General features: G+C 64.1%; 95 protein-coding genes, 2 tRNA genes, 6 other RNA genes and 3 pseudogenes (2 of these 106 running past the window's edge). 54 read left to right on the top strand and 52 right to left on the bottom strand.

Features of this window, described 5'->3' with window-relative positions:
• The 4 genes from ABQU90_RS04810 to ABQU90_RS04795 all read right to left on the bottom strand — a co-directional run.
• A protein-coding gene (locus ABQU90_RS04810) for a hypothetical protein (protein WP_323522131.1) crosses the window boundary here: on the bottom strand, nt 1–454 show its 5' portion. It extends 5 nt beyond the left edge of the window; the window shows 454 of its 459 coding nt (coding positions 1–454); it begins with the start codon at nt 452–454; the stop codon falls past the left edge of the window.
• A gap of 25 nt (nt 455–479) precedes the next feature.
• The gene (locus tag ABQU90_RS04805; RefSeq protein ID WP_407078741.1) at nt 480–941 is read right to left on the bottom strand and encodes a hypothetical protein; all 462 of its coding nucleotides are present in this window, start codon (nt 939–941) and stop codon (nt 480–482) included.
• A 45-nt stretch (nt 942–986) separates the two neighbouring features.
• On the bottom strand, nt 987–2690 hold the full coding sequence (locus tag ABQU90_RS04800) for a type IV secretory system conjugative DNA transfer family protein (protein WP_323522130.1): 1704 nt from the start codon (nt 2688–2690) through the stop codon (nt 987–989).
• Nucleotides 2691–3099: 409 nt separating this feature from the next.
• Nucleotides 3100–3324: a hypothetical protein gene (locus tag ABQU90_RS04795; protein ID WP_115512005.1), complete on the bottom strand. Its 225-nt coding sequence runs from the start codon at nt 3322–3324 to the stop codon at nt 3100–3102.
• A gap of 524 nt (nt 3325–3848) precedes the next feature.
• On the opposite strand from ABQU90_RS04795, the gene ABQU90_RS04790 reads away from it, so the two are divergent.
• From ABQU90_RS04790 to ABQU90_RS04765, 6 genes are all read left to right on the top strand, one after another.
• Nucleotides 3849–6200: a ferritin-like domain-containing protein gene (locus ABQU90_RS04790; RefSeq protein ID WP_323522129.1), complete on the top strand. Its 2352-nt coding sequence runs from the start codon at nt 3849–3851 to the stop codon at nt 6198–6200.
• Between the two features lie 15 nt (nt 6201–6215).
• Nucleotides 6216–7184 (top strand): MNIO family bufferin maturase, encoded by a 969-nt coding sequence (bufB, locus tag ABQU90_RS04785; RefSeq protein WP_323522128.1) that lies wholly within the window; start codon nt 6216–6218, stop codon nt 7182–7184.
• Nucleotides 7177–8046: an HvfC/BufC family peptide modification chaperone gene (locus ABQU90_RS04780; protein ID WP_323522127.1), complete on the top strand. Its 870-nt coding sequence runs from the start codon at nt 7177–7179 to the stop codon at nt 8044–8046. Before bufB ends, ABQU90_RS04780 begins: the two co-directional genes overlap by 8 nt.
• A 113-nt stretch (nt 8047–8159) precedes the next feature.
• Complete coding sequence (locus ABQU90_RS04775) at nt 8160–9377, top strand: phophatidylserine decarboxylase associated domain-containing protein (protein WP_323522126.1); 1218 nt, start codon at nt 8160–8162, stop codon at nt 9375–9377.
• 324 nt (nt 9378–9701) lie between these two features.
• On the top strand, nt 9702–10802 hold the full coding sequence (locus ABQU90_RS04770) for a hypothetical protein (protein WP_323522125.1): 1101 nt from the start codon (nt 9702–9704) through the stop codon (nt 10800–10802).
• A 46-nt stretch (nt 10803–10848) separates the two neighbouring features.
• Complete coding sequence (locus ABQU90_RS04765; RefSeq protein ID WP_323522124.1) at nt 10849–12825, top strand: BCCT family transporter; 1977 nt, start codon at nt 10849–10851, stop codon at nt 12823–12825.
• Nucleotides 12826–12901: 76 nt separating this feature from the next.
• Here ABQU90_RS04765 and ABQU90_RS22755 read toward each other — a convergent pair whose 3' ends face one another.
• From ABQU90_RS22755 to ABQU90_RS04755, 3 genes are all read right to left on the bottom strand, one after another.
• Nucleotides 12902–13069: a Na+/H+ antiporter NhaA gene (locus ABQU90_RS22755; RefSeq protein WP_407078756.1), complete on the bottom strand. Its 168-nt coding sequence runs from the start codon at nt 13067–13069 to the stop codon at nt 12902–12904.
• Between the two features lie 466 nt (nt 13070–13535).
• A tRNA-Ser gene (locus ABQU90_RS04760) sits at nt 13536–13625 on the bottom strand.
• A 285-nt stretch (nt 13626–13910) separates the two neighbouring features.
• A complete protein-coding gene (locus ABQU90_RS04755; protein WP_115512009.1) occupies nt 13911–14930 on the bottom strand; it encodes a LysR family transcriptional regulator in 1020 nt (339 codons plus the stop codon).
• Nucleotides 14931–15030: 100 nt separating this feature from the next.
• Here ABQU90_RS04755 and ABQU90_RS04750 point away from each other — a divergent pair, with 100 nt between their 5' ends.
• Nucleotides 15031–15609, top strand: a complete 579-nt coding sequence (locus ABQU90_RS04750; protein WP_323522123.1) for an FMN-dependent NADH-azoreductase — start codon at nt 15031–15033, stop codon at nt 15607–15609.
• A 445-nt stretch (nt 15610–16054) separates the two neighbouring features.
• On the opposite strand, the gene serS is transcribed toward ABQU90_RS04750, so the two are convergent.
• Entirely contained in the window at nt 16055–17335 is a 1281-nt protein-coding gene (serS, locus tag ABQU90_RS04745) for a serine--tRNA ligase (protein ID WP_323522122.1), read from the bottom strand.
• A 111-nt stretch (nt 17336–17446) separates the two neighbouring features.
• Between serS and ABQU90_RS04740 the strand changes: the two genes are divergently transcribed.
• The 3 genes from ABQU90_RS04740 to ABQU90_RS04730 all read left to right on the top strand — a co-directional run bounded on the left by ABQU90_RS04740 (nt 17447) and on the right by ABQU90_RS04730 (nt 19074).
• On the top strand, nt 17447–18112 hold the full coding sequence (locus ABQU90_RS04740) for an energy transducer TonB (RefSeq protein ID WP_055844576.1): 666 nt from the start codon (nt 17447–17449) through the stop codon (nt 18110–18112).
• 356 nt (nt 18113–18468) lie between these two features.
• Nucleotides 18469–18936 carry an energy transducer TonB gene (locus ABQU90_RS04735; protein WP_323522183.1) on the top strand — a complete coding sequence of 156 codons (468 nt, stop codon included), beginning with the start codon at nt 18469–18471 and terminating at the stop codon, nt 18934–18936.
• Between the two features lie 62 nt (nt 18937–18998).
• Nucleotides 18999–19074, top strand: a non-coding RNA gene (locus ABQU90_RS04730) — sX9 sRNA.
• A gap of 5 nt (nt 19075–19079) precedes the next feature.
• Here ABQU90_RS04730 and aroA read toward each other — a convergent pair.
• The 3 genes and pseudogenes from aroA to serC form a co-directional block, all read right to left on the bottom strand.
• Nucleotides 19080–20381, bottom strand: a pseudogene (gene aroA / locus ABQU90_RS04725) (3-phosphoshikimate 1-carboxyvinyltransferase); the annotation flags it as partial.
• A gap of 113 nt (nt 20382–20494) precedes the next feature.
• The gene (pheA, locus tag ABQU90_RS04720; protein ID WP_323522121.1) at nt 20495–21718 is read right to left on the bottom strand and encodes a prephenate dehydratase; all 1224 of its coding nucleotides are present in this window, start codon (nt 21716–21718) and stop codon (nt 20495–20497) included.
• 66 nt (nt 21719–21784) lie between these two features.
• Nucleotides 21785–22870, bottom strand: a complete 1086-nt coding sequence (gene serC / locus ABQU90_RS04715) for a 3-phosphoserine/phosphohydroxythreonine transaminase (protein WP_323522120.1) — start codon at nt 22868–22870, stop codon at nt 21785–21787.
• Nucleotides 22871–23046: 176 nt separating this feature from the next.
• On the opposite strand from serC, the gene msrP reads away from it, so the two are divergent.
• Together msrP and msrQ are read left to right on the top strand one after the other, a co-directional pair.
• Nucleotides 23047–24015 (top strand): protein-methionine-sulfoxide reductase catalytic subunit MsrP, encoded by a 969-nt coding sequence (gene msrP, locus ABQU90_RS04710; RefSeq protein ID WP_115527552.1) that lies wholly within the window; start codon nt 23047–23049, stop codon nt 24013–24015.
• Nucleotides 24016–24169: 154 nt separating this feature from the next.
• On the top strand, nt 24170–24826 hold the full coding sequence (msrQ, locus tag ABQU90_RS04705) for a protein-methionine-sulfoxide reductase heme-binding subunit MsrQ (protein WP_323522119.1): 657 nt from the start codon (nt 24170–24172) through the stop codon (nt 24824–24826).
• Here the strand turns inward: msrQ and ABQU90_RS04700 are convergent.
• Nucleotides 24768–25577 (bottom strand): FHA domain-containing protein, encoded by an 810-nt coding sequence (locus ABQU90_RS04700; protein ID WP_323522118.1) that lies wholly within the window; start codon nt 25575–25577, stop codon nt 24768–24770. The genes msrQ and ABQU90_RS04700 overlap by 59 nt on opposite strands.
• 263 nt (nt 25578–25840) lie before the next feature.
• Between ABQU90_RS04700 and ABQU90_RS04695 the strand changes: the two genes are divergently transcribed.
• The 3 genes from ABQU90_RS04695 to ABQU90_RS04685 all read left to right on the top strand — a co-directional run bounded on the left by ABQU90_RS04695 (nt 25841) and on the right by ABQU90_RS04685 (nt 28349).
• Nucleotides 25841–26116 carry a polyhydroxyalkanoic acid system family protein gene (locus tag ABQU90_RS04695; protein ID WP_055844595.1) on the top strand — a complete coding sequence of 92 codons (276 nt, stop codon included), beginning with the start codon at nt 25841–25843 and terminating at the stop codon, nt 26114–26116.
• Between the two features lie 161 nt (nt 26117–26277).
• Nucleotides 26278–26838: a phasin family protein gene (locus ABQU90_RS04690; RefSeq protein WP_323522117.1), complete on the top strand. Its 561-nt coding sequence runs from the start codon at nt 26278–26280 to the stop codon at nt 26836–26838.
• A 503-nt stretch (nt 26839–27341) separates the two neighbouring features.
• Entirely contained in the window at nt 27342–28349 is a 1008-nt protein-coding gene (locus ABQU90_RS04685; protein WP_323522116.1) for a restriction endonuclease, read from the top strand.
• A 483-nt stretch (nt 28350–28832) separates the two neighbouring features.
• Here ABQU90_RS04685 and hutC read toward each other — a convergent pair whose 3' ends face one another.
• Together hutC and ABQU90_RS04675 are read right to left on the bottom strand one after the other, a co-directional pair.
• Nucleotides 28833–29570 carry a histidine utilization transcriptional repressor HutC gene (gene hutC / locus ABQU90_RS04680; protein ID WP_323522115.1) on the bottom strand — a complete coding sequence of 246 codons (738 nt, stop codon included), beginning with the start codon at nt 29568–29570 and terminating at the stop codon, nt 28833–28835.
• Between the two features lie 42 nt (nt 29571–29612).
• Nucleotides 29613–30983, bottom strand: a complete 1371-nt coding sequence (locus ABQU90_RS04675) for a formimidoylglutamate deiminase (protein WP_323522114.1) — start codon at nt 30981–30983, stop codon at nt 29613–29615.
• Between the two features lie 60 nt (nt 30984–31043).
• On the opposite strand from ABQU90_RS04675, the gene hutI reads away from it, so the two are divergent.
• The 6 genes from hutI to ABQU90_RS04645 all read left to right on the top strand — a co-directional run bounded on the left by hutI (nt 31044) and on the right by ABQU90_RS04645 (nt 39172).
• Entirely contained in the window at nt 31044–32249 is a 1206-nt protein-coding gene (gene hutI, locus ABQU90_RS04670) for an imidazolonepropionase (RefSeq protein ID WP_323522113.1), read from the top strand.
• Between the two features lie 17 nt (nt 32250–32266).
• Nucleotides 32267–33808 carry a histidine ammonia-lyase gene (gene hutH / locus ABQU90_RS04665; RefSeq protein WP_323522112.1) on the top strand — a complete coding sequence of 514 codons (1542 nt, stop codon included), beginning with the start codon at nt 32267–32269 and terminating at the stop codon, nt 33806–33808.
• Nucleotides 33809–33974: 166 nt separating this feature from the next.
• Nucleotides 33975–34832, top strand: coding sequence for an N-formylglutamate deformylase (gene hutG, locus ABQU90_RS04660; RefSeq protein ID WP_323522111.1), 858 nt, complete (start codon nt 33975–33977; stop codon nt 34830–34832).
• Between the two features lie 16 nt (nt 34833–34848).
• Nucleotides 34849–36516 (top strand): urocanate hydratase, encoded by a 1668-nt coding sequence (hutU, locus tag ABQU90_RS04655; RefSeq protein ID WP_323522110.1) that lies wholly within the window; start codon nt 34849–34851, stop codon nt 36514–36516.
• Between the two features lie 494 nt (nt 36517–37010).
• Nucleotides 37011–38117, top strand: coding sequence for an acyltransferase family protein (locus ABQU90_RS04650; RefSeq protein ID WP_323522109.1), 1107 nt, complete (start codon nt 37011–37013; stop codon nt 38115–38117).
• Nucleotides 38118–38431: 314 nt separating this feature from the next.
• Nucleotides 38432–39172 (top strand): hypothetical protein, encoded by a 741-nt coding sequence (locus tag ABQU90_RS04645; protein ID WP_323522108.1) that lies wholly within the window; start codon nt 38432–38434, stop codon nt 39170–39172.
• A gap of 157 nt (nt 39173–39329) precedes the next feature.
• Here the strand turns inward: ABQU90_RS04645 and ABQU90_RS04640 are convergent, their stop codons facing one another.
• The 7 genes from ABQU90_RS04640 to ligA form a co-directional block, all read right to left on the bottom strand.
• Complete coding sequence (locus tag ABQU90_RS04640) at nt 39330–41801, bottom strand: membrane-bound PQQ-dependent dehydrogenase, glucose/quinate/shikimate family (protein WP_323522107.1); 2472 nt, start codon at nt 41799–41801, stop codon at nt 39330–39332.
• A gap of 223 nt (nt 41802–42024) precedes the next feature.
• Entirely contained in the window at nt 42025–44733 is a 2709-nt protein-coding gene (gyrA, locus tag ABQU90_RS04635) for a DNA gyrase subunit A (protein ID WP_323522106.1), read from the bottom strand.
• A 210-nt stretch (nt 44734–44943) separates the two neighbouring features.
• Nucleotides 44944–46008, bottom strand: coding sequence for an S-methyl-5-thioribose-1-phosphate isomerase (gene mtnA / locus ABQU90_RS04630; RefSeq protein ID WP_323522105.1), 1065 nt, complete (start codon nt 46006–46008; stop codon nt 44944–44946).
• 595 nt (nt 46009–46603) lie between these two features.
• A complete protein-coding gene (locus tag ABQU90_RS04625) occupies nt 46604–47287 on the bottom strand; it encodes a DUF3011 domain-containing protein (RefSeq protein ID WP_055844638.1) in 684 nt (227 codons plus the stop codon).
• A gap of 263 nt (nt 47288–47550) precedes the next feature.
• Nucleotides 47551–47627, bottom strand: a non-coding RNA gene (locus tag ABQU90_RS04620) — sX9 sRNA.
• Nucleotides 47628–47727: 100 nt separating this feature from the next.
• Nucleotides 47728–48690: an EF-P lysine aminoacylase EpmA gene (epmA, locus tag ABQU90_RS04615; protein ID WP_323522104.1), complete on the bottom strand. Its 963-nt coding sequence runs from the start codon at nt 48688–48690 to the stop codon at nt 47728–47730.
• Nucleotides 48687–51188: an NAD-dependent DNA ligase LigA gene (ligA, locus tag ABQU90_RS04610; protein WP_323522103.1), complete on the bottom strand. Its 2502-nt coding sequence runs from the start codon at nt 51186–51188 to the stop codon at nt 48687–48689. Before ligA ends, epmA begins: the two co-directional genes overlap by 4 nt.
• A 346-nt stretch (nt 51189–51534) precedes the next feature.
• On the opposite strand from ligA, the gene ABQU90_RS04605 reads away from it, so the two are divergent.
• On the top strand, nt 51535–52659 hold the full coding sequence (locus ABQU90_RS04605; protein WP_055844647.1) for a pyridoxal phosphate-dependent aminotransferase: 1125 nt from the start codon (nt 51535–51537) through the stop codon (nt 52657–52659).
• Between the two features lie 39 nt (nt 52660–52698).
• Here ABQU90_RS04605 and ABQU90_RS04600 read toward each other — a convergent pair whose 3' ends face one another.
• The 7 genes from ABQU90_RS04600 to ABQU90_RS04570 form a co-directional block, all read right to left on the bottom strand.
• Nucleotides 52699–53082 (bottom strand): hypothetical protein, encoded by a 384-nt coding sequence (locus ABQU90_RS04600; protein ID WP_323522102.1) that lies wholly within the window; start codon nt 53080–53082, stop codon nt 52699–52701.
• Nucleotides 53083–53090: 8 nt separating this feature from the next.
• Complete coding sequence (gene zipA / locus ABQU90_RS04595; RefSeq protein WP_055844654.1) at nt 53091–53825, bottom strand: cell division protein ZipA; 735 nt, start codon at nt 53823–53825, stop codon at nt 53091–53093.
• Between the two features lie 56 nt (nt 53826–53881).
• A complete protein-coding gene (smc, locus tag ABQU90_RS04590; protein WP_323522101.1) occupies nt 53882–57385 on the bottom strand; it encodes a chromosome segregation protein SMC in 3504 nt (1167 codons plus the stop codon).
• A gap of 210 nt (nt 57386–57595) precedes the next feature.
• Nucleotides 57596–58045 (bottom strand): 50S ribosomal protein L9, encoded by a 450-nt coding sequence (gene rplI, locus ABQU90_RS04585; RefSeq protein WP_055844660.1) that lies wholly within the window; start codon nt 58043–58045, stop codon nt 57596–57598.
• Nucleotides 58046–58308: 263 nt separating this feature from the next.
• Complete coding sequence (rpsR, locus tag ABQU90_RS04580; protein ID WP_005991243.1) at nt 58309–58539, bottom strand: 30S ribosomal protein S18; 231 nt, start codon at nt 58537–58539, stop codon at nt 58309–58311.
• Nucleotides 58540–58550: 11 nt separating this feature from the next.
• Nucleotides 58551–58985, bottom strand: a complete 435-nt coding sequence (gene rpsF, locus ABQU90_RS04575; protein WP_055844662.1) for a 30S ribosomal protein S6 — start codon at nt 58983–58985, stop codon at nt 58551–58553.
• A 489-nt stretch (nt 58986–59474) separates the two neighbouring features.
• Nucleotides 59475–59813, bottom strand: a complete 339-nt coding sequence (locus ABQU90_RS04570) for a HesB/IscA family protein (RefSeq protein WP_055844665.1) — start codon at nt 59811–59813, stop codon at nt 59475–59477.
• A gap of 187 nt (nt 59814–60000) precedes the next feature.
• Between ABQU90_RS04570 and asnS the strand changes: the two genes are divergently transcribed.
• The 15 genes and pseudogenes from asnS to ABQU90_RS04495 all read left to right on the top strand — a co-directional run bounded on the left by asnS (nt 60001) and on the right by ABQU90_RS04495 (nt 72791).
• Nucleotides 60001–61395 (top strand): asparagine--tRNA ligase, encoded by a 1395-nt coding sequence (gene asnS, locus ABQU90_RS04565; protein WP_055844668.1) that lies wholly within the window; start codon nt 60001–60003, stop codon nt 61393–61395.
• Nucleotides 61373–61773, top strand: a pseudogene (locus ABQU90_RS04560) (ADP-ribosylation/crystallin J1); the annotation flags it as partial. The gene asnS and the pseudogene ABQU90_RS04560, both read left to right, overlap by 23 nt.
• The gene (locus ABQU90_RS04555; RefSeq protein WP_115527530.1) at nt 61770–62075 is read left to right on the top strand and encodes a hypothetical protein; all 306 of its coding nucleotides are present in this window, start codon (nt 61770–61772) and stop codon (nt 62073–62075) included. The pseudogene ABQU90_RS04560 and the gene ABQU90_RS04555, both read left to right, overlap by 4 nt.
• On the top strand, nt 62072–62407 hold the full coding sequence (locus tag ABQU90_RS04550; RefSeq protein ID WP_055844678.1) for a hypothetical protein: 336 nt from the start codon (nt 62072–62074) through the stop codon (nt 62405–62407). The genes ABQU90_RS04555 and ABQU90_RS04550 overlap by 4 nt, the downstream gene beginning before the upstream one ends.
• Nucleotide 62408: 1 nt before the next feature.
• Nucleotides 62409–63041, top strand: coding sequence for an FMN-binding negative transcriptional regulator (locus ABQU90_RS04545; protein WP_323522100.1), 633 nt, complete (start codon nt 62409–62411; stop codon nt 63039–63041).
• A 93-nt stretch (nt 63042–63134) separates the two neighbouring features.
• Nucleotides 63135–63797, top strand: a complete 663-nt coding sequence (gene can / locus ABQU90_RS04540) for a carbonate dehydratase (protein ID WP_055844683.1) — start codon at nt 63135–63137, stop codon at nt 63795–63797.
• An 85-nt stretch (nt 63798–63882) separates the two neighbouring features.
• Nucleotides 63883–64413, top strand: a complete 531-nt coding sequence (locus tag ABQU90_RS04535; RefSeq protein ID WP_115528254.1) for a 3-hydroxyanthranilate 3,4-dioxygenase — start codon at nt 63883–63885, stop codon at nt 64411–64413.
• Between the two features lie 60 nt (nt 64414–64473).
• Nucleotides 64474–66603, top strand: coding sequence for an FUSC family protein (locus ABQU90_RS04530; RefSeq protein ID WP_323522099.1), 2130 nt, complete (start codon nt 64474–64476; stop codon nt 66601–66603).
• A 32-nt stretch (nt 66604–66635) separates the two neighbouring features.
• Nucleotides 66636–67910, top strand: a complete 1275-nt coding sequence (kynU, locus tag ABQU90_RS04525) for a kynureninase (protein ID WP_323522098.1) — start codon at nt 66636–66638, stop codon at nt 67908–67910.
• Between the two features lie 169 nt (nt 67911–68079).
• Nucleotides 68080–69447 carry an FAD-dependent oxidoreductase gene (locus tag ABQU90_RS04520; protein ID WP_115512036.1) on the top strand — a complete coding sequence of 456 codons (1368 nt, stop codon included), beginning with the start codon at nt 68080–68082 and terminating at the stop codon, nt 69445–69447.
• Nucleotides 69448–69508: 61 nt separating this feature from the next.
• Nucleotides 69509–69585, top strand: a non-coding RNA gene (locus ABQU90_RS04515) — sX9 sRNA.
• 202 nt (nt 69586–69787) lie between these two features.
• The gene (gene sbcB / locus ABQU90_RS04510) at nt 69788–71233 is read left to right on the top strand and encodes an exodeoxyribonuclease I (RefSeq protein WP_323522097.1); all 1446 of its coding nucleotides are present in this window, start codon (nt 69788–69790) and stop codon (nt 71231–71233) included.
• On the top strand, nt 71230–71916 hold the full coding sequence (locus ABQU90_RS04505; RefSeq protein ID WP_055844695.1) for a DUF2461 domain-containing protein: 687 nt from the start codon (nt 71230–71232) through the stop codon (nt 71914–71916). Before sbcB ends, ABQU90_RS04505 begins: the two co-directional genes overlap by 4 nt.
• Before the next feature lie 121 nt (nt 71917–72037).
• Entirely contained in the window at nt 72038–72604 is a 567-nt protein-coding gene (locus ABQU90_RS04500; protein WP_323522096.1) for a DUF2939 domain-containing protein, read from the top strand.
• A 110-nt stretch (nt 72605–72714) separates the two neighbouring features.
• Nucleotides 72715–72791: non-coding RNA, sX9 sRNA (locus tag ABQU90_RS04495), on the top strand.
• A gap of 31 nt (nt 72792–72822) precedes the next feature.
• Here ABQU90_RS04495 and ABQU90_RS04490 read toward each other — a convergent pair.
• The 11 genes and pseudogenes from ABQU90_RS04490 to ABQU90_RS04440 all read right to left on the bottom strand — a co-directional run bounded on the left by ABQU90_RS04490 (nt 72823) and on the right by ABQU90_RS04440 (nt 82741).
• Complete coding sequence (locus ABQU90_RS04490) at nt 72823–73566, bottom strand: spermine/spermidine synthase domain-containing protein (protein WP_323522095.1); 744 nt, start codon at nt 73564–73566, stop codon at nt 72823–72825.
• The gene (locus tag ABQU90_RS04485; protein ID WP_115512039.1) at nt 73563–74528 is read right to left on the bottom strand and encodes a 5'-nucleotidase; all 966 of its coding nucleotides are present in this window, start codon (nt 74526–74528) and stop codon (nt 73563–73565) included. The genes ABQU90_RS04490 and ABQU90_RS04485 overlap by 4 nt, the downstream gene beginning before the upstream one ends.
• A 156-nt stretch (nt 74529–74684) precedes the next feature.
• Complete coding sequence (locus ABQU90_RS04480; protein ID WP_115527524.1) at nt 74685–75461, bottom strand: NAD kinase; 777 nt, start codon at nt 75459–75461, stop codon at nt 74685–74687.
• Between the two features lie 157 nt (nt 75462–75618).
• Nucleotides 75619–77754, bottom strand: coding sequence for a bifunctional 23S rRNA (guanine(2069)-N(7))-methyltransferase RlmK/23S rRNA (guanine(2445)-N(2))-methyltransferase RlmL (gene rlmKL, locus ABQU90_RS04475; protein WP_055844711.1), 2136 nt, complete (start codon nt 77752–77754; stop codon nt 75619–75621).
• Nucleotides 77751–77942, bottom strand: a pseudogene (locus ABQU90_RS04470) (hypothetical protein). The gene rlmKL and the pseudogene ABQU90_RS04470 overlap by 4 nt, the downstream one beginning before the upstream one ends.
• Nucleotides 77921–79534, bottom strand: coding sequence for an ABC-F family ATP-binding cassette domain-containing protein (locus ABQU90_RS04465; RefSeq protein ID WP_323522094.1), 1614 nt, complete (start codon nt 79532–79534; stop codon nt 77921–77923). The pseudogene ABQU90_RS04470 and the gene ABQU90_RS04465 overlap by 22 nt, the downstream one beginning before the upstream one ends.
• 255 nt (nt 79535–79789) lie before the next feature.
• A non-coding RNA gene (locus ABQU90_RS04460) (sX9 sRNA) lies at nt 79790–79866 on the bottom strand.
• A gap of 181 nt (nt 79867–80047) precedes the next feature.
• Nucleotides 80048–81007, bottom strand: a complete 960-nt coding sequence (locus ABQU90_RS04455) for an SAM-dependent methyltransferase (RefSeq protein ID WP_323522093.1) — start codon at nt 81005–81007, stop codon at nt 80048–80050.
• A 167-nt stretch (nt 81008–81174) separates the two neighbouring features.
• Entirely contained in the window at nt 81175–81726 is a 552-nt protein-coding gene (locus ABQU90_RS04450; RefSeq protein WP_407078740.1) for a GNAT family N-acetyltransferase, read from the bottom strand.
• Nucleotides 81726–82253, bottom strand: coding sequence for an alpha/beta fold hydrolase (locus ABQU90_RS04445; RefSeq protein WP_055844717.1), 528 nt, complete (start codon nt 82251–82253; stop codon nt 81726–81728). The genes ABQU90_RS04450 and ABQU90_RS04445 overlap by 1 nt, the downstream gene beginning before the upstream one ends.
• Nucleotides 82250–82741, bottom strand: a complete 492-nt coding sequence (locus tag ABQU90_RS04440; protein WP_055844720.1) for an MOSC domain-containing protein — start codon at nt 82739–82741, stop codon at nt 82250–82252. Before ABQU90_RS04440 ends, ABQU90_RS04445 begins: the two co-directional genes overlap by 4 nt.
• 23 nt (nt 82742–82764) lie before the next feature.
• Between ABQU90_RS04440 and ABQU90_RS04435 the strand changes: the two genes are divergently transcribed.
• Nucleotides 82765–83340, top strand: a complete 576-nt coding sequence (locus ABQU90_RS04435; RefSeq protein WP_055844723.1) for an N-acetylmuramoyl-L-alanine amidase — start codon at nt 82765–82767, stop codon at nt 83338–83340.
• Between the two features lie 43 nt (nt 83341–83383).
• Here the strand turns inward: ABQU90_RS04435 and ABQU90_RS04430 are convergent, their stop codons facing one another.
• From ABQU90_RS04430 to ABQU90_RS04415, 4 genes are all read right to left on the bottom strand, one after another.
• Nucleotides 83384–84334 (bottom strand): DUF1684 domain-containing protein, encoded by a 951-nt coding sequence (locus ABQU90_RS04430; protein ID WP_323522092.1) that lies wholly within the window; start codon nt 84332–84334, stop codon nt 83384–83386.
• A gap of 88 nt (nt 84335–84422) precedes the next feature.
• Nucleotides 84423–85295, bottom strand: coding sequence for a sulfurtransferase (locus ABQU90_RS04425; RefSeq protein ID WP_323522091.1), 873 nt, complete (start codon nt 85293–85295; stop codon nt 84423–84425).
• Nucleotides 85292–86089 (bottom strand): CoA pyrophosphatase, encoded by a 798-nt coding sequence (locus ABQU90_RS04420; protein ID WP_115512045.1) that lies wholly within the window; start codon nt 86087–86089, stop codon nt 85292–85294. The genes ABQU90_RS04425 and ABQU90_RS04420 overlap by 4 nt, the downstream gene beginning before the upstream one ends.
• A 116-nt stretch (nt 86090–86205) precedes the next feature.
• Nucleotides 86206–86904, bottom strand: a complete 699-nt coding sequence (locus ABQU90_RS04415; protein ID WP_046964641.1) for an FKBP-type peptidyl-prolyl cis-trans isomerase — start codon at nt 86902–86904, stop codon at nt 86206–86208.
• A gap of 164 nt (nt 86905–87068) precedes the next feature.
• Between ABQU90_RS04415 and ABQU90_RS04410 the strand changes: the two genes are divergently transcribed.
• The 4 genes from ABQU90_RS04410 (at nt 87069) to ABQU90_RS04395 (ending at nt 89086) form a co-directional block, all read left to right on the top strand.
• On the top strand, nt 87069–87851 hold the full coding sequence (locus tag ABQU90_RS04410) for an enoyl-CoA hydratase/isomerase family protein (protein WP_115561772.1): 783 nt from the start codon (nt 87069–87071) through the stop codon (nt 87849–87851).
• Nucleotides 87852–87859: 8 nt separating this feature from the next.
• Complete coding sequence (locus tag ABQU90_RS04405; RefSeq protein ID WP_055844737.1) at nt 87860–88231, top strand: hypothetical protein; 372 nt, start codon at nt 87860–87862, stop codon at nt 88229–88231.
• A gap of 41 nt (nt 88232–88272) precedes the next feature.
• Nucleotides 88273–88938 (top strand): endonuclease III, encoded by a 666-nt coding sequence (gene nth / locus ABQU90_RS04400; protein ID WP_311238739.1) that lies wholly within the window; start codon nt 88273–88275, stop codon nt 88936–88938.
• 71 nt (nt 88939–89009) lie between these two features.
• Nucleotides 89010–89086, top strand: a non-coding RNA gene (locus ABQU90_RS04395) — sX9 sRNA.
• A 304-nt stretch (nt 89087–89390) separates the two neighbouring features.
• Here ABQU90_RS04395 and ABQU90_RS04390 read toward each other — a convergent pair.
• The 3 genes from ABQU90_RS04390 to ABQU90_RS04380 form a co-directional block, all read right to left on the bottom strand.
• Nucleotides 89391–90950: a SulP family inorganic anion transporter gene (locus ABQU90_RS04390; RefSeq protein ID WP_055844740.1), complete on the bottom strand. Its 1560-nt coding sequence runs from the start codon at nt 90948–90950 to the stop codon at nt 89391–89393.
• An 11-nt stretch (nt 90951–90961) separates the two neighbouring features.
• A complete protein-coding gene (locus ABQU90_RS04385; protein WP_055844743.1) occupies nt 90962–91642 on the bottom strand; it encodes a carbonic anhydrase in 681 nt (226 codons plus the stop codon).
• Between the two features lie 115 nt (nt 91643–91757).
• Nucleotides 91758–92078, bottom strand: coding sequence for a hypothetical protein (locus tag ABQU90_RS04380; protein ID WP_323517383.1), 321 nt, complete (start codon nt 92076–92078; stop codon nt 91758–91760).
• 337 nt (nt 92079–92415) lie between these two features.
• On the opposite strand from ABQU90_RS04380, the gene ABQU90_RS04375 reads away from it, so the two are divergent.
• The 9 genes from ABQU90_RS04375 to rnt all read left to right on the top strand — a co-directional run bounded on the left by ABQU90_RS04375 (nt 92416) and on the right by rnt (nt 101657).
• Nucleotides 92416–93666, top strand: coding sequence for an OprO/OprP family phosphate-selective porin (locus ABQU90_RS04375; protein WP_323522090.1), 1251 nt, complete (start codon nt 92416–92418; stop codon nt 93664–93666).
• A gap of 203 nt (nt 93667–93869) precedes the next feature.
• Entirely contained in the window at nt 93870–94889 is a 1020-nt protein-coding gene (gene pstS / locus ABQU90_RS04370) for a phosphate ABC transporter substrate-binding protein PstS (RefSeq protein WP_161963033.1), read from the top strand.
• A 337-nt stretch (nt 94890–95226) separates the two neighbouring features.
• Nucleotides 95227–96318 (top strand): phosphate ABC transporter substrate-binding protein PstS, encoded by a 1092-nt coding sequence (gene pstS, locus ABQU90_RS04365; protein WP_323522089.1) that lies wholly within the window; start codon nt 95227–95229, stop codon nt 96316–96318.
• A gap of 112 nt (nt 96319–96430) precedes the next feature.
• Nucleotides 96431–97405 carry a phosphate ABC transporter permease subunit PstC gene (gene pstC / locus ABQU90_RS04360; protein WP_323522088.1) on the top strand — a complete coding sequence of 325 codons (975 nt, stop codon included), beginning with the start codon at nt 96431–96433 and terminating at the stop codon, nt 97403–97405.
• Nucleotides 97405–98274 (top strand): phosphate ABC transporter permease PstA, encoded by an 870-nt coding sequence (pstA, locus tag ABQU90_RS04355; protein ID WP_115512051.1) that lies wholly within the window; start codon nt 97405–97407, stop codon nt 98272–98274. Before pstC ends, pstA begins: the two co-directional genes overlap by 1 nt.
• Before the next feature lie 22 nt (nt 98275–98296).
• Nucleotides 98297–99127 (top strand): phosphate ABC transporter ATP-binding protein PstB, encoded by an 831-nt coding sequence (gene pstB, locus ABQU90_RS04350; protein ID WP_039420807.1) that lies wholly within the window; start codon nt 98297–98299, stop codon nt 99125–99127.
• Nucleotides 99128–99237: 110 nt separating this feature from the next.
• Nucleotides 99238–99948: a phosphate signaling complex protein PhoU gene (phoU, locus tag ABQU90_RS04345; RefSeq protein ID WP_055844762.1), complete on the top strand. Its 711-nt coding sequence runs from the start codon at nt 99238–99240 to the stop codon at nt 99946–99948.
• Nucleotides 99949–100073: 125 nt separating this feature from the next.
• A complete protein-coding gene (locus ABQU90_RS04340; RefSeq protein WP_323522087.1) occupies nt 100074–100463 on the top strand; it encodes an RcnB family protein in 390 nt (129 codons plus the stop codon).
• A gap of 552 nt (nt 100464–101015) precedes the next feature.
• The gene (gene rnt, locus ABQU90_RS04335; protein ID WP_115527515.1) at nt 101016–101657 is read left to right on the top strand and encodes a ribonuclease T; all 642 of its coding nucleotides are present in this window, start codon (nt 101016–101018) and stop codon (nt 101655–101657) included.
• Nucleotides 101658–101885: 228 nt separating this feature from the next.
• Here rnt and ABQU90_RS04330 read toward each other — a convergent pair whose 3' ends face one another.
• The 4 genes from ABQU90_RS04330 to rnr form a co-directional block, all read right to left on the bottom strand.
• On the bottom strand, nt 101886–104918 hold the full coding sequence (locus tag ABQU90_RS04330) for a diguanylate cyclase (protein WP_323522086.1): 3033 nt from the start codon (nt 104916–104918) through the stop codon (nt 101886–101888).
• A 238-nt stretch (nt 104919–105156) separates the two neighbouring features.
• Nucleotides 105157–105906, bottom strand: a complete 750-nt coding sequence (gene rlmB / locus ABQU90_RS04325; protein WP_104613862.1) for a 23S rRNA (guanosine(2251)-2'-O)-methyltransferase RlmB — start codon at nt 105904–105906, stop codon at nt 105157–105159.
• 315 nt (nt 105907–106221) lie between these two features.
• Nucleotides 106222–106695 (bottom strand): GFA family protein, encoded by a 474-nt coding sequence (locus tag ABQU90_RS04320; RefSeq protein ID WP_323522085.1) that lies wholly within the window; start codon nt 106693–106695, stop codon nt 106222–106224.
• Nucleotides 106696–106829: 134 nt separating this feature from the next.
• Complete coding sequence (gene rnr, locus ABQU90_RS04315) at nt 106830–109373, bottom strand: ribonuclease R (protein ID WP_323522084.1); 2544 nt, start codon at nt 109371–109373, stop codon at nt 106830–106832.
• Between the two features lie 121 nt (nt 109374–109494).
• On the opposite strand from rnr, the gene ABQU90_RS04310 reads away from it, so the two are divergent.
• Nucleotides 109495–109581: transfer RNA gene (locus ABQU90_RS04310), tRNA-Leu, on the top strand.
• A gap of 464 nt (nt 109582–110045) precedes the next feature.
• On the opposite strand, the gene ABQU90_RS04305 is transcribed toward ABQU90_RS04310, so the two are convergent.
• Nucleotides 110046–111500, bottom strand: coding sequence for a platelet-activating factor acetylhydrolase IB subunit (locus ABQU90_RS04305; RefSeq protein WP_323522181.1), 1455 nt, complete (start codon nt 111498–111500; stop codon nt 110046–110048).
• A gap of 542 nt (nt 111501–112042) precedes the next feature.
• Nucleotides 112043–113191 (bottom strand): acyl-CoA dehydrogenase family protein, encoded by a 1149-nt coding sequence (locus tag ABQU90_RS04300; protein ID WP_323522083.1) that lies wholly within the window; start codon nt 113189–113191, stop codon nt 112043–112045.
• Nucleotides 113192–113314: 123 nt separating this feature from the next.
• Between ABQU90_RS04300 and ABQU90_RS04295 the strand changes: the two genes are divergently transcribed.
• Nucleotides 113315–114307, top strand: a complete 993-nt coding sequence (locus ABQU90_RS04295) for an ArsR/SmtB family transcription factor (protein WP_055844788.1) — start codon at nt 113315–113317, stop codon at nt 114305–114307.
• Nucleotides 114307–115343 carry the 5' portion of a homocysteine S-methyltransferase family protein gene (locus tag ABQU90_RS04290; RefSeq protein ID WP_055844791.1) on the top strand. The gene runs 103 nt beyond the window's last position, so the window shows 1037 of its 1140 coding nt (coding positions 1–1037); the start codon lies at nt 114307–114309; the stop codon falls past the right edge of the window. Before ABQU90_RS04295 ends, ABQU90_RS04290 begins: the two co-directional genes overlap by 1 nt.

Below are 115343 nucleotides of genomic sequence, written 5' to 3'. Positions count from 1 at the left end.
TCACACAGCCTTCCGATATCTCGATCTTGGCGTTGTAATCGATATAATTTGAGTGAACCCCTCCAAATCCTTTATGTGCCGTCAGCGCCACGCCTAAGTCTTCAATGATTTGTGGTGCATCTGACTTGAGATGAGCCGGGAGGCCTTTCCCGCCATTGATCAAAACTAGCATCCAACGAGACCAGCCAGCCCCTTTTCTTTCTCCTCCACTTTCAAGCATATCAAGTCGCAGCGTCAGTAATTCGCCACGCCAATAAAATGTCCAGTGCGCTTGATTACGAATTTCGGGCTCACTACCCCCGCCATGCGCCACGTTTCGCAAGTATATTTCACGCTCACGATCAATGACCCAATCCCTGGAGTTGGTTCCTCCAATCAGAAATTTACGATCAATCGATAAAATATCGTATCTAGCGACATCATCTGGGGAAATAAAATCGCTTACGAATGCCATGGTGACACCATACTTTATGACAGAATTATATCTTGGAAAATAAATTATCATTGACTTCAAGAACGATGTGATAGTCCGTGTTCCTGGAATGGACGCCAAAATCCTTGTATGTGAGCAAGGCCTCTTTGAGGCCAGCTATGAATTGGTCTTTGTCAGCCTTGAGATGCTCAGGCAGTCCATCCCCACCATTGATCCACATCAGTCTCCAATGAGACCAACCGGGCTGACCTCGCGCACCTCCACCGCCGATCAAATCCAGCCTCAGCGTCAGGAGTTCGCCATGCCAATAAAATGAAAACTTCGTCTGATTTCTGACTTCAATTTCGGTGCCGCCACCGTTTGCGACATTGCGCAGATACAGGTCGCGATCACGATCAATTGTCCAGTCTCTTGCATTGGCGCCACCGACCACGAAGTCTCTGTCGATCGCTTCCAAGTGGTATTTCACAACATCCGACTCAGGAATAAATTCATTTACAAATGGCATATAGATTTCCCGGCAATATTTTGAAATTTTTTTCAGCTGCTAATTTCATGAGATCGAGAAAGCGGCAGACAGCTTCTTCACTTCGGCTTTGGGTAGTAGTCGTTTGGTGAAATACGCATCTTCGTAATACTTGATCTTCTCGCAGAGCACCGGGCTTGGGATGCCTTCATAGAGGAAGACTTCCTTGTCAAAGCCCATCGCCTTCAACTCTTGCGGCAGCATCAATGCGCGGCGTTGCTCGGCCTCAGAGTAGGACACACTGCTTTGCTTACCGCTGGTGTGCGATTTGTTCTTCTTGCGCACCGTGGTGTAGCCGAGCATGTCCGAGTAGTCGTTGGCGTCTTGCTGCTCCCGTGGGGCGTAGACGATTTGCAAGGCATGGTTGGTGATGATGGTGCGCGAGACATCCTTGCCGTAAGTCGCGTCGAGCTGCGCCATGCTCTGGATGATCGGTAGCAGGCGGATGTTGTAGCCGGCCATGTAGCTCACTGCACTTGCAATGATGTCGACCCGGCCGATGGACGTGAACTCGTCCATCAATAGCAAGCACTGGTGTTTGAGCGCCGGGTTGTTCTGCGGCAACTCTTTGGTGTTGAGGTTGATGAGCTGACTAAACAGCAGGTTGATCAACAAGCGGCTTTCGGCCAGCTTGTTCGGCTGGATGCCGATGTAGATGCTCATCTTCTTCTTGCGCACATCGGTTAGCAAAAAATCGTTGTCACTGGTTGATGCATCCAGGATCGGGTTGATGAACTGGTTGAGCGGCTCTTTGAACGTGCCCATGATCGAGGCGAAGGTTTCTTCGGCTTGCGAGAGCAAATTATCGAACGCCGTCTTGGCGTCGCGGCCCAGGAAGTCGCGCTGCGAAAGCTTCTTGAGGTAGCCCTTTAAGTCGCTTCCATCGCCCGATGACACGCGATAGAGCATCCCAAGGGTTGGGAACATCCAGGTCTCTTTCGGATGCTTGCGCTTGATCTGATCGTCCAGGCTATCGAACAGATAGAGCGTAACTGCCATGAAGGCGTTGCGCGCCTGGCTCACCCAGAACTTCTGCGCGTCGGAGCCATCCGGGTAGAGCATCGCCGCCACGCTCATCAGGTCAGAGACGCGAAACGCGGGATCCGGTGAAATGTAGCTGAGCGGGTTCCAGCGGTGGGTCCGCCCGTCTTCGGCAAAGGGATTGAACAAGAAAACCTCTTGGCCCTGACTCTTGCGCCAGCCGGACGTAAGGTCGAAATTCTCCTGCTTGATATCCAGGACCACTACGGAGCCTTGGTAGTCGAGCAAATTGGGAATGACGATACCCACCCCCTTGCCCGAGCGCGTCGGCGCGGCCAGGATCACAAACTGCTGACCAGGCAGACGCACCAACTTGCCACCGTGCTTGCCAACCACAATGCCGGTTGGCGACGGTGTGAGCATGTCCTTCTTGGCCAGATCACTGCCGGAAGCAAAGCGTGCGTCGCCATGCAAGGCAGCGGTTTTCGGTTTGAATAGCGGGATCAGCAGTGCGATCCAGGCCAGGAGCGGCACCCCGAAGCCGAGGAAGCCAGCCAGCTTGATCTTGCTGGCATAGGGCGCGAACTGCGGGAGGTCGAGCGCTTTGAAATATGACCAGTAGGTGCCGACGTTAAGCGGCCCAGCCACCTTCAACAGCATCAAAATCAACTGACCGGAAAGGTAGACCCCTGCGATAAGGGCAAGGAGCAAGAGCGCGATGGCGACGCTAAGCTTGATCTTGCCGGTCATGACGCGCTGCCTTCCATCTGTGATCCCTGGCTTGTTTGAGACGACCGTCCGCTCGCAAGATTACAGGATCAGGCCAACTGCTCAGATCGGATGGGCATTGGCATCTGTGTAGGAATTGTCTGATCTGCAGTCACGCTAAGAATGAGATCTCCGACTCTCCTTGCCTGTTACTTTATCAGCAACATGGTTCCGCTCGCCAATCAACCGGGATTGCTGACCCACCCCCACAAAGCTTGCGGACTAAACAGCGTTCGGGTGGACGGGACAGAGGTATGTCCGCAGCGATTGCTGGGCTCTGTGACCCGTAATGCGGCGTTTTCGGACAAGTGCTTGCCTAACGCTCGCGTCGCTGCGCGTGGAAAGCACACAGCCATCGGGATGGCTGAGCTGTGACAACACATTGCTCGACTCAGGTCTGGCCTTCGGCTTCTTTCAATCCGTGCCAAGCCAAAATCTCGTCGATGCGCCGTGCAACGAACTCAGCGTCCTTTGATGTGATTGCTCTCGCTTCAATGAGCTGCGCCATGCCCGCGAACGCGCGCAAGAAATGGCTCCGATCAGGACTCGAAGCCCGCAGTGCTGGCACTGCATCGTCCAGATGATTGAGGTGGATGCGCAACTCGGCTCTGTCCATTGCATTGAGTATCGACAGCACCGTCGCATCGCATGAGACGTCCCTCACCGGACGGGTGAAGAAGCTCCATGTTGGCTGGCCAATAACGCAAGGAGCTAGATGCCTGTCGAGTCGCGGCTGCGGCTGGACTCACCTGCAACATTCGGCACAGCGACCGCCAGCCGCCGAGACGCAGGCACCTGTCGTATCCAAGGTGTGTGCCGGTAAGACGCTGCTCACGCCTCCCGCAGAGTGAGCAACCTTCGGTCTTGCGTCCAGCAGAGTCGGATTAGGCCTCAGCAGACTCAAACGCGGTAAGCATCACATCTCCCGTGCTGTCCGGAGGTGATGAAACAGCCGTTATCCGAGCCGAGGGAAACTCTCCTGCACCCTTGCTCGACAAGCACATGGAACCTGATTTCCCTGTGTTGAGCCAGACCTTCATGAGCGCTTAGGCCTAAGTCGGCGCGACCCATCGTGCAAAAAAACGGCCGCAGGCTTAGTGCCGCACTCGGCATGCTCAACGAAGTCCAATGGTGCCACTGATGCGCTGGGTCACGGAATCCCAGTCGGCTTGGTCACGCATTGCCATTCCCGGGCGCACTGAGCAATTGACTCGCCTCAGGGCCAGGCATATACGTCGATGCTATCGCCTAAATCTTCAAAGGGTCTCAGGAAACCAAAAGAGCGCCCTTGATCTCCAGGTGTGCCTAGACGCAAGGACTGCGCGAACAGCTGCGGTTCTCGTCGCCACTGGGACGGATGGATGCGCTTCACACGCATGCAATCTCGCCACCCAGCCGAATGCTAGGACATCCATGGAGAAGGTTTGTATGAGCGCGACCGAAACGCACGCCGTCTTAGGCAGCATCCCCAGAGCACCTCGTCAGATCGTCAATCAGCCGATCGCCAATCTCGCTGCCGATAAGGCCGCGTTGCAGGCGTTAGTCCAAGCGGCCGTCAATGTAGAGCTGTTCACCATCCCGCTCTACATGTGCACGATGAAGTCGATACAAGGCACGCATGCGATCAATGCCAATGGCATTTCCTACTACAAGGGCCGCCGCTGGCCGGGCATGGCCACCGGGACGCTGCCATTGGGCGCCCCACCCGAAAAGACCGCACCGCAGCGCGCCTACAATCTGCTGTTCTCGGTCTTCATCGACGAGATGCTGCATCTTCAGATGGCTGCCAACCTGTGTGGCGCGGTCGGTGTCACCCCGAGCTTCAACAGCCCGCTGCTGCAGGACGCCAACTACAACTGGATCTGCTACGGCCCCACGCAAACCGTCATTCCGCACATCATCGATCTGCAAGACCTGGAAGAAGGCACGGTGGGCAGCGGGTTGACGGTCGACCTTGCAGGACTGACAGACGCACAAGTGGCGCTGTTCACGGTGATCGAGGAAAACCACGACACCGCACGTGCCAAGATCAAGCCATCGGTGCTGGAAACAGCCTACTTCCCGACCGTGCCGTTCAACGGCTGGACTGCGACAGATACGGAAGTGGATCTGCCGAAATTCGGCACCATTGGCTGGATGTATTTTTGCATCTTCCAATACATCACGCTCAAATACGAAGACAACCAGACCTTGTGGGAAAAGGTGTTTGCCGGCCCAACAGGTCAACGCGATTTGTTCAATGGCGTCACCGACAAGATCCAAAAAGAATACCCGCAGCTCAACACCCAGATCACCGAAACCCATCCCCTGGCTGCGGCAGCGCAGGCCATCTACATGATGTATGCCATCTGCGATCAAGGCGAAGGCGGGATCGACTGGCAGACCACCAGCGCGTTCCTGGGCATGATCCACGAGCGCGCACTGGAAACGGGAGCCACGCTTGTGACCCTCAACAGCGTGATCGTGCAGTTCCAGCCCGACGAGGCGGCGTTGGCCAACAACTATCCGTCCTACACCGACGCGGGCGACCCCGCGCCCTCGGCAGATGCAGCCGCGCGATCGAGCAATGGCGGACAGGATCATTACGAGCGCTTCGAGGAGCTGCTTGGTCTGGTCGATCAGGTGGAGACGTGGAGTGAGTGGCACGCAGTCTCCGGCAACGTCTGGACAGAGGCGTTGCTCACCAGTGCCGATTTCGACCCTGCCACGGCACCGACCAGCATTCCCAAGCCGTCCGAAGTAGCGACTGCGCTCAACAACTTGAAGCTGGTCGATCCGGTCGGATTGGACAACGTCGCACAAGGCTCACTAGCCGGCATCACCACCGTGCTGACCAAATCCTGGGGCGATCTATCCGTGCAGTTCCCGTTCCCCTCCATGGTTGGCTCGGGTGATCGCATGGGGTTGTATTGGGCCGTCTACGGCAGCGCGCCAACCTTGCGGCAAGGAGTTGCGCCAGAACCCACGAGCGCTTTGCAACACGCCTGCCAGGGCCTGGCACTGGATGCATCCGGCGGCAACTGTGCGGCACCCGCCATCTATCACAGCTGCAAGGGCTCCAACACCTGCGCCACCCAAGGAGGCTGCGGCTTTGCTCATGGGGTGAGTGGAGGTGGCAATTGTTCGCAGTCGCTCGGAGGACGCGGCGGGTGTGGCCAATCTGCGCCGCGTGCTTCGGCGGTAGGTGGCACTTGCGGCCTGCCGGACTTCTTCAGCGCGCCAGCAGACAACAAATGCGGAGGATTGGGTGGATGCGCCGTGCCCATCTCCGCCTCGCAGTTGTATCCCACCGCCGGCACGATGGAGCTGTTCGATTTCACCGGTTCGGACAACACGCCCACGCCGATAGCGAAACTGCCCTTCGCTGTGGGCGACTCTGTCTATGACATCGCATGGCAAGCTTTCGAACAGGTGATGGCGAACCGCAAATTGCCGCCTGGCACCAAACCCAGTCCAACCGATCTGCGTAGCGCCCTGCCTCCGTCCACCTGACGGGCTGCCAAGGTGATGCACTCAGGCCTTACCCAAGCACGACCTCCCCACGAGGCAGCGGAAGAAGGTGCTCCGCTGCCACGCCTGGGGCTGCCCAATCTTGGATTCGGTGTCGGACTCCGTCCCCAGCATCTCCCGGCCATCCTGGCCGGGGGAGCGCGGGTGGATTGGTTCGAAATCATTTCCGAGAACTATCTCGATGACGCCGGCTACCAGCGCGCCATGTTGAGCAAGCTGGCGGCCGAGATCCCCATCGTCATGCATGGCGTCAGCTTGTCGATCGGCTCGGACACACCGCTCGACACCGCTTACCTGCACAAGCTCAAACGGTTGGCGGAAGACATCAATGCCGTCTGGGTGTCAGATCATCTGTGCTGGACCGGACTCGGTTCGCACAACTCGCACGACCTCCTCCCCCTGCCCTTCAATGCAGAGTCGCTCGCTCACGTACGCGATCGCGTCCTGCGCGTGCAGGACGTGCTGGGCAGAGCGCTGGTGCTGGAAAACCCGTCGAGCTACCTGCAGTTTCAGACATCGACCATGCCGGAGTGGGAATTCCTGGCGCGGCTGGCCGAAAGCACCGGCTGCGGCATCTTGCTGGACGTCAACAACGTCTATGTGAGTGCCCACAACCACCGTTTTGACCCCGAAGTGTATTTGCGTGCCTTGCCGCATCGGCAAGTGGTGCAGCTCCATCTGGCAGGGCCGACCCAATATGGCGATTGCTTGGTCGACACGCATGACCAACCCGTGCCTGGCCGCGTCTGGGAGTTGTATGCACTGGCGCAACAATTGACCGGTGGCGTGTCGACGTTGCTGGAATGGGATGCCAACCTCCCCGATTACGCCGACCTCCTGGACGAATTGAACAAGGCGCGCCAAGTGATGGCGGGCAACATGCCTGCCACGTTGCCTCTCGCCGTGGCCGAGCATGCGCTTTCCACGCCCCTCCACCATCCGCAGGCGGAACCTCTGGATGTTTAGCTCCTCAACAGGCGCTCCCGTCGAGACGCCGCTTGGCGACGTGCAGCGCTGGATGCTGACGGCAACCACGCATCCAGCGGGGCTAAGAGAAGGCCTCAGGGCTGCGCATGCCGGTCAGGGCCTGGATATCCACACACTCGTTGCCTCGCCCGCTGGTGTCGACCCACACGCGCGCCTGGCGATTTATGCCAACGGGTATTGGCTCAGGCTGATCGAATGCCTGCAGGCCGAGTATCCAGCACTGTCACGTCTGCTCGGCCCGGACCTGTTTGCATTCTTTGCCCGTGCGTATCTGAGTGAGCACCCGTCAAGGTCGCCCACCTTGCATGCGCTGGGCGCATGCTTCCCCCGCTTTCTCCGCATCTCGCAACGGGCTCGCCTTGGACAACACCGCCAGCGCTTCCCTCTCGAGCTGGCGTGGGTCGAGCGCGCACTGTCCGAGGCCAGTCGCGCAAAGGGCCTGGAAGAGGCAGTCATCGATCCACGAATGGATGCAGCCGCGCTGGCGCTTGGGTGGCCCTGCATCGTGCAACTTCCCGCAACCACCAGGTTGTCCATTGGGTCGCACACCTCGGAGAGTTTTCGCGACTGGCTGTCGGGCGCAAGCCCGAGTGAGCCCCCGACTGCTGGCCGGACGTTCCTGGTAGTTCGGCGACACCGCTACCGGGTGGGGATTGAGCCGTTAGCCGACTGGCAATTCTTCGCCTTGCGCCATGCCGCGCGTCGACCACGCACGCTTCTCTCATGCGCGCAGGCGGCGGCACGTCGCACCGGACGAGCAGCAGGCGAGGTGCAGGCGCTCCTCACCTTGTGGCTACCCACCGCCCAGGCATCAAGCATGGCCTTGCTGGCGTCTCCATAGCCACCCGCACCTCCACAGAAACGCACGCACGCCCACCAACCGACCAGGATCACCACCGTGACTGACATCACCACACCAGTGTTGGACGCGCACTACCGACGCGCTTTGGCGCGATGGCCGGATATCTTCCGCAGGATCGCAGTGGGCTGGCCACATGGCATGCCGCCATTCGGGAGAAAGCTGCAACGTTGAGCAACGCGCAGGAGCCTGGCTACGCCAACCAGGCGGTGCAGGATCTGGCCAACCTGATCGACACCAACGGCATCGTGCGCATGTATGTTACCGAGGCCATCGACCAAACCAGCGCTTTTACAAAAAACATTGCCTCCATCCAGGACATGCTGGCCCAGCTCGATGTCATCTGCACCACGGCGCCCGAATACAACGTCGACAAGAACGCTCGGGTGCTGTTCCCGATGTCTGCGCTGTTTGTCGACATGATGGCAACGCCGGCGGGCAAGGCCCTCTTCCGCCTCGACGCGTTCAATGAGGCGCTCAGGGCCATTTTGAAAACATGGTCCAACTATCTCGACCGCCCGGCCAGCTGCTGGGTGCTGAACCGGGACGCCGACAAAGGCTGGCTAGGCACCGCCGCCATCCACGAATTCAAACTCGCCGACTTTGTTATCGACTGGGACGCCGAACACGGTGGCTTCCAGTCCTACAACGCCTTCTTTCATCGCGAAATTCAGGCCAGCTGCCGCCCACTTGCAGGAGAAGGCGATGCCAACATCATCACTTCACCCAACGATGGCACGGTCTATCGCATCGCCACCAATGTGCAGCAAAGCGCGGTGTTCTGGATCAAGGAGCAGAACTACTCGCTGCAAGACATGCTCGCCAATCCAGGCCAAGACGTATTGCAGCGTTTTGTGGGAGGCACGGTGGTGCAAATCTTCCTGAGCGGCGCGGACTATCACCGCTGGCACGCGCCCGTGGACGGCGTGGTCACCTATGAGGATGTCGACGGACTGCTTTTCAGCGAGAACGAAGACAACAGCTTCGATCCTGACGCAGGTGTGACATCGCAGGTCTATGGAGCGGCGGTCAACAACCGCGGCATCGTCTCCATTGCTGCCGACGATGCGCGCCTTGGCACCGTATTCGTGATGCCGATCGGCATCACGGAAATTTCTTCGCTGACGCAGACCGCGGCTAATGGCCAGCACGTCAGCAAAGGCGATGAGCTTGGCTATTTCAACTACGGCGGCTCAACGCTGTGCTTAGTGTTCGAGAAAAATGTGCAGCTGGATTTCGGCACCCTGCAAAGCGGTCAAACCATTGAGGTCAACGCGCAGCTTGCCAAATTGAACACGCCTGGCGGACGGTGAGTTTAAGAGCCAAGTGCATGCCGACACCCCTTCAGGCAACCGTATTCCGTTTTCCGTCGCGGTCGTAAAACCGCGCTCGATTAGGCACATTATTCTCATTCAATTGGCCGCACGGGCAACGTCTCACTGCTTCCGACAGTCGCACGCCGCGCCCTTCCGTCGCTTTCACGGGCATCATGGGTCTATACCGCCCCAACGCGTTCCAGTTGCGGCTTAATCACGCCCCGCAGACCTTGCGGAAGGTTCCCCTCGCTTGGGTGGCCCATGCTAACGCGCTAGACTTGGACGCTTTCATTCGCAATATGGAGGCCACAAGACACTATCGTGAAGGTATTCCCCCTGATTCTCTTCTGTGGTGCCGCAACGGCCACAGACACAATCCATGCTCAAGAAGCACCCAACACTCAGGTTGAACCGTTTGTCGATGTGGGTGGCGCCGTCCGGTTCAACTATGGCTGGCTGGACTACGGCCCCACAAGCCGCTTGCAACTTGAACTGCTCCGCGCAGACGTCGAAGCCGGAGCTGGACCCATGTTCTTCTCGGCCCAGTATCGTTGGTATGACGGTTTCGACGCCGTCCACCATGCCTATGCCGGATGGAATTTCAACGACGCAACGCAGCTTAAAGCAGGCATCCAGCAGGTCCCTTTCGGACTCTTGCCTACTGTCTCTCAGAGCTTTTGGTTTGGCTCAGGCTACTACCTTGGCATTGAAGACGATTACGATCCGGGTGTGACGTTTAGCCATAAAAGTGGCGACCATCACTGGATAGCCGGCTGGTTCTCAGGGGATGAATACGGAAGCGGATCTCGCTACGACCGCTACTCCTTTGATGTGGCACAGACCGCTGATTTGCCATACAAGGAACAGGAGCGTGTTCATTTCCGATACGAACATACGAGCTTCTTCAATGCCGGTGAGCTGCTGCTCGGGGCCTCTGCATTCAGCGGTCAGGTTCAGAACACCACTACCCGCCGTCACTATGGTCACCAGGGTGCGGCGCTGCATGCCCAGTGGAAACGGGATGGCTGGACGACTCAGCTGCAATGGGCTCGCTACCGTTACAGCGTGCCGGGCGACCGAATTGCGATGTCGGCGTTTCTTGCCCCGTTCGAGATCGCGTCAGAAGCCGATGTACCCAGTGTCAACGTGGCTTACTCCTTCGGCGAAAAGCATTGGCTCGATGACATCACCTGCTACAACAACCTCAGCATGACCCTCCCAGCCGGGCGCAGTCAGGGCGTGAGGGAGTCATGGCAAAACGTCACCGGATGCAGCCTACAAAAGGGGATCATGTTGACCTACGTGGACTGGATTGCCGGCAAGAACATGTGGTTTGCAGGCGGCGACGGCATCGGAATCAACGACGGTGGTCCAGCCCGCTGGCATAGCCGGTTGAACCTCAACATCGGGTTCTATTTCTAAGCGCAAGCCGCATTTTCGCTTCAACGATCATCAACCGGAGGAACTTATGCAGAGCTCAGCTCCGCCATCCACTCCTGTTCGCCAGCGCATCTTGCCGCAGGTGTTCATTCCTACTGCGGCCATCGTGCTTCTACTGTTGGCGCTATCCATCTTCGTTCCAGAAAAAGCAACGACTTGGTTCACAGCAGCCAAAAACTGGACCGCCAATGACGCAGGCTGGTTCACCATCCTATCGGTCGCAGGCTTTCTGGTCTTTGTGGTCGGTGTCGCAATCAGTGGTTACGGGCGGATCAAGCTCGGCCCAGACCACAGCCGCCCTGATTACAGCTATGCCTCGTGGTTTGCCATGCTCTTTGCCGCAGGCATGGGCATTGGCCTGATGTTCTTCGGCGTAGCTGAGCCAATCATGCACTACGCCACTCCGCCGACAGGCACGCCCGAGTCTGCCGAGGCGGCTCGTCAGGCGATGCGTATCACCTTCTTCCATTGGGGCGTGCACGCCTGGGCCATCTACGCGGTTGTTGCGTTGGCGCTGGCCTACTTTGCCTATCGCCACAACCTGCCCCTGCGGGTGCGATCGGCTCTCTATCCGCTCATTGGAGAACGCATCCACGGACCTATCGGTCACGCGGTCGATACGTTTGCAGCCCTTGGCACCATCTTTGGCCTAGCCACCTCGCTTGGCCTCGGGGTCATGCAGATCAACTCCGGACTGAATTACCTGTTCGGCCTGGAAGTGAGCACCCTCGTGCAGGTGTCGTTGATCGGCATCATCATCCTGGTGGCGACAGGGTCTGTGGTCGCGGGTCTCGACAGCGGTGTGCGTCGCCTGTCTGAGATCAACATGATCATGGCCGTCGCACTGCTTGCATTCGTACTTGTCTGCGGCCCCACCGTCCACTTGATGCAGGCATTTGTGCAGAACACCGGCATGTATGCCTCTCAGCTTTTCTCAATGACATTCAATCTATATGCCTATGAGCCAAGCGGCTGGCTTGGCGGCTGGACCTTGTTCTATTGGGGCTGGTGGATTGCGTGGTCGCCCTTCGTTGGCATGTTCATCGCCCGTATTTCGCGAGGCCGCACGGTGCGTGAATTTGTGGTTGGCGTCTTGCTCGTGCCGATCGGGTTTACGTTTCTTTGGATGACGATCTATGGCAACTCCGCCTTGTTCATGGTGCGCTCCGAAGGTGTTCAAGAGCTCGTGAAGGCAGTTTCGGATGACAGCTCGATGGCGTTGTTTGAGTTTCTGCGCCACCTTCCGCTGACAATGTTCACCTCCTCGCTTGCCGTTGTGCTCGTCGCGCTGTTCTTTGTCACATCCGCTGACTCCGGCGCGTTGGTGATCGACATGCTGACTTCCAAGGGTGAGGAGGAATCGCCCGTCTGGCAACGCATTTTCTGGGCGCTTCTGGTCGGCGGCATTGCCGTTGCCCTGCTCATTGCAGGCGGCCTTGAATCACTCCAAGCTGCGACCATCGCTAGCGCCCTTCCCTTCACGATCGTCATGATCTTGATGTGTTGGGGGCTACTCAAAGCCATGCATCTGGACGCAACGAAGCGCTCGATCTCTCGTGATGCACGATTGCTTCCAGGCACCAGCGAGGACTGGCGCGCCAGGCTCAAGCTGCTCGCGCACAACCCCGTCAAGATGGAGGTGGTTGCCTTTATCAAAGATCAGGTGCTGCCCGCACTCCAAGAGGTTGCCGTGGAGCTGCGCAAGCAGGATCTTCCGGTTGAAGTCACCGAGGGAGAAGATGGGCGCGCTTGGCTTCGCGTAGGCCATGGCGAAGAAATGGACTTCTTCTACTCCGTGCGTCCTCAACCTTACGAACCGCCCACCTTCGCGTTGCAGGACCCACGCCGCCCCGTGAGCGAGGGCACCCGTCACTATCGGGCTGAGGTCTACCTGCGCGAAGGCGGACAGGACTACGACGTCATGGGGTGGCCAAAAGTGCAATTGATCCATGATGTGCTCGACCAATACGAGCGCCACCGCCAGTTCCTGGATCACGTTCGCTGATCAATGTCCCGGCCAACCGAAACCGGTTGGTCGGGACTTCGACCAAGATGCCTTGCACCCAGCCAAGCAGCCTGCTCTAGGTTCTGGGCGCAAACCTCAATACGACCGCTTCCAGCAACGCAGGAAGTAGCGATCCCGGCAAGATGCCGACCTTGGCATTCTCAACGAACACAGGATCCGAAGGGAACGCGAGCGAGCTGATGAAAAGGTGCATCGTGAAGTCAATGCCGCAAAGCAAACTCACCTCGTAGATTTGCAGCCACGATGCACTGGACGTCGGCTCCACGGTCGATCTGCCAGCGCTCCGTGAGCGTGCCACATGCCGCCTGCGTCCGAGGAAGACGTGAGATGGCGCCGATCTGCACGCTGCTTAGGCGATCAACGAGCGCTTCCAGATCCTTCTCGCTAAACCGATCTACCCGTCGATCCCTCAACACGTCATACGTGTGAGCCTAGCCTGATGCCAAGACAACCGCTCGCAACCTGGCTGAGGCGACGTTCGCAGTCCGACGTGTTTGTTTGATGACCTTGCGGCCGATGATGACCCGTAATCGCAGGGCACACACTGACGAAAAGCGTAGTTGCCGGCGGGGGGGTGCGAACAAAATGACGGGGCGTGCGCATTCGGGAGATGTTTCCCGATCTACATTTCGCTGGCAGACTCAGCTATCCACAATAAGTTCAACTAAATAAATGACTTAGATGGATATTGGCGGAGAGAGTGGGATTCGAACCCACGGAAGGTTTGACCCTTCGCCGGTTTTCAAGACCGGTGCCTTAAACCGCTCGGCCATCTCTCCGATGCTGCTGCGCGTGATCGCCGAAAGTATCGGTTGTCACGTGGGCGATCCGCATTGCGCGGGTGGCGCCCGACAGGGCCGCACGGTCATCGAGTGCGGTTCTGCCAATCCCAGGATCGCTCCCGGGCGCGCATTCTCGCATGCCCGGGCGTGCTTTGCTAAGCAGCATCGCTAGCCTTACGCGCCCGGCTTGCCGGGCGGCGCGTCAACCAGTGGGCTAACCCTACGCAGCGAAAGGTACCGACTCGCCAGTGAGGGGCACCGACGCAATCAGCAGTGCATCGCTCAGCCTGCTTCAGCCACCAGGCGCGGTGCGCTGGCAGTGCCTGCTGCACGCTTGAGCTTTTCGGCCAGTTCGGCGCAATTGCCACCGCAGTCCAGGCGCGAGCGTTCGATTTCCTGCGGCAGGTGTTCGGCCAGGAAGTCGATGAACACCCGCACCGCCGGCAGCAGGCCGCGGCGCGAGGCGAACACGGCATGGCAGATGCCCTGTGGCAGTGACCAGTGCGGCAGCACCACTTCCAGTTCGCCGCTGCGCACTGCTTCGGCGCAGACGGTTTCCGGCAGCATGGTGATGCCGAAGCCGTCGCGCGCCATCGATTGCAGCAGCGGGAAATCGAAACCGGCCAGACGCGGCTGCAGGTCCACGCGGCGCATTTCGCCGTTGGGGCCGTGCAGTTCCCAGCGCTGATGCGCTTCGTCTTCGCTGGTGCTCATGGTGGTGTGGTTGGCCAGCTCGCTCGGGTCTTTCGGGCGGCCGGCGCGGTCCAGATACTTGGGACTGGCGACCAGCAATTCCTGCACCTGGCCGAAGCTGCGCATCACCAGGCTGCCGTCGTCGTCCAGGCGCGAACGCACGCGTAGCGCGATGTCGTAGCCCTCGTTGATGACGTCAACGCGGCGGTTGCTGATGTTGAGCTGCAACCGCACCTTGGGGTACTTGGCCAGAAATTCAGGTAGCAGCTTGGGCAATTGAATTTGCGCGAGCGAGACAGGAACGCTCACACGTACAAGACCGCGTGGCTCCGCACTGAGACGATCCACCACCTCGCGCGCGGCCTGGGCCTCGGCAAGCATGGTCTGGGCGTGTCGGTGCACGCTGGTACCGACGTCAGTGACGGCGAAGCGCCGCGTAGAGCGTTGCAGCAAGCGCACGCCCAGGTCGGTTTCAAGTTGGCTGATACGGCGGCTCAGGCGCGACTTGGGAATCCCCAGCGCACGCTCGGCAGCAGCGAAGCCGCCGTGGTCCACCACCATCGCAAAGTAGTACAGGTCATTCAGGTCGTGCATGGCGCAGGTATCCATGGATAGAACGATAAGTGATATTTAACCACCTTTATCCCAACAGAGCAACGACCTAATCTGCGCCACTCCGCGGCGTTGCCGCTTGCCATAGGTCTTTGCCATGAAGCTGCTCCATCTCGATTCCAGCGCCCTGGGCGCCAACTCCATCAGCCGTGAACTCAGTGCCGCCGCCGTCGCCCAGCAGCGCCTGCTGCACCCGCAGCTGCAGGTGACCTATCGCGATCTGGACCTGGAGCCGCTTCCGCACCTGACCGGGCAGTCGCTGGCGCAGGCCGACGCAACCGAAGCGGCGGCGGCCGAACAGGCGATGCAGCAGTTTCTGGACGCCGACGTCATCGTGATTGGCGCGCCGATGTACAACTTCGCGATCCCCTCCACGCTCAAGGCGTGGATCGACCGCATTGCGGTTGCCGGGCGCACCTTCCGCTACACCGCAACGGGCCCGGAAGGACTGGCCGGCGGCAAGCGCATCATCATCGCCAGCGCGCGCGGCGGCATCTATGCCGACCCGACCAACGATTTTCAGGAGCCGTATCTGCGCCAGTTGTTCGGCTTTCTGGGCATCGACGACATCACCTTCGTGCGCGCCGAGGGCGTGGCGTATTCGCCAGAGCATCGCAGCAATGCGCTTGCGCAGGCGCTGGCCGAGTTGCAGCAACCGGCAGAAGCGGCAGCCTGAGCGCCCAGCCCTTGTGCGGCTGAGATTAGGGAGTCGGAAGTGGGGATTGGTAATAGCCGATTCCCGATAAACCATCGGATCTGTTGTGACACATCTTCCAGCAAGGCACGTCGCGCAAGTTGTCGTTCTGCTACTGCGCAGTGATGGCGTGCGTGTTCGTGCACCACGCTGGCATTGTGCCCTTGCACGCGATGCGCGTTGTGCGCCTTAGCCGGTGTGGGCTACTCGTGGGGATAGTGCCGCCTGCATAAAAAAACGGGACCATCGCTGGTCCCGTTTTTTGTGCGTTTGTATTGCCTGCGGCGGCGACATGGGGCGCTACTCGCGCGGCAAGGTCAAGAAACCAGACTCCGCCTGAGAGCGCAGCGCTGGTGCCCAAAACCATGCGACACATGACGCATGTTCTTCGGCTGACGCCGAGCGCTGCAAGCCCAATGCAGGCGTTTCAGCCGATGCGTTCCAGCCCGCCCATGTACGGGCGTAGCACCTGCGGTACGTCGATCGAGCCATCGGCGTTCTGGTAGTTTTCCATCACCGCGATCATCGCGCGGCCGACCGCAGTGCCGGAGCCGTTGAGCGTATGCAGCAGCTCCGGCTTGCCGCTGGTCGGGTTGCGCCAGCGCGCCTGCATGCGGCGGGCCTGGAAATCGCCGCAATTGGAGCAGGACGAAATCTCGCGGTAGGTATCCTGCGACGGCAGCCAGACTTCCAGATCGTAGGTCTTGATCGCGGAAAAACCCATATCTCCGGTGCACAGCAGCACCTTGCGGTACGGCAGGCCGAGTTGTTCCAGCACCACCTCAGCGCAGCGCGTCATGCGCTGATGCTCGGCATCGCTGTCTTCCGGCGCGCAGGCAGTGACCAACTCCACTTTCTCGAACTGGTGCTGGCGGATCATGCCGCGCGTATCGCGACCACCGCTGCCGGCTTCGGCACGAAAGCACATCGAATGGGCGGTCATGCGCAGCGGCAGGCGCTCGGCATCGACGATGTCGTCGCGCACGATATTGGTGAGCGGCACTTCGGAGGTCGGGATCAGATAGCGGCGCGATTCGCCCACTTCGGTCTGGAATAAATCGTCTTCGAACTTCGGCAGCTGGCCGGTGCCGCGCATCGACTCGGCATTGACCAGCAACGGCACATTGGTTTCTTCGTAGCCGTGCGTGCCGACATGCAAATCGAGCATGAACTGCGCCAGCGCGCGATGCAGGCGCGCGATCGGCCCGCGTAGCACGGTGAAACGGGCGCCCGACAACTTGGCGGCGGTTTCGCCATCCAGCCAACCGTGCGGCGCGCCGAGTTCCACATGGTCCTTGACCGCGAAATCGAAACTGCGCGGCGTGCCCCATCGCGACTGCTCGACATTTTCACTCTCGTCCTTGCCCAGCGGCACATCGTCGGCCGGCAGATTGGGCAGCCCGAGCGCGATGGTTTCGAGCTTTGCGCGGATCACGTCCAGCGCGTCTTCCGAGGCCTTGAGCTCATCGCCGAAACCGGCCACTTCAGCCATCAGCACGGCGACATCTTCGCCCTTGGCCTTGGCCTGCCCGATCGCCTTTGACTTGGAATTGCGCATGCTCTGCAATTCCTGCGTGCGCACCTGAATCCGCTTGCGCTCGCTCTCCAGCGACTCCAGTTCCGCAGTGTCCAGGGAGAAACTGCGCGTGCTGCGCAGGCGCTCGGCAAGGTCGGCGGGATGTTGGCGAAGCAGGGCCGGATCTAGCATCGGAAGTCTGTGTGTCGGTAGGAAGCACAAGATTATCGCCTGTTCCGCCATCTGCTGCGATCGATTCACCGGGGCTATGCCAGAATTACCGCGATCCTTCAGGTGAGCCCTATGCCCGCGCCCCGCCCTGCGTCCGATCGCCAGATCGTCCTGCGTCTGCCCCGCCACACCCTGAAAATTGCCGGTATCGCCTTCGGCGCCGGTCTGCTGCTGTTCCTGCTGGTGTGGGCAACTGGCCGCAAGGACGACTTTTACAAAGCCTCCCCGGCACAGCCGACGGCCGGCACGCCGGCCGCAGACGACACCATTCAACCGTTGCCGGCACCGCTGCCCGCCCAGGACGGCGCCAGCGACATGCCGCAGGCCAAGCCGCCCGAAGAGACGCCAACCCTGGTGGAGACCGCACCACCGGCCCCACCCGCGCCGGCTCCGTTGCCTGAAAACGCCGCGCCCGGTGCGCCCGGCACTGCAGCGCCCTCCAACGCGCCTGTGGCAGGCGGCAACCGCCCGGTCCCCATGCAGGGCCAGATGCCGCCGCCGCGCTATCCGTCGGCAGCACTGCGCCGTGGCGATGCCGGCGATGTAGTGGTGCGTGTGGATGTCGATGCCGCCGGCAATCCGGGCGGTGTGACCCTGGTCCAGCGCAGCGGCTCGCGCGATCTGGACCGCGCAGCAATGGAGGCGGTACGCCATTGGCGCTTTCACCCGGCGCAGCAAAACGGCCAGCCGGTGGCCGGCAACCTGGATATCCCCTTCGAGTTCAAGCCGGCGCAGTAAGCGCGGCTGACGCGTTGGATGACGACCGAGACGCACGCAACCGCAGGCACATGCAATTGATTGCGATGTAAGGGAATGCATGCCACTGCTTGCGCAAACGGCGGCAGCGCAACAGCGCTATCGTCGTCGCAAAGCTGAACACCTACAGCGCGATGACCGCCTGGCAGACTCCCGCCTTAGCTGCGCCTCAGGCAGCGCCGACCAGACTGATCGCGTCATCCCAAAGATGCGCCAGGAGGCCGGCCATGTCCTTCATCTCCAATCCCTCTTCACACCACGCGCCGTCGCTGTCTCGCCGCACCGCTGCAGCGTCCGGACGCGGGCAGGACGTGGAGCATGACGGCGCCTCGCCCTGGCTGTGGGCGACGCTGATCGCCTTGTTGGTGGTCGTCCCTACGTGGTGGTGGGCTCGCCATGGCGACGAGTCGTTCGCCACCAATACCCGCGTCGCGCCTGTCACCAGCCGGCAAATTCTGCCCAGCACCGATGGCCCACGCGCGATGACCATGATTCCGCATCAGCCGGTGCGCGCGGCGGTCAGCAGCGTGGATGCGAAGCCGCTGCCGGGCAACGCGATGCCCAGCTACCCGGCGGCAATTGCACGCGCCGGCATTCAGGGCAGTCGCACCGCCCGCCTGCAGCTCGACATCCAGGGGGAGGTGCGCCAGGTAACCATCGTCGACCGCAGTGGCAGCAACGACCCGCGACTGGACGCAGCGGTGACCGACAGCCTGCGCCAGTGGCGCTTCGAACCGGCCACGCGCGACGGCCACGCGGTGGTCAGCAGCGTGCAGGTGCCGGTCGAGTTCAGCCCAGAGCGCTAAGAGCAGCGAACAAAAACGACGGTGCTCAGCGCCAGACGGGCGCGGCCGGTGATCGGTTCGGCATGCGCCGTTCGTCCACTGCGGTTCCTCCGCGCCGTCCACACCCAGCTGACAACTGCTCGCTACGTTTTGTTTTCAGCGCTAAGCGCAAAACCGGCGCCCTGCGCCAGGGTGTCGAAATCCGGGAACGAGGTGGCGACGTTGGCGATGTCGTTCACCTGCACGGTGCCGGTCGAACGCTGCCCGGCGATGGCGAACGCCATCGCAATGCGGTGATCGCCGTGGCTTTCGATCACGCCACTGCCAATCGCGCCGCCGTGAATCGTGGCGCCATCCGGGGTTTCATCGACCTGCACGCCGAGCGTGCGCAGGCCGGTCGCCATGGCGGCCAGGCGATCCGACTCCTTGACCCGCAGTTCTGCCGCGCCGGTAACCACGGTCTTGCCGTTTGCAGCCGCAGCGGCGACGAACAAGGCAGGGAACTCATCGATCATGTCCGGCACCAGCGCTTCGGGGATCTGCGCACCGTGTAATGGCGCATAGCGCACGCGCAGATCGGCCACCGGTTCACCACCGTGTTCGGCATGGTTTTCCTCGGTGATGTCCGCGCCCATCAAGCGCAGCGCGGCCAGCAGCCCGGTACGACGCGGATTCAAGCCCACTGCGCGCAGCACGACTTCCGAATCGGGAATGATGCTGGCAGCCACGATGAAAAACGCTGCCGACGAAAAATCCGCAGGCACTGCGATGTCGGTCGCACGCAAGCGCTGGCCGCCGCGCAGGCGCGCCTTTCCCGGCGAGAACGCGATCTCCACGCCAAACGCAGACAACATGCGCTCGGTGTAGTCGCGCGTGGGGTGCGGCTCGGTCACCGAGGTCTCGCCTTGCGCATACAGGCCTGCCAGCAGCACCGCCGACTTGACCTGCGCACTGGCGACCGGCGACACAAAGTCGATGCCGTGCAATGCCTGACCGCCGTGCACGTGCAAGGGCGGCGTGCCATCGTCCTGCGTCTCGATCTTCGCGCCCATCTGCGCCAACGGGCCGGTCACGCGCCGCATCGGCCGCTTGGACAAGGACGCATCGCCGACCAGCACACTGTCGAAGCGCTGCGCGGCCAGCAGGCCGGCGAGCAGGCGCATACCGGTGCCGGCGTTGCCGCAATCCAGTGCCTCGGTGGGCGGCTGCAAGCCGTCCACGCCAACGCCATGCACGATGCGCTGCGATGCCGACGGCGTTTCGATCCGCACGCCCAGCGTGGCGAAAATGGCTGCGGTGGAGCGCGTGTCTTCGCCTTCGAGAAACCCGTCGATCTGCGAGATGCCATCGGCCAGTGCGGCAAACATCACCGCACGATGCGACACCGACTTGTCGCCGGGAATGGCCAACGTACCGCGCAATGCGCTGCCCTGCTGCGCGATCCAGTATTGCGTGCTGCTACTCATGCGAATGATCCGATTGCTGCGCCGCCGCCATGCAGGCGATGCGCTTGGTATAGAGATGGCAGCGCCGTCATCGCCAGAGCGGCGGCGCGCCAGTTGGGCAGGTGATCGAGCGCTTAGGGAATCGCGACCGGATACGAACCCAGCACCTTGATCTGCGCCGAATGCGCTTCCAGCTCGGCCAGTGCCTGCTTCATCGCCTCGTCTTCCACATGGCCGACCAGATCGATGAAGAACCCGTATTCCCACTTGGCCTGGTGCGAGGGTCGCGACTCGATGCGATTCATGCTGATGCCGTGCCGCGCGAACGGGCTGAGTACATCGAATAGCGCGCCCGGCTTGTCGTGGATGAACACCAGCACCGACGTGCGGTCGTGCCCGGACGACGGGAAGATCTGCCGGCCAATCACCAAAAAGCGCGTGGTGTTGTCGTCGTCGTCTTCGATCGACTTCATGATGACTTTCTTCAAGCCATACACATGCGCCGCACTCTCGCCGCCGATGGCTGCAGCATCTTCGGCATTGCGTGCGCGCCGCGCGCCTTCGGCATTGCTGGACACCGCAAGCTTCTCGACCTTGGGCAGGTGCGAGCGCAGCCAACCGGCGGTCTGCGCGAAGGATTGCGAATGCGCGTAGATGCGCTCGATGTCTTCCAGCCGGCCGTTGCGCGAGAGCAGATACTGATGCACGCGCAGTTCGACTTCGCCGCAGATTTTCAGGTTGGAAGTCAGAAACATATCCAGCGTGACCTGGATGGTGCCCTGCCCCGAATTTTCTACCGGCACCACGCCGAAATCGGCGTTGCCGGCTTCCACTTCCTGGAACACTTCTTCGATGGTCGCCATCGGCAAGCCCACTGCCGAGCGACCGAAATGCTTGAGCACGGCTTGCTGGCTGAAAGTGCCTTCCGGGCCGAGGTAACCGATCTTCAAAGGCTCCTGCTGGGCCAGACACGCCGACATGATTTCGCGATACACGTGCACCAGCACTTCATCGCTGAGCGGGCCTTCGTTGCGGTCCACCACCATGCGCAGCACCTGCGCTTCGCGCTCGGGGCGGTAGTAATCCACCGCTGCGGCGAGCTTGCCCTTGGCCTTGCCGACCTGATGGGCAAAGTTGGCGCGCTCGGCGATCAATTCCTGGATGTTGCGGTCGATCGCGTCGATCTTGGCGCGCACATCGGCCAGCACCGGTGCGGCGGCGGCCGGCTTGCCGATGGCCTTGTCCGGTTTGGTCGCGGGCTTGGCCACCTGCTTGGTTGCCGATGTGTCCGCAGACGTGCTCGCTGCTTTGGTCTTGCTGCCCTTGGCAGCAGTGGGTTTATTGGACTTGGGAGCCATCGCTGGGCATTCCTTGAGAAACGGCGCAAGCGCCTGCGCGGCCTGCGCCGCGGTCGAAGTTGGAACTCAGCCGTGACGCTGCTGAAAATCGTGCATGAAAGCCGCCAGCGCTTGCGCGCCGGCCACCGGCATGGCGTTGTAAAGCGAGGCGCGGATGCCGCCGACGGCTTTGTGGCCCTTCAGTGCCAACAAACCGGCGGCCATGGATTCGCTGACGAACAACGCGTCCAGCTGCTCATTCGGCAGAAAGAACGGGATGTTCATGCGCGAGCGCACCGCCGGCTTGATCAGGTTGCGATAGAAGCCGCCGGAACCATCGATGGCGCCGTACACCAACGCGGCTTTCTCGGCGTTGCGACGCGCGAACTCTTCCACGCCGCCCTGTTCCAGCATCCACTTCACGGTGAGCCCGAGTAGGTACCAGTTCCAGGTCGGCGGGGTGTTGAGCATTGAATCGCGCGCGGCATGCGAGGCGTAGTTGAAGATGTCCGCACGCGATTGGCCGGCGCGCTCCAGCAGATCGCGGCGCACGATCAGCACCGAAATACCGACCGGGCCCAGATTCTTTTGCGCACCGGCGTAGATCAGCCCGTAGCGCGAAATGTCCAGCGGCTCGGACGCAATCGACGAGCTGAAATCGGCAAACAGCGGCAAGGTGCCGACATCCGGCGTGTCGCGAAACTCCACGCCATGGATGGTCTCGTTGGCGGTGATGTGCACGTAGGCCGAGTGCGGCGACAAGGTCCAGCTGGCCACCGGCGGGATGTCGATAAACCCATCTGCCTGCGCGTCTGCGGCAATGCGCGCATCCACGTACGGCGCCGCCTGCTTGATCGCGGTCTTGCCCCAGTGCCCGGTGATCACATAATCGGCAGCCTGCCCGGGCGCGGCAAAATTCAGCGGCAACAGTGCCTGGATGGTGGTGGCGCCACCGGCGGTAAACAGCACCGCGTAGTCGTCGGGAATCGACAACAAACTGCGCAGATCCGCTTCGGCCGCGGCCGCTACCGCCATGAAATCGGCGCTGCGGTGGCTGATTTCCACGATCGAGGCGCCAACGCCGTTCCACTCGACCATCTCCGCCTGCGCCTGCCGCAGGACCGATTCCGGCAATGTCGCAGGGCCGGCACTGAAATTGAACGCGCGTGTCATGGCACACCTTGTCGAGCTAGCCTTCTAGTATGCCGCAGCGCATCGGGCTTGGCAGCGGGCAAAGAAGTTGCAGCTGCATCCTTTTGGCTGAGCATCACGTAACGTGGTAACTGCCACGGGACGAACTTCCGCCCCGGTGGGCTACTCTCACGCTGCAGCCACTGCCGGAGCCTGCCATGTCGTTTCGCGATGCTTTCAAACTGCCGTCCAGCGAGATCACCGATGAGTCCGTCTACCGCGACCGGCGCCGGCTGCTGCAGCTGTTTGCGCTGACCCCGGCACTGGGCATTGCCGGGTGCGCCGAGGCCGACCCGCCGCCGCCACCCAAGACGGTGGTGACGCCGGCGCAGGCGCGTAGTGGCTTCCGCACGGCCGAAGAATTGACCAAGCTGGAAGACGTCACCAGCTACAACAATTTCTATGAGTTCGGCACCGACAAGACCGACCCATCGAAGGCCGCCAAGACGCTCAAGCTGTCGCCGTGGTCGGTGAAGGTGAGCGGCGAATGCGAAAAACCCGGCAGCCTGTCGCTGGACGAAGTGCTCAAGGGCATCACGCCGGAAGAGCGCATCTACCGGCTGCGCTGCGTGGAAGGCTGGTCGATGGTGATCCCGTGGACCGGCGTGCCGCTGGGCGAGGTGCTCAAGCGTTTTGCGCCGACCTCCAAGGCCAAGTATGTGTCCTTCACCACCCTGGCCGACCCGCAGCAGATGCCAGGCGTGCGCTATCGCTCGATCGACTGGCCTTATCGCGAAGGCTTGCGCATCGATGAAGCGATGCATCCGCTGACCTTGCTGGCCACCGGTCTGTACGGCAAGCCGCTGCCACAGCAGAACGGTGCGCCGTTGCGTCTGGTGGTGCCGTGGAAATACGGCTTCAAGAGCATCAAGTCGATCGTGGAAATTCGCTTCGTCGAAAAGATGCCCGAGACCGCCTGGCACGATCTGCAGCCGTCCGAATACGGCTTCTTTTCCAACGTCAATCCGGCGGTGGACCATCCGCGCTGGAGCCAAAAGACCGAGCGCCGCATCGCCGGTACCGCCAGCAAATTGTTTGCCGAGCGCATTGCGACCAAGCCGTTCAATGGCTATGCCGATCAGGTGGCATCGTTGTATGCGGGCATGGACCTGAAGAAGTGGTTCTAGTGCGGAAACCCTCAGCGTGACATCCACCGCGTAGGAGCGCACCCGGGCGCGACGGGCATTACCAGGAAAGCCCGTCGCGCCCAGATGTGCTCCTACGTTTCATGCACGCGCGTGCTTCATGCCCGCGCGGCATCGCTTCCCTCTTCGAGATCGCATGGCCAAGACCTCTGCTTCCCTGATTGCCGCCAAGGTGGCGGTGCATGCCGCCGCATTGACGCCGATCGCCTTGCTGGCCTGGCAGTTCTGGCAGGTGTGGCAGACCGGCAGCGATGCACTGGGCGCCGACCCGGTGGCCGAGATCGAGCACCGCACCGGGTTGTGGGCGCTGCGCTTTCTGTTGATTACCCTGGCGATCACGCCGCTACGCCAGCTCACCGGCCAGGCCGTGCTGATCCGCTTCCGGCGCATGCTGGGGCTGTACGCCTTTTTCTACGCCAGCGTGCACCTGACGGTGTACCTGAGCCTGGACCTGCGCGGCTTCTGGACGCAGATCTTTGAAGAGATTCTCAAGCGCCCCTACATCACCGTGGGCTTTGCGGCGTGGCTGCTGTTGCTGCCGCTGGCGATCACCTCGACCCAGGGCTGGATGCGTCGACTCAAGCGCAACTGGGGCCGGCTGCATCAGCTGATCTATCCGATCGGCGTGCTGGCCGTGCTGCACTTCTGGTGGCTGGTGAAGTCCGATATCCGCGAGCCGGCGCTGTATGCCGGCATCCTCGCAGTCCTGCTGGGCTGGCGGATCTGGAAGAAACTCAGCGCGCGCCGAACCACAGCAAGGCGCTCAGCGCCGCCGCCAGCAACACCGCACTGAGCAGCAACCACGGCCAACGCGCCACCTTCATTGGCGCGCGTGCCGGCTCGCTGGTGGCACGCGGTGGCAGCGGCGGTTCGGAATCGGGAATGTCCCAGGTGGTGCCGTGGTGGATGCGCGGCACTTCCACCACGAAGCGGTGGCGAGCATCGAACACGACCTGGTCGCCGGCTTGCAGCCAGCCATCGCGCACCTGCACGCCGTTGATCCAGCTGCCCTCTTCCGACCCCAGATCGCGGATCAGCACACGGTCGCCGTGACGCTCGAGGCGCGCGTGCTGCGCGGCAAAGGCAGGGTCGTCGATAACGATGTCAGACGCCGGGTCGCTGCCGACCAGGCGCGAGCGGTCCAGGGTGAAGCTGCGCCCGTGGTGACGGCCGCCCAGCCCACGTAACAGCAAGCAGACTTCGCTCAGGCCGGCATCGTCTTCCGGCACATCGTTGGCCGGTGCGCTGGAGGGCGCACTGCGCAACAGCATCTCTACGCCGTCGGCATAGATCGCATCGCCGGGGCGCAGCAACGCCATGCGCCGCACCGGGCGCCCGTTAACGTGGATGCCGCGGATCCCGTTGGCCACCTGCAACCACAGCCCGCGCTGATCCAGGCAGAACTGCGCCAACAACAGCGCCCCCTGGGCGTCAGCCACCACCCGCACGCTGCCGGAGGCATGACGGACGATCCGGTGGACGCCGGGCTTGAGGGAATGATCCGGCTGCTGCCGGTGAGTGAAATGAACTTGCAGGTCGCGCACCCGCCGCAGCCTAGCAGGTTTGCTCGCGCCAGCGGCCAACAACCGCGGCCTCATGCGTTGGATGCCAGCACGCTGCGCCGTCGGTGCCCGGCTTATAGAGATCACATGCCCAAGCGTTCGAGGTGCAGGCATCGCCGCTCACCGCGCGTCGCCGCGCAGTCGCTCTGGTCGCCAATGTGGCTTCGTTGCGCACCGCCGCACTTGGAGCCAGGCGCGCGCATGCGCACAATGCGCGACTCCTTATCGTCTTACCCAGGCAGCTCATGTCCAGCATCGATATCCGCCACGACCATTCCCTGCCGCCGGCACAGGCCCGCGCGGCGATCGACGAGGCGGCACGCAAGCTGACCGATCGCTACGGAGTTGCCTCGCATTGGGAAGGCGACACCTTGCGCATCTCCCGCGCCGGCGTGGATGGCGCAATCGCGCTGCTGCCGCAGCAGGTGCATGTGACGGCCGAGCTTGGCTTTCTGCTGTCGGCCGTGCAGCCGATGGTGGAATCGGAAATTCGTCGCCTGCTCTCCGAAAAGCTCGCCTGAGCGAGCGCGGTTGCGGTTGCTGCTTCAGCGCCAAGTCACCCGCCCCGCACGCGATGGGCGGATGCTTGGGCCAGGCCGGCCGGGCGTCGCTTCACCTGCCCGATGCAGGGCCGGCACTAGGGTGAACGCAACGTCACTTTGGCAATCGACAGGAGCATCGCATGACGACCGGATACGATCAGAACGGTAACCGCGACACCAGCGCGTCGGGCTTCCAGGCCCAGGCAGAGCAGATTTCGCGGCGGCTTGGCGAGTCGGCGCAGACCGTGTGGCTGGCCGGACTCGGCGCACTGGGCCGCGTGCAGAGCGAAGGCGGCAAGTTGTTCGACTCGCTGGTGCGCGAAGGCGCCGCCTATGAGCGCACCGGGCAGCGCAAGGCCGCCGACAGCGTGGACGAGCTGCGCGAGGAAGTGGAAACCCAGTTCGAGCAGGCCCGCGATACCGCCGTGCGCGGCTGGGACAAGCTGGGCAAGGCGTTCGACGACCGCGTCAAAGGTGTGCTGCGTACACTCAACATTCCCGAGCAGGACGAACTGGAAAACCTGCGTCGTGAAGTCGAATCGTTGAAGGCGCAGGTACGGGCCAACACCGCCGCCACCAAGCGGGCCAACCGCACCGCCAACCAGGCCGCGCAGGCCGCCAGCAGCGACGCGAGCGGTCCAGGCGCATCGACAGGCCACACGTCAGCGACCGGCAATCCTGCTGCGTTCGACGGGGAATAAGCCCCACCGCCGCAGGTGGTAGCGAAATCTGACGCGTTCCAGCGGCGGATGTATCCCGGTCGCAATCGGGTCTGCACGTGGGTTGCCCGTGCAGACCTTCAGATGTGGACTGTCTGTGGGCCGTTAGCACCACTGAGACCCCTTCACGCATTCTTGGGGCGACGTTGACGGGCTCCAAAGCGGGATGCCCCCATTGCACACGATGTTGTGCTGGCAGCGTCAGTTCGACGACGTTAGACACGCTTGCACGCTATTGGTTGGTCAATCGCCACACCCAGGCCCGATGTTGCAAAGCAACATTATTTTTCAGACAATCGGGATGGACCCGCCAGTCCTGTACCACGAAGTCCGTTTGCTCCCCTCCCCTCACGGCTTCGGACTGGCGGGTCTTTCGTTGTCTGGGTCACGCCTCGCGACATCCCCGCCTGCGATCCATTGACGAAACCTGCGCGAAGGATTCTTCTAGGCGTACCGATTCGTTATACGCGCCATACCTTCGCTTGATGCTTATGCCTTCCTGGATCTTGGCGCTCCTGGCTGCACTGCTGCTCTGGCTTGCGGTGTCCGCTTACTTCTGGCTGGTGCGACGCCGCGCCAACGAAACCGACGCTGGCATACGCGCCCTCGCGGCCATGCATTGGCGCGATTTTTCCGCCGTGGTGCTGCGGGTTCTGCAGGACCAGCGCGGCTGGCAACCGACCCAGCTGCCGCAGGATGGCCTGCCCACCGCCGACTTCATGATGCAGACCGATCAAGGCACCCGCCTGGTGGCCTGCAAGCATGGCCGCGGCTATCGCATCGGCGTGGCGGCGGTCAACGAATTGGGGGCGATGGCGCGGCTGGCCGGTGCGGGCGGCGGCATGATGGTGACCGAGGGCCGCATGGAGCGCGAAGGCCTGGCGGCCGCAGAAAAACAGTCCATCGAAGTCCTGGATGGCACGCGGCTATGGCCCTTGCTCAAGCCGTATCTGCCCGGCGATGTGGAAACCGGCGTGGTCAACACGGCACGGCGACGGGCGATCCGCCACAGCATCATTGCCGGAGCGGCACTGGCTACACTGGCGCTGGTAGCGGTGCTGGCGTTGCGCCCGCCCGAGCCTGCACCGGTACCGGCGCAGACCGTTGCTGCTCCGCGTGCACGTGCTGCTGCGGAACCGAGCACGCCATCGGCGGCCACCTTGCCAGGGAGCGCGTCGCAGCAGACGCCAGCTGCAGCGCCGACTGTCGCCACAACACCGTCGGCAAATACGGCAGAGCCGGACGACGCAACGCTTCAAGGCTATCGACGCGAGGTGTCTAAAACCTTGGCGCAAACACCGGGCTTGGTACGTGGCATCTGGATCACCCAGGCAACGCTGGCGGTGGATCGCACTGTGGAAGACAGCGCGGCGTGGCCATTGATCTGCAAAGAGCTTGAGCGCTACCCCTACCTGCGCACGGTCCGCGTGCAGCTCAATCCCCGCCCGGGTGTGGACGAGCCGGTGCGCTGGCGGCAATGCACCACGATCTGATGCGTTGTGCCTGATGGTGGGTGACGACGAGCGAACTGCGTCGCGCGACTGAACACGGCGGTTTACTGCCGGCTCGACTGGGTCGAGACGACACTCGTGTTCATGATCAGCTGCAAGCGCGCGATGGCTGCCGCAGATGTGCCGGCTGACTACCTGCAGCCGTTAAAGGCGCGACTCTTAACTAGCCGATCAAGCCGAGACAGCAGTCGTATGCACGATGAGCCGCAAGTCTGCGGTGTCCTGAAACAGATGTAGCGGCCGACTGTGTGCAGCCATCGCAGTCACGATCTTGCATAAGCCCGATGGTGCGATACACGGATTCCCCGGCCGACGACGCGCAGTATTTCGCGTCCGATTTGCCTGCGTGATGGCAGCCGCTTAACAGCGCTGGTAACCATGCCTGCTACACGTCGCTATCGATCTCGCCACCATCAGCAACAGCACCGTTACCGACGTCCAACCCAACCTTTCCAGCGCCAGCGCTCAGCGCATTCCGGGCGCGAACCGCGCCACCAGATCGTACGAGCCACCCAGAAACAACTGGCGAACGTAGGTCACCGGTTGATCTCCACGCCAGGTGTGGCGGTCGATCACCAGGCACGCCGCACCTTCGTTGACCTGCAGGCACTTGGCTTGCGCTGCGTCGACGCTGACCGCGCTGATGCGGTGCTCGGCGCGCGTCCACGGCACGTTGCGCAATAGCCAGCTTCCGGGCGCCACATCGGTGAACGTCTGCGCCAACGCATCGGGCACGGTGGTCACATCGATCACGCGCTGCTCCAACGCGAACGGGTTGCCGTCGGCCAGATGCACGCTATCGAGCGCCAGCAGCTTGCCGGTGCTGCCCAACGCGCGCTCCTGCGGCACGCGCTGGCGCACGTTGCGCAGCCGGCGCGATAGCAGCGAAAACGTGTAGAGATGACCGCGCGTGGTCATTTCCACTTCGATATCCGGGATCGAGAGCGCCACCTGCTCCAGATGCGGATGCGGCCGGGCGACGAACGAGCCAGTGCGGCGGCGGCGCTCGATCATGCCGGCATCGGCGAGCAGGCCGAGCACTTTGTTGACGGTCATACGCGAGCAGCCGTACTGCGTCATCAACTCGTGTTCGGGCGGGATGCGATGGCCGGGCGGCCAGTCGCCGCTATGAATCCGTTGTTCGATATCCTGCCGGATGCGGTGATGCAAGGTACCGGGCGCGGCGATGGGGGTAGCGGTCAAAGCTGCGGTCTCCGGTCAGACCTGCATTGTGCGCGCATCGGCTCAATTGCCGAGCACTGTTCGCAAGACTCCGGCAAAACGCGAGGCAATCCGTGCGCGATCGACATGCTGCCCATCGCGCACCACATGGCGCCCGCCACGCCAGGCGTGCCGCACCGCAGTGGCGCGTGCGGCAAACAGCCAGCTGTCCAGCACTGCGTTGTCGCTGCGTGCGAGCAAGGCCGGATGGCTGGTGTCCAGTTCCACCAGATCGGCCACGGCGCCAACCCGGATCCCGTGCTGCGCGACACCCAGCGCCTGCGCCGCGCCGTCGCTTGCCTTTTCGTACAACCAGCGCCCGCTCGAAACGTCGGCAGGCGCCAGCACATTGCGCGCCTGCAGGCGCAGCCGCTGGCCGTATTCGAGCAGGCGCAGTTCTTCGGCCGCATCGATCAGCACGTTCGAATCCGAACCCACGCCAAAGCGCCCGCCAGCCGCAGCGAATGCCTGCATCGGGAACAGCCCGTCGCCCAGATTGGCCTCGGTGATCGGGCACAACCCGACCACCGCGCCACTGTCGGCGATCGCCCGCAGCTCGCTGGCATCCACATGCGTGGCGTGCACCAGACACCAGCGCGCCGCCACCGGCGCGTTGGCCAGCAGCCATTGCACCGGACGCTGGCCCGACCAGGCCAGGCAGGCGTCGACTTCGCGCTGCTGCTCGGCGATATGGATGTGGATCGGGCCATCGGTGAGTGGCACCAGTGCCGCCAGTTGCTGCGGCGTGACCGCGCGCAAACTGTGCGGTGCCAGCCCGAGCACGGCATCCGGCAACGTCTTGAGGCTGTGCCTGCAGTCGTCGAGCAGGCGCGCAAACCCATCGATGTCGTGGATCAGGCGCTTTTGCGCGGCGCTCGGTGCAGCCCCGCCGAAATCCGAGTGCGCGTAGAACACCGGCAACAAGGTCAACCCGATGCCGGTACTGGCGGCCGCAGCGGCGATGCGCTCGGACATCTCACCGGCATGCGCGTACGGCGCACCGCTGACGGTGTGGTGCAGATAATGAAATTCGCCAACGCGGGTGAAGCCGCTCTCCAGCATTTCCACATACGCCTGCTCGGCGATTGCCTGCAGGCTGTCCGGGTCCAGCCGGTCGACGAAGCGGTACATCAGTTCGCGCCAGCTCCAGAAACTGTCGCCGCTGCGTCCGCCCACTTCGGTCAGGCCGGCCATACCGCGCTGAAACGCATGGCTGTGCAGGTTGCCCAGGCCAGGCACCAGCACATCGGCACGCGTATCGGTGGCGGCCGCGGCCGCATCGGTCTGCACGGTGGCGATACGCCCCTGCTCCAGCGTGATCCGCACACCGCCCGCCCAGCCACTCGGCAACAGGGCCCGCGCTGCCCACAAGGCTTGTACCGGTTGATCTGCCACTGGACACCCTCGATTGACGAATCTATTGTATATACATATCAGACACCACGAGCCTGCGCCATGCATTGCGACGTTCTCTGGCACAACGCGCAGCTGATGACCCTGGACGCCGCCGACGGCGGGCTGGGCATCGTGACCGATGGCATGATCGCCTGTCGGGACGGCCGTATCGTGTATGCCGGCCCGGCAGCGCAGGCACCGGCGTTCGAAGCCGACAGCACTTACGATTGCCAGCGGCGCTGGATCAGCCCGGGCCTGATCGATTGCCACACCCATCTGGTGTATGCGGGCAATCGCGCCAACGAATTCGAACAACGCCTGCGCGGCGCCAGCTATGCGCAGATCGCCGCGGCCGGTGGCGGCATCGTGGCGACCGTGCGCGCCACCCGCGCCGCAGACGATGCCGCATTGCTCGCCGCCAGCCTGCCGCGCCTGGATGCCATGCTCGCCGAGGGCGTGACCACGTTGGAAATCAAATCCGGCTACGGGCTCACGCTGGAGGACGAGACCAAGCAACTGCGCGTGGCGCGCCAGCTCGCAACCCTGCGTCAGGTGGAAGTGGTGCCGACATTTCTAGGCGCGCACGCGGTGCCGCCGGGGAGCGATGCGCAGCAGTACATCGACGCCGTCTGCACGCAGATGATTCCGGCGATTGCCGCGCAAGGGCTTGCCGAAGCGGTCGACGTCTTCTGCGAACACCTGGCGTTTTCGCCGGCGCAGGCCGAACAGGTGTTCGTCGCCGCACAGGCACAGGGCTTGCGCGTCAAGATCCATGCCGAGCAATTGAGCAACCAGCACGGCGCGGCACTGGCGGCACGCCATGGTGCGTTGTCGGCCGACCATATCGAGTACCTGGACCAGGCCGGCGTCGATGCGATGGCCAGCGCCGGCACCGTGGCGGTGTTGCTGCCAGGCGCGTTCTATTTCACCCGCGATACCCAACTGCCACCGATCGATGCGCTGCGCGCGGCCGGTGTGCCGCTGGCGCTGGCTACAGATTGCAATCCGGGCACTTCACCGCTGACCAGCCCGTTGCTGGCGATGAACATGGCGGCCACGTTGTTCCGCATGACGGTGGACGAATGCATCGCCGGGTTCACCCGCGAAGCGGCGGGTGCGCTGGGCCGCAGTGCGCGACTTGGCCGGCTGCGCGCCGGCATGGAGTGCGACCTGGCGATCTGGGACATCGACGCGCCGGCCGACCTGGTCTATCGCATGGGCTTCAACCCTCTTCATGCCCGCATCTGGCGCGGGCATTCGACCTGATCGACTCTGGAGTTGTCATGAGTGTTTCTGTTGTCTTGCAACCCGGCCAGGTAACGCTGGCGCAATGGCGTGCGCTGTATCGCGGCGCCGATGTGGCGCTGGACGCCGCCTGTGCGGCCGCAGTGCTGCGCAGCGCGCAGACGGTGGAGGCGATCGTCGCACGCGGCGAGCCGGTCTATGGGGTCAACACCGGCTTCGGCAAGCTGGCCAGCGTGCGCATCGAGCGCGAAGACCTGCAGACTCTGCAGCGCAATATCGTGTTGTCGCATGCGGCCGGCGTCGGCGAGCCCACGCCGGTGCCGGTGGTGCGGCTGATGATGGCGCTCAAACTCACCAGCCTTGCCCAGGGCGCTTCCGGCGTGCAACCGGGCACGCTGGCGTTGCTGGAAGCGATGCTGCGTGCGGGCATCACGCCGGTGGTGCCGTGCCAGGGATCGGTCGGCGCCTCCGGCGATCTGGCACCGCTGTCGCATCTGGCCGCGGTAATGATTGGCGTTGGCGAAGCCTTCGTCGGCGACAAGCGCCTGCCAGCCGCCGACGCACTTGCACATGCGCAGTTGCAGCCACGCGTGCTCGGCGCAAAAGAAGGGCTGGCGCTGCTCAATGGCACGCAATTTTCCACTGCCTGCGCGCTGGCCGGCTTGTTCGAGATCGAAACCGTATTGCAGGCCGCCCTGGTGACCGGCGCGCTGTCGGTGGAAGCGGCAAAAGGCTCGGATACGCCATTCGATGCGCGCATCCATGCGCTGCGCGGGCAACCGGGGCAGATTGCAACCGCTGCGGCGCTGCGGGCGTTGATGGCCAACTCGGCGATTCGCGAATCGCATCGCCTCGGCGATGTGCGCATACAGGATCCGTATTGCCTGCGTTGCCAACCGCAGGTGATGGGTGCGGCGCTGGACATCATGCGGCAGGCCGCGCGCACGCTGGACATCGAAGCCAATGGCGTCACCGATAATCCGTTGGTCTTCAGCGATACCGGCGAGGCCTTGTCTGGCGGCAATTTCCACGCTGAGCCGGTAGCGTTTGCTGCCGACATGCTGGCGATGGCGGTGTGCGAAATCGGCTCGATCAGCGAACGCCGCACCGCGATGCTGGTCGACCCGGCACTGTCTGGTCTGCCGGCGTTTCTCACCCCTCGCCCAGGCCTCAATTCCGGCTTCATGATTCCGCAGGTCACCGCTGCGGCGTTGGTGTCGGAAAACAAACAGCGCGCGTATCCGGCCAGCGTCGATTCGATTCCGACCTCGGCCAATCAGGAAGATCATGTGTCGATGGCGGCGCATGGCGCGCGACGTCTGCTGGCCATGGCAGAAAATGCCGCGCACGTGATCGGCATCGAGTTGTTGGCGGCGGTGCAAGGCTGCGATTTCCATGCACCGCTGCGCTCCAGCACTGCGCTGGAAGCGGCACGCGCGCTGTTGCGTGCGCAGGTCGCAACGCTACAGGACGACCGCTATTTCCATCCCGATATGCTGGCTGCAAGCGCGCTGGTACGGTCAGGCGCATTGGCCAACGCAGTGGCGATCGCACTGCCGGGTGTGGAGCAGGACGCATGATGCGGCGGGTTGCACATCACCTGCGCAGCGTCCTAGCACCACGCTTTGCATTGTGTGGTATTGCCGCACCAGCAACGGCTGCATGTCGCGCTCAACACGATGATGGCGTTTATGCGTATCGCCAACACGACGTGCTCGCCACTGTGCACGTAACCGGAGCGCAGCGATGAACACCCTGCCCGATTGGTTGGAAGTGCATCGCGGCGACGCGCCGTTGCTTGTCAGCTTCCCGCACACTGGCACCGAGCTGCCCGACACGGTGGCCGACCAGTTCGTGTCGCCGTGGCTGGCGCGCCGCGACGCCGATTGGTGGGTGCACCAGGTCTACGACTTCGCACAGTCGCTGGGTGCCACCACGGTGCGCACCGCCATCTCGCGCTCGGTCGTCGACGTCAACCGCGACCCAAGCGGCGTTTCGCTGTATCCGGGCCAGAACACCACCGGCCTGTGTCCGTTGACCACCTTCGACAATCAGCCGCTGTATGCCGATGGGCAGGCGCCGGATCAGGCGCAGATCGATCTGCGCCGCACGCACTGGTTCGACCCGTATCACGCCGCACTCGCCGCCGAGATTGCGCGCCTGCGTCAGCAACACGCAACCATCGTGGTGTACGACGCGCATTCGATCCGCTCTTTCATCCCGCACCTGTTCGAAGGTGAGTTGCCGCAGTTCAACATCGGCAGCAACGACGATCGCAGCTGCGATCCGGCCCTGGCCGACGCCGTCGAACAGCTGTGCCGCAGCAGTGGCTCCAGCACCGTGCGCAACGGGCGCTTCAAGGGCGGCTGGATCACCCGCCACTACGCGCAACCCGACCAGGGCGTGCACACCCTGCAGATGGAACTGGCCTGCCGCGGCTACATGCGCGAGCCGGACACCATCACCCCCGACAACTGGCCTACGCCGTGGCAGCCGGTGCACGCCGCCGCGTTACGCGCAGTGCTGCGGCATGTGCTGCTGGCCTGCCTGCAGTTCGCCACTGCGCCCTTATCCGACACCACGCCGCACGCGGCCAACCGTTGATTGCAAGGAACCCGGCATGACCCGTCACGATGCAACCCGCGTCATCCGCGCCGCCACCGGCACCACGCTCACCGCCAAGAGCTGGCTCACCGAAGCGCCGCTGCGCATGTTGATGAACAACCTGGACCCGGATGTAGCCGAGCGCCCGCAGGAACTGGTGGTGTATGGCGGCATCGGCCGTGCCGCGCGCGACTGGGAATCCTTCGATGCGATCGTCGCCGCACTCACTCGGCTGGACGACGACCAAACCTTGCTGGTGCAATCTGGCAAGCCGGTCGGCGTGTTCCGCACCCATGTCGACGCACCGCGCGTACTGATCGCCAATTCCAATCTGGTGCCGCGCTGGGCCACCTGGGACCACTTCAACGAACTCGATAAAAAGGGTCTGGCGATGTATGGCCAGATGACCGCCGGCAGCTGGATCTACATCGGCGCGCAAGGCATCGTGCAAGGCACCTACGAAACCTTCGTGGAGATGGGCCGCCAGCATTACGGCGGCAGCCTGGCCGGCAAGTGGCTGTTCACCGGCGGCCTTGGCGGCATGGGTGGCGCGCAGCCGCTGGCCGCGGTGATGGCCGGCGCCTCGTGCCTGGCGGTGGAGTGCCGCCGTTCCAGCATCGACATGCGCCTGCGCACCGGCTATCTGGACACCTGGACCGACTCGCTGGACGAAGCGCTGCGCCTGATCGAGGAATCCTGCACGGCGAAGAAGCCGCTGTCGGTCGGCCTGCTCGGCAATGTCGCCGACGTGCTGGACGAACTGCTGCTACGCGGGATCAAGCCAGACCTGCTGACCGACCAGACCTCCGCGCACGACCCGGTCAACGGCTATTTGCCGCAGGGCTGGAGCGTGGAAGAGTGGGACGCAAAACGCGAGAGCGCGCCCAAGGAAGTAGAAGCCGCCGCACGCGAGGCAATGGCCAACCACATCCGCGCCATGCTCACCTTCCACGCGCTCGGCGTGCCCACCGTGGACTACGGCAATAACCTGCGCCAGATGGCGCTGGAGCAAGGCGTGGCCGACGCGTTCGACTTCCCCGGCTTCGTACCCGCCTACATCCGCCCGCTGTTCTGTCGCGGCATCGGCCCGTTCCGCTGGGTCGCGCTCAGCGGCGACCCGGAAGACATCGCCAAGACCGATGCCAAGGTCAAGGAATTGATTCCCGACGATGCGCATCTGCATCGCTGGCTGGACATGGCCGCCGAAAAAATCGCCTTCCAGGGCCTGCCCGCGCGCATCTGCTGGGTCGGTCTGGGCGACCGCCATCGGCTCGGCCTGGCCTTCAACGCGATGGTGCGCAGCGGCGAGTTGAAAGCGCCGGTAGTGATCGGCCGCGACCATCTGGATTCGGGCAGCGTCGCCTCGCCGAACCGCGAGACCGAAGCGATGGCCGACGGCTCCGATGCGGTGTCCGACTGGCCGTTGCTCAATGCCCTGCTCAATACCGCCAGCGGCGCAACCTGGGTCTCGCTGCACCACGGCGGCGGCGTCGGCATGGGCTTCTCGCAACACGCCGGCATGGTCATCGTCTGCGATGGCAGCGAAGCAGCCGACAAGCGTATCGAACGCGTGCTCTGGAACGACCCCGCCACCGGCGTGATGCGCCACGCCGATGCCGGGTATGCGATCGCAACCGAGTGCGCGCGTGAGAAAGGATTGGATTTACCGGCAATTCTGATCTGAAGTTGCGCGACCAAGGGAGTGCGGCGTGCTGATTGGGCGAATGCACGCGTTAGAAACCGAATGCGCCTGCCACCCTGTGGCGGCGCCAGCGCTTGAGCCTGCATGCCAAATCTGCATATCCCGGCTCCGGTCTCCTGTGCGGAACGGCTTCCCGAGCGAGCAACGTTCGGCGCCCTTCACTCCGCACGTTGATGGAAGCTTGCATGTCGTGCATGCAGCGCCCTGGCTGACACGGGGCGATCTTGCATTCATTGATCAGCCACCAATCTCGCCCTGCGTCGCCGGTGTTTAGCTCGACACATATAGTGACTTCTGTCACGATTGATACAGAGCTGAAATGAAGCGATGACGCGCAATGCGCCGATCGGCTAGGCTTGCAGCTGGTCAGATGCTGGGGGGGAGGCTCTGACCATGGCAACTTCGCATCACACAGCAACATCGCGCCAGTTCAGGCGCGGGGTTTTTTCGCATGGATCACACTGAGAGCCCCCCTCATGCAGCAGGAACAGCGCATCGATTCGTTGACCGGTATTCGCGGCCTTGCCGCCTTGCTGGTGGTCTACGCACATCTGGCTGAAGAAAAATTCTTCGCCGACACCCACCTTTATCCCGGTGAGATGGGCGTCATGGTGTTCTTTACCTTGAGCGGATTTTTGATGGCGTTTCTTTATGGCGAAAAAGAAGCCAATTACGGCTCGGTGGCCCGTTATGCGATTTCGAGATTCTCGCGCATTGCACCGGCATATCTCACTGTTGTGCTGGCTTCGTACCTGATCTACAACCTGATCGACCCGCAGTTTGTGTATGCCATCAGCCACAGCAACCTGCTCCGTCACCTTTTGTTTTCAGGCAATGTCTCCGCGCTATGGAGCATTCCGCCAGAAGTTCAGTTCTACGTGATCTTCGTCGGCATCTGGTTCTCGTTGCGTGCTTTCCACAACAAGAACAATGTTGCTTTAATGGTGGCGGTGCTCGGCACCATCATGGTGCTTATCACCTATCGACAGGAACTTCCCGGCACGTTTGTCGGATCGAAAATTCATTATTTTCTGGCAGGCGTGGTGTCTGGGCTGATACGCAGCCGCGTGAGTGCAAGTGTCAACAACATGACCACGCTCGCAATCCTGCAGGCAGCAGTGATCGGACTGATATCGCTGGTGATCCTCGGTGTAATCGATGTGGATTTGGGCTCCAAACGCGAACTCTATCTCACGCTCGAAACGGCGGGTTTCTCCGGCATCTTTGTCTTCCTGTTCTCCTTCGATACCGGCCTCAGCAAGCGTCTGCTCGGCAACCGCTTCATGATGCTCAGCGGCGAATGCAGCTTTTCGATGTACCTGCTGAACATTCCGATCATCTATGCCGCGCTGGCGGTAATGGATGGCGTGCCACCGAGGCCGGTCCTGGCGATACCCATCATTGCGATCACGATCGCTGCGGCATGGGCCATGTATCGACTGGTCGAAATGCCCGGGAACACCTTGCTGCGCCGGCTGGGCACTCGCCTGCTGCTGCGCCCCGCGTCCGCGCCAGTGCTGCCGCCTAATCCTCCCACGACACTGGCAACACGGACGTCGCCAGGTACATCCACGCAGCCCTGACACTCGCGCCTTGTTTGCCGACCTACGACGTACGCCTTCTGAACGGAGGCGTTTACGTTTAGAGCGGTTGACAAACGACGGCGTTACCAGATCGCGGGCACAGCCAGTGCCCGGAAGGGGCATATCCCTTCCGTCTACCGCGGTTGCGTTGCGCCCTCCACATCTGCCTGACAGCCGACCGCCAGGTGGTAGCGCTGACAACCGACGCGGCCAGATGGTGGCAATTGGGGCAATGAACCGGTTGTCTGTCCACGATTGCCCTCAAGAACATCGTTGCCAAGCCGACAAGGTATGCAACGTTTCGAGGAATCCTCATGGGCATCCTGATCTACCTGGTGCCTGCCTTCGCACTCTGGGCGCTCATCGCCACGGGGTTGGCGTTCGTGCGTGGGCGCCAGCTCAATGCCGAGTACGGGCAGCACGCCAGTACACAGGACAGTCTTGCGCGCTATCAGGCGGCGCTGTCGCAGCTCAAGGCACGCGCCGCGGCCACCACGCTAGAGCTGGAATCGCTGCAGCGCAGCTACACCGTGCTCAAGCAGTCGCTGGAGCAGCATGAACAAAACGCCGTAGAACAGCAGCACCCAGAGGTCCCCGAGCAAGTGATTCCGATGGTCATGGTGCAGCGCCTGGATATCGCCAACGAGATCGGCACGCTGTTTGCCCATGTCGCCCGTGTGGCACGCAGCCTGCGCCGCTACAGCGCCTATAGCCGCGGGCACAATGCGCCCGAGCCCAGCACGGCACGCTACGACCTGCATTGGCTGGCCGACTGCCTGCACAGCTTCGACCAGGTGGGTCACGCGTTGGTGCGCGGCAATATCGCGGCATTGATCACCGCCTGCCAGGATCTGCTGTCGATGTACGAGCACTATCTGAAGGACGGCTCCGGCTATAACAGCCGCGACACCTTCCAGCGCCTGAGCAGCGATGTGCCACTGTCGGAGGCCACCGACGCCATCCGCTCGATCATCGTCAAGGCGACGCTGGCGCAGGATGTGCAGGACGCGGTGCAGGACGATGAAGCGGCCGTGGCGGTGGCAGCGGAGCAGTGATTCGGGAATCGGGAATCGGGAATCGGGAATCGCAAAAGCGTGTGATCGGGGAGCTATTGGGTCAACTCGCCTGCATGCATTCAAAGCATTGAAACTGCGCTTCGCTAGCGCAAAAAAACGCGCCGTTCTCGGCGCGTTTTTGTTTCCACCTCCAGCACTAATGCTGCGGTAATGCGTAGGCGATCAACGCATCGCCGGCCGGGGTTTCCATGAAGTGGTGGCCGCCGGCCATGATCACCAGGTACTCGCGGCCGCCGTAGGAATACACCATCGGGTTGGCCTGCCCGCCGGCCGGCAGCTTGGCGTGCCAGAGCTCCTTGCCGGTGGCCAGATCGATGGCGCGGATCAGGTCGTCGGTGGCTGCCGCGATGAAGATCAAACCACCGGCCGTCACCACCGAACCACCGTTGTTCGGTGTGCCGATCTCGATCGGCAGGCCGGAGCGGATGCCGAACGGGCCATTGCCGCGCGCACTGCCGAACGGCCGGTCCCACAGCGTCTTGCCGCTGGCCAGATCGATGGCGCGGATGCCGCCATACGGCGGTTCCTTGCACAACAGCTTGGTAAACGGCAGCCGCCAGCCGGCATTGACGTTGATCGCATACGGCGTGCCGGCCTGCGGGTCGCCCGCGCCTTCTGCGCCGCCTGCATCGCCGCGCACTTGATCGCGCGGCGCCCAGCCCAGCTTGTCGGCCTTGGCACGCGGTACCAACAGGTTGTAGTTCGGCATGTCGTTGTAATTGGCCACGATCACGCCGTGCTGCGGATCCACCGCCACGCTGCCCCAATCCGAGCCGCCGTTGTAACCGGGATACTCGATCGAATGCCGATCGGCTTCCGGTGGCGTGTAGATGCCCTTGTAGCTGGCCTTGCGGAACTGGAGACGACACACCAATTGGTCGATCGGGGTCATGCCCCACATATCGCGCTCGGTCAAATCCGGCTTGCGCAACGTGTGATACAGCGAAAACGGCTGGGTCTTGGCGCGCATCTGCGGCTCCACGCCACCACCGGGCACCGCACGTTCTTCCACGCCGACCAGCGGCTTGCCGGTGCGCCGATCCAGCACATACAACTCGCCCTGCTTGCTCGGCAGCAACACCGCCGGCACGTTGACGCCATCCTTGGGGAAGTCGATCAGGCTCGGCTGCGAACCCAGGTCGTAATCCCACGCGTCGATATGCGTGGTCTGGAAATTCCACACCGGCTTGCCGGTGCTGACGTCCAGCGCCACCAGCGAGGTGGCGTAGCGATTCTCCGGAGGCGTGCGCGAGCTGCTCCAGTAATCGGCAGTGGAATTACCCATCGGCAGGTACACATACCCTAACTGCTCGTCCGCAGCCGCGGTAGTCCACATATTGGGCGTGCCAGGCGTCCAATTCTGGCCCGGTGGCGGTGCGCCATCCCAGTCCGGATGCGTCATGTCCCAGGCCCAGCGCAATTTACCGGTCACCGCATCGAAACCTTCGATCACACCGGACGGCTCGTACCGCTTCTGCCCATCCAGCACCTGATGACCGGTGACGACCACACCGCGCACGATCGCCGGCGGTGAATTGATCGACACATAGCCGGGCGGCGTCTCGCCCATGCCCACTGTGATATCGACCTGCCCATTGCTGCCGAAGTCCTGGCACAGCTGACCGCTGCGTGCATCCAGCGCAATCAGGCGCCCATCCAGCGTACCCTCGATCACCCGCGTGCGGCACAGCGCTGAGCCATTGGATGCCACTTCGGCAGCGCCGGCGTTGGCTGCCGCTGGCACCTCGTAATACGACACGCCACGGCACGCGGCGGTATACGGAATCGCCTCGTCCTTGACCTTGGGGTCGTAGCGCCAACGCTGCTTGCCGCTGGACGCATCCAGCGCAATCACCTGGTTGCGCGCAGTGCACAGGTACAGGCTGTCGCCCACCTTCAACGGTGTGGTTTCCGCGCCCCAGCGCTTGCTCGGCAGATCGCCGGTATGAAAAACCCAGGCCTGCTGCAGCTGTGCGACGTTGTCGCGGTTGATCTGTTGCAGCGGCGAATAGCGCTGACCTGCCTGGCTACGCCCGTACGCCGCCCAATCGCCATCTGCCGGCGCGTTGGCCGGTTGCACATCGGTCGTTGCAGATGCTGCCGGTGCACTGCGATTGACCAGACCACCGGCCATCCCGGCGGCATGCGCCAGCGCGCCATCGGCCTCGGTGACGCCGTGCGGAATGAACGCCAGCACGAACGCGACCACAAACACGGCCGCCAATACACCCGCCACGCTGCGCGACAGCGCGCGCGATACCGGGCGTTGCAGTTTTGGCAACAGCAGTGCAAGCACGAACGCGAGGCACACGATCAGACCCAGGCGCGGCACCCAACGCCAGTAATCGCTGCCCGACTCCCACCACGTCCACAGCACCGAGCCGGCCACCACGGCTGCAAACCACCACGCGCCCGCGTTGCGGCCACGGAACAGCAACACGCCAGCGATCAGCATCGCCGCACCGGCTGGTGCGTAATACCAGGAGCCATCCAGCGCGGCCAACCACACGCCACCGGCCAGCAACACCGCACCCAGCACGGCAATCACGCCTCCCAAGATCGCAAGCGCCCAATGGCCGCGACCGGAAGGACGATCCACATTCGTCATCAGTTGTTCCTCTTCGACACAGCGGCGACGCAACGCCGCCGCACCGCCAATCACCTTCGACCTGCGCCGGTGAAAGCACTGCGTTTTTCGCAGTGGGGGCGCTTAAACACTGCGTTGCACATGTCATGGCCTGCAATAAACCAAGCGCGCAAGAAAACACATGCAATAAAAAACGCCGGCATTGCCGGCGTTTTCGTTCAACTGCAGCGATGACGCTAGCCGATCATTCTTCGGTTGCCGGCGGCAGCGCGACGGACTCGATGGTTGCGCTCGTTTCTTCCACCACGTCGTCCACTTCATCCAGCGATGCGTCCAGGCGTTCGACCGCCTGCAACTTCTCGCCCTTGGACAGACGGATCAACGTCACACCCTGCGTGTTGCGGCCCACGCGCGAAATTTCCGAACCGCGTGTGCGCACCAGGGTGCCGCCATCGGAGATCAGCAGCACTTCGTCGGTGGCGCCCAGCAGTACCGCACGCACCAACTTGCCGTTGCGCTCGCTGGTCTGGATACCGATCACGCCCTGCGTGCCGCGTCCCTTGCGTGGGTATTCGGACAGCGGAGTGCGCTTGCCGTAGCCCTTCTCGGTGGCGGTGAGGATGTAGGCCATATCGTCGCTCTCGACGACGTCGATCACCGCCGCATCGGCGCCGTCTGCGCTATCGACGACGTCGTCCGCAGCGTCTTCATCGGACTCGATCTCGATCCCACCCGCCGGGTCGGACACGATCAGGCTGACCACTTCCTCGCCCTTGGGCATGCGGATACCACGCACGCCGGTGGCGGTACGGCCCATCGAACGCACGGTGGATTCGCCAAAGCGCACGGTCTTGCCGTTGGAGGCGAACAACAATACGTCGCGATCGCCATCGGTCAGCGCAACGCCGACCAGCGCGTCGCCATCGTCCAGATTGATCGCGATCTTGCCGCGTGCCAGACGGAAGGCGAATTCGCTGAGCGGGGTCTTCTTGACGGTACCGTTGCGGGTGGCGAAGAACACATAGCGGTTGTCGGCGTATTCGCGCACCGGCAACACCGCTTGCACCCGCTCGCCGGATTCCAGCGGAATCCAGTTGATGATCGGGCGGCCACGCGCATTGGAGCCGGCTTCCGGCAACTGATGTACCGGCAGCCAGAACACCTTGCCGCTGCTGGTGAAGGTCAGCAACGTGTCGTGCGTGTTGACCAGCCACAGCTGATCGATGAAATCTTCTTCCTTGGTCGCTGCGGCAGAACGGCCACGCCCACCACGCCGCTGCGCGCGATACGCGCTCACTGGCTGACGCTTGGCATAACCGGCGTGCGACAAGGTCACCACCACGTCCTCCGGCGCGATCAGATCGAGAATATCCAGATCTTCTTCGCTGTGACGGATCTCGGTGCGGCGCTCGTCGCCGTACTCTTCGCGGATGTTGATCAGCTCGTCGCGGATCACCTGCAGCAATACGTCGGGGTTTTCCAGGATGCGGATCAGGCCCTGGATGACCTCGAGCAACTGCTTGTACTCATCGGTCAGCTTTTCCTGCTCCAACCCGGTCAGGCGATGCAGACGCATTTCCAGGATCTGCGAGGCCTGCACTTCGCTCAGCTGATAGAAGCCATTGGCCAAGCCCACGCCCGGCGCCAGGTCTTCCGGCTTGGACGCTTCGGCACCGGCGGCACCCAGCAGCGCACCGACCAGACCGGGTTCCCAGGTCTTGGCCAGCATGCGCTCGCGCGCTTCCTGCGGGTTGGCCGAGGTCTTGATCAACTCGATCATTTCATCGATGTTGGCCAACGCAACAGTGAGGCCTTCCAACACGTGCGCACGCGCACGCGCCTTGCGCAGTTCGTAGATGGTGCGGCGGGTGACCACTTCGCGGCGGTGGCGGATGAACGCCTGCAGCATCTGCTTGAGATTCATCAACTGCGGGCGGCCGTCGATCAGCGCCACCATGTTGATGCCGAACACCGACTCCATCTGGGTCTGCTGGTACAGGTTGTTGAGCACAACCTCGGCCGACTCGCCGCGCTTGATTTCGATGTAGATGCGCATGCCGTCCTTGTCGGACTCATCGCGCAGCTCGCTGATGCCTTCGAGCTTCTTTTCCTTGACCAGCTCGGCGATCTTTTCGATCAACCGCGCCTTGTTGACCTGGTACGGGATCTCGGTGACGACAATCGCCTCGCGGCCGTTGTCGGCCACTTCCACATCGGCCTTGGCGCGGATGCGCACGCGGCCACGGCCGGTGCGGTAGCCCGCGGCAATGCCGGCGGTGCCGTTGATGATGCCGGCAGTGGGGAAATCCGGGCCTGGGATGTACTCCATCAAGCCTTCGACATCCAGCTCGGGCGTATCGATCAACGCGATGCAGGCGTTGATCGCCTCGGTCAGATTGTGCGGCGGGATGTTGGTGGCCATGCCCACCGCGATACCGGCAGAACCGTTGACCAACAGGCTCGGGAACCGGGTCGGCATGACCGTCGGTTCCAGTTCCTTTTCATCGTAATTGGGCTGGAAATCGACGGTTTCCTTGTCGATATCGGCCATCAGCTCATGCGCCAGCCGCGACATGCGCGACTCGGTGTAACGCATCGCCGCGGCGGAGTCGCCGTCGACCGAACCGAAGTTACCCTGGCCGTCCACCATCATGTAGCGCAGCGAGAACGGCTGCGCCATGCGTACCAGCGTGTCGTACACCGACTGGTCGCCGTGCGGATGGTATTTACCGATGACGTCGCCGACGATACGCGCCGACTTGAAATAGGCCTTGTTGCTGTGGGCGCCCAGCTCGTGCATCGCGAACAGCACGCGGCGGTGCACAGGCTTGAGGCCGTCACGGGCATCGGGGAGTGCGCGGCCAACGATCACGCTCATGGCGTAATCGAGATAGCTCTTGCGCATCTCGTCTTCCAGGTTGACCTGGATGATTTCCTTGGCGGTTTCTGCCATTCGGGTTCCGTAAGTGAGGTGGCGGGCGAGCCGGAAAGCCGCGTCGGGGGCGCCTCAGTCACAGGCTGCCGACCCCACGCTCCCGCCGATCGATTCAAGCCCCAGATTGTACCACGAAGGGGCTTCCCGATACCGTCGCTTTACGGCCAGAAACAAGCACTTGCAGGGATTTTGGCGGGATGTTGGCTGCAATCTTGCCGCCGGTCCGGCTCAGGCGCCGAAGGCGGCCTGCATTCGCGCCGGATCGGGCTGCTCGATCACCCCACGTTCGGTGACGATGGCATCGATCAGCGCGCCGGGGGTGACGTCGAACACCGGGTTCCAGGCATGGATACCCTCAGCCACCGTCCGCACCCCGCCCACGCCGAACAACTCGCCCGGATCGCGCTGCTCGATCTCGATCTGATCGCCATCGCTGGTGGCCATGTCCACCGTCGACGACGGCGCCACCACCATGAACTTGACCCCGTGGTGGCGTGCGGCAATGGCCAGCTGGTAGGTGCCGATCTTGTTGGCGGTGTCGCCGTTGGCGCAGATGCGGTCGGCGCCGACGATCACCCACTGCACCAGGCCGGATTTCATCAGATGCGCCGCAGCCGAGTCGGCGATCAGGGTCGCATCGATGCCGTCCTGCTGCAGCTCCCACACGGTCAGGCGCGCGCCCTGCAACCACGGCCGGGTTTCGCCGGCGAACACCTTGGCGATGCGTTGCTGCGCCATGCCGGCACGGATCACGCCCAGCGCGGTGCCGAAGCCGGCGGTGGCCAGCGAGCCGGTATTGCAGTGAGTGAGCACGCCGCTGCCCGGGGCGATCAGCCCGGCACCCAGCGCGCCCATGTGACGATTGGCGGCCAGATCCTCATCGGCGATGGCCTGCGCCTCGCGCGCAATCACCTCGCGCCAGTCTGCACCGGCCGCGCCCAGCACCCGGCGCATGCGCATCAACGCCCAGGCCAGGTTGACCGCGGTCGGGCGCGCGGCATTGAGCCGCAACAGCGCCGGTTCGAGTTTCTGCAAGGCAGCACTGCCATCGTCGGCAGCGATATCGCGCGCAGCCAACACCACGCCCCAGCCGGCCGCGATACCGATCGCCGGCGCCCCACGCACGGCCAACGAATGGATGGCCTCGGCCACCGCATCGCTGCTCTCGCAGCACACATGCTCCACCACGAAAGGCAGCTTGCGTTGGTCGAGCAATTCCAGGGCATCGCCGGTCCACAGCAGGGGGCGGATGTGGTCGTAGCGGGCGTAATCGATATGGGCGCTGTCGTTCATCGCCCTATTGTAAGGCGCGCGCGTAGCTCAGTCAGTGACCGGCGATGCTCAGCCCGTCGTGCTAGCGCAGCAGTGCATCAAGCGCAAAAGCCTGGTTGGTCGAGGGTGCGGTGCCCTCGCCGCTCGCGGGACACGCCGCAAGTACGTCCCTGTAGGCTCGGTAGCGGCATCCATGCCGCCACACGGTCCCGCGATCGGCGAGGACACCGCACCAGACGGTTTGCTGATTGCTTTGGAAGGAAGTTTGCCGGTTGCTTTGTTGAAGCCTGCCAGTCGATCGCGCTGCGCTGCGAAGCTGATCCGACCCGGCGTTATCCGGACAACACACCACGCCTTGCTTGCAGCCGTGCACACCGACCGTCGCGACTGGTCCTTGCCCGCCCACCCTCGCGGGACCTTACGCGGCATGGATGCCGCGTAAGAGCTTACAAGGACGTACTTGCAGCGTGTCCGGCGAGGGTGGGCGGGCAAGGGCCCAGCAGCCAAACCGCAGATCAGCCACCCTGTGCAGCGAAAGCATGTGCGCAGCAGCTGGCGATATACGTGGCCAAGATTCTTCGCCAGCAATAGACCACGCGGCAGGTTCGTCAGCCGCTCAGTCGACGATGAATTCCGCGCGGCAACCATCGTTGACCCACACCCCGTCGCGACTCCAGCCCCAGGTCTGGCCTTCCACGCACGCCGTCCTGGACAGTTGCCGGCCCAGGCGCACCTTGCGCTCCACCGACACCCCGCATGTGCGACGCGCGCTCTTTTTCGATTCGCACGTGACCATGCGCGGCACCGCCACGAAACCGGACCCATCTTCGGCGCCGACTTCGAACTCGCCATCGCAACCACGCGACACCCAGATTTCGTTACGGCGCGTTCCCCAGGTACGGTTTTCCTTGCACGGCCACATCGAGCGTTGCCGCAACAGGCGTACCGGCGCGCCGCGCAAGACCACCGGGCACACCACCTTGCCGCCGTTGGAATCGCAACGCACCACACGCCGCATCAGCGGTGTGGCCGGCACGGTGGCGGCGAATTCGGCACGACAGCCTTGCTCGACCCAGACCCCGTCGCGGTCGACATCCCATTCGCTACCGCGGATACAGCTGGTTTCGGAGAGCTGGCGTACCAGTTGCACGCCGCTGGCGACATCCATCGCGCAATGCACGCGCGCCATGTCCTTGGATTCGCAACGCACCACGCCGGAGCCGCGCTCAGCGGCGCGCGCATCGGCGAGCATCAGCAGCGGCAAGCACCACAAACCGCATAAGCTGATCAGCCACTTCATGCCAGCAATCCTCACCCCGAAACGATAAACGTCGCGCCCCCGTGGACGTGAAGATGAGAGCATCATCGATGTGAAGATAGCAATACGGCGGCGATGACAACGGCATGGCAGCGCAAGCCACGCTTGCTTGCCGCACAACCAAATGCGTGCAGAATCGCCTACAGGCATTGGGCTGCGCGGGTCCGGATCTGCGCTGTGATCAACTCCAGCCCACCACGGCCAATCGCGATGCGGGGACCGCACTCGGGTACCGCATTGAACGCAGCTGAGAAAACCGAGCGCGCAGTCGTCATGTGAGTGCGGATGGCGCACTGAGAACCGACGTGCACACGTAGTCCATGGCACACCGCGCACCAGCGACGTAGGCGCGGCGATGAGCACAGCAGGGTTGTTGGCCGCTGCCAGTGCCTGGCGCATCGCCCGATCCCGCTGGTCGCAACTCAGGCGCGGGCGAAGTCGAACGCCAGCACGTCGGCAATCTGCGCGGTGCCGCGCAAGGCCATCAATAGCCGATCCACACCCACCGCCACGCCTGCGCAATCGGGCAGCTGCGACAGCACCGCCAGCAGGTGTTCATCCAGCGGCAGCTGCGGCAATCCGCGCGCCGCACGCACGGTATTGTCGCGGGTGAAGCGTGCCCGTTGCTCCTGCGCATCGTTCAATTCATGGTAGCCGTTGGCCACTTCATAGCCGCCCAGATACAGCTCGAAGCGCTCGGCGACCGGCGGGCTGTCGTGACGGATGCGCGCCAGCGCGCATTGGCTGGCAGGCCAGTCGTGCACCACGGTCAGCGTCTCGCTGGCAAAGCCGGGCTGGATGCGATGGGTCATCAGCAGGTCCAGCCAATCGTCGCGTGTCAGTCCCTGCGGATCGATGGCAACGTCATGCAGTGCTGCACGCAGCGTGTCGACCGGGTCCAGCAGCGGGTCGATGCCCAGGCGTTGCACGAACAGCTCGCGATACGTAAGCACCTGCACGCTCGCCTCGCGCTGCACCAGGGCAAGCGCGCGCTGCACCAGTGCGACGGTTTCTTGCGCCAACTTACGGTCGTCCCAACCCACCCGATACCACTCGAGCATGCTGAATTCCGGATTGTGCCGGCCGCCGGCTTCGCCGTTGCGGAACACGCGCCCCAGTTCGTAGCAATCGCCCAGGCCGGCGGCGAGCAGGCGTTTGAGCGGATATTCCGGCGAGGTGCGCAACCAGCGCAGTGGCGCACCAGCATCCACATGTCCGCTGAAGCGGGTGCTGAAACTTTCGATATTCGGCTCGGTGTTGCCGGCCTGCGACAGCACCGGCGTTTCCACTTCCAGCACGCTGCGCTCGGCAAAAAAGGCGCGAATCGCGGCATTGAGCTGGGCGCGCAATCGTAACCCGGCCAGATCGAGTTGCGCTGCGGTCATGGCTGTTGGCCGTGCTCGCCCAGGAAGGCCAGCAGCCGCGCTTCGTCCCAGATGTCCACACCCAGCGATTGCGCCTTGTCGAGCTTGGAGCCGGCCTCCTCACCGGCCACCAGGAACGCGGTTTTCTTCGAGACACTGCCGGCCACCTTGGCGCCTAATGCTTCGAGCCGCTGTTTGGCGGCATCGCGCGTCAAGGCGGCCAAGGTGCCGGTGATCACGACCGTCTGGCCGTCCAAGGGGCCGGCCTGCACGGCCTCGACGTCCGGCAGGCGCGCCAGCACCGTTTCCATCGCCTGTTGTGCCGATGTGGCGAGTGCCGCATTTTCCGGGCGATCCAGCCATTGCAGCAGCGCGGCGACCACCGGTGCGGGCACGCCGGCTTGCAATAACGCGTCGCTGCCGGCAGTGCGCAGCGCATCGAACGACGGTACCGCCGCCGCCAGTTGCTGCGCGCGCACCGGCGTCACCTTGGGAATGTCCATGTCTTCCAGCACGCTGGCAAAACTCAAGGCATCGCGCAGCTTGGGCGATGGCGGGTGTGCATCGCCGATGCGCACGCCACGTTGCAGCAAATCGTCGATGGCCTGCTGGTTGCCCGGCTGATCGAGAAAGTGCCCGAGCGAACGCGCCACTTCGCCACCGATATCGGGCACACGTTTGAACAGCGGCCACGGCAGATGGCGGATCAGCTCCAGATCGCCGAACCACGCCGCCAAGGCCTTGGCCGTGCTCTCGCCCACATGCTCGATGCCCAGCGCGAACAGAAACCGCTCCAGCGTGGTGTCGCGCGATGTTTCGATCGCCTCGATCAGGTTCTCCGCCCATTTGGTGGCGATCTTGCGGCGGTTCCAATCGAAGCTCGGCAGCCCTGCACGCAGCAGATCGGCCTGCCAGGTCTGCGGCGCCTCATGTTCGCCGGCCAGATCCACGCCGATGCTCGCCACGGTGGTTTCGAGCTGCGCATACGCACCGGTTGCCAAATGCTCGCGCGCCTCGCGCAAGAACGCATGTGGGCTGTCGGCGGTGCTGATCAGGCGCAGTTGCAGCAGTTGATCGACGGTGAGCAGATACAGATCGGCCACACCTTGCACCAGTCCGCTATCGACCAGCACTTCGATGAATTTCTCGCCCAGACCGTCGACATCCATCGCACGCCGCGACACGAAATGCCGAAACGCCTCCTTGCGCTGCGCTGGGCAGGTCAACTCGCCCGAGCACCGCCACACCGCCTGGCCTTCTTCGCGCACGATCTCCGACCCGCACACCGGGCACTGGGTAGGCATGCGCCATTCCTGCGTGCCCGGCGGGCGCTGGTCGGCGACCACGCCGGCGACTTCCGGAATCACATCGCCGGCACGCCGCACGATCACCGTATCGCCCACGCGCACATCCAGCCGCGCGATCTGGTCGGCGTTATGCAGCGTGGCATTGGTGACGATCACGCCAGCCACATGTACCGGCTTCAGTCGCGCCACTGGCGTCGCCGCACCGGTACGGCCGATTTGGATCTCGATCGCCTCCACCGTGGTGGATTGCTCCTGCGCCGGGAATTTGTGCGCAATCGCCCAGCGCGGCGCGCGCGAAACGAACCCCATCTCCCGCTGGCCGGCCAGATCGTCGAGCTTGTACACCACGCCATCGATATCGAAGGCCAGCCCGTCGCGCGCCGCGCCAATGCGTTGGTAGTACGCCAACAGGCCCTCGCTGCCCTGCACCACATCGACCAGCTGGCTGACCGGAAATCCCCAGTCGCGCAATTGCGCCAGGATGGCCGAATGCGTCTGCGGCAAGGCGCCGTCGCGCACCTCGCCTATGCCGTACGCAAAAAAACTGAGTGGGCGCTGCGCGGTGATGCGCGCGTCCAGCTGCCGCAGCGAGCCGGCCGCACCATTGCGCGGATTGGCCAGCACCTTGCCACCCTGCGCACGCATCTGCGCGTTGTACGCCTCGAACGCGGCGCGCGGCATGTAGACCTCGCCGCGCACTTCCAGCACCTTCGGCCAACCCTGCCCACGCAAACGCAGCGGAATCGCCTTGACCGTGCGCAGATTGGCGCTGACATCCTCGCCCGCGGCGCCATCGCCACGGGTCGCACCTTGCACGAACTCGCCATCTTCGTAGCGCAGACTGATCGCCAGGCCATCGAGTTTGGGTTCGGCCGAGAACACCGGTTGTTTGAGCTCCAGCCGCTCGCTGATGCGACGGACGAACTCGCTCACTTCCTCATCGCTGAAGGCATTGCCCAACGACAACATCGGCAGCGCATGCCGCACTTCGGCAAAGCGCGACGCGGCCAGATACCCCACCCGTTGCGTCGGCGAATCGGCAGTGGCCAGTGCCGGGTGCTCGGCTTCCAGCGCCTCCAGCTCACGCATCAGGCGGTCGTAATCGACGTCGGCCATCTGCGGCTCGTCGAGCACGTGATAGCGGTAGTTCGCGTCTTCGATTCGGCGACGCAGGGCATCGATGCGCTGAGCGGGATCCGGGCTGACAGTCATACGATCGCTGGGCTGGCACTGGGCCGCCCATTCTAACGGGCCATGCCGATGCGCAAGCGATGACCCGCCCTGACGTCGATCCCCGGTCCGATGTCGCTGACCGCATCAACAGCGGCAGGCAAGCGCGCAAGGCCAAACGTAATGATGCCGGCAGCGCCTCGCTCGCACCCCGGCAGCAAGCCCGGCAGGATTTGCCGTCACGCGGACAGGCGCGACTGGCTTCCTGGACCGCCGGATCTGTCCGCTGACGGCCAACAGCGTGCCGCCCGGGGATTTCCCGATAGGCAGACCGGCACAAACCCGCTAGCGTGGCGACCTCTTTGCCCTGCTCGTCTGGAGCTCACCCGTGTCGTTGCCCGTTTCGCGCCGTTCGTTTCTCAGCCTTGCCACCACTGGCGTGGCAGTTTCCGCATTGGGGCTGGCACCCGCGGCTGAGGCGGCCCGCAAGCGCGCAGCCGCGGCCGCAGCGCCGGGCGTCGCACCGGCAGCAGGCACGGTGCTGCTCAACCTCAACGAACATCCGCTTGGCCCCGCTCCGGCAGCGCTGGATGCCGCAACGCGGTCGCTGGCGCGTTCGGGCCGCTACCTGCAGGAGATGGAGCAGGACCTGCGCAATTTGATGACCGGCGAGTTGCAGCTGCCCAACGACCATCTGGCGTTGTTTCCCGGCTCCAGGGACGCACTGAATCGCGCCAGCAACCTGTTCACCTCGGCGCGCGCCGGCCTGGTGGTGGCAGACCCGAGCTTCGACCCGGTCATCGACAGCGCCACTGCCCGCGGCGTGCAGGTGCGCAAGGTGCCGCTGCGTGCCGATGGCGCGCACGACGTCAAGGCGATGGCCAAGGCCGACCCGACCGCCGGCCTGATCTATCTGTGCAATCCCGGCAATGCCACCGGCAGCATCACCCCGCGCAGCGACATCGAATGGCTGCTGGCCAACAAGCCGGCCAGCGCGGTGCTGGTGGTCGACGAGGCTTACATCCACTACAGCAACGAGCCGTCGATGGTCGACCTGGTGCGTCAGCGCCAGGACCTGATCGTGCTGCGCAGCTTCTCCAAACTCTACGGCATGGCCGGCCTGCGCCTGGGCGCAGCGCTTGCCCCGCCGGGCCTGCAGACCAAGCTCGCCAGCTTCGGCAGCAACCCGTTGCCGGTCCCGGCCATGGCGGCCGGTATCGCCAGCCTGCGCGACCCGCAACTGGTGCAGACCCGGCGCGCGGACAACGCACGCGTGCGCGATGAGACCGTCGCCTGGCTCAAAAGCAAGGGTTACACCTGCCTGCCCACGCAAGCGAACTGCTTCATGCTGGACGTCAAGCGCGAGGCCGGCGTATTCGCCGATTCGATGCAGAAGCAGGGCGTGATCGTCGGCCGCAGCTGGCCGATCTGGCCCAAGCGCGTGCGCGTGACCGTTGGCACCGAGGCAGAGATGATGCGGTTCCGCGAGGCGTTTACCAAAGCCAAGCGCTGAGGGCCGACGCCTGCCACGCGCCCTGCCCGACCAGCGGATCTAGGGATCCAGTTCCGCTGTGGCGGGTGTGCGCAAGGTGCGCCGGATCCACAGATAGCTGATGACAAAGGTCAGCAGCATCGAGCCTGCATTCCACAGCAAGAGCTCGCGCAGCATCGGCGGGCCTTGCAGAATGTGCGCGTAGTAACGGCGATCGAACAACGCGATCGCATGCGGCAGGAACACGCTGATGAAGGGCGTCGGCACCGGCGCCACCAACAAGGTGATGGCAGCGGCGAAACTGCCCACCACCCACGGCGAATTTCGCGGGCGTTTGCGCAGGCGCGCGGTGATCAACGAAAAGATCCACAACAGCGGCATTGCCAGAATCGCCCACAGCACCAGCAGTAAGGCCACCGCCAACACGCCCTGCAGACTCAACATCGCTCAACTCACCAGCGTGGGGACTTGGTCAGCGGCGGTGCCTGGTGCTGACGATCGTAGGCACGAAGTTCGTCGCGGATATGCGCCACACGCTGGCGACCCAGCGCATTGCGGCTGTCGTCCAGCACCACGCCGTCCAGCAACTCGGCCATGCGTTGCACGGTCGGCAGCATTTTTTCCCAGGCATCCAGCGCGGTCATCGGCGCCGGCAAGGTCAGGAAGAACGCGATCGCTGGGGTCTGCATCTCGCGGATGTTGGCCATGTCGAAACTGCCCGGCTTGAGGATGCTGGCCATGCTGAAAATCGGCCCACGCTCCGGATGCCCTTCCACCAGGCGGTGGAACACATTCATATGGCCGAACACCAGGCCGGTCTTTTCTGCGGCAACCACCACATCTTCGCCACGCAGGATCTGGCCGGCCTTGGCCGCCACGAACAACGACACGATCTTGTCGAAATCCTGGTTGGGGCGTTTGCCGACGTCGTTACCGCCGGCCCCATCCTGGTCGTCCAGGTTGAGTTCGCTCTGTTCGGCACTGCCTTCGCTGCGTTCGAACGTTTCGCCATCGGCACCCGCATCGCCGGAAATCACCGGCTCGCGGCGTTCGCGCGGTTGACCGTCGTCCTTGTCGACGCGACGCCCCTGTGGCGATTTCTTCGGGCGGCCGAACAGAAAAATTGCAGCGACCAGCAGCAATCCCGCGATCAGGATCCCGATCCGGATCATGGCCATGTCGGACATTCAGCGTGCCTCCGCATAAGAGTGACAGGTGTCATCATTCCAGCAAGCATGGCACGTCATGCCGCACCCGCCAAACGTGCCGCCTCTTCCAGGTCCACGCTGACCAGACGGCTGACGCCCGGCTCGCGCATGGTCACGCCGGACAACTGGCGCGCCGCTTCCATGGTCGCCTTGTTATGGCTGACGAACAGGAACTGCACCTTCTCGCTCATCTCGCGCACCATATTGGCCAGGCGGCCGACATTGGCTTCGTCCAGCGGCGCGTCCACCTCGTCCAACAGACAGAACGGCGCAGGATTGAGCTGGAAGATCGCAAACACCAGCGCCACCGCGGTCATCGCCTTTTCGCCACCGGACAGCAGCGAAATGCTGGACACACGCTTGCCCGGCGGACGCGCCATGATGGTCACGCCGGTGTCGAGCAGGTCTTCGCCGGTGAGTTCCAGATACGCGTGCCCACCGCCGAACAGACGCGGATACAGCGCCTGCACGCCGGAGTTGACGCGATCAAAGGTGTCCTTGAAACGGCCGCGGGTTTCGCGGTCGATCTTGCGGATGGCTTCTTCCAGCGTTTCCAGTGCGGTATTGAGGTCCAGGTTCTGCGCTTCCAGATATTCCGAGCGCTGCGCAGCCTCACCGTATTCCTGGATCGCAGCCAGATTCACCGGCTCCAGGCGCCGCATGCGCCCGTCGATCTGGTTCACCGCCGCTTCCCATTCGGGCGCGTTGGCAGACTCGGACAGGCCGTTGACCACGTCTTCCAGCACGAAACCGGCTTTGACCACCGCGGCAGACAACTGCTCGGCGTTGAGCACCAGCGCCTGTTGATCGAGCTTGCGCTGGCTGATGCGCTCGCGCTGCGCCAGCGCCTGTTCGTCGCGCTGCTGACGGGTCTGCTCGAAGCTGCGCAGCTCACCGTCGATGCTGTCGAGCAACGTCCGCGTTTCGCTGAGCACGCGCTCGGTGCGGACGCGCTCGCTCAGTGCGGCCTGATGTTCGTGCTCGAGCGTTTCCACCGGCGAATCGCCGTCGCTGAGCTGGGAGACAAGATCTTCCAGGCGCGTATCGAGCTGGCCGCGCTGGCTGTCCATGCGCTCCAGGGTCTGGCTGAGCGAGGTGATCTGAGTGCGCTGCGATTCCAGCGTCAGCGCCAGGGCATGCATCGCATCGCGCACGCCGCGCGCGGCATCGCGCGCCTGGTCGCGCGCATCGGTGAGCTGGCGACGTTCGTTTTCCAGCGCCTGCCGCGTGCCTTGCAGATCGCCCATCAGGGTGACCGCATCTTCGAGCTTCGCGCGGGCCTCGCGGGCTTGTTCGCGGCTGGTATCCAGCGTTTCCAGCAACTGCGACAACTCGTTTTCGATGCGCTCGATGCGCGTGCGCGCTGCATCGACCTTGCCCTGCTGGCTCTGCAACTGGCCAGCCAGTTCGGACACGCTGCGGTGCGCCATGTATAGCTGACGCTGCGCATCTTCGCGCTGCTGTTCGGCGGCCAGCGATTGCTCGCGGAAGCTGGTGAGCCGCTGTTCGAGCTCGGCTTCGCGCTCCTGCAGGGTGTCGATCTGCGTGCGCAGTTCCTGGATGTCGCGTTCGCGCAGCAAGGCGCCCTGCTTGGCCGCGCCAGAGCGCGATACGCGCACCCAGCCCTCGCCCAAGCGCTCGCCATTGCGGGTGATGACCGAGTCGCCTTCCGGCAACGCGGCTTGCAACGCGCGTGCGGCCTGCAGATCGTCGGCCGCATGCAGCCGCGCCAGCAACCGACGAATCGCGATCGGCCCCTGCACTTTCGCTGCCAATGAGGTCGGTGCAAACGTGGCGGCATCGGTGGCGTTGGACACCAGCGCGATGCGGCCTTCGCCCAACTCACCCAGCGCGTCGACCAGCTGTTCGGGCGCCTCCACCAATACGCCTTCGATCAACTGCCCCAGCGCGCTTTCGACGGTGTTTTCCCAGCCACTTTCCACCGTGATGCGCTCGCCCACACGTGCCGCCGAATCCAGCCCGCGCGACTTCAGCCACGCCACCGCCGCGCCCTGCTCCTGGCCGAGGGCGGCCTGCTGCAGGGTTTCCAGTGACGACAGCCGACCGCGCGCGGCCTGTGCGTGCTTGCGCACCTCGGCCAGTTCGCCCTGGCTGGCCCGCTGCTGTTCCTGCAGACCGCCCAACGCGTGCTTGCGCGCTTCGACTTGCTCGGTCAGCCCGTCCAGCGACGCCTTCTGGGTTTCATGGCGCAGCTCGACCTGCTCGAACGCCTCGGCCAGCGCATCCAGATCCAGCCCGGCACGTTCGTTGACCAGCGCTTCGCGGCGGCGGTCGGCCTCCAGCGATTGGCGGTCCAGATAATCGACACGCGTGCGCTCCACTTCGCCAGCGCGCGAGGCTTCGCCGGTGTCACGGTTATGGGTTTCCCAGCGCTGCTGCCAGTCGGCCAGCCGCGCCTCGGCTTCGCGCAGCGATTCCTGGCGGAACTCATGGTCCTCGCGCAGCTGTTCCAGCTGCGGTTCGGCCGCATCCACCGCCTCGCGCAGCACGGCCAGTTTTGAGGAGTCGCCACTGATGTGCTGGGTCAATTCCTGCAGCTGGCTCTGCGCCTCATCGCGCGCCTTGTGCAAGCGATGCGAGAGTTCGCGTTGATGCTGGATCTGCTGTTCAATGCGCGCCAGCGCGCTGCCCACCTGGTAGACGTCGGCCTGCGCCTTGGCCACCGCTTCGGCCGCCTCTTCGCGGCGCACGCGCCCGGTTTCGATCCGCGCCTCGGCATCGCGCTGGTCGGCGATCAGCTGCTGCAGGCGGGTTTCTTCCTGATTCAACTTTTCGCGCAGGCCCTGCAATTGCCCATCCAGGCCGCGGTACTCCAGCGCCTTCCACTCGGCATCCTTGATCCGGCGCTCTTCCTGCAAGGCCTGGTATTGCTCGGCCTGACGCGCCTGGCGCTGCAGATGCGCCAGCTGCTTGGTGATCTCTTCGCGCAGGTCGCCCAGGCGGTCGAGGTTTTCGCGGGTATGGCGGATGCGGGTTTCGGTTTCCTTGCGGCGTTCCTTGTACTTGGAAATGCCGGCGGCCTCTTCCAGATACACGCGCAGATCTTCCGGGCGCGCCTCGATGATCTGGCTGATCATGCCCTGCTCGATGATCGAGTAGCTGCGCGGCCCCAGGCCGGTGCCCAGGAACAGATCGGTGATGTCGCGACGCCGGCACTTGGTGCCGTTGAGGTAATAGGCGCTGTTGCCGTCGCGGCTGACCAGGCGCTTGACCGAGATCTCGTTGAACGAGGCGAACTCACCGGTGATGGTGTGATCGGAGTTGTCGAAGATCAGTTCCACCGTCGCCTGCGACACCGGCTTGCGCGCCGAGGAGCCGGAAAAGATCACGTCGGTCAGCGAGTCGCCACGCAGCCGGCTGGCCGAGCTTTCGCCCATCACCCAGCGCACCGCATCGATGATGTTGGACTTGCCGCAACCATTGGGGCCGACGATGCCGGTCATGTTGGTGGGCAGGTGCAACGTGGTCGGGTCGACGAACGACTTGAAACCGGACAGCTTGATCGTGGACAGGCGCATGGGACGGACGGGTTCCGGGCACCGCGCGGACACAGCCGGCAGGCGCTTTTCCTGTGGAGCCGGCACCTAAGCCCTTGATCGGCAAGATCTGCAGGCCGTGGAACCGACAATGGGGCATGAGTATAACGGTGCCGTCGCTACGCTGCGGCTGGCCGTAAAAGACGAAGGGCGCCTAACAAGGCGCCCTTCGGTTCACACATGCAGCAAGGATCAGGCGTCGGATTCGACGATGACCTTGACCGAGGTTTCCACATCGGCGTGCAGGTGCAGCACAACGTCGTACTCGCCGACATTGCGGAATGCGCCTTCGCCCAGGATCACTTCGCTCTTTTCCAGCGGCAGGCCGGCAGCGGTGAACGCCTCGGCGATGTCGCGCGGGCCAACCGAGCCGTACAGCTTGCCTTCGGTGGAAGCGTGCGCGCCGATGGTGACGCTGGCGCCTTCGAACTTGGTGGCGCGAGTCTGCGCATCGGCCAGGATGGTGTTGGCCTTGGCTTCGTAATCGGCGCGCTTGGTTTCAAACGCTTCGACGTTGGCAGCGGTGGCCGGAACGGCCTTACCCTGCGGCACGAGGAAGTTACGGCCGTAGCCCGGCTTGACGCTGACCTTGTCGCCCAGGTTGCCCAGGTTGGTCACTTTCTGCAGAAGAATCAGATCCATGGTGGTGCTCCGTTATTCGTTAGCGCTGGCACTTTGGCCGACGCAACGGGTGCTGTCCGAAAAGACGGGATTCGGGAATCGGGATTTGGGAATCGCAAGAGCACGATCAACACCGCATCTCGAATGACCGGTCTCTATCAATTTGATAACCCGCACAGGGATGTGCGGGCTGTTGTGAGAACTCGCATGCAGCCGCATGGGCTCTTGCGAGGACTCACTGCATTCGTGCGGGCCGCTTTGAGCGCCCCGCAACGAACGACCAATCAAACGTCGTGGTTGTCCGTGTACGGGATCAGCGCCAGGAAACGCGAGCGCTTGACGGCCGTCGCCAGCTGACGCTGGTACTTGGACTTGGTACCGGTCACGCGGCTCGGCACGATCTTGCCGTTCTCGGTGAGGTACTGACGCAGGGTGTTGAGATCCTTGTAATCGATCTCTTTGACGCCCTCGGCGGTGAACTTGCAGAACTTGCGACGACGGAAGAACTTGGACATGACAGCGCTCCTTAAGCGGCTTCGGCGTTGTCGCCGTCGGTATCGGTGGCGGCAGGTGCAGCATCGCCTTCCTCGTCGTCACGACGACGACGCTCGCTACGCTCGGGCTTGTCGCCCTTCTCGTCCTTGCTCTTCATGATCAGCGACTGCTCGGTGTCCGGGCCATCGCGCTTGACGACCAGGTGACGCAGCACCGCATCGTTGAAGCGGAAGCTTTCCACCAGCTCGCTCAGCACGGCCTGGTCGACTTCGATGTTGAGCAGCACGTAATGCGCCTTCACCAGGTTCTGGATCGGGTAGGCCAGCTGACGACGGCCCCAGTCTTCCAGACGGTGGATGGTGCCGTTACCGCCCTCGATCAGCGACTTGTAGCGCTCGATCATGGCCGGGACCTGCTCGCTCTGGTCCGGATGGACCAGGAACACGACTTCGTAATGACGACTCATGTTGTTTTACCTTTCGGATGTGGCCACGTGGGCCGGACAGCTCCCCGGTGGTCCGCGCGAGGCGGCCGGTGGAGCAAGGGTTCCCGCCCAGAACCGGGCAGGAAGCCGGAAAGTATGGCAGTTCAAGCGCTTAGCCGCAACCGGCTAGCTTGGGAGCGGAACTCTAAAGCCCCTCTCCCGCCGGGAGAGGGGTTGGGGTGAGGGTACGGAGGCGATGCCCTACCGGCGATTAGACCGCGCTTGGCTTGGCTTGGCTTCGCCCCGCACCCTCATCCGCCCCTTCGGGGCACCGTCTCCCGACGGGAGAAGGAAGCAAACGCATGGCGCAATGCTAAGCCCCTTCTCCCGCCAGAGAGGGGCTGGGGTGAGGGTATGGGGGCGACGCTTGCAATACATCCACCAACCCGAGACTTCTCAACAACGCAAGGCATCGCCCGCGCCCTCATCCGCCCTGCGGAGGCTTTCCTCTCGGAGGGAGAAGGCAACAGCTCAGCGGTGCTCGGCTTCGGTGGTGAAGCTTTCACCGCAACCGCACTCGGCGGTGGCGTTGGGGTTGCTGAAGGTAAACGTCTCACTCAGCCCGTGCTTGCCGAAGTCGATGCAGGTGCCGTCCACCAGCGGCAGGCTGGTCGGGTCGACGAAGATGCACACCCCGCCCTGCTCGAACACCGCATCGTCGTCGCGCTTCTCGCGCGCCAAGTCAGTGATGTGGCCCCAACCGGAGCAACCGGTCTTGGTCACGCCAAAGCGCAGGCCCAATGCACCCGGGGTCTGCTGCACGAAACGCTGCACGCGCTCCAGCGCGGCGGGGGTGAGGCTGATGGTCATGCGGGCACTCCAACACAATGGCGTCAAGTATAGGGGCCGACCGGTGGATCGGCATGCAGTCCAGATGGGGCCGGCCACGCGGGCACGCAAGCCGCTGCGCCACCACGCCTGTTCAGGTGCTCGCGCCAGCGCGGTCGCAGCCAGTAAACTCGCAGACCATTCAAGGTCGCTACGGCGAGGAACAGTCATGACGGTGGTCAGCGTTGAACATGCGCTTGCGGGCAAGCTCCCCGACGGCGGCGAAGTCACGGTACGGGGGTGGGTGCGCACGCTGCGCGGATCTGCCGGACTGGCCTTCATCAACGTGACCGATGGCTCGTGCTTCGCTCCGATCCAGGTGGTGGCCAACGACACGCTGCCCAATTTCGACGAGATCAAGCGCCTGACCAGCGGCTGCTCGCTGATCGCCAAGGGTGTGCTGGTGAAGTCGCAGGGCAAGGGCCAGTCGTTCGAGATCCAGGCCAGCGCTGTCGAAATCGTGGGCTGGGTCGAAGACCCGCTCACCTACCCGATCCAGCCCAAGCCGATGACGCCGGAATTCCTGCGTGAAGTGGCGCACCTGCGCCCGCGCACCAATCTGTTCGGCGCGGTGACACGCATCCGCAACTGCCTGGCGCAAGCGGTGCACCGCTTCTTCCACCAGAACGGCTTCAACTGGATCAGCACGCCGATCATCACCACCTCCGATGCCGAAGGCGCCGGGCAGATGTTCCGCGTCTCCACGCTGGACATGGTCAACCTGCCGCGCGATGCCACGGGCAACGTGGATTTCAGCCGCGATTTCTTCGGCAAGGAAACCTTCCTCACCGTGTCCGGCCAGCTCAACGTGGAGGCGTACTGCCTGGCGCTAAGCAAGGTCTACACCTTCGGGCCGACGTTCCGTGCAGAAAACAGCCACACCACGCGCCACCTGGCCGAGTTCTGGATGATCGAGCCGGAAATCGCCTTCGCCGACCTGGCCGAAGATGCGCGGCTGGCCGAGCAGTTCCTGAAGTACCTGTTCCGCGCGGTGCTGGACGAGCGCGGCGACGATCTGGCCTTCCTGGCCGAGCGCGTGGACAAGAACGCGATCAGCAAGCTGGAAGCCTTCATCAATGCGCCGTTCGAGCAGATCGATTACACCGAGGCGGTGAAGCTGTTGCAGAACTCCGGCAAGAAGTTCGACTTCCCGGTCGAATGGGGCCTGGACCTTCAGACCGAGCACGAACGCTGGCTCACCGAAGAGCACATCGGCCGCCCGGTGGTGGTGACCAATTATCCCGAGCACATCAAGGCGTTCTACATGCGCCTGAACGACGACGGCAAGACCGTGGCGGCAATGGATGTGCTGGCGCCGGGCATCGGCGAAATCATTGGCGGCAGCCAGCGCGAAGAACGCCTGGATGTGCTGGATGCGCGCATGGCGCAGTTCGGTCTGGATAAGGACCACTACAGCTGGTACCGCGATTTCCGTCGCTACGGTTCGGTGCCGCATGCCGGTTTTGGTCTGGGGTTCGAGCGCCTGGTGGTGTACGTGTGCGGGCTGAGCAACATCCGCGACGCAATCCCCTACCCGCGCGCGCCGGGCAGCGCGGAGTTCTGAGTGAGCACGGAGGCGGCCACCGTCACGATGTATCGCCCGTTGGGGCCGGAGGAATACGCCCTGGTGCGTGACTCCGGCTTCCGACGCTGGCCACCGCGATTGCCGGAGCAGCCGATCTTCTATCCGGTCACCAATCAGCGCTATGCCGAAGAAATCGCATCGCGCTGGAACGTCAAGGACAGCGGTGTCGGCTATGTGGCGCAGTTCGATGTGCTCGCCGCGGTCGTCGACCAGTACGCCATTCAAAAAGTCGGCGGCGCCCATCACACCGAGTGGTGGATTCCGGCCGAAGACCTGGACACATTCAACGAGGCGATCGTCGGCCTCATCACGATCATTGCCCGCTTCGATGCTCCGCCTGCCGAGTCCCGCACATGACCCTGTTCTTCGCGCTGTGTTTTGTCGGTGTCGCCGTTGCCGGGCTGACCGCGCTGCTGATCTTCTGGCCGCTGACCCTGGTGCACCTGCGCGACCGACACTCTGATGTGTTGGCCAGCTTCGGCGACCCGGCCTTCATCAGCCCGACCGCGTGGCGCTGGTTGTTGGCGCGCCGCTACCGCAGCTACCGCGACAGTGCGCTGTCGGGTCTGGCCACACCCGCCTGGCTGTCGCTGCTGACCATTTTTTTCGGCCTGGGCATGGCGGCCCTGCTCGGGCTGCTTTCCAAGGTACTGGCATGAATATCATCGACATCGACGCAGCACACAGCTCCGACGGCCGCGATCAGTGGTGGCTGGCCACCATCGGCCGCACGCTGATCTGGGCGCGCCTGCGCATCAAGGAAGCCGGCACTGCCGAAGTGCTGGACAGCGATGGCAAGACGTTGGCCTACGACAGCGAAGACACCGCACGCGCGGCCTTGTTCGATGCCGAATTCGTGGCATTGGACGGGCTGGACGAAGAAGATGCGCTGATCCGCGGCTTTTCGTTGCATGAGGTGTCGCCACCGCGCGGCGATAACGATGCCGACCTGCGCGAGCGCATGGTGGTGAGCATGGGCGGCCGCGCCTGAGATGTACGCACCGCGCGCGTTCGCACAGACCGATCTGGCGCTGCTGGACTGGCTGCTGGCGCGTGACCCGTTCGTCACCCTGATCAGTCAGAGCGACGACGGACAACCAGCCATCTCGCACCTACCGGTGCTGTATCGGCGCGACGACCAGCAGGTGCTCATCGAAGGCCACTGGGCACGCCCCAATCCGCAAGCGTGCCATGCGGGCGATGCAGTGATCGTCGTGCAGGGGCCGCATGCCTATGTGTCGCCGGGCTGGTATCTGGACAAGGAAGCGGCCGCGCGCGTGCCGACCTGGAATTACGCCATCGCGCATCTGCATGGGCAATGCACCGAGCTTGCCGATGAAGACGCGGTGGGCGAGTTGATCGGCCGGATGAGCACGCACTTCGAGCAACGCGTCGGCAGCGACTGGCAGTTCGAGATGGAGCGCGACAGCCATCGTCGGCAATTGCGTGGGCTGATCGGCTTCCGCTTCGTGCCAAGCCGCATCGAACTCACCTTCAAGCTCAGCCAGAACCACCCGGCCGGCAATGTTGCAGCGGTAGCCGATGCGCTGGAGCAGCAACGTTCAAGCGATGCGCAGGACGTGGCCGCACTGATGCGCAATGCGTTGCGTGCGCGCCAGAGCTGATCGCCTTGTCATTGCGTTCGCGTTCCTGCACCACCGCTTTATGACCCGCCTCTGGCTTGTTTCCTCCCCGTCGTCATCTGGAATACTGCGCGCATGAACGAGCTCAACCATTTACTCGAAAACAACCGTGCCTGGTCCGAGCGTATCCGTCGCGAAGACCCGGAATTCTTCTCCAAACTGTCGACGCAGCAGACTCCGGAATATCTGTGGATCGGCTGCTCCGACTCGCGCGTGCCGGCCAATCAGATCATCGATATGGCACCGGGCGAAGTGTTCGTGCACCGCAATATCGCCAATGTGGTGGTGCATAGCGATTTGAACTGCCTGTCGGTGATCCAGTTCGCCGTCGACGTGCTCAAGGTCAAGCACATTCTGGTGGTGGGCCATTACGGGTGCGGCGGCGTGTTCGCCAGCCTGACCCAGAAGCGCATGGGCCTGGTCGACAACTGGATCCGCCACGTCACCGATGTGGCCGACAAGCACGAAGCCTGCCTGCACGATGCCGGCGATCTGCCGGTGCAGCATGCGCGGCTGTGCGAGCTCAACGTGCTGGAACAGGTGGTCAACGTTTGCCGCACCACCATCGTGCGCGATGCGTGGGAGCGTGGGCAGGAGTTGTGCGTGCATGGGTGGGTCTACAGCCTGCGCGACGGCCATGCGCACGATCTGGGCATGTCCATCGACCGCGCCGACCTGCTGCAGGAACGTTACGACGCGGCACTGACGAAAATTCAGGCCGATCACGCCGAACGCTGAGTCGGCGCTGCATGTTTGACCGACCGCGGCGCCCATCGGCGTCGCGGTTGGCTATGCTGCAGGCCTTCTTCGCCGAGGAATGTCGATGCTGGTCCCGCCGATCAACCTGCATGCCTGGATCGAGCAATACCGCCACCTGCTCAAACCGCCGGTCGGCAACAAGTGCATCCAGCAGGATGGCTTCATCATCATGATTGTCGGCGGGCCCAACGCGCGCACTGACTATCACTACGACGAAGGCCCGGAGTGGTTTTTCCAGCTCGAAGGCGAGATGGTGCTGAAGGTGCAGGATGCGGGCGTGCAACGCGACATCCCGATCCGCGCCGGCGAGATCTTTCTGCTGCCGCCGAAGGTGCCGCATTCGCCGCAGCGCGCCGCCGGTTCGATCGGCCTGGTCATCGAGCGCGAACGCCTGCCGCACGAACAGGACGGGCTGCAGTGGTACTGCCCGCAGTGCAATCACAAGCTGTATGAGGCGATGTTTCCGCTAGGCAATATCGAAACCGACTTCCCGCCGGTGTTCGATCACTTCTATCGCTCGCTGGCACTGCGGACCTGCACGCAGTGCGGGCACCTGCATCCTGCGCCGGAGCGCTATGTTGCAGTCGATGCCTGAGTTGCGCTGGCGCCAGCGCATGCAATGCACACGCCGGTCGCACCCACACGAGCACGCAGCATGCTGCGCGCACTGATCGACCTCAAGCCGCGCGATGTGCCGCTACGCGTGGCCTTGCGCAACACCGCAGCGGTCGTACTGCCGCTGGCAATTGGCGTGGCCACCGGGCATGTCGCCGCAGGCTTGGCGGTCTGCAGCGGCGCGCTCAACACCATGTTTTCCGATCAACCCGGGCCCTACCGCGCGCGCTTGCAACGCATGTTGATGGCGGCCCTGGCCGCTGGCCTGGCGGCCTTGTTGGGCGTGTGGGTCGGCCACAACACGCCTGCCCTGGTGATCGCCGGGCTACTGCTCGGCCTGGGTGGTGGCCTGCTGGTGGCGCTGGGCCCGGTTGCGGCGCGGGTCGGCCTGACCAGCATGATCCTGCTGGTGGTGAGTGCGGACATGCGGCTGCCGGTGGAACAGGCGCCCGGCGTGGCCGCCCTCATCTTTGCCGGTGGCCTGTTGCAGGTGTTGCTGGCCTTGGCGGCCTGGCCCTTGCAACGGTATCGCCCGGAACGCTTTGCGCTCGCCGACCTGATGCGCCAGCTGGCAGCAATCGCACGGCAACGCCCGGAAGCCAGCGCAGCACCGCCCGCAACGCAGGAAGTGCTGGATGCCATGGTGATGCTGCACGGCGAACACCGCTCGCGCGCGATCGCGGTGCAGAGCTTTCGCATCATTGCCGAGCTCTGCGACCGCGTGCGGCTGGAGCTGCTGTCGTTGGCCGATGCGGACACCCGCCTGACCGACTCGCAGGCACGCCCGGCGATCGAGCGCGTGCTCGAACGCAGTGCCATCGTGCTGGAGCAGCTGGCCCACACCATGACGGTAGGCGAGGATCCGGTGGCGGCCAACGCGTCGATGACCGGCTTCGACGATCTGGTCGGCGCGCTGGCACAGTTTCAGCACGACAACGCCGATACCCGCGAGCGCCGGCTGGTGCGGGTGGCGGTGGCCCGCGCGCAGGGGTTGGGCGGGCAGTTGCGCGCGTTGATCCGCAACGCGCACTGGGCCAGCAGCCGCGGCGAAATCCAGGCGCAATTAGCCGAAGCGCGGCTACCGGCAGCGCTGCGCCCGGCCGCGACCTGGGCGACGTTGCGGGCAAACCTGGATCTGTCGTCGGTGGCGTTCCGGCATGCGCTGCGTTGCGGCGTGTGTCTGGCACTGGCCATCGCCTTCCAACGCTGGCAGCAGATTCCGCACGGTTTCTGGATCCCGATGACCACCGCCATCGTGCTCAAACCGGATTTCGGCGGCACCTTCAGCTTCGGCGCCTTGCGCGTGGCCGGCACCTTCATCGGTTTGTTGGTGGCCACACTGCTGGCCCATTTTGCGATGGATGGCGCCGGTATCCGCATGGCCTTGCTGGCACTGTTCTGCCTGGGCTTTCGCTTATTGACTCAAGTGAACTACGGCATCGGTGTGGCGTTTCTCACCGGCATGCTGGTGCTGCTGCTGTCCTTCGAAGGCATGACGCCCGGTGAGGCGGTCGGTGCGCGGCTGCAGGCCACCGTGGCCGGCAGCGCGCTGGCACTGATCGCCTACGCGCTATGGCCGACGCGCGAGCGCCGGCATATCCGCGCCTCGCTGGCGCAGTTGCTCACGGCCTATCGCGAGCATCTGCACAACCTGTTGCTGGGCCAGATGGATCGGCTGAGCGACAGCCGCGCTGCCGCACGCGTGGCGCGCACCAATGCGCAGGCGTCGATCGAACGCCTGCGCGGCGAGCCGCGCAGCCGCCGCAATCTGCACGAGCTCAAGCTGGCCGAATCGCTGCTGGCCAATGGCAACCGGCTGATCCGCGCCACGCTGCTGTTGGAGGCGGTGCTGCGCGATGGTCACCCGCTGCCGTCGCTGGACGCACTGCCCGCCTTCGCCGATGACGCCGACCAGGCGTTGGCCGAGCTGATCGCGTGCCTGAGCAACGGCGGCACGCCGGCTGCGGCCACGCTACGCAGCGCCGAGCGCAAACTCTCCGACGCGTTGGCCGCGCTGCCGGATGGTTCGCCGACCACCGCCGCGCTTGCCGACACCATCGACCGCGTCACCGACAGCATCGGCACGCTCACCCATCTGTTACGCCCTGCCCGACCGGCCTCGACCGAGACGCCCGCGGTGCATGACGGCGCGCAAGGTGCCGGAAGGTAAACTGCGGCATCGATCCAAAGCACGCGAGCCCGATGACCACCGACCCGCTGTCCCGTTCCCACGCCGTGGCGCTGGATGCCGCCGACCCGCTGCGCAGCCTGCGCGACGCCTTTGTGTTCCCGCAGCACGATGGCCGGGATCAGACCTATTTCGTCGGCAATTCGCTGGGCCTGCAACCGCGTCAGGCACGCGCGATGGTGAGCGAAGTGCTCGATCACTGGGGCGCGCTTGCGGTGGAAGGCCACTTCACCGGCCCCACCCAATGGCTGACCTATCACCAACTGGTGCGCGACGCTCTGGCGCGCGTGGTCGGCGCGCAACCGGGCGAAGTGGTGGCGATGAACACCCTCAGCGTCAATCTGCATCTAATGATGGCGAGCTTTTATCGCCCCACGCCCGAGCGCGGCGCGATCCTGATCGAAGCCGGTGCATTTCCGTCCGACCGCCATGCGGTGGAATCGCAGTTGCGCCTGCACGGGCTGGATCCGGCCACGCAGTTGATCGAAGTGGACGCCGATGAGCCCAACGGCACGTTGTCGATGGCCGCCATTGCCGATGCCATCGCCACGCACGGTTCGCGTCTGGCATTGGTGCTGTGGCCCGGCATCCAGTACCGCACCGGCCAGGCCTTCGATCTAGGCGAAATTGCGCGACTGGCACGCGCGCAAGGCGCTGCGGTGGGCTTCGATCTGGCGCATGCGGTCGGCAACATCCCGCTGACCCTGCACGACGATGGCGTCGACTTCGCAGTGTGGTGCCATTACAAATATCTCAATGCCGGACCCGGCGCGGTGGGCGGCTGTTTCGTGCACGCACGCCATGCCACCAGCGATCTGCCGCGCATGGCTGGCTGGTGGGGACACGAGCAGCAGACCCGCTTCCGCATGGATCCGCAGTTCGTGCCCTCGCCGGGCGCCGAAGGCTGGCAGCTGAGCAACCCACCGGTGCTGGCGCTGGCACCGCTGCGTGCATCGCTGGACCTGTTCGACCAGGCCGGCATGGCTGCGCTGCGCGCCAAGTCCGAGCAGCTCACCGGACATCTGGAACAGCTGATCCACGCACGCGTGCCACAGGTGTTGCAGATCGTCACCCCGGCGCAACCCGAGCAGCGCGGCTGCCAGCTGTCGTTGCGGGTGACCGGCGGACGCGCGCAAGGGCGCGCGCTGTTCGAGCATCTGCATGCGGCCGGCGTACTTGGCGACTGGCGCGAACCGGACGTGATTCGCATCGCGCCGGTGCCGCTGTACAACCGTTTCAGCGATCTGCACACCTTTGTGGAACAGGTGGAAGCCTGGGCCGCCGGTTGAGCGCCGCACGCTGACTGCATCGCTACCGGTCACGTGGCAGGCACACGCGAAACCCGCAGACGCCCACGTACACTCCGAGCGCGCCTTCGGCAACGCAGGCGCGCTATAGCCAACTGCTTCTTTCCTCACTTTTGCCGGCTCCCGCGTCCGGCCGCTGCCGGACATTGCATTGAGCCCCGTCTCCCCTCGCTCCCTGACCCTGATCGGCGCCGGCCTTGCCGGTTGCCTGCTTGCCATCCTGCTGTCGCGTCGCGGCTGGCAGGTCACCGTGTACGAACGGCGTGGCGACCCGCGCATCAAGGGCTACGAGTCCGGCCGCTCGATCAACCTGGCGCTGGCCGAACGCGGACGCCACGCATTGCGTCAGGCCGGTGCCGAAGAGGCGGTGATGGCCAAGGCGGTGATGATGCGCGGCCGCATGGTGCACCCGATCGAAGGCGAACCGCAGCTGCAGCGCTACGGCCGCGACGACAGCGAAGTGATCTGGTCGATCCACCGTGCCGCGTTGAATATCGCCTTGCTGGATCTGGCCGAACAGGCCGGCGCATCGGTGCATTTCTATCGCCGGCTGCACACGGTCGATTTCGACGCCGGCTACGCGCGCTTTATCGATGACCGCGACGATCAGCCGCACGAGATTCACTTCCAGAGCCTGATCGGCAGCGACGGTGCCGGCTCGGCGCTGCGCGCGGCCATGCAGCGCAAATCGCCGTTGGGCGAGCGCACCGAGTTTCTGGATCATTCGTACAAGGAACTGGAAATCCCGCCACTGCCCGGCGGCGGCTTCCGCATCGAGCGCAATGCGCTGCATATCTGGCCGCGTGGGCGCTACATGTGCATTGCGCTGCCCAACGATGGCGGAACCTTCACCGTCACCCTGTTCCTGCCCAACGCAGGCAACCCGAGCTTTGCCACCACCCGCACCGGCGAAGAAGCGCATGCGCTGTTCGCACGCGATTTTCCGGATGCGCTGCCGCTGATTCCGCAGCTCGAAGAACACTGGGAAGAACATCCGCCCGGCCTGCTCGGCACCCTCACCCTGGAGCGCTGGCACCTGGATAACCGCGCCTTGCTGATCGGCGATGCCGCACACGCGATGGTGCCGTTCCACGGCCAGGGCATGAATTGCGCCTTCGAAGATTGCGTGGCGTTGGCCGAGCAGATGGACGCGCACGATGACATCGGCAGCGCGTTCGCTGCGTTCGAAGCTGCGCGCCGCGACGATGCCGCCGCGATCCAGCAAATGGCGCTGGAAAACTATCTGGAAATGCGCGACCGCGTCGGCGATGCCGACTTCCTGCTGCAGCGCGAACTCGAGCAGCAATTGCAGGCGCGCTGGCCTACCCGCTTCGTGCCGCATTACACGATGGTGACCTTCCTGCGCACGCGCTATTCGATTGCGTTGGCGCGCAGCGACATCCAGCGCGAGATTCTGGTCGAGGCAACGCGCGGGCACAGCGATCTGTCGCGTATCGATTGGGTGGCGCTGGAAGCGGTGGTGCACGCACGTCTGGAGCCGCTGGAAGGCGCGCACTGAGAGCGGCCAAGACAACGGCTGCGCTCACCGCCAGGCGGGCGCGGCCAGTGCTCGGTGCGGTATGGACCATTCGTACCCGCTGGTCCTGAGCGGGACGTCCACATCCACCTGACGACTGCTCGCCCCGTGGTGTTAGCCGCGCCAAGATCTTGCTCAGGTTTGCGCACTGTGCGCAGACGCTCACGCTGTGCTCGCAACACACGCCAAACGCGGACCCCACACAGCAAGCGCCTGCCCCAGCGCACAGCAGCGCCTCAGCGCGCCGGCGCTGCGATGAGAGATACTAGCGGCCAATGGCGGCGCATACGCCGTGCGCCGCGGATCTGGATCTCGCACCCGCATGCCTGACAGCTTTCTCTTCTACGACCTGGAAACCTTCGGCCAGGACCCGCGCCGCACGCGCATCGCGCAGTTCGCCGCCGTGCGCACCGACGCGCAACTGCGCGTGATCGACGAGCCGATCAGTTTCTTCGTGCAACCGGCCGACGACCTGCTGCCCTCGCCGTACGCCACCATGGTCACCGGCATCACCCCGCAGCACGCGCTGCGCGAAGGCGTGATCGAAGCCGAAGCGTTTGCGCGCATCGCCGAGCAGATGAGCCGCCCGCAGACCTGCACGCTGGGCTACAACTCGATCCGCTTCGACGACGAATTCGTGCGCTGCGGGCTGTTCCGCAATTTCTACGACCCCTACGAGCGCGAGTGGCGAGGCGGCAATTCGCGCTGGGATCTGCTCGATGTGCTGCGCCTGGTACACGCATTGCGCCCGGACGGCATCACCTGGCCGCAGCGCGAAGACGGCGCCACCTCGTTCAAGCTCGAACATCTGGCCGATGCCAACGCAGTGCGCGAAGGCGATGCGCATGAGGCCTTGTCCGACGTGTACGCCACCATCGGCATGGCGCGCAAATTTCAGCAGCATCAACCCAAGCTGTGGGAGTACGCGCTGCGCCTGCGCGACAAGCGCTTTGCCGCCACCTTGCTCGATGTGATTGCGATGGAACCGGTGCTGCACATTTCGCAGCGCTACCCGGCCTCGCGCATGTGCGCCGCCGCCGTGCTGCCACTGACGCGACATCCGCGCATCGACAGCCGCGTGATCGTTTTCGATCTGGACGGCGACCCGGAAGTGCTGTTGCGGCTGAGCCCGGACGAGATCGCCGACCGGCTGTATATCCGCGCCGCCGATCTACCCGAAGGTGAGCAGCGCATCCCGCTCAAGGAAGTACATCTGAACAAGTCGCCGGCGCTGGTGGCCTGGCAGCATCTGCGCGCGCCGGATTTCCAGCGCCTGGGCGTGGACCCCGATGCGGTGCTTGCCAAGGCCGCCCGGCTGCGCGAACTGGGCCCGCAGCTGGCGGAGAAGGTGCGCCAGGTCTACGGCAACGAACGTGCCGCGGCCGCCGCGGTCAACGATGCCGATGCCTCGCTCTATGACGGTTTTCTGGCCGAAGGCGACAAGCGCCTGCTTGCACAGGTGCGCGCCAGCGCGCCGGACGAACTGGGCGCGCTGGAAACGCGGTTTCGCGACTCACGTCTGATCGAGCTGCTGTTTCGCTATCGCGCACGTAACTGGCCGCAGACGCTGTCGTTCGACGAGCAGGAACGCTGGAACCAGTACCGCCGCAAGCGCCTGCTCGAAGACCATGGGTTGGGCGAAGTCACCCTGGACCAGTACAACGCGCAGATTGCGGATTTACGGCTCGCTCACCCCGACGATGCTACCAAGCAAGACCTGCTCGACCAGCTCGCCGCCTGGGGTTCGGATCTCCAACGCACGCTATGACCACCTATTTTTCAGACGCCAGCTTCAAGTTCCTGCGCGCCCTGGCCCGCCACAACGACAAGACCTGGTTCGCCGATCATCGCCACCAGTACGAGGCGCATGTGCGTCAGCCGTTTCTGCAGCTGATCACCGATCTGCAGCCGGCGCTTGCCGAGGTCAGCGAACACTATCGTGCCGACCCCAAGACCCAGGGCGGCTCGCTGTTTCGGATCTATCGTGATGCGCGCTTTTCCAACGACAAATCGCCCTACAAGAACTGGCAGGGTGCGCGCCTGTTCCATGAGCGCCGCCGGCAGATGCCGGCACCGTCGTTCTACATTCATCTGCAGCCGGGCGAGAGCTTTGTCGGTGCAGGCCTGTGGCACCCGGAGCCGGACACGCAACGCAAGCTGCGGCAGTTCATCTTCGAAAATCCGGGCAGCTGGAAGACGGCAGCATACGATCCCAAATTGCGGCGCAAGTTCGCCCTGGACGACAGCGAAAAACTGGTGCGCGCACCACGCGGGTTTCCCAACGATTTCGAGTTCATCGACGATCTCAAGCACCGCAACTGGGCGTACCTGCGTCATCTGGACGACGCCATCATGACCGGGCCGCGCCTACGCCAGACCATCGAGGCAGACCTGGTGACGCTGGCGCCGTTTGTGGATTATCTATGCGCCGCCCTGGACCTGGAATTTTGAGGCGAGCTGCGGCGCAGGTATATCGCGCCACGGCGTTGCCGCACCATCGGCGGCCTGGTGCTACCGTCTGGATGCAGTCGAGCACCCTCCCCTCACCGCGCATGGCAACGGAGTGCGAACGATGAAAAAGCGCTGGTGGATCGTGCCGCTGCTGGCCGTGGTACTGCTGGCGAGTTATGTGGTGGCGGGGCCGTATCTGGCCATCCGCGGCATCAGTCAGGCCGTTGCCGATCGCGATGCCGCGCAGCTGGAAAGCTACGTGGATTTCCCCAGCCTGCGCGTCAACCTGAAGGCGCAACTGGACGATTATCTGATCCGTCAGGCCGGCAGCAGCATGCAATCGAGCCTGCTCGGCGGCTTTGCGTTGCAACTGGCCAGCGGCATCAGCGGCGCCGGCGTGGATACCTTGGTCACCCCGCTGGGCATCGGTGCCCTGCTGCAAGGCCACAGCGTGTGGAACCGCGTCATCGGCGACACCGTCAGCGCCGATACCTATGCGGCGCCGGCACCGGCGCGCCCGCTGCAAGGCGCGACGCAGCGCTTCGAATCCACCCGCCGCTTCACCGCCACCACGCAGACCGCCAACGGTACACCGGTGACCTTCGTGCTGACCCGCCAGGGCCTGCGCTGGCGATTGACCGATATCCAGTTGCCGTTGCCGACCGCACCGAGCGAGCAAATGCCGTAATCGCGTAGCGTGAAGGCCCAGATGCGGCGATGCACACCTGCGCATCCCTGACGCGGCCAATCAAACGCCTGCGTCGCCGCAGGCGGACGCGGCCGGTGGACGACATTGGTATGCCGCACGCGTGCAATCCGGTTCTGAGCGCGCCGTCCACATCCAGCTGACGGCTGCTCGCGACGTTGCGTTAGCCGCTGTTGGCCGGACCTGCAGGACGCAATGCCTCAGGAAAACCGCCAGGCCCGTTCCTGCCACGCCGCCTGCAAGCGCAGCATCGACGGCCGCAATTGCCGGCGTGCCGACCATGCCAACCCGGCCAGCGCGGCGTCCGGCGTCCCCGGTGTGCGTCGGTTGTTCCAGGCGAACACCACCTGGTTGCGCAGATCCGGTTCGGGCAGCAGCAGCACCAACCCATCGAACAGCTCTCGCAGCTGCGCCAGATGCTCGACCATCGGCACCTGAAAGAGATTCAGCGCCAACACCCCGCCCTCGCGCAAGGCCGCGCGACAATCGGCGTAGAACTGAGGCGTGCACAAAGCCGGCGGAATGCCATCGGCGTCGTAAGCATCCAGCAACAACAGGTCGTAGCGTCCGGCGCGGTTGCCGATCCAGTCGGCGCCATCCCCCAGCGTGATCTCCAGCCGCGCGTCGTCGCGCGGAATGGCGAATGCATCGCGCAACGCCAGCACCTGCGGGTCCGCTTCCACCGCTTCCAGACGCGTGCTGCGCAGGTAGCGATGACAGAACTTCACCTGCGCACCGCCACCCACGCCGATCAGCCCAATGCATTCCGGGCGCGGTTGCAGCCACAGCGCAGCCAGCATGCTGCGCGTATACGGCAACATCAGCCGATGCGGTGCCCAACGCGACATGCGGGTCTGCACCGTGTCGTCGGTGAAGGTCAGTTCCAGCGTGCGCCAGGTCCGCAGTAGCCCAGCACGCGCTGGCGACTGCGGCGACTCGCTCATCGGCTCGGCGGATCGTTGGCCACGCCGTGCGGCACGTGGCCGGCCGCCACATGCTGATGCTGGCGTGCGCTGTCGATGTTGTGCTGCGAGTCGTCGAAGAAGATATCTGCGCCAAACGCTTCCAGAAACGGCCCCTTGTGCCGGCCGCCGAGAAACAGCGCTTCGTCCAGGCGCACGCCCCACTCGCGCAAGGTCCGGATCACCCGCTCATGCGCAGGCGCCGAACGCGCGGTGACCAACGCCGTGCGGATCGGCGACGCTTCGCCCGGCGGGAACGCCGCCTGCAGCGCATGCAACGCCGACAGGAAATTGCGGAACGGCCCAACCGACAGCGGTTCGCGTGCGCGCTCGCGCTCATGGCGCCCGAACGCTTCCACACCCTGCTCGCGCGAGATGCGTTCGCTCTCGTCGCCGAAGATCACCGCGTCGCCGTCGAAGGCGATGCGCAGCTGCGTGGGCAGGCGGCTCTCATCGTTGTCCACGATCGCTGCAGCCGCTTCGGCACGCTCGCCCGGCGCGCGCGGCATGATGGTGGCCGCGGCAATGCCGTGAGTGAGCGCACGCCGTACCGATTCCGGATTGGCCGACAGAAACAGATCGGTACCAAACGGTTTCACGTACGGCCAGGTCGGCTGACCAGACGTGAAAGTCGCGCGCACGATGCCCAGGTTGTAGTGCTGGATCGAATTGAAGATGCGCAACCCGGTATCGGCAGAATTGCGCGACAGCAGAATCACCTCCACGCGCGGGGTTTCTTCGGGCACATCGTGGTTGAGCGCCAACAGCTTGCGCACCACCGGAAACGCGACGCCCGGCTGCAGGATGTCGTCTTCGTGCTCGCGCTGGAACGCCGAATACGCCTCCACCCCGTTCGCCTCGAACAGCGCATGGCCTTCTTCAAGATCGAACAGCGCGCGCGAGGTCACCGCGATGGTCAATAACCTGGGGGAGTTGTCAGCCATTTGGGTGCCGGGAATGGGGAATGGAGAATGGGGAATCGGTAGAAGCATGAACGGGCGAGCGGAATTGCATCGGGCATCCGTGCAGCATCGTAGCGTGTGCGGACACGTTTAAAACGCTCTTGCGGCGCCCTTGCCGTTGCCAATCCCGAATGCCCCTCACACCGCAAACTGTTCGCTGAAGATGCGCTCTTCCAGATTGTGTTCCGGATCGAACAGCAACGTGACGCGGCGCTCGGTGGATTCGCGGATGGTGACTTCCACCACGTCGCGAATCTCGTGCGAGTCGGCGGTGACGCTGACCGGGCGCTTGTACGGGTCGAGCACGCGAAAGCGCACTTCGGTATCGGCCTTGAGGATGGCGCCACGCCAACGGCGCGGGCGGTACGGCGCAATCGGCGTCAGTGCCAGCGTGTGCGAGCCCAGCGGCAGAATCGGCCCGTGCGCCGAATAGTTGTAAGCGGTACTGCCGGCCGGCGTTGCGACCATGACGCCGTCGCCGATCAGTTCGGCGATGCGGGTCTGGCCATTGAGATCCACGCTCAGATGCGCGGCCTGGCGGGTCTGCCGCAACAGCGAGACTTCGTTGTACGCCAGCGAGCCGGCACTGGTGCCGGATTCGGTCTGCACCAGCATTTCCAGCGGCCGCAGATGCGCAGGTTCGGCACGTTGCAGGCGGACCAGCAAGTCGTCTTCGTCGTCGCGGTACTGGTTCATCAAAAACCCGACCGAGCCCAGCTTCATGCCGAACACCGGCTTGTCGGCGGCACCATGGCGATGCAGGGTCTGCAGCATGAAGCCATCCCCACCCAGGGCACAGACGATCTCGGCGGTCTCCAGCGGATGATCGCCGTAACGCTGCACCAGACGCGCCCGCGCGTTCACGGCGGGCTCGGTGTGACTGGCCACAAAGGCAATGCGGGGTGATGCGGTCATCGTTGACTCCAAAGCATGCGAATCAGCATACCGCAGCGCTGTGGTGGGCTTGTTGGCGACGCGCCCTGCCCTCGCACGCGCGGCCGCCGCTGCGCAGTGGCCGCCGCGACGCACGCAGCGGGCGCCACGGCACACCGCCACATCGGCCGGCCTCGGCTCAGGCCGTCAACCGCCAGGCGCGATGGATGCGCGCATGGCGTTCGAAATCCGGGTCGATGGTGCGCGGGCTGATTTCCTCGCATTGCGCGAACTCGGCCACCGCTTCTTCATCCAGCTTGAAACGGCGGAAGTTGTTGGAGAAATACAGCACGCCGCCCGGCGCCAGGCGCGCCACCGCCGCGCGCAGCAAGCGCACATGCTCGCGCTGGATATCGAAATCCTCGGCGCGCGCGGAGTTGGAGAAGGTCGGCGGGTCGCAGAAGATCACGTCGAAGTGCGCGCGCTCGGCTTCCAGCCAGGCTAGCGCATCGGCCTGCACCAGCTTGTGCTTGCTGCCGGCCTGGCCGTTCAAGGCCAGGTTGTCGGCGCACCACTGCAGATAGGTGCCGGACAGATCCACGCTGGTCGTGGCGCTGGCGCCAGCCACCGCCGCCTGCACACTGGCCACGCCGGTGTAGCAGAACAGGTTGAGGAAGCGCCGCCCCTTGGACTGCTGCGCCATGGTGCCGCGCAACGGGCGGTGATCCAGGAACAGACCGGTGTCCAGATAATCGAACAGGTTCACCCGCAGCAGCGCGCCATGCTCGCGCACGTTGACGATTTCGTTGCGCTGCTCGAAGCGGCCGTACTTGCTGCCACCCTTGCCACGCTCGCGCGACTTCAGTGCAACGCGCTCGGCCGGCACCTCGAACACCTCGCGCGCAGCAGCCAACAACTCGCCCAGACGCCGGCGCACATCCGCCTCGGGAATGGTCGCCGGCGCGGCGTATTCCTGCACATGCAGGAAGCTGCGCCGGTCGCCATCGGCTTGCTGATACACGTCGATGGCAGCGGAATATTCCGGCAGGTCGGCATCGTAGACGCGGAAGCACTCGATGCCTTCGCGGGCGCGCCACTTCTTGAACTTCTGCAGGTTCTTGCGCAGGCGGTTGGCCACCATCTGCGCGCCTTCGCTGAGCGCGGTGGGCGCTGCCAACGGGGTACGCCGCGGCACTGCAATCGGGTCGCAGACGATCAACGCGCACTCGATCGCGCCATTGAACAACTGGTATTTCTTGCCCGCGCGCAAGCCGGTGGCGTAGGCCAGCTCGGCATTGCCGCACAGCAGGCTCGCGCGCCACTGCGGCACCACGCGCTGCAAGGTATCGCCAAGCTTGCGATACAAGGCCGCATCGGCGGCCAGACGTTCGTCGTAGGGCGGGTTGCAGACCACCACGCCGGTAGCCTGCGGCGGGGTCTGCAGGTCGCCGACCTCGCGCACGCCGAACCAGATCGCCTCGGCCACACCGGCCACCTGCGCGTTCTCCTTGGCGGCGCGGATCGCATGCGGGTCCATGTCGCTGCCATGGATCACCTGCTTCAGCGCGGCACGGCCGGCGCTGTCGCGTTCGCGCGCTTCGTCGACCAGCTGCTGCCAGACCGCACGGTCGAACCCACGCCAACGGCTGGGCACATCGCTGCCGTAGCGCTGCAGACCCGGCGCGACGTCGGCGGCCATCAAGGCGCCTTCGATCAACAGCGTGCCGCTGCCGCACATCGGGTCCAGCAAGCCGCCGCCATCGGCATATGCGCGCGGCCAGCCGGCGCGCAGCAGGACGGCGGCAGCCAGGTTTTCCTTCAGCGGCGCTTCGTTCTGCGCCATGCGCCAACCGCGCCGGTGCAACGGGCCGCCGCCCAGGTCGATCGAGATGGTGGCGCGGCCCTTGCGCAGCGACAGGTTCAACCGCAGGTCGGGGCTTTCCACATCCACCGACGGGCGTTCCAGCCCCTGCCGGCGCATGGTGTCGACCACCGCATCCTTGATGCGCTGTGCGGCATAGCGCGCGTGCGTGATCGCCGTGCCGGAGACGTGCGCATCCACCGACAAGGTGTGGCCCACCGACAGGTGCTCGTCCCACGGCAACTCGGACACACCGGCATACAGCGCGTCCTCGTCCGGGCAGTCGAACTCGGTGAGCGGCCACAGCACCCGGCTGGCCAGGCGCGACCACATGACGGCGCGCAGCGCGTCGCGCGGTTCACCCTCGACATTGACGCCGGAGATGGTGGCGGTGGCCTTGCTGGCACCGAGCGCAAGCAGCTCGTCGGCAAGCAGGTATTCCAGGCCTTTGGCACAGGATGCGAAGAATTTCACGTAGGCAGGTATCGATAAAGACGCTGGCGCGGCGGCGAGCGTGGGAGCAGGACAGCGGGCCGGCGCCCGGGTGGGCAGTGCCGTGGACGCCGTGGATTGGCCGCAAATGGTCGGCCATCGCGGCCGGCATTACCACCCCCGCCGGCTGCAGGGCCCGCCGCACGGTTCACCAGGGCGCCAGCCGCCACTGCGCCTGCCCGGTATCCAGCCGCTGCTGCAGGCCCAAGCGGTCCAGGAAGGCGGCATCGTGCGAAGCCACCAGCAGCGCGCCGCTGTAGCTGCGCAGCAGCGTCTCGACCGCCTCGACGGCGGCCAGATCCAGATGATTAGTGGGTTCGTCCAGCAACAGCAGCTGCGCCGGCTGGGCCCGATACAGCGCGCAGGCTAGCGCTGCCTTGAGCCGCTGGCCGCCGCTGAGCTGGCCAGTGGGCAGGTCGGCACGCTGGTGGTCTAGCCCCAGCAACGCCAGGCGCAGCCGCTGGGCGTGCTCGGCGGCGGCGGGGTCGGCATCGCACAGCTGCGCGGCAGCCGAGCGCGCCGGGTCGAGCATGCCCAGATCCTGATCCAGATAGGCCACCGGCACATGCACCTCGCACTTGCCCGCCTGTGCCGCCAGGCGCCCGCCCAACAGCTGCAGCAGCGAGGATTTACCGCTGCCGTTCGGGCCGACCAGCCCGATGCGGGGCTGGCCGTGCAGCAGCAGATCTACGCGTCGCCCACCCAGCCGCCCATCCGCCAGCTCCACCTGCTGCAAGGTCGCCAGGCGTTGCGACGCGCCTGCCGTCGTCGCTGGTGCCAGCAACGCAATGGCCGGTGGGGCCTCCACCTGGGCTGCGGCCTGCGTCACCGCCTCCGACAAGCGCGTTTGTTCGGCCTGACGGTGCTGCTGCAGCCGGCCGGCGCTGACCTCGCTGCGCTGCCGCTGGCCCCCGAGCAGGATCGGCGCCTGATTGGCCTGCGCCGCCGCGCGCGCGCCACGCGCCTGGCGTTGCTGCTGGCGCATGTGCTGCTCGCGCAATGCCTGTTCGCCGTGCGCACGTGCCTGTTTGCGCTGCGCAAGCAGCTCGCCGGCCGCCTGCTGCTCGCGTGCGTGCTGTTGCGCGTAGTGGGTGTAGTTGCCGCCATAACTGCGCACCCCGTGCGCGGATAACGCCAGGATGCGCTGCATGCCATCCAGCAGCAGCCGGTCATGACTGATGATCAGCAATCCACCCTTCCAAGCCTGCAACTGCGCCAGCAGCCGCTGTCGCTGCGGGCCGTCCAGATGGTTGCTGGGCTCATCCAGGATCAGCAGGTCCGGCTGCGTCAGCCAGGCGCCGGCAAGCGCCACCCGCATGGCTTCGCCGCCACTGAGATGCGCGGCAGGGCCATGCGGATCGCGGCCCCCCAGCCCTTGCTGCTCGAGCGCTGCAGCGAACTCGGCGTGGGCATTCCAGCGCTCGCCCACCCGCTCGAAATCGGCGGGCGCCACGCTCCCGGCGGCGATCCGGTCCAGCGCGTCCAGCAACGGCGCCGCACCTGCCAGATCGGCGATGCGCTGCCCAGGCATCGCGCTCACGCGCTGCGGCAGGTAATGCACGCTGCCACGGCGTACGCAGCGGCCGCTGCTGGGTGCCAGCTGGCCGGCCAGCAGACGGCCGAGCACACTCTTGCCCACGCCATTGCGACCGACCAGGCCGGTGCGGCGCTGATCGATGTGCAAGGTGAGATCGGAAAACAGCGTGCTGCCATCGGGCAGCACAAACGCGACGCTTTCCAGCGTCAACGACGGACAGGTCATCAGTGCCTCCATTGCATGCCAGGACACGTCGCGTTCCAGACGGAACGGCAACGGGTATGGCCGTCATCACGACGGCGGCATCAATGGCGCATTGGACCAATCCTCGAACGGTGGGTGCAGCACAAGTGTAGGCCGGTCTGCGGCTGCACCGAAACCCCTGAACATCACTGCGCCGAACAATCCGCTCAACGACTGCGAGATATCCGCAGAAAAACGTACGCCTGCACGCTTGTAGTGCGCCCTGCCGCTTGGAGCGGCTAACAAGACATAACGCGCAGTCGTCAGGTGGGTACGGACGGCGCGCTCAGAACCACAGTGCACGCATGGCACTTGCCGCACCGAGCACCGGCCGTGTTCGCCTGGCGGTGAGTACAGTCGTTTTGTTAGCTGCTCTTCGCCGACGCGCGTGCCTGGCGTTATCGGTATACGCAATCGCGCGCCAACGCAGCGGACACTCGCAGGCAACGCACCGACACTCCATGCCGCGAGAGAGTCGCTGCGTCGTCGTTACCCTCAGGCATGCATCGGCTTTTGCGCGATCACAGTGGGAAAAATGCTGGCGCGATCGTCGATGAAACGCACGCTTGCAAAGCCGGCACTCTCCAGCTGTGCGCGCGTTTGCGCATGGGTGCGAAACGATGCCCAGCGCGCCTGGACGATATCGATGAAGACCTGGCTCTGCAGCACCAGCGATGCCTGGTCGATCAGCGCCAGCTTCCACGTGGATTCCGCACACAGGCTGGGCGGAGGCGTCAGGAAACTCGCCACCAACGTGCCGCCCGGCCGCAGCCTGTGGAAGAACGCGCGATAGAGCGCGACCACGCGCGCATCGTCCGGCTCATAGAGATTAAGGCCGTTGCTGGTCACCACGTCCGCACTGTCTGCATCGCCCTGCGCCCAGGCATCTTCCAGCCGCAGCGACAGCTGCTGCTCCAGCCCGTAGCGACGTGCCAGCTGCAGCGCACCGTCCAGCGCTTGCGGGTCCAGATCGATCCCGATCAAGCGCACATCCGGGCACTGCCGGTAATCCAGGCTCAACACATCGCCCATCCATCCGCACGGCACCGACGCGATCGTCATGCCGGGCCGCAACAAGGCCTGCAATTGCGCACGGAAGATGCCGAACCGCTCGCGGGTTGCGAGCACGGCCGGCGTCTTCTCGAAAATTTCGTACTCCAGTGCCGGCGTGGTGTTTTGCGGCAGGGTCCCCGCCTCGTAGGTGACCAACCGATGCGTCCACTCGGCATTGAGCCCACGATTGCGCAGCAGGAACCGCCCCAGCTCCATCGCCCACAGCGCATCGACCAGTTGCAGCAAACGCTCCACTTCGGCAGCAGAACGGCTGGCGTCCTGCCGCAGTCGCGACCTGATCGATGCCAGCAAGGTCGCATCATCCTGCAAGGTATCGCCCGCATGCGAAATCAGGCCGGCACGCGGTTCACTGGGCGGCATCGGTCGCACGTCACGTTGCATCTTTTTTCACCTTGGCAAGCGTCAATCGCTGTTGCCGACCATGGTGACGAACGCGGCAATGCGCTGCGGCCGAAAGCGCGATGCAGGGTGCCGGTGAGCGAACGGGCGCCACCTGTGCGCAGGATCACAACTGCATCCGTTCACGCATGTGCAGCGCTGCGCGCGACTCAGCCCAGACCGAATGCCGGGTGATAGGCCACATCGGCCAGTGGCAACAGCCGGTCGCCGAACGCCAACGCCTGCAATTCCGATACCGGTGCATCGGGCACGCTCAGCCCCGGCTCGACGGCGAACCCAAACCGCCGGAAAAAACCGGGTTCGCCAAAGGCAACGCATCCCGCCGCGCCGCGTTCGCGCAAGGTCGCCAGGGCTGCGTGCACCAGACGGCTACCCAGGCCCTGGCGTTGGTGGCCCGGGCCCACCGCCAACGGCCCCAGTGCAAACCAGCCCGACGAGCCGTCGGACAAGCTCACCGGCGACACTGCCAGATGGCCGACCACGTAACCGTCGTGGTCGGCGACCAATGACAGTGCCAGCGCATCGTCATGACGCAGCGCGGCGATCACATGCTGTTCGTCATGACGGCTGTGCTCGGCGCGCATGAACGCCACCATGGTCAATATCTCGATGGCGGCTGCGTCGCCATCGCTGGCCTCGCGAATCAGCACCGCCGTCGCCGGCTCGGCCGGTGTGGGCGGCATGTCGTCAGCCTCGTGCATCACAGGCGCTGCAACAGTTCGGCGAACGCGTTCGCTGCCGTGTCCACATGCGCGGCGAGATCGTGCTCATCGTCGACCAGCAACAGCCGCGCCCGACGTGCCTGCGCCCAGGCGATCACATCGGCGGCAGGGATCAGCGCATCGCGCCAGGCATGCACCACCGAGATCGGCACCGGCGCAGCATCCAGCGCCGGCAGCGGGCCCATCGTGGTTGGCGGCACCATCAAAAACAGCCCACGCGTCGGCACCTGCAGCGACACTTGCGCCGCGATATAGGCGCCCAGACTGGAGCCGACCAGTACCAGCGGCCCCTTGCCTGCAGCGTCGCGCGCGATCTGCAGCAATCGCTGCAGGCGTCCGCGCACGTCGCCGAGCGGGCTGACATCGCGCTGCGCATCAAGATCGGTGAAATCCGGGCGTTCATGGGTCCACCCCAGGCGATCGGCAACCTCGGCCAAGGCGCTGACCTTGCGCGCCGCAGGGCCGCTTTCGAACCCATGCGCCAGAATGCAATGGCCGCGGCTCATAGCGCCTGCACCGTATCGCCAATACGCAGCACGCCGCCGCGCAGGACACGCGCGCACAGCCCACCGTGTCCACGCATCGCGTTGTAGCCGCCCGCGCCCAGCGCGTCTTCCATGCGCGAACACGGGTCGCACGGGTCGGTGCCTTCCAGCTCGACATCGCCAATGCGGAAGCGCCGCCCTTTCAACGCGATCAGCGGAATGCCGGCGATCACCAGATTGCGTCGCAGCGTGGCCGGCGCGATCGTCGCATGCCCTGCCAGCGCCGCGATCACCGGCAGATGCTCGGCCTGGATCAAGGTGATCCCACGCTTGCCGCTGCCGCCCTTGTAGCGATCGCCCACCAGCCCGATGCCGGTGGTGGCCTGCGCGGCGTCCACCTCCAGCATCTCCACATCACGCGCCGGACGCACGCCGATCCAGGTCACCTGACCGGTCTGCGGCAGCGTCGCCATCAATTTGCCCAAAGGGCTGTCGGGATTCAAAGCCATCGGCGAATGCTAGCATTCGCTTCATGTCCGATGCCGTCCTGCCGTCGCCACCGATCACCTACGCGCCGTTGTCTTACGAATCGCGACTGGCACGCCGCCGGCTCGAGCACATCGACATGGTGGTCATCCACTGCACCGAATTGCCCGACATGGCCATGGCGCGCGACTACGGCGAGCGCGTGCTCTACGACAGCGGCACCGGCAACAGCGGGCATTACTACATCGATCGCAACGGCAGCATCCAGCAGTACGTGGCGCTGGACCGCGTCGCGCATCACGTGCGCGGCCACAATCCGCATACCTTGGGCATCGAGCTGGTCAACAGCGGCCGCTATCCGCACTGGCTCGACTCGCGCCATCAAGCGATGCGCGAAGCGTATCCGGACGTGCAGATCGCCACGCTAATCACCTTGCTGCAATGGCTGCAGCAGCAGCTGCCATCGGTGCGCCGCATCGCCGGTCATCAGGAACTGGACACCACCCAGGAAGCGGCCAGCGACGATCCGGCACGCAAGATCCAGCGCAAACTCGACCCCGGCCCGTTGTTTCCATGGCCCCGTATCGAAGCGGCGGTTGGCTGGGCGCATGCATTGCGTTGAGCGCACCGGGCACGCGTAGGCACCACATGCGCGATCCGCGCTATCAAGGATCCACGGCGCGATAGGTTTTTTCGCCCGCATTCACCGCCACCGCCAGCCGGTTTTCCGGCGGCGCGATCGGGCAGACCACATGCGGGGTGAACGCGCAGGGCGGATTTTCGGCGAGATTGAAATCGAGTAGCACACGGCCATCTCGCGGCATCGCGGTGAACAGATAGCGCGCGCCGCCATAACTTTCCTTGCCACTGGTGCGATCGGTGAACAGAAAAAACAGACCGCTGCCATCGTCCTGCGCGAGCGGCTGCAGATGGTATTCCTGCCCGCCGCGCGTAAACACCGCCTCGCCCGGAACCTCCGCCGTCAATGGCGTGCCGATCGAGGTCAGCAAGGTCACCGACCGTGGCGTGGCATACGGCTGCCAGCGTGCATCGACCCGCCATTGCGGGTCGATCGGAAAATACTCGAAGCCCTGAAATGCGGTCAACGCCGGCGCTGCCGGGTCACGAAAACGCCAGCCAAACAACGTGCCGGTCTGCACCAGATAGAACTGCCGGTTGTCCACATCGAGCCGGTCGCCACGCCGCTCAGCCCGCTCCGGCTCCAGGCTGACGTCATCGACAGCCTGTCCGTTCAAGCTCACCGCCGCACCGGCAGCCGCCTTGAAGCGCACGTGGCCCTCGGCATCCAGGCTGAGCTGGCCCAGCTGTGCAGGGCCGGCAGGCAACACGACATCGCTGTGCGGATCGCTGCCGACCTGATACCGACCTGCACGCACGCGACCGGAGGCGGTATAGCTCAGCCAGCCATCGGGCGCGCGCACGTGTGCCAGCCGTTGCGCGCGAACACGTTCCAGCGCGACCTGATACACCTGCTGCTCATCGGCATTCGAACGATTGGCGGCGCGCACAGCGCCGGCACCGCCAGACTCAGCCGAACACGCAACCATCGCCATCACCGCGACGCACAAGGCGCCCACCTGCAACTGCAACCGCATGCATCCACCCACCACTGCAAGAAACTGCGCTCCGCGCAGTGAGCCTGCGTCCCCACAGACCACCCTTCCTGCGGCTATTGTGCATGCATCAGGCAGCAGTCGCGACCGGACGCGACGGATCCTGCAACCAGCCGCTCCAGGAACCGGCATAGACGCGCGCGCCGGACAGACCGGCCACTTCCAACGCCAACAGCAGATGGCAGGCCGTCACGCCCGATCCGCACATCACCACGGCCTGCTCGGGCCGATACGTGCCCAGCAATGCAGATAGCTCGGCACGCAATTCATCGGCCGGCTTGAAGCGGCCATCGCGGAGGCTCAGACCCAGCGGACGGTTCAACGCACCCGGCACATGCCCGGCGATCGGATCGATCGGCTCCACCTCACCGCGAAACCGCTCGCCTGCGCGCGCATCCAGCAGCCAACCCGGGGCCTGCTCCAGCCGCGCCAGGATCTGTTCGGCGTCCACCACAGCATCGGTGTCGAAACTGCCGGGATACGCGGCGCCATCGCGCACTGCCGGCAGCTCGGTGGTCTCGGCCAAGCCAGCGGCGCGCCACGCGGCCAGGCCGCCATCCAGCACCGCCACGCGGCGATGCCCCATCAGCCGCAGCATCCACCACGCGCGTGCGGCGGCCATGCTGCCATCGCCCGCGTCGTAGACCACCACCTGGCTCTGCGGATCGATGCCCCACGCGCCCAGGCGCCTGGCAAAGTCGGCGCTCTGCGGCAACGGATGCCGCCCTTGATCGGCACGCGACAGGTCGGCCAGGTCATGATCGAGATCGACGTGATGCGCGCCGGGCAGATGTCCCTGCGCGTATGCCTTGCGTGCCGCCTGCGGATCAGGTGCGGTTGGTGGCGTGGCACGCGCATCCAGCAGCCGCAGCTGTGGGTGCGGCAATGCCGCCACCAGGGTGGCGCTATCGACCAGCGTGGTCCAGTTCGGATCGGCACTCATGCAACCTGCTCCAGGCGACGACGAAGATTGAGGAGAATGGCCGCAGTGGCGCCCCAGATGCGCTGCCCTGGCCAATCGTATTCGAGCACGCGACGCTGGCGGCCGCGAAATTCCAGCTCCACGCTGCGCAGATTGTCCGGGTCCATCAGATAGGCCAGCGGCACTTCGAAGACCTCGGCCACCTCTTCCGGCTGCGGCACCGCCACGAACGCGGGGTCGATCACCGCCACCACTGGCGTGACCCGAAACCCGCTCACGGTTAAAAACGGATCCAGATATCCCAGCGCGTGCACCTGCTGCGCACCCAGCGCAATCTCCTCGCAGCTCTCGCGCAAGGCCGCCGCTGCCGCATCGGCATCGGCAGGCTCCATCCGCCCGCCCGGGAAGCTGACCTGCCCGGCATGGTGGCGCAGGCTATCGGTGCGCCGGGTCAGCAGCACCATCGTGCCCTGCTCGCGCGGCACCAGGCCGCATAGCACCGCCGCTTCGGCGGACGCACCGCCCTCGCTCAGATCGATCAGTTCGGCATGGTTCCAGCCCGGCCCGTCGGGTGCGGTGTCCAGCGAGTACAGCGCCCGGCGCAACTGCGCGTATTCGGGCAGCGCCGCCATAAGCCCACGAGCAGGCAACACGGTATGCAACAACTCCTGGCGTTCGGCGTCACTCATGCTCATCCAGCGTGCAATTTCATCCAGGCTGCGCAGGCAGCCGACACAGTGCGACTGCGCGTCCAACGAACATACACCGATACACGGGCTGGGCAGATCCCCGCAATTGGAATCGGTGTCGCTCATCGCGCGTTTCCGCAGCCGCGGCGTGGGTGTTTCATCGCTCTCTTCAGCAAGGTTGGGACGCCAAAACGACAACGCCGGCCTGGTGGCCGGCGTTGTCAGTGCAACAGCAAACGCAATTACTTGACGCTGACCAGCTTGATCTCGAACTGCACGGCCACGTTCGGCGGGAACGGCGTACGCGGGTCGGCGCCATAGGCCTGATCCGACGGCAACGTCACTTCCCACTTGGAGCCGGCCGGCATCTGCAGCAGGGTCTCGCGCATGGCCTTCATTTCGACTTCGCTGACCTTGATGGCCGGGATCTGCTGCGCCGGACGCGCCTTCTCACGGTCGCCGAAGGGGAACGGACCGGCCACTTCCAGCTGCACAGTGCTGGCCTGGGTCGGCTTGGCGCCCTTGCCCGCTTCGATCACGCGGTACTGCACGCCGCTCGGCAGGGTCTGCACGCCAGCGGTGCCCTTGTTCTTGGCCAGGAACTGCTCGCTCTTGGTCTTGTTGGCAGCAGCGGCCTTGTCGTACTCGGCCTTGGCCTGCTGGGCACGGCCCTGCTCACGCTTCTGGAACGCTTCGACCGCCGGCTTCAGCTGGTCGGCGGTGATCGCCGGCTGCTTCTTGGCATAGGCGTCCTGCAGACCCTTTACCACCGCGTTGATGTCGAGCTGCTCGCCGCGACCGGTGAGCTCGGCAAGGTTATTGCCATAGTCGTAACCGAAGTAATAGCTCAACTTGCCCTTTTCGGACGTTGTGTCCTGGGCCAGTGCATTGCCCGTCAGGGCCAGGGCCGCCACAGCGACCGCGATAGAACGCAACTTCATCAAACAATTCTCCAGGGTGGTGGCACAGGACGGGTCTGCCGCCTGAGATGACGCGCTAGGATAGCGGCCGCGATACCGAACCGCTACTTATCACGAAAGCTATGACCAGCAAGGCTTTCGGAAGTTCCGTATTTACTATTTTTTTACGTTCGCAAAGGTTTGCCATGTCCAATGACGTCATTCTGATCGCCGATCACGCCAGTGTCCGGACCATTACGGTCAATCGGCCGGACAAACTGAACGCATTGAACCGCGACACCATGCTGGCGCTGGACCAGGCGTTCGTGGACGCGGCAAGCGCCGACGACGTGCGCGTGGTGGTCCTCACTGGCGCCGGGCCCAAATCCTTCGTGGCCGGCGCGGACATCGCCGAAATGAGCGCGTTGTCGGCGATGGACGGCCGCGAATTTTCGCTGGTCGGGCAGCGCTTGATGCGCCGGATCGAACGCATGCCCAAGCCGGTGATCGGCATGATCAACGGATTTGCACTCGGCGGCGGGCTGGAGCTGGCAATGGCCTGCCATCTGCGCATCGCCGCATCCACCGCACGGCTGGGGCAGCCAGAAATCAATCTCGGCCTGATACCCGGCTTCGGCGGCACCCAGCGCCTGTTGCGCCTGACCGGCCGTGCCGCGGCACTGGAACTGTGCCTGCTCGGCATGCCGATCGATGCAGCGCGCGCACTGCAACTGGGCCTGGTCAATCGCGTGGTCGAGCCCGATGCCTTGCAGGAAGAAACCCAGACCCTGGCCCAACGCCTGGCGAGCGCAGCGCCGCTGGCATTGCGCGGCATTCTGGATGCGGTCGTGTTCGGCGGCGAATGCGGCATCGAAGAAGGCCTGCAGCTGGAAACCGCACAATTTGCGCTGCTGTTCGCCAGCGAGGACATGCGCGAAGGCACCCGCGCGTTCCTCGACAAGCGCCCCGCACAGTTTCACAACCGCTGAGCACCGTGATGCCGCACGCCACCCTACCGGCACCGCGCGCACTGGCCATGCGCTTGTTCGACTGCGTGCAAGCAGACGATCTCGATCGCGCACTGCAACTGGGCCTGATGGACTACCGGCCGGCCCCGCACCTCGATGCAGCGGATGCGCCGGTCGTTGCAGCCCTGCTCGCCGCACAACAGCGCCTGCGCGCTGCGTGGGCGGCGCGCGAACGCTATCGCGCACGTGCGGCTCGGCTGCAACGCCGCGCCGCCGAACGTGACGCGCGGCGTACGCCCGCACCTGCACCCAGCCAGCCGGCAGCGGCCGCGTTGCCGCCGTTGGCCGCGGCGATCCTGGCGCGTGCCAAAGCCAAGGCAGCGGGAGGAACGCCGTCTTGAACGCTGCACGCCCTGCACCGCCAGCGCGCCGCAGCAGCGGCATGCGCAAGCCTGAAATACAGGAAATGTTCGAGCGTCTGCGCGAACTCAATCCACACCCGACCACCGAACTGGAATACACCACGCCATTCGAGCTGTTGATCGCGGTATTGCTGTCCGCGCAAGCCACCGATGTCGGCGTCAACAAGGCCACCCGTAAGTTGTATCCGGTCGCCAATACCCCGCGCGACATTCTCGATCTTGGCGAAGAAGGACTGAAGCGCTACATCGCCACCATCGGCCTATTCAACGCCAAGGCCAAGAACGTCATCGCCACCTGCCGCATTCTGCTCGAGCAATACGGCGGCGAGGTGCCGCACGATCGTGCAGCACTGGAAGCCTTACCCGGCGTCGGCCGCAAGACCGCCAATGTGGTGCTCAATACCGCATTCGGCGAACCGACGATGGCCGTGGACACGCATATCTTTCGCGTCTCCAACCGCACTGGCCTTGCACCGGGCAAGGACGTGCGCGCGGTCGAAGACAAACTGGTCAAGGTCATCCCTGCAGAATTCCTGCATGACGCACACCACTGGCTGATTTTGCATGGACGCTACGTCTGCAAGGCCCGCAAACCCGATTGTCCGGGCTGCGTGATCCATGACCTGTGCCGCTACCGCGACAAGACCCCGGCGGCAGCCGAACGGCCGGCAGCGCCGAAGCGTTGACCGGGCCTAGCGGCAGCTAAAGAAACAACTGCGCTCACCGCCCGGCGGGCGCGGCCGCTGCTCGGTGCGGCATGGACCACGCATACACGCCGGTTCTAAGCGTGCCGTCCACACCTACCTGACGACTGCTCGCTGCGTTTTGTGAGCCTCTCCAAGGCGATATGGCTGACACGCACTAGCCATCAGACCCGGACCGGGCCAGCTGCATGCCGCCACCGCTGCTCAACGCAATCGCGTTGCCGGCAATCGCACCGCTGGTGGAGAGATGGCCGCCATCAGTAGGTTGGCGTTAGGCGCCTCGTGTCATCAGCCCACACACACGCCGTCACGCATCCCCAATCCCAATCCCGGCGCAAAAAAAATCGCGACCGGATGATGCGTCTTTCGGCGCCATGCATCATCCGGTCACGACAGATGTCACCCGGCGCGAACGCCGGGCGTTTGTCACTGACTTATGCCGCTTTGCGCGGTTCGCCCACCAACGTTCTTTCCACGGTCGGCTGACCTTCGACGCGGCGGTCCAGCTCCTTCCAATCCACCACCAGCTCGCATCCGCGCGAAGCCGCATTCCGGCTCCAATCGCGCAGCAACTCGATGCAGGCATGGTCGACGTGATGCAGCTTGGCCACGTCCAGATGCAGCGCGGTGTTCGGCGGCACGCTTTCCAGCGTCCGCGCCATTGCCGGCACTTTCAGGAACGTTGCCGACCCCTGCAGGGTCAGATGCATTTCGTCCTTCTTGTCGGCGTGCTCGCGCACCTCGACCTTCAGACGCGACGAATGCAGGGCCAGACGGAACAGCGACAGGCCGAAGCCGATCAACACGCCGGTCAGCAGGTCGGTCGCCACGATCGCGAAGGTGGTCGCCAGGTAGATGGCCGCAGTTCCACGACCGTAGGTCGCCAACTCCTTGACCTGCCCGATCTTGATCATCTTCACGCCCGTATAGACCAGGATGCCGGCCAGACATGCCACCGGCGTCATCCGCAACAACCACGGCAGCAGCATTGCGAAGACCAGCAACCAACCGCCATGCAGGATGGTCGAGGTCCGCGTGGCCGCACCGGCCTGGACATTGGCCGCACTACGCACGATCACGCCAGTCATCGGCAATGCGCCCAGGAAGCCGCACAGCATATTGCCAACGCCCTGCGCCGCCAGCTCACGGTCGTACTGCGTCCGTGCGCCCTGGTGCATGCGATCTACCGCCGCCGCCGACAGCAACGTTTCGGCGCTGGCGATAAAGGCAAAGGTCACCGCCGATACCAGCAAGGTGTGGTTGAACACGCCAAAGATGTCGGAGAAGCTGGGGATGGTGATCGCCGAGAACAGGTTGGTCGGAACGTCGACACGATTGACGTCCAGACCCTGCAGCTGCGCCGTCGCGGTCACCGCGACCACCGCGATCAACGCACCCGGCAGGAAGCGCAGACGCGTCGGACGCAGCTTGTCCCAGGCCAGGATGATGCCGATCGTCGCCAGACCCACGAACAATGCGGTGCGGCCGGTGCCTGCACTGATCGCCTGCCACAACACGGCAGGCAATGCAGCGAAGTTTTCCAGACCACGCGCCTTGGGCGCGGCATCCATCAGCACATGCGCCTGCGATGCCACGATCAAGATGCCGATGCCCGACAACATGCCGGCCACCACGGCCGGCGATGTCATGCGGAACCACACACCCGCGCGGCACAGACCGGCAACCAGCTGAATCGCACCGGCCACCAGGATCACCGGACCAAGCGCGGCAACGCCGTGCTCACGCACCAGTTCGAACACCAACACAGCCAGGCCGGCGGCCGGACCGCTCACCTGCAAAGGAGAGCCTGCCAGAAAGCCAACGACCAGCCCGCCGATGATGCCGGTGATCAGACCTGTGGCCGGAGGCATTCCGGACGCGATCGCAATACCCATGCACAACGGCAGCGCAACAAGAAAGACCACGACAGACGACAACAAATCACGCCCGAACAGTCCCTGACGGAAATATCCGCCGATACCTGATGTGTTCATGATCGACTCCGTCAGACGAGTTCAGCGCGGACGACTTGCTGCAGTCGCGGACGCGGAGTGGCTTCTGGAGTGCTTTCGGCCAACAACGGGCGGAAGCCGCCCTTCTCGGCATCGAAGGCGCGGATCTCCCCGTGGGCGATATCGTAGATCCAGCCATGGATCCGCAAGGTGCCAGCCGCCAGACGGGCTGCAACCACCGGCTGCGTGCGCAGGTGATCGAGCTGCGAGACCACGTTCTCTTCGGTCATGCAGGTCAACGCGTCCTGGCTGTGCGGATCGTGGCCGTGATGTGCGGTGACGTGACGTGCCGCATCGGTGTGCTTGAGCCACGCCGCCACGGACGGAACATCTTCCAGCGATTCCGGCTTGAGCACTGCCTTCATCGCGCCGCAGTCGGTATGGCCGCAGATCACAATGTGACGCACGCCCAGAACGGCGATGGCGTACTCGATCGCCGCAACCACGCCGCTGACGTGCTGGGAGTAAGGCGGCACCACGTTACCGATGTTGCGATAGACGAACAATTCACCGGGCTGCGCGGAGAAGATCAGCTCCGGCATAACGCGCGAGTCGGCGCAGGTAATGAACAACGTATGCGGGCTTTGGCCGCCGGCCAGTTCCTGAAAGCGCGCACTCTGGCGCGGATACACTTCTTTACGGAAATGACGAAAACCTTCTAGCAAACTTTCCATGGGAGATTCCTCTAGGCAACGAATAGCCGTCCGCGGCGCAAACCGCGAATTGCAAAGACAAACAAATCAATAAGAAATCCGGCGCGCAGTGCACCGGGTACAGCGACAGCGGGGATCAGCCAAGCAGCGCGTTTGGAGGACGCAGTTGCGGGATCAGGTCGCGTTTATGATTTGCCGGCGCATGATGCGCGTGCCAAGAAGGGGAATACCGCGCCAGCATCGGCCAAGCTTGGGAGAGCAAGGGGATATCGTCTGCAGGCTGTGTGTCGACTTGGCTTTGTGTATCGCCATCGTCCTGCGGATCTTCTGCTGCATCGCGTTCTTCGCCAGCTTCCACCATTACCGCAACGCCGTCGCCCACCAACGCATCGTAGATGCGCGTGTGTGCATTGGCTGCCGACCACGCGGTGAGCGCGAGCAGACAGACCAACAGCAGTTGGAGGAATCGAGGAAACATGGCCTCGAAACTAACAATTTAGAACCTGCCTGCGCAAGTGGTGCGTTGCACAACCTGACATATATGTTCAGTTGGTAAGGGTTCCGGTTCAGGTCGCCTGGTCAGGCAGCCTCTACTGCTACCGGCCCAGCGTGATGCAGTGCACTGTCACATGACGAGTACGTTCAGATTTTTGACACACGATGGCACAGTACAAACAAGCGTAAATCCTTGTCTTTATTGGCAAAAATCATTTATTACGTTTCAGTGTTTTTGTCACATTAACGCAACTTTCACGCCATAGCCTGCGCCCACTTTCTCAGGTCGCAAGGCATCTATGAAACTCGCTCCCACCCTGCTTGGCGCAGCACTACTCCTGGCACTTGCCGCACCGGCCGCGCATGCCGAAATCGCCATCGATGTGATCGGCGGTTCCGAAGTCTCGCTGGAAGGCCTGGTCCAGGCCGACGGCAACTGGTTCCATAACGATGTGCAGGACCTCAACGGTCCGATCGGCGCCAATGGCGACAGTTCCGAGTTCAGCATCCGTCGCGCTGAGCTGGTGCTCAAGGGCAAGGGCCCGGGCAACATCGAATGGGTGGCCGGGTACGACCCGAGCGTGCTGAAGGAAGTGACCATCCGCGGCACCACCATCCGCAGCACCGGCCGTTTTCTGGACAACAACGTCAAGTACAAGTTTGGCGGCAACGCCAACAACTACCTGCAGATCGGTCAGTTCAAGCAGCCCAACAGCCTGGAAGAACTGTCCAGCACCAAGAACAACGACTTCGTGTCCAAGGCGTCGGTGACCAATACCTACGGCATCTCGCGCCGGCTGGGCGTGGCGTACGGCATGGGCGACAACAACTGGAGCGTGACTGCCAGCGCATTCGGCCGCGAACTGACCCGCAACCAGGCCCATGGCAGCGGCTATGGCGCGCGTGGCACCTGGGCGCCGATCAACGAAAGCGGCAACGTGCTGCATTTCGGCCTGAGCTACCTGGGTTACGACACCGACGACGACACCCTGCGTCTGCGCGCACGTCCGGACGCCGACCTCACCACCATCCGTCTGATCGACAGCGGCGCCATCACCAATGTGGATCGCGTGGGCGTGGCCGGTGCCGAAGCGATGTGGGTCACCGGGCCGTTCAAGCTGCAGAGCGAATACTTCCAGGAGACCGCCAAGCGCATCGGCAACAACGCGCAGGATTACAAGAGCGACGGTTGGTACGTCAGCGGCGTGTGGAACATCACTGGCGAAACCTGGGGCTACAAGGCCGGCGTGCCGACCACCCCGCTGCCGAACGAGCCGGCATCGGGCCTGTGGCAGCTGGCCGTGCGCTACGACACGCTGGACCTCAACGATGGCCACCTGATCGCCAACGGCAACACTCCATTCGTGGACGGCGTGCTGGGCGGCAAGATGAACGTGTGGACGATCGGTGCCAACTGGTATTGGCGCTCCAACTTCAAGTTCGCACTCGACTACGCGAAGGTGGAAAGCACCCGTTACAGCGGCGCCACGCGTGGTCTGGTCGACGACAACCCGTCGATCATCGAAGCACGCGCACAGTTCTATTGGTAAGTGTCCGCAACGTTGGCCACCGTGCACGCGCTTGAGCGGACGCGGTGGCCAAGTGCACCTCGGCGTGACCCGGCATTCCCCGGCGTGCGTTGGATAACGCCATCTTCTTTCTGTCATCTCTTCGACACCTCACGGTCATGCCGCTGCCCTGCAATGGCGCGACTGCGGGACGTCGTGATCCCTACCCTCTCTGGAGCTGTTCCGTGACCCACTCCTTCAAGACCCGTCTGGCCGTCGGCGTGCTCGCCGCCTCGCTGGCACTGTGCGCCCAGGCTGCCGATGTCACCGGCGCCGGTGCGTCCTTTATTTACCCGGTGATGTCCAAGTGGTCTGCCGACTACAACGCCGCCACCAAGAAGCAGGTCAACTATCAATCGATCGGCTCGGGCGGCGGCATTGCCCAGATCAAGGCGGCCAGTGTGGACTTCGGTTCCTCCGACGCCCCGTTGAAGCCGGAAGAACTGGCCGCTGCCGGCCTGGCCCAGTTTCCGTCGGTGATCGGCGGCGTGGTGCCGGTGGTCAACGTGGCCGGTATCGCACCGGGCGCGCTCAAGCTCGACGGCAAGACCCTGGGCGACATCTTCCTGGGCAAGATCAGCACCTGGAACGATCCGGCCATTGCCGCGCTCAACCCGGGCGTGAAGCTCCCCGAAGGCAAGATCACCGTGGTGCATCGCTCCGATGGGTCGGGCACCAGCTTCAACTTCACCAACTATCTGTCCAAGGTCAATCCGGACTGGAAGAGCAAGGTGGGCGAAGGCACCGCCGTGCAGTGGCCGAGCGGCATCGGCGGCAAGGGCAACGAAGGCGTGGCTGCCTATGTGAAGCAGATCAAGGGCGGCATCGGCTACGTCGAGCTGTCGTATGCGCTGCAGAACAAGATGTCCTACACCGCGATGAAGAACGCTGCCGGCAAGTTCGTGCAGCCGTCCGATGAAACCTTTGCCGCCGCGGCCAACAGCGCCGACTGGGGCAATAGCAAGGACTTCTACCTGGTGATGACCAATGCCGCAGGCGACAACGCCTGGCCGATCACGGCCACCAACTTCATCCTGGTGCAGAAGAAGCCCAAGAACGCCGCTGGCCTCAAGAACACGCTGGAGTTCTTCCGCTGGGTCTACAGCAAGGGCGATGCCCAGGCCAAGCAGCTGGACTATGTGCCGCTGCCGGACAGCCTGGTGACGCAGATCGAAGCGTATTGGGCCAAGAACCTGCCGCGCTAAACGCGTGCATCGACGCAGTTGCGCACATCGTCAGGTGTGCGCAACTGCCGTTGACGACAGCGGTGACGCGCGAGCACGGGCTTGGCGCGCACTGGCCGGGCCTGCCTGACACCTGCATGTCACGTTGACTGGTCACTCTCAACAGAACAGGAACGACGCCGTCTCTCTCCCCGGCGTCGGGACCGGGACGCGGATCCCGGGGGGTGCGATGCCCTCCGCGGTCCGCGTCTTTTTTTTGTGATGCCTCTCCCGAAGGCACTGTCATGAGCGTGTAACAAAAACATCATTTCATAGCGTGGTCTGCCGGACACCCGGCCAATCCAGCCTCGGAGCTTCCATGAAATTGCAGTCGGCCAGTCTGACCGCCCTGTCCCTCACCATCGCCCTTGCCCTGGCTGCGTGTTCGCCCGGCAAGGACGCGCAGTCCGGCGATGCCGCCAAGGGCGCTCCCAGCGCAGGCGCCACCGCAAGCGACAGCAAGGTTGCGGAAATCTCCGGCGCCGGTGCGTCCTTCATCTATCCGCTGGTGTCCAAGTGGTCGGCCGACTACAACGCCGCCACCGGCAACAAGGTCAACTACCAGTCGATCGGTTCCGGCGGCGGCATTGCCCAGATCAAGGCCGGCACGGTGGATTTCGGCTCGACCGACAAGCCGCTCGATAGCGCCGAGCTGCAACAGGCCGGCCTGGGCCAGTTCCCGTCCGCCATCGGCGGCGTGGTGCCGGTGGTCAATCTGGAAGGCATCGCCCCGGGCAAGCTGCGCCTGACCGGCGCGCTGTTGGGCGATATCTTCCTGGGCAAGGTCAGCATGTGGAACGACGCGGCGATTGTCGCGGCCAATCCCGGCGTGACCCTGCCGGCGACCAAGATCAATCTGGTACACCGCTCCGATGGGTCGGGTACCACCTTCAACTTCTCCAACTACCTGTCCAAGGTCAGCCCGGAGTGGAAGAGCAAGGTCGGCGAAGGCACCTCGGTGCAGTGGCCCGGTGGCGTCGGCGGCAAGGGCAACGAAGGCGTGGCCTCGTATGTGCAGCAGATCAAGGGGTCGATCGGCTACGTCGAACTGGCCTACGCGCTGCAGAACAAGATGCCGTACACCTCGCTGCAGAACGCCACCGGCCAGTGGGTCGAGCCGAATGCAGACAGCTTTGCCGCCGCTGCTGCCAGCGCCGACTGGGCCAATGCCAAGGACTTCAATCTGGTGATCACCAATGCGCCGGGCGAGAAGGCTTGGCCGATCACCGCCACCAACTTCATGCTGATGCACAAGCAGGCCAAGGATGCCGAGCGCAGCAAGGCGACACTGGACTTCTTCAAGTGGGCATTGGAAAACGGCCAGGCCCAGGCCAGCGAGCTGCATTACGTGCCGCTGCCGCCGGAGCTGGTGAAGCAGATCCAAGCCTATTGGGGCAGCGAGTTCAAGTAATGCCTGCATCCCGCCTGCACGGCGGGCTGCGCGGCGGTGAGGTGCCTGCGGGCGCCTCACCGTTCCTGATGTCTCACGCTCCCGCCAATGCGCGGGTGACGAGTTCAATCGAATGAATGCCACCGCCCTTACCGAAGCGATGACCGCCCCCCGCGGCCGCGACCTGCGCGACGCGCGCGCCGACCGCCTGTTCAAGCTTGCGCTGGCCGCCACCGTGGTGTTTGTGCTGTTGGCGCTCGGCAGCGCAGCGCTGTCGATGTTGTGGGGCGGACGCCACGCACTGCAGATGCAGGGCCTGAGCTTTTTCTATTCCGCCGACTGGAATCCGGTCGAAAACAAGTACGGTGCGCTGGCGCCGATCTACGGCACCTTGGTCACCGCCTTGATCGCGATGGTGATTGCGGTACCGGTGAGTTTTGGCATCGCGTTCTTTCTCACCGAAGTGGCGCCGCGCTGGTTGCGCGGGCCGGTAGGCACCGCAATCGAATTGCTGGCCGGCATTCCGTCGATCATCTACGGCATGTGGGGCCTGTTCGTGCTGGTTCCGGTGATGACCGAACACGTGACGCCGTGGCTCAACGATCACCTGGGCACATTGCCGGTGATCGGCCCGTTGTTTCAGGGCCCGCCGCTGGGCATCGGCTTGCTCACCGCAGGATTCGTGTTGGCGATCATGGTGATCCCGTTTATCTCCTCGGTGATGCGCGAAGTGTTTCTGACCGTGCCAACGCGCCTCAAGGAATCGGCGTACGCGCTGGGCTCGACCAAGTGGGAAGTCAGCTGGGACATCGTGCTGCCGTACACGCGCTCTGCGGTGATCGGCGGCGTGTTTCTGGGGCTGGGACGCGCGTTGGGCGAAACCATGGCGGTGGCCTTTGTGGTCGGCAACACGGTGCGCCTGTCGCCGTCGCTGCTGGAACCCGGCACCACCATCGCCGCATTGATCGCCAATGACTTCGGCGAGGCCACCGAAACCTATCGCTCGGCCTTGCTGCTGCTGGGCTTTGTGTTGTTCATCGTGACCTTCATCGTGCTGGCGATCGCGCGCTTCATGCTGATGCAGCTGTCGCGTCGGGAGGGCAACTGATGTCCGCTTCCTCTGTCTCGCAATCGCTGTACAACCGGCGCCGCGTCACCAATGTGGTGGCACTGTTGTTGTCGTGCGTCACTGCATTGTTCGGGTTGTTCTTCCTGGCCTGGATTCTGTGGACGCTGCTGTCCAAGGGCGTGCCCGGCATCGACCTCAATCTGTTTACCAAGATGACACCGCCGCCGATGCAGGAAGGCGGCCTGCTCAACGCCTTCTTCGGCAGTGCGGTGATGTGCGGGCTGGCGCTGGCGATCGGCACGCCGTTGGGCGTGGCGGCTGGTACCTGGCTGGCCGAGTATGGCAATGCGCGCAAGGCGGGCATCGTGGTGCGCTTCGTCAACGACATCCTGTTGTCTGCGCCGTCGATCGTGCTCGGCCTGTTCGTCTACACCTTGTATGTGATGCAGACCGGCGGGCGGTTCTCCGCGTTTGCGGGCGCACTCTCGCTGGCCTTCATTGTGCTGCCGGTGGTGGTGCGTACCACCGACGAGATGCTGCGGCTGGTGCCGGCGCAGATGCGCGAAGCGGCCTTGTCGCTGGGCATTCCGCAGTGGAAGGTCACCGTGCAGGTGCTGTACCGCGCGGCATCGGCCGGCATTCTCACCGGCGTGCTGCTGGCGCTGGCACGCATCAGCGGCGAAACCGCACCGCTGCTGTTCACTGCATTCGGCAATCAATACTGGAACAGCAACATTTTCCAACCGATGGCCAGCGTGCCGGTGATCATGAACCAGTTTGCGGGCAGCCCGTACGAATCCTGGCAGACCCTGGCTTGGTCCGGCGCACTGGTGCTGACCGTGTTCGTGTTGTTGGTGAGCCTGGGCGCACGTGCGCTGCTGTTGCGTAACAAGATTTCCAATGACTGACCTTTCTTTCCGGACACCCGACATGAACGATCTCCAAAACGCCAAGCCGATGCATCGCATCGCTGTTCCGGCCGCCAAGGGGGCGCCGACGGCGCAGGCGCCGGTCAAGGTGGCCGCACGCAATCTGGATTTCTATTACGACAAGTACCACGCGCTCAAAAGCATCGACATCGAGATTCCGGAAAAGCGCGTCACCGCGCTGATCGGCCCCTCCGGCTGCGGCAAATCGACCCTGCTGCGCATCTTCAACCGCATCTACGCGCTATACCCGAAGATGGAAGCGCGCGGCGAAGTACTGCTGGATGGCGAAAACATCCTGTCGCCGAAGTACCCGATGAATCGCCTGCGCAGCAAGGTGGGCATGGTGTTTCAGAAGCCGGTGCCGTTTCCGATGACCATCTTCGAAAACGTCGCCTACGGCATCCGCCACCACGAAAAACTGTCCAAGCCCGACATGCAGAACCGCGTGGAACAGGCATTGCGTCAGGGCGCATTGTGGGACGAGGTCAAGGACAAGCTGGGGCAAAGCGCGCTCGGCCTGTCTGGCGGTCAGCAGCAACGCCTGTGCATCGCACGCGCAGTGGCGCTGCGGCCGGACGTGTTGCTGCTGGACGAACCCACCTCGGCGCTGGATCCGATTTCCACCAGCCGTATCGAACAGTTGGTGGAAGAACTCAAGCGCGACTACACCATCGTGATCGTGACCCACAACATGCAGCAGGCCGCGCGCGTCTCCGATTACACCGCCTTCATGTATCTGGGCGATCTGATCGAGCACGACCGCACCGAAACGATTTTTTCCCAGCCGTCCAAGCAGCAGACCGAGGACTACATCACCGGCCGTTTCGGTTGATGTAAGGCGACGCACCGCAACGCCCGCACTGAAGCAGCTCCGTCGCCCTGCCCTGCACGTCATTCGGCGCGGCTGACGGACATCCACTACTGCCACGAATCGAGATCACGATGAACCAGCACCTCAACGACCATATCGTCAAAAGCTACGACGAGGAGCAGCACCGTCTTGTCGCCGAGATCGTGCGCATGGGCGACACGGCAGTGGCGCAGCTGGAAGCGGCGCTGGATGTGGTGGAGCGTCGCGACGACAACGCCGCGCATCGCATCGTGGTCAACGACGAAGCGATCGACGCACTGGAACACGCGATCAGCCACGACGTGATGCGTCTGGCCTTGCGCGGCCCGATGGCGCGCGATCTGCGCGAGATTCTGGCCGGCCTGCGAATTCCTGCGGATATCGAACGCATCGGCGATTACGCGGCGAACGTGGCCAAGCGCTCGATCGCACTCAACTCCGCGCCGCCGCTGCCGCAGACGGTGGGCCTGCGTGCGCTGGGTCAGATGGCCGCCGATGCGGTCCGCGAGGCGGTGCAGGCGTACCGCGACAAGGATGCCGATGCGGCGATCCGCGTGCGCGACGAAGATGCACGCCTGGATGCGCAGTACACCGCGCTATTCCGCGAGCTACTGACCTACATGATGGAAGACCCGCGCAACATTACGCCGTGCACGCACTTGCTGTTCATGGCCAAGAACCTGGAACGCATCGGCGACCATGCGACCAACATCGCCGAGAACGTGTGGTTCCTGGTGCATGGCGAACAGCCGCTGCCGCCGCGCCTGAAGCGCGACGACACCAGCACCACCGGCGTGATCTGATCGCCGTTGGGTACCGGCACGCGTTGTCGATAAATATCGCAAAGCCTTATTTCATTACGTATTCAGCTAAAAATCCCTACGGTGTGATTGCACACAGGCCGTTCCTGTGACGCAGGAGTACGCAGATGAAACGTCTCATCGGATCTTTCATGGTTGTGTCGCTGCTGACCTCGGGAGCCGCGATCGCCGCGCCCCAGCAGCACGACGATCGCGATCGCATCGCACAGCAGCGTCACGACGATCGCGGTCCGAACCGGCATGACGAGCATCGCAACGACAAGCACGACGATCGGCGCAGCGCACATCACGACGATCACCGCAACGATCGCCATGGCCCGCCCTTCCGTCGCGGCGAGCGCCTGGCACCAGACCATCGCGGTAACCGCGTCGCCGATTACCGCAAGCATCACCTCAAGCAACCGCCGCGCGGACATGAGTGGCGTCGCGTGGATAACCAATACGTGCTGATTGCCATCGCGACCGGCCTGATCGCCAGCGTCGTCGGCGGGGGTTGATCCCGAGACATCCGTGTCATTAGGCAGGCCCGGTCCGTGGCAACGCGGATCGGGCCTTCTTTTGCGTGACATCGTGGCCGGTAGACAGCGGAGTACAGCCGGAGCGGCCCGTGGCGCCCCGCACGAAAGCTTTGTGCATTGCGCTTGATCGATGCCGGTTTATTGGCGGGAACGCGTGCGGATGAGGTTCTGACAGGCGACTCTCTGGTGAGGACGCGGCTTGCTCTTGGAGCGACTACGCGCCGCCGGGTGGGCGCGGCATGTGCTCAGTGACGCGCAGACCACGCGTGCACTCAGGGTCTGTGCAGCCCCTCCCCTACTGACGACTGCTCACCCGGTCTTGTTCGCCGTTCTGAGCTGCACCGCTGGCCGTCATCGGCCCACTGCTTTGCGGTCCATTCGCTTGGTCATTCGCACACCCAAGCCCGTCGTCTCGGCAGCGCCGTGGCGGTGACAAGTAGTGCTTTGCCTGCCGACCAGATGCGCCAGACCAAAGGCGGATACACCGAGGGCGGGTGCACCGGTCGGGCCCAGGGTGCGACCTGCTAGGCTATGCGGATGAACGAACCGGTCGACCCGCAGCCTGCCCCCTCCTTTCTGCCCATGTCGCGGCGTTTCCGCGGCTATCTGCCCGTCGTGGTGGATGTAGAAACCGGAGGGTTCGACTGGAATAAACACGCATTGCTGGAAATCGCCTGCGTGCCGATCGAAATGGATGCCGACGGGCGCTTTTTTCCCGGCGAAACCGCCAGCGCGCACCTGGTCCCGGCCCCAGGACTGGAGATCGACCCCAAGTCGCTGGAGATTACCGGCATCGTGCTCGATCACCCGTTCCGTTTTGCCAAACAGGAAAAGGACGCGCTGGACCATGTGTTCGCACCGGTGCGCGCCGCGGTGAAGAAATATGGGTGCCAGCGCGCCATCCTGGTTGGCCACAACGCGCATTTCGATTTGAACTTCCTCAACGCCGCCGTTGCGCGCGTGGAGCACAAGCGCAATCCATTTCATCCCTTCAGCGTTTTCGACACGGTGACCTTGGCTGGTGTGGCGTACGGGCAAACCGTGTTAGCCCGTGCTGCACAGGCGGCCGGTCTGGACTGGAACACCGCCGATGCGCACAGCGCGGTCTACGACACCGAACAGACCGCACGGCTGTTCTGCACCATCCTTAATGCCTGGCCCGGGCCTGTTTAGGGCTGGGATTGGGGATTTGGGATTCGGGATTGGCAAAAGCGGGGCGTTTGTGCGGCTGAAAAATCAGCCGGGTGCGGCAGCGACAGAGCAACTACTGCTCACTGCATGACCGCATGTGGCGTTGCCGGGGCGTGCGGTTAAGGCCTTCGTACTTCCTAACCGCCCTACAGGAGCAGAAAAGCGCCAGCCACCGCGCTTTTCCGATTCCCGATTCCCGACTCCCAGCCTTTAACCAGCACAGATCCGGTCGCGCCCTGCGCTCTTGGCTTCGTACAACGCGTGATCGGCGCGCTGCATCAACGATGAGCCGGTGTCGTCATCGCGCAACTCGGCCAGGCCGGCGCTGAAGGTCACCTGCAACCCTTCCACATCGCCCCAGTCGGCGCGCGCATGGAACAGCATGCGAATGCGCTCGCACAGCAGCTGTGCATCGCTCAGCGCGGTCTCGCACAACAGCAGCGCGAATTCTTCGCCGCCCAGACGCGCGGGCAGATCCGAGGCACGTGCGGCTGCGGTCAGCAGCTCGCCGACATCGTGCAGTACCGCGTCGCCAATGGCGTGCGAGTAACGGTCGTTGATGCGCTTGAAATGATCGATGTCCAGGATCGCCAGCACCAGCGGCCGACCACTGCGACGTGCGCGGCTGATGTCGCGCGCCAGCGCTTCGTCGAAGTGGCGACGGTTGGGCAACCCGGTCAGTGCGTCCTCGTGCGCCTGGCGCTCGAACACATCGGACTTGATGCGCAGCCGCGTCAACAACTCGCTCTTTTCCTGATTGGCCTGCAGCAGGCGCTGCGCCTGCTGCTGCAGATCCTGCGTACGCTTGCGCACCAGTTCGGCCAGGCGGGCGCTGTGGGTTCTGTAGCGATGCAGCAGCGCCCGATACAGCAAGGCCAGGGCAAGAATCGCGCCCAGCACCGCAGCAAACCGCACATCGTGGCGTTGCCACCACAGCGGCAGCACATCGAAAGTCCAGCGCGCCTCCTGCGGGCTCCAGGCACCGCCCGGGTGACGGGCCGCCACCCGCAGGGTGTAATGCCCCGGCGGCAGGCCGATGAATTCCACGCTGCGCTGTCGCCCACGCGCAATCCACACGTTGTCCAGGCCTTCCAGACGGGTGCGGTATTCGATACGTTCGGACAGCAGAAAACTCATGCCCACATACGAGACATTGAGCCGGTCGCCGCCGGGTAGTTGCGCTTGTTGGCGCCAGGCCAGCGGGCGGCCGTCCTGTTGCACGCTTTCGATCAGCGGCGGCGGTGGGCGTCGCTCGCGAAACCGCTGCAGGCGCGCCGGGTCCACCGTGCTCACACCGCCGGCGGTGACCACCCAAACCGAGCCATCGGCACGCGCGATCATGCTGGGGCCGGAGCTGCCATTGGCCTGCGCGTTGCCCATGCCGTCGATCTCGCCGTAGCGCTCGATGTCCAGCGTGCCGCGTCCATCGGCCACCGCATCGAGCGCAGCGAACGCGGTGCGCAGCACGCCGCGATTGCTGCTGACCCATGCGTTGCCCCGCCGATCGTCGACGAGCTGGAACACCGTATCCACCGGCATGCCCTGCTCCAGGCCCACACGCGCAAGCGTGCCGCCGCGCACGCGATACAGACCGCGATCGGTGGAGATCCACACCGCATCGCCAATCGGCTGGAAGCCGAACACGCTGCGCGCACCACCCAAGCGTTCCAGGTCCAGTTGCTGCACCGTGCCGTCGCGCAACACCGCCGCGCCATCGACCGAGCCGATCCACAGCGCGCCGTCGATGCTGGCCAAGGCAGTCACCACGCCACCGGGCAGGCCATCGATCGCCACCGGCACGCGCTTGCCGTCCACCAGCTGCACCACGCCGCGCTGAGTGGCCAGCCACACCGCAGCGTGCGCATCGATCACGATGGCGCGGATATGGCCACTGGGGATGCCATCCGCCTCGCCGTAGTGCTGCAGCACGCGGCCATCGCGCAGCACGAACACACCGTCGGCATAGGTGCCCACCCATAGGTCGCCATGCCGATCCAGCGCCAGACTGAGCACCGACAGCCGACGTCCCGACGGGGTCGCCACAGGAACCGGCATGATCCGGCCGTCCGGCAGCATGCGGTCCAGACCGGCGGTGCTGGCGATCCACAGACTGCCGTCGCGATCTTCGAGTACTGCGCGGGCATAGTCGCCGCTCAACCCGTCGCGCTGGCTGTAGCTGCTGAACAAGGTCTCGCGCAATCGGAACAGGCCACCATTGGCACCGACCCAGATGCTGCCTTCCGCATCTTCGCGCAGGCTGACGATGCGCCCGGTGGGCAGGCTGCGGCCTGCCGGCAAATGCTCTACCCCGTGGCTGCCGATCCGTAACAGGCCCTGGTTTTCGCTACCCAGCCAAAGATCGCCATTGCGATCCTGCAGCATCGCAGTGAAGTGGCCCTGCCCCGGCAGCCGATGCACCAGCTCAGCGCGCTCGTCGTGCAAGCGATACAGCTGCTCGCCTGCGACCACCCACACCGTGCCGTCCGGGGCGCGATACGGCCACGCCAGGCCCGGCGGCAGGCCGAATGACGCCGGCGCACGATGCATGCGCCCATCCGGCTCTCGATAGATCAGCCCGTCCAGCGTACCGATCAGCAAGCGGCCCTGCCCGTCGAACACCATGCGCGGGAAACTGCTCTGCAGCGGCACGCCATCGCGCGGCGGAAAATACTCGAAACGTCCATCCGGCCACAGGCACCCCAGCCCGTGACCTTCGAATAGCAGCCACATCCGGCCGTCCGCATCCATGGTCATCGCGTGGATCAACGCCTGCGGCCACTGGCCCTTGCGTTGCCACTGCCGCCACTGCCCATCGGCGCCGTGACGCACCAGATTGCCGCGCGCATCGCTGAGCCACAGTGCGCCATCGCGATCCACGTACAAGGCGCCGACGCCGTTATCGGGCAGACCCGGGCGCGTACTGCGATCGATGACGTTGAATTCCAGGCCGTTGTAGCGCACCAGGCCTTCCCAGGTGGCGAACCACAGGTAGCCATCGCGGGTCTGGGCGATATCGCGCAGCGAGTTGTGCGGCAGGCCGCTGCGCGAACTCCAGCTGTCGATGGCGTAGTCGCGTAATCGCGCGGTCCCGATAGGTGCGGCGATCGCCGTCAGCGAACACAACGCCAACAGCATGCAGACGCCAGCGCCGAGCCAGCGCCGCCACTGCCCATGCCATCGTGCCGACGCCTTGCCGGCGTCTCTGTTCTCGCCCGTACCGCAGGCGCCCACCCCAAGTTTCATCAGACACGACACGCCGTTTGCTGACGATATGGTAGGCAAAAAGTGCCGCGGGCGCTGCGCGTTCGCGCTGGCTGACGCCGAAAGCCTTGCAGCTGCGGCGTCGTACGCGCCATCGACAACACCTCGTTGCCAAGCGCAGCGTCGCAATCTGCGCAGATTGCGCTATGCCTGCATGTACGAAACGTGCCTATTGCATACTGGAGGCAGCGCGTGATCGCGCGCCTCCATACCGCATCGCTCAGGCACCCAGGCGCTGGCGCACGGCCTCGAACAGGGTCACGCCGGTTGCGACCGACACGTTGAGGCTTTCGATATCACCCGGCATCGGAATCTTGACCAGACCATCGCAATGCTCGCGGGTCAGACGGCGCAGGCCGTCGGCCTCACCGCCCAGCACCAGCCCGACATTGCCGCGCAGATCCACGCTGTACAACGACGCCTCGGCCTCGCCTGCCAGGCCGTACAACCACACACCCTGCTTCTGCAGGTCGCGCAGGCAGCGCGCCAGATTGGTCACCGCCACCACCGGGATGCGGTCGGCGGCGCCGGCCGAGGTCTTGCGCACGGTCGCATTCACCGTGGCCGACTTGTCCTTGGGGATGACCACCGCAGTGGCGCCTGCGGCCGCCGCGCTGCGCAGACACGCACCGAGGTTGTGCGGGTCCTGCACGCCGTCGAGCACCAGCACCAGCGCGCGACCTTGCGCAGCCTCGACCAGGCCTTCCAGTTCGTTCTCCGCCCACAGCCGTGCGGCGGCGTAGCGTGCGGCAACACCTTGGTGGCGTACCTGCCCGCCCACACCGTCCAGTGCCTGGGTGTTGACCCGGCGCACGTCGATCCCCTTGCGGCGCGCCTGTTCTTCGATCTCGGTCAGACGCGGGTTCTTGCTACCGGCCTCGATCAAGACCTCGCGCACGTTGTCGGCGTCGTTCTCGACGGACGAGGCGACAGCGTTGACGCCGACGATCCACTGGTTTTGCTTGCTCATTGCGCGGGCATACGAAGAAATGAGGGGGAATGGTAGGGCCTGCGGCCTGCTACGTCACGGCCGGGACAAGGATCGCCTGAGAAATCGGGCCAAGGTCATGCCGCAATGCCACGGGCAGCTACCGGAGTCATGCGCCGCTGGCTGCAGTGGACATGCCGCAAATGTATCTGTACGCCGGATGTCTTCGCGCTGCGTGAACTGCTATGGACAGGTCCTTGACCGCGTATCGCGCCGACGTCGGCAACACGCCGCAACGCACCGACATCAACATGATTGAAGACAGCAATGACCTGCATTGCGGAGCCACATCACGGCTTACGCCGGCCACCGCTCGGTGTCGTGGTCCGGATGCTGATGCGAGACGAGCGCGGCCTGAAACGCCAATGCAGCAGCGTCATTCTCGCTCGGACGTGTCGGCAGCTGCGCCAGGGTATCGGCGAACGGCAACTTGCGCTCCACCGCGTACTGAATGTGCGGATGCAACCGCTCCGGTGTATCGAATGCACCTGCCGCAATTGCCATGCCGTCAGGCGCTTCATAGGTCAATGGCGTCCCGCACTCGGCGCAAAAGCCGCGCTGTACCACTGACGAGGAGGCAAAGCGCTTGGGCTCGCCACGGGTCCAGCGGAACTCGGTGCCACGCACCGACACCAGCGGCGCGTAATACGCCCCGAAGGCTTTCTGACACATGCGGCAATGACAGATCGATGCGTCATCCAGCACGCCGCGCACATGAAAGCGCACGGCGCCGCATTGGCAGCCACCGCTGTATTCGGAAGATGCGTGCATGGTTTGCCTCACAGATCAGCGTGTTATGCAAGCCACCGCATCATCACGGTATGCGGCGGCACTCACGACGCACTTGCCGACGCAATGTACTGCGGGCAGCCATTCCGGCCGCCCGCAACACCATGCATCCAGTATCAATACGACTTTTTCTTGCGCTTGGTCGGCTTCTCGCGCGGCGGCAGCGGTGCTTCGGCAGGCGCACCATCCTCTGCCAAACGGAAGTCGATCTTGCGTTCTTCCATGCTGGCCTTGAGCACCAGCACGCGTACCGGGTCGCCCAGACGGAACTCGCGACCACGGCGCTCGCCGCTGAGCGTTTTACGGATCGGGTCGAACTGGTAATAGTCCTGCGGCAACTGGGTGACATGCACCAGGCCATTGACCTTGGACTGGGTCAGCTCCACGAACAGGCCGAAGCCGGTCACGCCACTGATCACGCCATCGAACTGGCCGCCGACATGCTTTTCCATCCAGGCGGCGCGATAACGCTCGTCCACTTCGCGCTCGGCTTCATCGGCACGGCGCCCACGCTCGGAGCATTGCAGCGACAAGGCCGACATTTGCCGCGGCGTGTAGATGAATTTCTCCGGGCTGGCGCCGGTCAGGGCGTGCTTGATCGCGCGATGCACCAGCAGATCCGGATAGCGGCGGATCGGCGAGGTGAAGTGCGCATACGCCTCCAACGCCAGACCGAAGTGACCGTTGTTATCGGGCGAATACACCGCCAGGCTCTGGCTGCGCAGCAGCACCGATTCCAGCAGCGCGGCATCCGGGCGCGCACGCACTTTCTTCAGCAGCTTGGTGTAATCGCCCGGGCGCACCTTGCTCCACGCCGGCAGGCTGAGCTGGAATTCCTTGAGGAACTCCAGCAGGTCTTCGTACTTGCTCTCCGGCGGCCGCTCGTGCACGCGATACGGCGCAGGTACATGCACACCCAGCAGATAGCGCGCGGCTTCCACGTTGGCGGCGATCATGCATTCTTCGATCAGCTTGTGCGCGTCGTTACGCACCAGCATGCCGGCCTGGGTGACCTCACCGGTGTTGTCGAGCACAAAGCGCACTTCGGAGGTTTCGAACTCGATTGCACCGCGATGCGTCCGCGCCTTCGACAACACGTTATACAGCTGATGCAGACGCTGCACCTGCGGCAACAACGGGCCGATGAACGCCTTGGTATCGGCATCGTCTTCGCCAACCGCCTTCCAGACCTGGTTATAGGTCAGGCGCGCATGCGAGTTCATCACCGCTTCGTAAAAACGCGAGCCGGTCACTTCGCCATCGCGGCCCACCTGCATGTCGCAGACAAAGCACATGCGGTCGACCTTGGGCATCAGCGAGCAGATGCCGTTGGACAGGGTTTCCGGCAGCATCGGCACCACAAATCCCGGGAAATACACCGAGGTGGCGCGCTTCTGCGCTTCGTCGTCCAGCGGCGTGCCGGGACGCACATAGTTGGACACGTCGGCGATCGCCACCACCAGACGGAAACCGTCGGCATTGGGTTCGCAATACACCGCGTCGTCGAAATCCTTGGCGTCTTCGCCATCGATGGTGACCAGCGGCATCTGCCGCAGATCCACACGCCCACCGATCATCTGCGGCTCGACCACCAACGGCACGGCGGCCGCTTGGTCCAGCACTTCCTGCGGGAATTCATGCGGCAATTCATGGCCATGGATGGCCATCTCCACCACCAACGACGGCGTCAGCTTGTCGCCCAGCACCGCGATGATCTTGCCGATGGCCGGGCGGCGGGCGTCCGGTGGGGCGATCAGCTCGCACACCACCAACTGCCCCTCGCGCGCCTCGCCAATGCCGTCCGGCGCAATCTGCACGTTGCGTTGCACGCGCTTGTCGTCCGGGTCGACGTAAGCCACGCCGTGCTCGTAGAAGAAGCGCCCGATCATGCGCGACATGCGCCGTTCGAGCACGCGTGCGATGGCGCCTTCGCGGCGGCCACGGCGGTCGATGCCGGTGACGTTGGCCAATGCACGGTCGCCGTGCATCACCTTGCGCATTTCGAACGGCGGCAGGAACAGGTCGTCACCACCCTCGTCCGGCTTGAGGAAACCGAAGCCTTCCGGATTGGCGATCACCACGCCGGCGATCAGGCTGGTCTGCTGTACCGGCGCGTAGCCGCCACGGCGGTTCTGCACCAACTGCGCTTCGCGCACCATTGCCGCCAGGCGCTTGCCCAGCGCGTCGATGCGGTCGCTCAGGCCGAGCTGCTCGGCGATCTCTTCGGCGGTCTGCGGGCCGTCGCAGGCTTCCAGCAGTTGCAGGATGGCCTCGCGGCTGGCGATCGGCTCGGCGTAGCGCAATGCCTCGCGGTCGGCATGCGGATCCTTGAATCCGGTGTCGGCGACGGCGACGGTCTCGGCGACGGCCTGGACGGTGTCTTTCTGAAAACGTTCCGGCGGCGGCGCGGGCGGCCCGCTCTTGCGTGGATGCGGCGCGCGGGGCGCAGCAGGCTCGACCGGAGGTGCCGGCTGATCGGACGACGCCTTTGCCGCAGCGCGCTTGTTGGCGGATTTGGTGGACGCACCTGCCGCAGCGCGGACCAGGAAGTCCGGCATCCAGCCTGGCAGTTTCTGTTGCTCGGCGGTGGTGGACTCGCCCGGGCTGGCGGATTTGCGGCGGCTGGGCCGGTCGGAATCGGGGGTATTTTTCTTTGTCATTACCCTAATGGTAACCCCTGCGGTCCTGACATGGGCGGCAAGGCCAGCCAGGCCGTTGGCGATTGCTACACATCACCCGTTGACAACCCCGCCAGGAGTCTGCAAAATTCGCGGCTCACCTGCCCAGGTGGCGGAATTGGTAGACGCACTAGCTTCAGGTGCTAGCGGGGGCAACTTCGTGGAGGTTCGAGTCCTCTTCTGGGCACCAGTTTAAAAAGACCTCCGAGCAATCGGGGGTCTTCTGGTTTCTGGGGTTTGAAAATGCGGGCGCTGCGGTTGAGCGCCGATGCCGATCAGCGCCTGAGGGCCGATGATGTGCTTCAGAGCCGCTAAGAAAACTTAGCGAGCAGTCGGCGGCCGGATGTGGATGGCGCGCTCAAAATCGCAGTGGACGATTGCTAAGTGCCAGCTCCGGGCACCGGCCGCGCCCGCCGGGTGGTGAGCGCGGTCGCTTGATTAGCTGCGCTCCGCCGATTGATCCATCGACGTGATCGGATGATCGCGACGCCTATGCGGCCTTGCGCTCCACCCCATCACGACCGCCGATCAGCGCGACGACCAACTCGTCTCTGCCCAGACTTACGGCGCACGCTGCACCACGGTCGAATACCAAGACTTCGAAACGACACGACAGCGCCCACCTGCCTGGCGGGCGCCGCCGTGGTGGCCGTCCTACGGAGCGGCCGTTATTCCAGCATCGCGCAGTGCCTGCGCCCAGATCCTGTAACCGGCCTCGCTGGGATGCGTGCCGTCGGGCATCAGCGCCGCCGGCAGGCTGCCATCGGGCTGCAGCAGCTGCTTGCCGATATCGACCAGACGCACCGATGGGTCGGCCGCATAGCGTGCGCGCAGCAGGCGGTTGGTTTCGGCAATCGGGCCGCGCTGTGGATCGCTAGCAGTGCGGCCGCGCGGCATGATCGCCATCAAAATCAACTTGCTGTTGGGCATGCGTGTGCGTACTTCGCGCACGATGGCATCGACGCCCTGCGCGGTTTCGGCCGGCGTGCTCGCACGCGATTGCGCAGTGCCGGTGAGGTTGTTGGTGCCGATGTGCAGCACCACCCAACGCGGCTCCAGGCCGTCGAGCTCGCCCTGGCGGATGCGCCACAACACGTTCTGCGTGCGGTCCCAACCAAAGCCCAGATTCAACACCGGCCGCTGGCCGTACAGCCACTGCCAGGACTGCGGCCCACTGACGCGCGTGGCATGCGGCAGGCCCGACCAGAAGTGGGTGATCGAATCGCCAATCATCACCACCTCCGGCTTCAAACTGCGCGCGACAGCAAGCGCGGCATGATGGCGTGCGTACCAATCGTAGGAATCCTGCTCCAGCCAATCCACCGGCATCAACGCGGTGGCGGCATCGCGGCCGAGTTCGGCCACCGGCTTGACCGGCGCTTCACCCAGCAGGCGCGCCAGGGTCGGCTCGATCGCCTCGGCCAGCATGCGCTGGCCCTGCGTATCCGGATGCAATGCAGCGGCCGCCGGACGAAAGCGCGTGTCGTAGAACAACTCGGTGCGCAGCTTGCCGTCGCGCTGGAACACCGAGCTCACATCCAGATAGGTCACACGCGGGTTGTCGCCGTAGCGCACTGCCAGACCCTGGTTGATCTGCGCATCGCGACGCGATTTTTCGCCGGAAATCGCGCTGGGCAGCACACTCAACAGCAGGATGTGCGTGCGCGGCAGCTTCTGTTCGATCGCCGCGACTACCGCGTCGATGCCGAGCTGGGTCTGCTCCGCGGTCTGGCCGAGGTGGCCGGTGTTATTGGTGCCAATCAGCACCAGCGCAACCTTGGGCTGCAGGCCATCCACTTCGCCATTGGCCAGCCGCCACAGCACGTTTTCGGTGCCATCGCCGCTGAAGCCCAAGTTGAGCGCGCCGCGGCTGCCGTAGAAGGTCTGCCAGGTGGGCTGAAAGTCTTCGTCGGGCGCCTTGGCTTTTTCATAGTTCTGCGTGATGGAATCACCGATCAACAGCAGCTTCGTCTCAGGATGCTGTTTGACCTGTTCCAGCACCTGCGCGTGGCGCTGGGCCCACCACGGCTCCTGCAGGCGGTCGGTGGGCACGATCGAGGGCGATGGCATTTGCGCAAGCGCAGGCAGCATCAGCAGGCACCACGACATGCCAAGGCCGATCGCGGCAAGCGGCCGGATACGACCGCGAAACAGGGAGGGAAACGTGAGCATGCGTGACAGAAAAGATCGGAGGAATTCCGATTGTGGGCTGCGCCGTTGGCACCTCACAAGCTAATCCGACAAGCGCGCGCCCTTTCCGCCCCACTGTCGAGGCAGGACCAACGATGCAACGACTAGACGATGCAACGACGCGACACTCCCTTCTCCCGCCTGCGGGAGAAGGTGGCGCGCAGCGCCGGATGAGGGCCCCATGCGGACCCATCCGCCTACGAGGCGTACCTCCGCGCAAGCAAGTGAAGGCAGATGGATCTGCACGTCGCCTGGATAGATCTTGCTGCTCTCGATAGCGCAGAGCCGCATCGCGCACTTGCCGCACGCGTCCGCGCCGGCTTCAGCGCAGCCCGGTTTCACCACGCGCAATCACCACGCGTTGAATCTCGGAGGCATCTTCGTAGATCTCGGTGATCTTGGCATCACGGAGAGCGCTCCAGCGTTGCCGCACCTGCGGCAGCGCTGGAGTGCGGACGACCTCAGCGCAGCCCGGTTTCCCCGCGCGCGATCACCAGGCGTTGAATTTCAGACGTTCCTTCGTAGATTTCCGTGATCTTGGCATCGCGAAAGTAGCGCTCCAGCGGCATCTCTTTCGAGTAACCCATGCCGCCGTGGATCTGCACTGCCTGGTGGGTGATCCACATTGCCGCCTCCGAGGCGGTGAGCTTGGCGACCGCCGCTTCGGTGCCGAACTTCTTGCCTTGCCCCTTGAGCCAGGCCGCACGCAGCGTCAACAACAACGCCGCATCCAACTTGCACTTCATGTCGGCGATCTTGGCCTGGGTCATCTGGAAGGTGCCGATGGCCGCGCCGAAGGCCTTACGTTCCTTGACGTACGCAAGCGTGGCTTCATACGCGGCGCGCGCAATGCCAACCGCTTGCGAGGCAATCCCGATGCGCCCGGCATCGAGCACGCTCATCGCGGTCTTGAAGCCCTCGCCTTCCACGCCCAGCACGTCGTCGGCCTGTGCAACGTAATCGGCGAACTCGATCTCGCAGGTGGCCGAGGCGCGAATGCCCAGCTTGGGCTCGGTCTTGCCGCGATGAAAGCCCGGCTTGTCGGTGTCGACCATAAAAGCGGTAATGCCGCGCGAGCCCTTTTCAGGCTCGGTCACCGCAAACAACACGATGTACTTGGCCACCGGGCCGGAGGTGATCCAGCTCTTCTTGCCGTTGATGACAAAGCTGCCATCGGCCTGCTTGACCGCGCGGCAGCGCATCGCCGATGCATCCGAGCCGGACTGCGGTTCGGTCAGCGCAAATGCGCCGATATGCGTGCCTTCGGCAATCGCACGCACGTACAGCTGCTTCTGCGCCTCGCTGCCGTTTTTTAAGATGCCGGTGCAGAACAGCGAGTTGTTGACCGACATGATGGTGGAGTGCGCGCCGTCGCCGGCCGCGATCTCGATCATCGCCAGCGCGTAGCTGATCGGGTCCATGCCGGCACCGCCGTACTCGGCCGGCACTTCGATGCCCATCAGGCCGTTTTCGCCCAGCAGCCGGATGTTTTCCAGCGGGAACTCGCCACTGCGATCGAACTGTTCGGCGCTGGGGGCGATCTTTTCCTGGGCGATCCGGCGGGCCACGTCCTGGATCATCAGTTGCTCTTCGGTAAAGCTGAAATCCACGTTCGACCCCTTCCGGTTATTGACTGAGCGGCCATTGTAGCCACAACCATTCGCATGCGTATGTAGTTGACCCCACACCCCACCGGGCCGAAAATATCTCCATATCGCGATATAGAGATATTCATGGATCTGGAAGACTGGTCGGCGCGCCTGAAAGTGTTTGCCGACGCCACCCGGGTACGCCTGCTGGCGCTGCTGGAACAGGAAGAACTCACCGTGGCCGAACTGTCGGCCATCACCCGTCTGGCCCAGCCGCGCGTGTCCACCCATCTGGCCAAGCTCAAGGAAGCCGGGCTGGTGCGCGACCGCCGCGCCGGCGTGTCGGCGTACTACCGCTTCGACGAAGTGTCGCTGGACCCGGCCCAGCGGGCGCTGTGGCTGGCGCTGAGCACCGGTAGCGATGACCCGCTGCTGCGCCAGGATGCCGAGCGCGTGGCGGCCGTGTTGGCCAACCGCGCCGCCGACCAGAACTGGGCCGATTCGGTGGCCGGCGACATGGAGCGGCACTACTCGCCCGGTCGCACCTGGGAAGCGCTGGCGCGCACCGCCCTGCCCTTGCTGGAAACCGGCGACGTGCTCGACATCGCCTCCGGCGACGGCGTGCTGGCCGAACTGGTCGCCCCGCACGCCACCCGCTACATCTGTATCGACACCAGCGCACGCGTGGTCGCCGCTGCCAGCGAGCGCCTGCGCAAACTGCGCAACGTGGAAGTGCGCGAAGGCGACATGCATGCGCTGCCCTTCCCCGATGCCAGCTTCGACCTGGTGGTCCTGATGCACGCGCTGACGTATGCCGCAAAACCGGCGCAAGCGGTGGCCGAATCCGCACGCGTGTTGCGCCCCGGCGGGCGCTTGCTGCTGTGCAGCCTGGCCAAACACGAACACCGCGCGGCCGTGCACGCCTATGGCCACGTCAATCTCGGGTTTGCCGCCAAGGAACTGCGCAAGTTCGTCGAAAAAGCCGGGCTGGATGTGTCCAGCCTGGAGACGGTGACGCGCGAAAAACGCCCGCCCCATTTCGAAGTGATCTCGTTGATTGCGATGAAACCGGGAGTCGGAAGTCGGGAATCGGGATTGGTTGAAAACAACAGCACGAGTGCGCGGAGAACTGGCTGATGACATCCCTGCCAATCGCAAATTCCGAACCCCTAATCCCGTTCTCGTTGCCGTGGCTGCGCCCGGACCGTGCAGCCAAGCTCACTGCCGCGCTGCGCGAACGCATCCTCATCATCGATGGCGCGATGGGCACCATGATCCAGCGCCACGATCTGCAGGAAACCGACTATCGCGGCACGCGGTTTGCCGAGGGCTACGACAGCGCGCATGTGCATGGCCCGGGCTGCGATCACGCCCACACGCAGGAAGGCCACGATCTGAAGGGCAACAACGATCTACTGTTGCTGACCCGCCCCGAGATCATCGCCGGCATCCACCGCGCCTATCTGGATGCCGGTGCCGACCTGCTGGAAACCAACACGTTCAACGCCACCTCGGTCAGCCAGGCCGACTATCACCTGGAACACGTGGTGTACGAATTGAACAAGGCCGGCGCGCAAGTGGCGCGCGAATGCTGCGATGCCGTCGAAGCGCTCACGCCGCACAAACCGCGCTTTGTGATCGGCGTGCTCGGCCCCACCAGCCGCACGGCGTCGATCAGCCCGGACGTCAACGATCCCGGCTACCGCAACACCAGTTTCGATGCATTGCGCGAGACCTACCGCGAGGCTGTCGAAGGCTTGATCGACGGCGGCGCCGACACGCTGATGGTGGAGACCATCTTCGACACGCTCAATGCCAAGGCCGCGCTGTACGCGATCGAAGAAGTCTTCGAAGCACGCGGCGGGCGCTTGCCGGTGATGGTCTCCGGCACCATTACCGATGCGTCCGGTCGCACGCTGTCCGGGCAGACTGCCGAAGCGTTCTACGCCTCGGTTGCGCACGGGCGGCCGCTGTCGGTGGGCCTGAATTGCGCGCTGGGCGCCAAGGATCTGCGCCCACATGTGGAAACGCTGGCGCAGATCGCCGACGCCTATGTCAGCGCGCATCCGAACGCCGGGTTGCCGAATGCATTCGGCGAATACGACGAAACGCCCGAGGAAATGGCCGAGACGCTGCGCGAATTTGCCCAGTCCGGCTTGCTGAATCTGGTTGG

Origin of the sequence: Xanthomonas sp. WHRI 10207, from assembly GCF_040202975.1 — a bacterium.
In the GTDB taxonomy this organism is placed as follows: Bacteria; Pseudomonadota; Gammaproteobacteria; order Xanthomonadales; family Xanthomonadaceae; genus Xanthomonas.
This window is presented reverse-complemented; position numbering and strand designations above follow the sequence as displayed.

Coding starts and splice junctions, on each gene's coding strand:
- ABQU90_RS04805 (WP_407078741.1), bottom strand. CDS start 941: ATGCCATTTGTAAATGAATTTATTCCTGAGTCGGATGTTGTGAAATAC.
- ABQU90_RS04800 (WP_323522130.1), bottom strand. CDS start 2,690: ATGACCGGCAAGATCAAGCTTAGCGTCGCCATCGCGCTCTTGCTCCTT.
- ABQU90_RS04795 (WP_115512005.1), bottom strand. CDS start 3,324: ATGGACAGAGCCGAGTTGCGCATCCACCTCAATCATCTGGACGATGCA.
- ABQU90_RS04790 (WP_323522129.1), top strand. CDS start 3,849: ATGCGCTGGGTCACGGAATCCCAGTCGGCTTGGTCACGCATTGCCATT.
- bufB (WP_323522128.1), top strand. CDS start 6,216: ATGCACTCAGGCCTTACCCAAGCACGACCTCCCCACGAGGCAGCGGAA.
- ABQU90_RS04780 (WP_323522127.1), top strand. CDS start 7,177: ATGTTTAGCTCCTCAACAGGCGCTCCCGTCGAGACGCCGCTTGGCGAC.
- ABQU90_RS04775 (WP_323522126.1), top strand. CDS start 8,160: ATGGCCGGATATCTTCCGCAGGATCGCAGTGGGCTGGCCACATGGCAT.
- ABQU90_RS04765 (WP_323522124.1), top strand. CDS start 10,849: ATGCAGAGCTCAGCTCCGCCATCCACTCCTGTTCGCCAGCGCATCTTG.
- ABQU90_RS04755 (WP_115512009.1), bottom strand. CDS start 14,930: ATGGATACCTGCGCCATGCACGACCTGAATGACCTGTACTACTTTGCG.
- ABQU90_RS04750 (WP_323522123.1), top strand. CDS start 15,031: ATGAAGCTGCTCCATCTCGATTCCAGCGCCCTGGGCGCCAACTCCATC.
- serS (WP_323522122.1), bottom strand. CDS start 17,335: ATGCTAGATCCGGCCCTGCTTCGCCAACATCCCGCCGACCTTGCCGAG.
- ABQU90_RS04740 (WP_055844576.1), top strand. CDS start 17,447: ATGCCCGCGCCCCGCCCTGCGTCCGATCGCCAGATCGTCCTGCGTCTG.
- pheA (WP_323522121.1), bottom strand. CDS start 21,718: ATGGCTCCCAAGTCCAATAAACCCACTGCTGCCAAGGGCAGCAAGACC.
- serC (WP_323522120.1), bottom strand. CDS start 22,870: ATGACACGCGCGTTCAATTTCAGTGCCGGCCCTGCGACATTGCCGGAA.
- msrP (WP_115527552.1), top strand. CDS start 23,047: ATGTCGTTTCGCGATGCTTTCAAACTGCCGTCCAGCGAGATCACCGAT.
- msrQ (WP_323522119.1), top strand. CDS start 24,170: ATGGCCAAGACCTCTGCTTCCCTGATTGCCGCCAAGGTGGCGGTGCAT.
- ABQU90_RS04695 (WP_055844595.1), top strand. CDS start 25,841: ATGTCCAGCATCGATATCCGCCACGACCATTCCCTGCCGCCGGCACAG.
- ABQU90_RS04690 (WP_323522117.1), top strand. CDS start 26,278: ATGACGACCGGATACGATCAGAACGGTAACCGCGACACCAGCGCGTCG.
- ABQU90_RS04685 (WP_323522116.1), top strand. CDS start 27,342: ATGCTTATGCCTTCCTGGATCTTGGCGCTCCTGGCTGCACTGCTGCTC.
- hutI (WP_323522113.1), top strand. CDS start 31,044: ATGCATTGCGACGTTCTCTGGCACAACGCGCAGCTGATGACCCTGGAC.
- hutH (WP_323522112.1), top strand. CDS start 32,267: ATGAGTGTTTCTGTTGTCTTGCAACCCGGCCAGGTAACGCTGGCGCAA.
- hutG (WP_323522111.1), top strand. CDS start 33,975: ATGAACACCCTGCCCGATTGGTTGGAAGTGCATCGCGGCGACGCGCCG.
- hutU (WP_323522110.1), top strand. CDS start 34,849: ATGACCCGTCACGATGCAACCCGCGTCATCCGCGCCGCCACCGGCACC.
- ABQU90_RS04650 (WP_323522109.1), top strand. CDS start 37,011: ATGCAGCAGGAACAGCGCATCGATTCGTTGACCGGTATTCGCGGCCTT.
- ABQU90_RS04645 (WP_323522108.1), top strand. CDS start 38,432: ATGGGCATCCTGATCTACCTGGTGCCTGCCTTCGCACTCTGGGCGCTC.
- ABQU90_RS04640 (WP_323522107.1), bottom strand. CDS start 41,801: ATGACGAATGTGGATCGTCCTTCCGGTCGCGGCCATTGGGCGCTTGCG.
- gyrA (WP_323522106.1), bottom strand. CDS start 44,733: ATGGCAGAAACCGCCAAGGAAATCATCCAGGTCAACCTGGAAGACGAG.
- mtnA (WP_323522105.1), bottom strand. CDS start 46,008: ATGAACGACAGCGCCCATATCGATTACGCCCGCTACGACCACATCCGC.
- ABQU90_RS04625 (WP_055844638.1), bottom strand. CDS start 47,287: ATGAAGTGGCTGATCAGCTTATGCGGTTTGTGGTGCTTGCCGCTGCTG.
- epmA (WP_323522104.1), bottom strand. CDS start 48,690: ATGACCGCAGCGCAACTCGATCTGGCCGGGTTACGATTGCGCGCCCAG.
- ligA (WP_323522103.1), bottom strand. CDS start 51,188: ATGACTGTCAGCCCGGATCCCGCTCAGCGCATCGATGCCCTGCGTCGC.
- ABQU90_RS04600 (WP_323522102.1), bottom strand. CDS start 53,082: ATGTTGAGTCTGCAGGGCGTGTTGGCGGTGGCCTTACTGCTGGTGCTG.
- zipA (WP_055844654.1), bottom strand. CDS start 53,825: ATGTCCGACATGGCCATGATCCGGATCGGGATCCTGATCGCGGGATTG.
- smc (WP_323522101.1), bottom strand. CDS start 57,385: ATGCGCCTGTCCACGATCAAGCTGTCCGGTTTCAAGTCGTTCGTCGAC.
- rplI (WP_055844660.1), bottom strand. CDS start 58,045: ATGGATCTGATTCTTCTGCAGAAAGTGACCAACCTGGGCAACCTGGGC.
- rpsR (WP_005991243.1), bottom strand. CDS start 58,539: ATGTCCAAGTTCTTCCGTCGTCGCAAGTTCTGCAAGTTCACCGCCGAG.
- rpsF (WP_055844662.1), bottom strand. CDS start 58,985: ATGAGTCGTCATTACGAAGTCGTGTTCCTGGTCCATCCGGACCAGAGC.
- ABQU90_RS04570 (WP_055844665.1), bottom strand. CDS start 59,813: ATGACCATCAGCCTCACCCCCGCCGCGCTGGAGCGCGTGCAGCGTTTC.
- asnS (WP_055844668.1), top strand. CDS start 60,001: ATGACGGTGGTCAGCGTTGAACATGCGCTTGCGGGCAAGCTCCCCGAC.
- ABQU90_RS04555 (WP_115527530.1), top strand. CDS start 61,770: ATGACCCTGTTCTTCGCGCTGTGTTTTGTCGGTGTCGCCGTTGCCGGG.
- ABQU90_RS04550 (WP_055844678.1), top strand. CDS start 62,072: ATGAATATCATCGACATCGACGCAGCACACAGCTCCGACGGCCGCGAT.
- ABQU90_RS04545 (WP_323522100.1), top strand. CDS start 62,409: ATGTACGCACCGCGCGCGTTCGCACAGACCGATCTGGCGCTGCTGGAC.
- can (WP_055844683.1), top strand. CDS start 63,135: ATGAACGAGCTCAACCATTTACTCGAAAACAACCGTGCCTGGTCCGAG.
- ABQU90_RS04535 (WP_115528254.1), top strand. CDS start 63,883: ATGCTGGTCCCGCCGATCAACCTGCATGCCTGGATCGAGCAATACCGC.
- ABQU90_RS04530 (WP_323522099.1), top strand. CDS start 64,474: ATGCTGCGCGCACTGATCGACCTCAAGCCGCGCGATGTGCCGCTACGC.
- kynU (WP_323522098.1), top strand. CDS start 66,636: ATGACCACCGACCCGCTGTCCCGTTCCCACGCCGTGGCGCTGGATGCC.
- sbcB (WP_323522097.1), top strand. CDS start 69,788: ATGCCTGACAGCTTTCTCTTCTACGACCTGGAAACCTTCGGCCAGGAC.
- ABQU90_RS04505 (WP_055844695.1), top strand. CDS start 71,230: ATGACCACCTATTTTTCAGACGCCAGCTTCAAGTTCCTGCGCGCCCTG.
- ABQU90_RS04500 (WP_323522096.1), top strand. CDS start 72,038: ATGAAAAAGCGCTGGTGGATCGTGCCGCTGCTGGCCGTGGTACTGCTG.
- ABQU90_RS04490 (WP_323522095.1), bottom strand. CDS start 73,566: ATGAGCGAGTCGCCGCAGTCGCCAGCGCGTGCTGGGCTACTGCGGACC.
- ABQU90_RS04485 (WP_115512039.1), bottom strand. CDS start 74,528: ATGGCTGACAACTCCCCCAGGTTATTGACCATCGCGGTGACCTCGCGC.
- ABQU90_RS04480 (WP_115527524.1), bottom strand. CDS start 75,461: ATGACCGCATCACCCCGCATTGCCTTTGTGGCCAGTCACACCGAGCCC.
- ABQU90_RS04465 (WP_323522094.1), bottom strand. CDS start 79,534: ATGACCTGTCCGTCGTTGACGCTGGAAAGCGTCGCGTTTGTGCTGCCC.
- ABQU90_RS04455 (WP_323522093.1), bottom strand. CDS start 81,007: ATGCAACGTGACGTGCGACCGATGCCGCCCAGTGAACCGCGTGCCGGC.
- ABQU90_RS04450 (WP_407078740.1), bottom strand. CDS start 81,726: ATGCACGAGGCTGACGACATGCCGCCCACACCGGCCGAGCCGGCGACG.
- ABQU90_RS04445 (WP_055844717.1), bottom strand. CDS start 82,253: ATGAGCCGCGGCCATTGCATTCTGGCGCATGGGTTCGAAAGCGGCCCT.
- ABQU90_RS04440 (WP_055844720.1), bottom strand. CDS start 82,741: ATGGCTTTGAATCCCGACAGCCCTTTGGGCAAATTGATGGCGACGCTG.
- ABQU90_RS04435 (WP_055844723.1), top strand. CDS start 82,765: ATGTCCGATGCCGTCCTGCCGTCGCCACCGATCACCTACGCGCCGTTG.
- ABQU90_RS04430 (WP_323522092.1), bottom strand. CDS start 84,334: ATGCGGTTGCAGTTGCAGGTGGGCGCCTTGTGCGTCGCGGTGATGGCG.
- ABQU90_RS04425 (WP_323522091.1), bottom strand. CDS start 85,295: ATGAGTGCCGATCCGAACTGGACCACGCTGGTCGATAGCGCCACCCTG.
- ABQU90_RS04420 (WP_115512045.1), bottom strand. CDS start 86,089: ATGAGCGACACCGATTCCAATTGCGGGGATCTGCCCAGCCCGTGTATC.
- ABQU90_RS04415 (WP_046964641.1), bottom strand. CDS start 86,904: ATGAAGTTGCGTTCTATCGCGGTCGCTGTGGCGGCCCTGGCCCTGACG.
- ABQU90_RS04410 (WP_115561772.1), top strand. CDS start 87,069: ATGTCCAATGACGTCATTCTGATCGCCGATCACGCCAGTGTCCGGACC.
- ABQU90_RS04405 (WP_055844737.1), top strand. CDS start 87,860: ATGCCGCACGCCACCCTACCGGCACCGCGCGCACTGGCCATGCGCTTG.
- nth (WP_311238739.1), top strand. CDS start 88,273: ATGCGCAAGCCTGAAATACAGGAAATGTTCGAGCGTCTGCGCGAACTC.
- ABQU90_RS04390 (WP_055844740.1), bottom strand. CDS start 90,950: ATGAACACATCAGGTATCGGCGGATATTTCCGTCAGGGACTGTTCGGG.
- ABQU90_RS04385 (WP_055844743.1), bottom strand. CDS start 91,642: ATGGAAAGTTTGCTAGAAGGTTTTCGTCATTTCCGTAAAGAAGTGTAT.
- ABQU90_RS04375 (WP_323522090.1), top strand. CDS start 92,416: ATGAAACTCGCTCCCACCCTGCTTGGCGCAGCACTACTCCTGGCACTT.
- pstS (WP_323522089.1), top strand. CDS start 95,227: ATGAAATTGCAGTCGGCCAGTCTGACCGCCCTGTCCCTCACCATCGCC.
- pstC (WP_323522088.1), top strand. CDS start 96,431: ATGAATGCCACCGCCCTTACCGAAGCGATGACCGCCCCCCGCGGCCGC.
- pstA (WP_115512051.1), top strand. CDS start 97,405: ATGTCCGCTTCCTCTGTCTCGCAATCGCTGTACAACCGGCGCCGCGTC.
- pstB (WP_039420807.1), top strand. CDS start 98,297: ATGAACGATCTCCAAAACGCCAAGCCGATGCATCGCATCGCTGTTCCG.
- phoU (WP_055844762.1), top strand. CDS start 99,238: ATGAACCAGCACCTCAACGACCATATCGTCAAAAGCTACGACGAGGAG.
- ABQU90_RS04340 (WP_323522087.1), top strand. CDS start 100,074: ATGAAACGTCTCATCGGATCTTTCATGGTTGTGTCGCTGCTGACCTCG.
- rnt (WP_115527515.1), top strand. CDS start 101,016: ATGCGGATGAACGAACCGGTCGACCCGCAGCCTGCCCCCTCCTTTCTG.
- ABQU90_RS04330 (WP_323522086.1), bottom strand. CDS start 104,918: ATGAAACTTGGGGTGGGCGCCTGCGGTACGGGCGAGAACAGAGACGCC.
- rlmB (WP_104613862.1), bottom strand. CDS start 105,906: ATGAGCAAGCAAAACCAGTGGATCGTCGGCGTCAACGCTGTCGCCTCG.
- ABQU90_RS04320 (WP_323522085.1), bottom strand. CDS start 106,695: ATGCACGCATCTTCCGAATACAGCGGTGGCTGCCAATGCGGCGCCGTG.
- rnr (WP_323522084.1), bottom strand. CDS start 109,373: ATGACAAAGAAAAATACCCCCGATTCCGACCGGCCCAGCCGCCGCAAA.
- ABQU90_RS04305 (WP_323522181.1), bottom strand. CDS start 111,500: ATGTCGTGGTGCCTGCTGATGCTGCCTGCGCTTGCGCAAATGCCATCG.
- ABQU90_RS04295 (WP_055844788.1), top strand. CDS start 113,315: ATGGATCTGGAAGACTGGTCGGCGCGCCTGAAAGTGTTTGCCGACGCC.